The organism is Catenulispora sp. EB89 (assembly GCF_041261445.1).
Taxonomy (GTDB): Bacteria; Actinomycetota; Actinomycetes; order Streptomycetales; family Catenulisporaceae; genus Catenulispora.
Genome location: NZ_JBGCCU010000018.1, coordinates 1 through 115,343, shown reverse-complemented (window position 1 = coordinate 115,343; position 115,343 = coordinate 1). Strand labels below are relative to the sequence as shown.

Genomic DNA, 115,343 nt, shown 5'->3' with positions numbered 1-115,343 from the left:
CCGGCCGCCGTCGCCGCCACCGCCGCCGCCACCGCCGTCGCCGCCACCGCCACCGCCGCTACCGCCGCCGCCACCGCCGTCGCCGCCACCGCCACCGCCGTCGCCGCCGCCGCCGTCGCCACCGCCGCCGTCGCCGTCGCCGTAGCCCCCGCCCCCGCCGTCGCCGCCGTCGCGGTCGCGGTCGCGGTCGCGGTCGCGGTCGGTATTGCCGTCGGCATTGCCCGCAGTGAGCTCCCCACCGTGCAACATCGTGTTCTCCAGCGCGATGGCCAGCCCCAACCCGTTGCCCGGAGCGCGCGTGCGGGCCTCGTCGGCCTTGTAGAAGCGGTCGAAGACGTGCGGCAGCACGTGCTCGGGCAAGCCCGGCCCGCTGTCGGTGACCTCCACCCACACCTGTCCGTCCGAGGCGGACACCCGCACCGCCACCGGCGGCGCACCATGCCGCAGCGCGTTGCCGACCAGGTTCGCGACGATGACGTCCAGCCGCCGCCGGTCGCACCGCAACCAGATCTCCCCCTCGGCCCGGAGCTCCACTCGCGCCGTCCATCCCCGGCTCCGCAGGCAGTCGCGCACGGCGCCCACGACCTCGACGTCCTCGGTGCGCAGCCGGGCCGTGCCGGCGTCGAACCGGGAGACCTCCATGAGGTCTTCGACGAGTTGGACCAGCCGCTGGGTCTCGGCGATCGCCAGCTGTGCCGACTCCCGCGCGTCGCCCTCCATCGCGTCGCTGGCGTCGGCGAGCACGTCCATCACCGCGGTCAGCGTGCTCAGCGGCGTCCGCAGTTCGTGCGCGGCGTCGGCGGCGAACCGGCGGGCGTCGTCCTGCATCCGGCGCATCGCCGCCATCGAGTCCTGCACGGATCCGGCCATCGCGTTGAGCGTGGCGGTCAGATCGGCCAGTTCGTCCGCACCCCGCGGGACCGCACGCGCGTCGAGGTCGCCCGCGGACAGCCGGCGCGCCGTGTCGCGCAGCCTGCGCACCGGACGCAGCACGCTGCCGGCAGCCACCAGCGCCAGCACCACCGCCACCGGCAGCGCCAGCCCGGTCGTGAGCGCCGCGGACCTGGTGAGCCCGTCGATCTGCTGCTGGACCCCGGTCAGGTCGCGGACGGTGTAGACCTCGATCCCCGACGGGCTCCGCGCCCCGTTGACCGACGTGATCATGATGGGCGTCCCGACGACCAGCCACGGCTTGCCCGCGGCGACAATCCGTTGCACGACCAGGGAGTCGCCACCGCGCGCCGCGGCTTGAACCGCGGTAGTGACCAGTCCGGTGTCGGGGCCGGTCGTGGCACGCAGGTTCTGATACGTGACGAGGGTGTCCGCGCCGACGGTCGCGGCCAGCTGGTCCAGTGCGGACTGGTTCGGCGGATAGGTCAGTCCGGCCGTGACGCTCGTGATCTGGCTCCGGACGGTCTCCACGGACTGCCGCTCGGCGCCGGCCGCCAGCGCGTCGCTCGCCGACCGGGCGCTCGCCCACGCCGCCGCCGCGGCACCGAGCACGGCCACCAGGACGAACGCGACCACCAGCCGTGCGCGCAGCCCGCGGGGCCACCTGCGCGACCACCCACGGCGGGCGGTCATACCGGCCCGAAGCGGTAGCCGAACCCTCGCACCGTCTGGACGTAGACCGGGCTGGCCGCGTCGGTCTCTATCTTCGCGCGCAGCCGTTGCACGCAGTTGTCGACCAGCCGGGAGTCTCCGAGGTAGTCGTGCTCCCAGACCTGCTCGAGCAGCTGTTGCCGACTGAACACGCGTCCCTCCGCGCGCGAGATCGTGAGCAGCAGCCGCATCTCGGTCGGTGTGAGCGGCACCGGCTCGGCCCGCAGCGTCACGGTGAGCGCGGAGGTGTCGATCCGCAGCTCGCCGAACACGCGCACCTCCTCGGCGGTACCGGGCATCCGGCGCAGGACCGCGCGGATCCGGGCATCGAGCACGCTGGGCCGGGCCGGCTTGACGATGTAGTCGTCGGCCCCGGCCTCCAGGCCGGCCACGACGTCGAAGTCGTCGCCGCGCGCCGTGAGCATGATGATCGGGGTCGTGCCGGCGGCGCGGATCCGGCGGCACACCTGGAAGCCGTCGAGACCCGGCAGGACCACGTCGAGGACGACCAGGTCCGGCCTGGTCTCCGGCAGCCGCGCCAGGCCCTCCTCGCCGGTGGCGGCGGTCTGCACGGCATACCCGAGCCGGCTGAGCGCCAGCTCCAGGCCGCGGCGCAGCCGGGAATCGTCCTCGATGATCAGAATCGCTTCCACGCGTCCAGTATGGGTGTCGTTGGCCGGAGATCAGCCGGAGATCGGCCGGCTGCGGACTCCTACGACACAACCGCGACACAACCGCGTTGGTGCTCGGACGCGGCCGGGTCACCGTCGAGGGCATGACAAGCATTCGAAATCTCATGCTCGCTGTCGCGTGTCTCGCCTTCGGAGCCGCCGGGACCGTCGCCTGCTCCGCGCGGTCGGGAGGTTCGGCCGGCTTGAGCGGTGGCGGTGCGAGCAGCGCGGCCGGTGCGGCTGGCACGTCCGGTGCGGCTGGTGCAGCTGGCAGAACCGACGCCCGACTCTCCAAGGTCCTCTTCCTCGGCGACTCCATAGCCGAGCAGGAGGCGCTGCCGCTGGCCGCCGCGTTCAAGGCCGGCAACGTCCAGTTCCAGTCGATCGCGGCGGCCGGAGGCGGCAACGTGGTCGGCCCCGCTGCCGACGCCAACTGGCGGCAACTGCCCGCGCAGATCGCCTCGGCCAAGCCCACCGTTGTCGTCTACCAGCTGACCACGTACGACTGGGGCACTCAGCAACAGCAGCAGGCCGCCTATCAGAAGCTGCTCGCGACCACCGTCGGATACGGCGCCAAGCTGGTCTTCGTCACCATGCCGCCGATCAAGCCCGACGATTTCTACCAGCCCCACATGGCCGACCTCGCCCACGCCGGAGCCGCCGCACAGGCAGTCGCCGCAGGATCCTCGGGCCAGGCGGCCGTCTTCGACGCCACCGCCGTCTGGGGTCCTACTTACCAGCAGGACAAGGACGGAAAACACGACCGCAGCAGCGACGGCGTCCACACCTGCCCGCAGAGCGCCGCCCGCTTCACCACCTGGCTCCTCGGCCAGTTGCACGGGATGTACGCCGGCTTCACACCCGCGCCCGCGCAGGCGTGGGCGAATGCGGGGTGGTCGGCCAGCCCTGACTTCCACGGGTGCTGATTTCGCGCTGGAGCCAGATGCGGAGCGGGATTCGGTGCGGGGTTCGGAGCCGGAATAGGAGCCGGAACGGGCTCCAGTGAGGCGAAGCCGGGACCGAGCACGGCTGCTGCGATATACATGACTGCGTCCTGCTGCTGGAGGGGCAGCGGGGCCGGTCATCAGCCCGTTTCTACCGGGTGGCGGATCCAGGCGGAAAGGCGGTGCTGCGTGGGCAGCCAAGAGTCCAACGTGGAGCGCATGCGGTTCTTCATCGAGCAGGTGCAAGAAGGGGGCCGGTTGGAGCTGATCGACGAGCTCGTACATCCCGACTTCCGGAACCGCACCATCGGTCCGGGCCAGCGCGATGGCCTGGACGGGGTCCACGACTTCATGGCGGCTTTGCACGAGGCTTTCTCCGACCTGCGGATCGAGATTCTGCACTGCGTCGGCGACGGCGATTTGGTAGCCACCCACAAGATGTTCCGCGGCCGGCACACCGGGCCGTGGTTCGGCGCACCGCCGTCGGGCGAGCGCATGGAGTTCCGAGTCATGGACGTCATCCGCTTCCAGGACGGGCTGTTGGTCGAGCACTGGGCCGTCATCGACCCGATGAGCCCGGCCACTGCTTCTAGCCAATAGACCTGTGCCACCGCTTACATAAACAACGTTGATTCTAGAATATCTCTTTGAGGACCGGTCCTCGCATTCAGTTCCTCGGTAATCACCGACAACTGATATACAAACCATCGTGAAAACAATACGCATAGCCACCTTCACGATCCTCGCGGCCTCAGCGCTGGCCACCGCGGGGTGCGGCAGCGGCAGCCAGGCGTATGACGACGGGTACAAGACGTACGTCAACACGCTCAACTCGATCCAGGCGGACGACTGCATCATCGACAACGCGCCATTCGGCCAGTTCCTGAAAGCGGATGAGGCTCCCAAGCCGCCGCAGATCGTGCCGTGCGGCAACAGCTCCAGCGTCAAGGTGTTCGCGGTGGGCGACTTGGCCGGCCCGTACGCGCAGGCGAAGGACCAGGCGGACAGCCTGTGCAAGGCGGCCGTGGACAAGGTGCCGGACAGTGAGGCCCAGCAGTACATGCTTCCCGGGTCCACCGATCTGAACTACAAAATCATCTATCCGAGCCTGCAGGAGGACTGGGACCACGGCTTTCACAAGGCGATCTGCTACCTCAGCCTGATCTGATGGTGCTCAGGCCGCCGGCGTGCCCGCACCGTTCCGTATCGCTGTGCCCTGATTTAAAATAGGGCGTGAAGGCCCTCGGCCACACGGGGAGGTCCGCGATGAACGGCCGAACTTTCGCCCCGATCATGACCGCTGCCCTCTTCGGCGCTTTACTGATCGCCGGCGTGTCCGGATGTGCAGGGAACTGCGGAGGCTCGAAGACCCACTGCGACCCTGTCGCGTGCGTGTGCGAACCCGTGTACACGACGCCGCCCCCGTACACCCCTGTTCCGAACCCGGGCAATCCCGATGACTGGTGGCAGACCGTTGACGCGTGCACGCTGCTCCCGGCCGACACCCTCAGCCGGCTCAAGCTTGCTGCGCTGGCGAAATCCCCGTCTCCGGCTCCGATTGAATACGAGGACAGCGACTGCACCTGGTTCGGTCGCAACCGAATGTTGTCCGTCGAACTGGCCGCGATCCCCTTTGCCGATGTGGGCGCGGAATTCCCCGCAGACGGTCAGTCCTCCAACGTGTCAACCAGCGACGGCCGTCCCGGCAAGCAGGATCTGCTCACCTACCAGGGTGAGTGCTACATGGCGATCCAGGCCACGTCCGGGTCGAGTCTGGCCATCCACCTGCAGATACCGCCCCAGCTCCTTCTGACACGCGCCCCACCGGCAGAGCACGTTTGCGAGGAAGCCCTGGAGGCGGCGAACGCCATAGCGCCGAGACTGGCCGGCGGCCACAGCCACGGCGCCACGTCACCGTCATAAGGCTCGCCCGGTAAGGCTCGCCCGCGCCGTTGCGCGAACATCGTCAGCAGCAGTCGCTACTGTTGCCGCCGCAGTGGCCCACGCGAGGGAACGAGGCGGTAGTGACACAGTTCGACGTCGACCCGACGGCTCCGCTGCCGGACGAGGATGCTCTCGTGGTCCCGGCGGGCCGGCAGCGGATGGTCATGGCGCGCCGCGGCGGCGCGATACGTCCGGATCTGGCCGTCGGCAAGGCCGAGGCGGCCAAGGCGGCGAAGGCGCTCGGTCCCTTCCGGCAGGCCGTGCGCCGCCGGCTGGCGAGTGCCGATCCCGATGCGGAATCGGCCGAGGCCGGCGGCGCGTTTCTGGACGATCCGACGTCGTCCTCGGCCTCGCCGCTGGGTGCCGCGGTGGTCGCCGTGGCGATGTTCTCCTGGGACCGGTCCGCCCAGGAGCCGAGCTTGGCCCCGTTGGCGGACGAATGGGTCGAGCAGCGCGGTGTGGTGTTCGCGACGCGGGCGGTGCTCGAGATCTGCGGAATCAGCTACGGCGAGAAGCCGCTGACCCGGCTGCCGCCGCTTCCCGAACCGCGCCACGCCGACAGCTACTGGCCGCACTTCCACCAGCTCCGAACGATCGCCGCGCAGGTGCGCGGGCATCTGGCGGTGGCGTCGGACGCCGACCACGCCGAGGCGTGTGCCGCCGCCGCCGAATACCGCGCGCTAGGCCACGAACAGCGGGTGTTCACGTCGTTCCTGTTCCCCGCACGGACCGAGTGGGTGGACGAGGACTGGCGCGACCACGCCGCCTACAGCGGCCTGGCTCAGGAGAAGGGCCTGTTGATCTGCGCGCTCAGCACTCCAGAACAGTTCGACGCGCAGCCGCCTCAGGACGACTGGTACGGCGTCGGGTTCGATCTGGCGGCGACGGTCGCCGACGGCGCGCCGCGGCACGCCGGAGCGTGGCTGGCGCGGTGGTACGACGTGACGTGGCACGCCGAGAACCAGCAGTTCCTCCTGTCCGTGGTGGCGGGTGTGCCCACCGACGAGGCCTTCCAGGCCCTGATCGACCGGCTCGACCGGAAACCCGACGCCGGGCCGGGATGGAGCGTGACCAACAACAAGCACGTGCGGACGGCGGTGATCGAGGCCTGCCGGCACTTCCCGGTCCGCGCTGTACGGCTGCTCGCGGCGAGCGCGTCTCAGGACACTGCCATCGGCACGATCTCGGCCGCTCTGCTCCGCGCGCACGTGCTCGGCAACCCGCGGGCCGTCGAGGCGGCGCTGCCGCAGCTGTCCGAACAGTCCCGGGAGATCGTCGACGCCATCGGCTCGGCCCCGATCGCCCCGTCGGCCAATGCCGAGCGTCTGCCGTCGGTGCTGGTCACTCCGCCGTGGCTGGCCGCGGATCAGCCCGCGCGACCGACCGCCGTCAAAGGGCTGCGACGGCCGTCAGGCGTCGGCGGCATGGTGTGGCGGACCGGCGAGGCAGAGCAGTGGGCGACGATGTTCGACGCCGTGGCCGACAATGAGTCGTATCCGCAGTGGGAGAACCAGTCCTGGCCGGAACGGGCCGACGTGTTCATCGAACGTCAACAGGATCTGGCCTTGGCGTACGTGTTCTTCGCGGACGGGCCGGAGGAGATCACCAGAGCCCTGATCCGGCAGTGGAGGCCCGCCTCACGGTGGCAGGATCCCGAGTGTGTCCGTGCACTGATTCCACGCTACGGGCTCGACGCGCTGCCGGCCGCTTTGCACATCGCGCACACGATCCAGCCGATCGACGCGGGAATCCTGGTGCCGTTCGCGGCCTACGAAGTCGCCGACCAGATGGCCGAATGGCTGGCGCGGGGCAGCAAGTCGACCCGTCCGGCGGTGCTCGCCTGGCTGGGCCGGCACCCGGCTTTCGCCGCCACGGCGCTGATCCCGGCGGCGGTGGGCAAGGCGGGGCCGGCGCGCCGTGGGGCCGAGGCCGCGCTGCGGGCGCTCGTGGCCGCCGGGCGCGGGGACGAGGTCATGGCCGCGGCCGAGGACTACGGCCGGGAGACCGTCGAGGCCGTGGAGTTCCTGCTGGAGCACGAACTCGTCCTCAGCCTGCCGAACAAGGTGCCGGGCCAGCCGAGCTGGCTGGAGCCGTGGCTGCTGCCGCAGGTACTGCTGCGCGACCGGTCCGCGGCGCTTCCCCCGGCGGCGGTCCGGCACCTGTGCACGATGCTGGCGATCTCGAAGCCGGGCGACGTGTACGCCGGCGTCGCCATCGTCAAAGAGGCGTGCGATCCGGCGTCCCTGGCGGAGTTCGCCTGGCAGCTGTTCCAGTTCTGGCGCGATGTGGACTACCCGCCCCAGGAGGGCTGGATCCTCGAAGCCCTGCGCTGGCTCGGCGACGACGAGACGGTCCGCCGCCTGTCGCCGGTGATCCGCGTCTGGCCCGGCGAGGGCGGGCACCAGCGCGCGGCCACCGGCCTGGCGGTGCTCACCGACATCGGCACCGACGTGGCGCTGATGCACCTGAACAGCATCGCGCAGAAGGTCAGATTCAGGGCACTGAGAGAGAAGGCGAACGAGCAGATCGCCGAGGTGGCCGCCGATCTGGGCCTGAGCCCTGAGCAGTTGGCGGACCGGCTCGTGCCCGACTTCGACCTCGACCCGGCGGGCAGCCTGGTCCTGGACTACGGGCCACGCCGTTTCACGGTCGGCTTCGACGAACGGCTCCAGCCGTACGTCACCGACGAGAACGGCGGGCGGCTCAAGGCGCTGCCGAAGCCCGGGGCCCGCGATGACGCCGAATCGGCCGCTGCCGCCCACCGGCAGTTCAGTGCCCTCAAGAAGGACGTGCGCACGGTCGCCGCCGACCAGTTGGTCCGGTTGGAACACGCGATGGTCACCCAGCGGCGCTGGACCGCCGCCGAGTTCGCCGAGCTGTTCATCGCGCACCCGCTGCTGCGCCATCTGGCCCGGCGCCTGGTCTGGACCTGCCTCTCCGGCCCCGGCGCGGCACCCACCGCGTTCAGGGTCGCGGAGGACGGGAGCTACGCGGACCTCGCCGACGAGCCTTTCTCCGTGCCCGACGGAGCCGAGGTCGGCATCGCGCACCCGCTGCATCTCGCCGACGACCTCGCCGCCTGGTCGGACGTGTTCGCCGACTACGAGGTCCTTCAGCCGTTCCAGCAGTTGGGCCGGGCCGTCTTCGCCCTGACCGACGCCGAGCGCGCGGCCACCTCGCTCGACCGCTTCGCCAGGCGCAAGCTTCCGGTCACGACGCTGCTGGGCATGGAGAAGCACGGCTGGCGGCGCGGCGCGCCCCAGGACGGCGGCGGCCAGAACTGGATGGAGCGGGTCGTCCCCGGCGGGCGCGCCGTCGTGGCCGACCTGTACCCCGGCATACCGATCGGCAACGTCCACGAGTCCGGGGACCAGGAGCTCACCGCCATCTGGCTCAACGACAAGCCGTACGGCCAGTGGTCCTCATCGGACGGCGGACCCCTGACCTTCGGCGAACTAGACCCGATCACCGCATCCGAGGTGCTGCGCGACCTGACCGAGCTCACCGGGTCGGGCGCCTAGAGCTTTCCGGTCGATCACGTGCGGAGCCAGATAACAAGGGCTGCGGTTGTGCCGGTGCCGAGGAAGACGTAGCCGCGCTTGTCGTAGCGACTTGTTTGAAGCGCCTCGGTCTGGAAACCCGGAGCCCGACCCAGGGAGGCATCATCATGAAAAACCTGATGCACAAGGCGCCGGATCACAGCCGACTCGGCGCGATCGGGCACACCGTGTCCGAGCACACCGCCGAGGCCGGGCACAAGATCCGCGACGAGTTCGACGACGTGGCGCCCAAGGTCGCCGCGGCCGCGTCGCAGGCGGTGCACACGGCCGCGCACGCCGCGATGGAGCGCAGCCGTCCGATCCGGACGGAGGCGGCGTCGCGCGGTTCGGCCGCGCTGTCCGGGCTGCTGGGCGAGGTTTCCCCGGCCCAGATCGACCGGCTCTCGGGACGCAGGCCGCGCCGCGGCAGGATCGCCCTGCTGCTCGCCGCAGCCGGCGGGGTCGTGGTCTGGGCCCTGTGGTGGAAGCGTTCGGACCCGGGCCTCGACGCCTGGCAGGAAGAGCCCGCCAAGCCGGATCCGGACACCGAACCGACCCAGGACCTCGCAGACCCGCAGGCTCCCTGATCGATCTGCCTACGCCGAGGACGCCGAGCAGGTTCGCAGCGGCGACGGCAGGCTGTTCGTGCCCGGTGGCCGGTCCGGCCGTCGGCGCTAACGCTTGCCGCGCGCCGTCTTCGGCACGTTCCCGATTCGGGAAACGCCCGACTCAAGAAACGCCCGACGCGTCCGGCAGCCCGCCGTCAGCTGCCGGACGCTCCCCGTGCGGTCAGCCGCACCTGCACGCCGTCCAGGAACAGCCCCAGCGTGTAGTCGAACACGGCGGCGTCGTCCCGTGTCAGCTCCAGCAGCCGGGCACTGCTGGCGTGCACCAGCGGGAAGCGCTCGGCCGGCAGGGTGGCGTAGCCGACCGCCCAGGCCTGCTCGTCGCGGTTCTGGTACTCGGGGTCCAGCAGTGACCAGGCGGCGCTGTACTGGGTGAAGGCCAGCGTCAGGTCCAGCAGCGCGCGGTAGACCTCGGCTGCCTCGACCACCGGCAGACCGGCGCTGTGCAGCACTCCGATGATCTGCTCCACGCTCTCGGTCTCGGACTTGCTGGCGGCCGTGCGGCTCGCCGCCAGCACCGCGATCGCCGGCCGGTCCAGGTACACCGAGCGGACCGCGTGCGCGATCCGCCGCAGCCACTCGCGCCAGCCCACCTCCTGCGGCGCGAGGCCGGCCATCCGCTCCACGGACTCCGTGACCATCCGGTCGGTGAGCGCCACCACCAGCTCGTCCTTGTCCCGGAAGTGCCGGTAGACGCTGGTCGGGTCGGCGCCGAGCTCCTTGCCCAGGCGGCTGAACGTCAGCGCCGAGCCGCCCTCCCGGGAGCCGATGTTCAGCGCGGCCTCGATGATCACCTCGCGGGACAGCGCCGCGCGGCGGCGGCCGCCGCCCTTTCTGGATCCGGTCGGGCTGACGGAGCCCGTGGAGCCCGAGGAGCCGGGGGATTCGGACTCGGGCTCGGACTCGGTCGCGGCGCGCGGCATCGCGGTGTCTCCGTTCAGCACGTATCGGCGGTCAGCGGTCAGCAGTCAGCGGTGTGCAGCGATCACATCGTAGTGGCGTCCGCGTTGTCAATGGCATTGACAGCGGCACTGTCATGGGTTTTGCTACTCCCCACGACGCACGCCGTGACCCAGCTCACGGGAATTCCTTTCGCACTTCCTTGGAGGACCGGTGTCCCCTTCCTCGTTCGCAGACCTCGTCTTCACCGGCGGCCCGGTCTTCACCGTCGACCCGGCGCGCTCCTGGGCCACGGCGGTGGCGGTGGCCGGCGGCCGGATCACCGCGGTCGGCCGGGAGCGCGACGTCAGGGATCTGATCGGCCCGGACACCGAGGTCGTGGACCTGGCCGGCAAGCTCCTGCTCCCGGGCTTCCAGGACTCACACGTCCACCCCGTCCTCGGCGGCACCACCCTGCGCCAGTGCGACCTGCACGAGCTGCACACCGCCGAAGAGTTCGCGGCCGCCGTCGCCGACTACGCGCAGCGCAACCCACAAGCCGCCTGGATCCGCGGCGGCGGCTGGAGCATGGACGCCTTCCCCGGCGGCATGCCGACGAAAGACCTGCTGGACGCCGTGGTCCCGGACCGGCCGGTCGCACTGCCGAACCGCGACGGCCACGGTATGTGGGTCAACAGCAAGGCCCTGGAGGTCTGCGGCATCACCCGCGACACCCCGGACCCCTTCGACGGCCGGATCGAACGCGATGCCGACGGCGAGCCCAACGGCTGCCTGCAAGAAGGCGCGATGGCACTGGTGGCCGCGCACGTCCCGCCGCCGACCGCACAGGAACTGGCCGACGGCCTCCTGGCCGGCCAGGCGTACCTGCACTCGTTCGGCATCACCGCCTGGCAGGACGCCGGAGTCGGCGCCGGCCTGGGTCCCGCCGACGTCTACGCGCCGTACCTGAACGCCTCCCGCTCCGGCGCCCTGACCGCCCGCGTGGCCGGGGCACTGTGGTGGGACCGCGAGAGCGGCCTGGAACAGCTGGAACTGTTCCGCGCCCGGCGCGAGGAGGCCGGGAACGGCCGCTTCCGGGCCCGCACCGTGAAGATGATGCTCGACGGAGTCGCCGAGAACCACACCGCCGCGCTGCTCGACCCCTACCTCGACGGCTGCGGCTGCACCACCGACAACACCGGCCTGACTTTCATCGACCCGGACAAGCTCAAGTCCTACGTCACCGAACTGGACGCCGCCGGTTTCCAAGTCCACTTCCACGCCCTCGGCGACCGCGCCGTCCGCAGCGCCCTGGACGCCGTCGAGGCGGCGCGCGCCGCGAACGGCCCCGGCGGACGCCATCACCTGGCGCACCTCCAGGTCGTGCACCCCGACGACATCCAGCGCTTCCGCCGGCTCGGCGCCACAGCGAACATCCAGCCGCTGTGGGCCGCACACGAACCGGCGATGGACGAACTGACCATCCCCTTCCTCGGCGAGGAACGCGCGGCCTGGCAGTACCCGTTCGGCTCGCTCAGCCGTGCCGGGGCGACGATCGCGGCCGGCTCGGACTGGTCGGTGTCCTCGCCGAACCCGATGTGGGGCATCCACACGGCCGTGAACCGCGTGGAGCCGGGCTTGTCGGCTGAGGAGTTCGCGGCGCGCAAGGTGTTCTACCCGGCCGAGCGGCTGGATCTCGGCCAGGCCGTCGCGGCGTACACCGCCGGCGCGGCCCACGTGAACCAGATCGACGACGTGACCGGTTCGATCCAGGTCGGCAAGTACGCGGACCTGGCGCTGCTGGACCGGGACCCGTTCGACGGCCCGGCGCACGAGATCGGCGACGCCACGGTACTGCGGACGTTCGTCGAGGGCGTCCAGGTCTACGGCGCCGAGTAGTCAGCAGGTCCACTTCTTCCCTCGAGAAAGGACAGCACCGCCATGAACCGCATACCGGCCCGTCTGGCCGCGCCCCTGGCCGTCACCGCCGCCGCGTCGCTGGCCCTGTCCGGCTGCTCCGGCAAGAGCAGCGGCACCAAGCAGGCCGCTCCGAGCGCGAACATCTCCACCAACGAGCTGACCACCGGCACCGCCACCGGCCCGCTCGATGCCGTGACCTGGTCCGGCGACTACCGGGCGCCGTACTCGCTGGATCCGTTGAAGACCGCGGACTATCCGGAGGAGACGATCCTGGGCAACGTCTGCGAGCCGCTGCTGCGCACCAACCCCGACTACTCGCTGGCCCCGGGGCTGGCCAAGTCCTGGCAGCAGGTCGACGGCACCCACATCGTGTTCGACCTCGATCCCTCGGCGCACTTCAGCGACGGCAAGCCGGTCACGACCGACGACGTGGTGTTCAGCCTCAAGCGCAACCTGGACCCGGCCGTCGCCTCGAACTACGCCGACTCCTACAACCAGGTCACCGCCATCGCCGCGAGCGGGCCGGGTCAGGTGACGATCACGCTGTCGCAGCCGAACTACGTGTTCATCCGCAACATGGGCATCCTGGCCGGCGCGATCGTGGAGAAGGCGAACACGGTGGCCGCCGGGCAGAACTTCGGCAGCGCGACCGGCAAGCTGGTGTGCTCCGGGCCGTTCACCGTCGAGTCGTTCGACGGCACCAACTCGCTGGTGCTGAAGAAGGACCCGAACTACTGGGACCCGACGCACGCCGCCAAGGTCGGCAAGCTGACGTTCACCTTCCCCCAGGACCCGCAGAGCTTCTCCAACGGCCTGACCCAGGGCACCATCGAGGGCGCGTTCGACCTGCCGGTCAACGTGGTGCCGACGCTGCAGAAGGCGACAAACGGCAAGCTGTACGTCGGCGGCGAGGGCTCGACGACGCAGAACGTGGACCTGATCGTCTCCAAGCTCGACGGCGGTCTGAAGGACCCGGCGGTCCGGCAGGCGCTGTCGCTGGCCATCGACCGCTCCGGCATCGCGACGTCGATCTTCGCCGGTGCCGCGGATCCGCTGTACGCGGTGGCCGGCCCCGGCTTCTTCGACAGCCAGCCGGACCCGGTGAAGGCCGTCTACCAGGCCGCCTACGACAAGTTGAAGGTCACCCCGGACCTGAAGAAGGCGGCGGACCTGGTGAACCAGGCCGGCGCCAAGGGCAAGGCCGTCACCATCGCCTACTCCGCCGACGGCTCCACGTTCGCGCAGCTGGCGCAGGTGCTCCAGCAGACCGGCAACGCCATCGGCCTGAACATGAAGATCGTGGCCCTGCCGCCGCAGCAGTACGGCAACCTGTTCACCGACCCGAAGGCGCGCGCCGACTACGACGGCTTCCTGACGCTGAACTACCTGGAGTTCCCCGACGTCTCGACGATGTACGCCAGCTACGCGACCAAGAGCGGCGTGCAGAACTTCAACGGGTACGAGAACGCCGTCGTGGAGAGCGCGGTGCTGAAGGCGCAGGGCACTGACGACCTGATCCAGCGGGCGAACTTCGCGGTGCAGGCCCAGGCCCAGGTGATGCAGGACCTGCCGTGGATCCCGATCGTGGCGCCGCGGGCGCTGGTGTGGCAGAACACGAAGGTGACCGGGGCGCCGCTGACGTTCTCGTACATGTCCTACGCCTGGGGCGCGGCGGTGGGCGCGCCGTGACGGTCCGATTCCTGCTCCGCAGGCTCGGCGGGCTGGTGGTGACGCTGCTGCTGGCCAGCATGCTGATCTTCTCCTCGCTGTACCTCGCGCCGGGGAGTCCGGAGAACATCGTGTTCGGGAACCGGACGCCCTCGCCGGCGGCGCGCGCGGCGGTGCGGCACCAGCTGCACCTGGACGATCCGCTGCCGGTGCGGTACTGGGACTGGCTGACCGGGGCGCTGCACGGCGACTTCGGGCGGTCGATGGTGACGAACCAGCAGGTGTCCGACCGGGTCGGTGCCGGGCTGGCGACGACCGTGACCCTGGTGGTCCTGGCCGCCCTGATGATCGCGGTGCTGGGACTGGCGCTGGGTGTCGCGGCGGCGTTGAAGCCGGGGTTCGTGGACTCGGCGGTGAACGTCTACACGTCGGTGTCGGTGACGGTTCCGCCGTTCGTCGCCTCCGCCCTGCTGATCTCGACGTTCGCGGTGAAGCTCGGCTGGTTCCCGGCCTCGGGGGTCGAGAACGGGTTCTGGGGACGGATCGACAGCCTGATCCTGCCGGCGGCGGCGATGGCGCTGATCTCGTGCGGGTTCCTGGCGCGGGTGACACGCAACGCGATGCGGGAGCAGTTGGCCAAGGAGCACGTGCAGACCGCGATGGCGCGCGGCCTGCCGCGGCGCCACGTGATCCGGCGGCACGTGCTGCGCAACGCGCTGCCGCCGATCGTCACGGTGATCGGGCTGCAGGTGGCCGGGCTGTTCGCCTCGACGCTGATCGTCGAGTCGGCGTTCGGCGTGCCGGGGATCGGGCGGCTGACGATCCAGTCGGTGGCGCAGAAGGACTTCCCGGTGGTGCAGGCGGTGGCGCTGCTGCTGGTGGCGGCGTTCGTGGTGGCCAACGCGGTGACGGATCTGGTCCAAGGCCTGGTCGATCCGCGGTTGAAGACGGCAGGAGGTGCGGCGTGAGGAACAAGAAGCAGGGCCGGATCCGGGCCGTCTACAAGTGGCTCGGTCCGTCCGGCACAGCGGCCGCGCTGTTCCTGGTGATGATGGTCCTGGCGGCCGTGTTCGCCTCGGTGCTGGCTCCGGCCGACCCGAACACCGGCGACCTGCTGAACAACTATCAGGGCTCTTCCGCGAGCCATCTGCTGGGCACCGACGGCATCGGCCGCGACATCCTGTCCCGATTGCTGTACGGGACACGCACCTCGCTGCTGGGCCCGGCGCTGGTCGTCGGCGTGTCGATGGCGATCGGGATCCCGCTGGCGCTGCTCGGCGCCTGGTACGGCGGCATCGTCGACTCGGCGGTCGCCCGGGTGCTGGACCTGGTGTACGCGCTGCCGGGGCTGTTGCTGGCGGTGCTGACCGTGGCGCTGTTCGGCCCGGGGCTGACACCCGCGGTGGTGGCGTTGTCGATCGCCTATGTGCCGTTCCTGGCGCGGATCGTGCGGGCGGCGGCGCGGCAACAGCGGGTCAGCCCGTACGTGGACGCGCTGACGGTGCAGGGCTTCGGGGTGGTCCGGATCAGCGTCCGGCACATCCTGCGCAACATCGCGCCGGTGGTGCTGGGACAGGCCGCGATCGCGTTCGGGTACGCGCTGCTGGACCTGGCGTCGCTGTCCTACCTGGGACTCGCGGTGCAGGCCCCGACGTCGGACTGGGGCGTGATGGTCAGCGACACCGACGCGTTGTTGAAGGGCTATTCGATGCCGGTGCTGCTGCCGGGGTTGCTGATCGTGGCTTCGGTGCTGTCGCTGACGGTGCTGGGTGCACGGATCTCCGGCGAGCGCCCGGAGCCGCATCCGCTGTTCGGGCGGCTGTTCGGGCGGATTTCCGGATCCGGATCGGAAGGGAGGGCCGCCGATGCTCCGGCTTCGTGATGTGGACGTGGCGCTGAACGTCGAGGGCCGGATGCGGCCGGTGCTGACCGGCCTGAACCTGGACTTGGCCGAGGGCGAGGCGCTGGGACTGGTCGGCGAGTCCGGCTCCGGCAAGTCGATGACCGTGCGCACCGTCACCCGGCTGCTGCCGCCGGGGGCGCGGGTGAGCGGCACGGTCGAGTTCGAGGGCCGGGACGTGCTGGCGATGAAGCCGGCCGAGCTGCGGGCGTTCCGCGGCGCGGACGTCGGCGTGATCTTCCAGGACCCGCGGGCCGCGATCAACCCGACGCACCGGATCGGGGACTTCCTCGGCGAGGCGCTGCGGGTGAACCGCGGCGTGTCCAAGAGCGAGGCGGCGCGGCGCTCGGCCGAGCTGCTGGCCTCGGTCGGGATCGACGACGCCGAACGGCGGCTGCGGCAGTACCCGCACGAGCTCAGCGGCGGCATGCTGCAGCGCGCCATGATCGCCTCGGTGCTGGCCGCCGAGCCCCGGCTGATCCTGGCCGACGAACCGACCACCGCGCTGGACGTGACGATCCAGGCCGAGGTGGTGGGCATCCTGGACCGGCTGCGCCGCGAGCGCGCGCTCAGCATGGTGTTCATCACCCACGACCTGGACCTGGCGCTGGCGGTGTGCGACCGAGTGGCGGTGATGTACGCCGGCTCCGTGGTGGAGGTGCGTTCCGCGCGGGAGCTGCACGACACCGCGCGGCACCCGTACACGATCGGGCTGCTGGGCTCGCGGCCGGCGATCGAGCGGCGGGCCGAACGGCTCACCGCGATCCCGGGGCGTCCGGTGTCGGCGTTCGAGGCCGGGCCCGGCTGCGCGTTCGTCAGCCGGTGCGCTTTCGCGCAGGACGCGTGCCGGGCGAGCCGGCCGCGGTTGGAGGCGTTCCAGGGCGGACTGGTCCGCTGCCACCGGGTGGAGGAGATCCATGAGCACTCTGTCGTCTGAACCGTCGTCTGAACCGCAGACCCCGCCGATCCCGGCCGACGATCGCCCCGCGGTCTCGGTCAGCGGCCTGACGAAGGACTTCCGGGTCGCTGACCGACACGGCCGGCGCTCGGTCTTCACCGCGGTGTCCGACGTCTCGTTCACGGTCCCAGCCGGCGGCGCGCTGGGCCTGGTCGGCGAGTCCGGGTCCGGCAAGACCACGACCGCCCGGATGCTGGTCGGGCTCGAGGCACCGACCGCCGGCCGGATCGAGGCGCTGGGCCACGACCGCTCCCGCCCGGCCCGGGGCGCCGCCGAGCGCCGCCGCCGGGCCCGGGAGCTGCAGATCGTGTTCCAGGACCCGTACACGTCGCTGGACCCGAGCCAGACGGTGCGCGCGGCCGTCGACGAGGTGCTGCGGGCACACAGCGGCCTGGAGGGGCCGGCGCGCGCCGCCCGGCTGGCCGAGCTCCTGGACCAGGTCGGCTTCGACGAGCGCCAGGCGTCGGCCCGGCCGCGGGAGCTGTCCGGCGGGCAGCGGCAGCGCGTGGCGATCGCCCGGGCGCTCGCCGTCGATCCGCGGGTGCTGATCCTGGACGAGGCGGTGTCGGCGCTGGACGTGTCGATCCAGGCGCAGATCCTGAACCTGCTGGTGGACATCCGCGAGGCGACGGGCATCGCCTACCTGCTGATCTCGCACGATCTGGCGGTGGTGCGGCACCTGTGCGACTCGGTGGTGGTCCTGCGGCGCGGCCGGGTGGTGGAGTCCGGGGAGTGCGGCGCGGTACTGGATTCGCCCGCGGACGAATACACGCGGGTATTGCGGGCATCGGTGCCCGTGGCGGGGTGGCGGCCGGGTGCGCCGGGGCGGCTCGGGACCGACTGACGTCAGGATGACGTTCAGCTGACGTCCGGATGATGCTTCCTTCGCCGCGTTCGCAGCGCACCAGCGAGCCGGGACGCCGGGACGGTGAGTCCGCCGTCCCGCAGGACCTTCCGCTGTTCCAGCGTCCCCCCAGGTGAGAGCCGCGGCGTCCCGCGGTCTCGGCATCTTGGCGCGCGGCATCGACCCGGGAGGGGCCAGGGCCCGAGGATGAGCGCGAGGCGGTGTCGGCAGCGCCGCGCCCTCTGCACAGAAAGGGGCCCTCCGTTGGGCCAGACCCTGCGCTTCGACGTCCTGGGTGCGGTCACCGTCACCCGGGACGGCATGGCGGTCCCCATCACGGCGGCGATGCCGCGCGCCATCCTCGCGGCCTTGCTGATGCAGGCCAACAAGCCGGTCCCGGCCACGCGCCTCAAGGCGGGTCTGTGGGGGGACAGCCCGCCCCGATCGGCAGCGGCGTCGTTGAACAACCACGTGCTGCGGCTGCGGCGGCACCTGGCCGACGCGAAGCGGGACCGGATCCGCGTCACCGAAGCCGGCTACGCCATCCGGATCCAGGACGGCGAGCTCGACCTGAACGACTTCGTGGAGCTCCACGCGCGCGGCCAGCAGGCGGTGATGCGGGGGGACTGGGCCGTCGCGGCGGCCGAGCTGCGCCGCATGCTGGCCCTGTGGCGCGGGGAACCGGTCGCCGACGTCGACAGCGCCATCCTGTGCGCGGCCGAGCGCGAGCGGCTGTCGGAGATGCGCCTGCAGGCGCTGGGCTGGCGGGTGGATGCCGAGTTGCACCTCGGCAGGCACGCCGCGCTGATCGCCGAACTCCGCGTGCTGACCCGCGAGCACCCGCACAACGAGACGTTCCCGGCACAGCTGATGCTCGCCCTGCACCGCAGCGGCCGGCACGCCGACGCCCTCGCCGAGTACCAGCGTGTCCGGGTCCTGCTGCGCGACGAGCTCGGCGTCCGCCCGGGACCGGAACTCGTGGGGCTCCACGCCCGGATCCTCGCCCGGGACGGCGCACTGGACTGGAGTGCGGAGCCGGTGCCGCGGCAGATTCCGGGACCGGCTCTGGAAGCGGCATCGGGACCAGCGTCGGCGTCGGGATCGGCGTCGGCGTCGACTCCGGCGCCCAAGCCCGGGATGCTGCCGGCCGACGGCGCGATCCTCATCGGCCGCGACGCGCGGATCGAGCAGCTCGTGGCCGTTCTCGAGGGGACGGCGTGCCGCCCGGCCGCGAGCGTGCCGCCGCCGGCTCCCCCGTCGACCGCGGTGGCGACGATCGGCGGCATGAGCGGAGTCGGCAAGACGGCGTTGGCCGTTCACGTCGCGCATCTGGTCCGCGGCCGGTTCCCGGACGGTCAGCTGTTCGCGGACCTGCGCGGGCGGACGGCGGCACCGGCCCGGCCGGCGGCGGTCCTGGCGATGTTCCTGCGCCAGCTCGGGGTGCGTCCGGACGCGGTGCCGGAGCACGAGGAGGAACGCAGTGCCCTGTTCCGCACGCTGCTGGCCGACCGCCGGGTGCTGGTCCTTCTCGACGACGCCCGGGACGCCGTGCAGATCAGGCCGCTGGTCCCGGGCGGGGCGCACTGCGGGCTGCTGGCGACCACCGGCCGCCGGCCGACGGTGCCGGGATGGGTCCACGTCGACCTCGACGTACTGCCTGAGCAGCCGGCACGTGAGCTGGTGGCCCGGATCATCGGCCCGGACCGGGTACGGGCCGAACCCGAGGCGGTCGACAGTGTCCTGACAGCGTGCGCGGGCCTACCGCTGGCACTGTGCGTGGCCGGCGGGCGCCTGGCCGCCAGGCCGGGCTGGCGGATCCGGGACCTGGCGAGCCGACTGCACACCGCGGACGGCGGTCTCGACCAGCTCAGTCACGGGGATCACAGCGTCCGCGCCGCGTTCGAGTCCGGATATGCGGCGCTGGCCGAGCCCGACGGCTCTCTGAGCGCGTCCCAGCGGATGTTCTGCCTGCTGGGGCTGTGGACCGGTCCGACGATCGGCCTGCCGGCGGCGGCCGCGTTGGCGGGGCTTCCCGTCCCCGAGGCCGAACGCGTGCTGGAAGCCCTTGTTGACGCGTATCTTCTGCGCTCGTACCGACCCGGCTGTTACGAACTGCACGAGTTGCTGGCAGCGTTCGCTGCCGAGCGGGCGGAGCATGACCTCGGCAGCGGCATGCCGTGGGCGGTCGGGCTGCGGGCCGTCTAGTCTCCTGAGTCAGGAGACCAGGTCCGCATCAGTCAGCGTGCTCACACGTCTTCGGCGAGCAGCTTGTACAGGGCCTTGCGAGCCTCACCGAGGATCGCGAGGGCCTTGGTCTTCTGCTCCTCGGTCCCGACCTGGGCGACCTGGCGGGCGGCGGTGCCGAGCTGGTGGACGCCGTCCCGCAGCGCCATGTGGACCTCCGGCACACCCGTGCCGAAGTTCTCCCACGGCCGGTTGTCCGGGGCCTCGGCCACGGCGGCACGGCCGGCCTCGGTCAGCTCCAGCAGCCGCTTGCCGCTGGACGCGTCCGCGGTGACCTTGCCTTCGTCCTCCAACAGCTGCAGGGCCGGGTAGAGGGCGCCGGGGCTCGGACGCCACAGGCCGCCGGTCCGGGTCTCCAGTTCCTGGATCATCTCGTAGCCGTGCATCGGGCGCTCGGCCAGCAGTGCCAGGACCGCCGCGCGCACGTCGCCGCGCCTGGCCCGGCCGCCCCGGCCCCCGCCCCCGCGAAGCTCGCCGAGGTCGTCCCAGCGGCTCCGCGACTCTCCTCGCCGGCCCCATCCGCCGGGTCCGCCCGGTCCCCCGAACCCGCGGTCCGGACGTTCGAAGCGCTCGCGGCCCTCGCCGCGGCCTCGGCCGCCGCGCCCGCGGTACTCGTTGCCATACATGGTCGAGCTCCTGTCGTTGATTTCGTTCGCTGGTTCCTTGTTCGGAGCGGCACTCCGCCCCGATGCCGCTAAAGATATATCTAGAACTATCTAGATGCAACTCGATAGCGTAACTAGATAGAGCACCATCGCCCGGCCCGAGGGCCCGGGTCGCCCAAGCTGCCGACTCCGGCCGTTCGGCGTTCACCCGGTGATCATTTCCAGACCCCGGGCCGTGGCTAGCATCCGGCCATGACTGCCGAGATGACGCCGGAACAGGCCGCTGGCCTGTCAATGGCCGAACAACACGAATGGTTCCGGAAGCTCACCGCGGGTCGCCGGTCGCTGCTGCGCGGCGGCCTGGTCGGAGCCGGTGTGCTGGCCGCCGGCCCGGGCCTGCTCGCGGGTCGGGCCCAGGCCGACACCGCCCCGGGGACGGCGTCCCCCGCGACCGCCGCGTCCCCGACCGCCGCGCCCCTGCTCGCCACGGCGGCCCGTCCGGCGGGCCGCTCCGTCATCCCCTTCGGCCGCCACATCTCCTACGGCGCCGACCCGACCACCGAGATCTCGGTGGTCTGGCAGGTTCCGGCGCCGGTGACCAACCCGTACGTCCGGATCGGCTTCTCGCCGCTGGACTTCGGCGACAAGGTCAAGGCCCAGCTCTCGGTGCTCAGCACCCCGTTCACGGACATCAGCGCGGTGGACTCGGTTCCGCTGGTCCACCCGGCCGCCGTCGAGCAGTACTACGTCCAGGCCCGGATCAAGCATCTGCTGCCCGGCCAGACCTACTACTACGCCGTCGGGCACGACGGGTACGACCCGGCCCAGAACCACGCCGAGCCGGCGCGTCCCTTCACCACCGCGCCCTGCGGCCGGCCCGACTACACCTTCACCGCCTTCGGCGACCAGGGCATCAGCTACGACGCCGTCGCCCTGGCCACCACGGTCCGCTCCCAGAACCCGGCCTTCCACCTGCACGCCGGCGACCTGTCCTACGCCAACGGCGGCGGCAGCGGCCTGATCACCAACAGCTACGACCCGCGGGTCTGGGACTCCTTCCTGGTCCAGAACGAGCTGTTCGCCGCCTCGATCCCCTGGCAGCCGGTGGTGGGCAACCACGAGATGGAGCCGTGGTACTCCCCCGACGGCTACGGCGGCTACTTCGACCGGTTCGCCCAGCCGACCGAGCAGCAGGCGTACTACTCCTTCACCTACGGCAACGTCGCGTTCATCGCGCTGGACGCCAACGACGTGACGTACGAGTACACGGCGAACCACGGCTACAGCCAGGGCAAGCAGACCGCGTGGCTGAACCGGCAGCTCGCGGCCTACCGCGCGAACCGCGGCATCGACTTCATCGTCGTGTACTTCCACGAGTGCGCGTACTGCACCGCCGACGCTCACGCCTCGGACGGCGGCGTGCGCGCCGCGTGGACCCCGCTGTTCGACCAGTTCGACGTCGATCTGGTGATCAACGGCCACAACCACGTCTACGAGCGCACCGACCCGATGCGCGGCGGCTCGGTGACCACCGCCGCCCCGACCGGCTCGACCGTCCGGTCGAAGGCCAACGGGACCACGTATGTCGTGGCCGGCAGCTCGGGCAACAGCCTCTACCAGTTCCCGGTCGCCGACAGCTACGAGAACGCCGTGGACGACGTCGCGCCGTTTGCGTCGTGGGTGCGGAGCCCCGGCGGCGTCAAGACACCGGAGACCGTCGACTGGTCGCGCGTGCGCTACACCGGCTACGCGCTGCTCGCGGTGGACGTCAAGCCCGGCCGTTACGGGCGTGTCTCGCAGCTGGTGCTGCGCGCTGTGAACGAGTACGGCGTCGAGGTCGACAAGATCACGATCGAGCGCTGAGACGGCACGTGTCGCCGACCCGGGCTGGCGACCCGGGCCAGCGACCCGGGCCGGCATGCTTACCCGGGGTCAGTCGGCGGCGACGGCCTTCGGCCGCCCCGGGACGAACAGCACCGCCACGAGCGCGGCGACCAGCACGAAGCTGCCGGCGACCGCGAAGGCGTGGCTGTAGCCGCGGCTCAGGGCCGTCAGGCTGCTGTCGTGGCGGGTCGTGCTCACCGCGACCGTCGTCAGTACCGCGAGCGCGACGCTGGCGCCGACCTGGCGGCTGGTGTTGAGCAGCCCGCTGACGAGCCCGGCTTCCTGCGGGGCGACGCCGGAGGTCCCCATCGCGGTGTTGGCGACCATGCACGTGCCGATCCCGACCGAGGCCACCAGCGAGGGCACGAGGAACGACCAGAAGGTGGAACCCGTGTCGAGCAAAGAGAATCCGAGCATGCCCGCGGCACCCAGCAGCGACCCGGCCGAGAGCAGGACGCGGTTGCCGAAACGCGCCGCCAGCTTCGCACTGGTGAAGCTGCCGACGACGATCCCGGCGCAGAAGGGCAGGAAGGCCGCGCCGGCCTTGACCGGGCTGTAGTGCAGCACCTCCTGCAGGAAGAGGGAGGCGAAGTAGAAGCCACCGAGGGTCGCGGCGCCGATGAAGACGACGATCAGGTCGGCGACCCAGACCGTGCGGACGCGGAAGATGCCGAACCGCACCAATGGCTGCGAGGCGACCCGCAGTTCCCAGAACGCGAATCCGGCGGCCGTGACGACGGACCCGATCAGGCCGACCAGGGTCGTGGCGCCGCTCCAGCCGTGCTCGCCGGCGTAGACGGTCGCCAGGACCAGAAGCGTCATCGACGCCGTGACCAGCACCGCCCCGACCACGTCGAGCCGCCCGGTGCCGGGCCGCCGCAGGTCGCGCACGCCGGCCAGGGCCAGCGGGAGCGCGACGGCGACGATCGGCACGTTGACGAACAGCACCCAGCGCCAGTCCAGGTACTCGGTCAGCACACCGCTGAGCAGCACGCCGAACGCGCTGCCGGCCGCGGCGACCATCGACCAGACGGCGATCGCGCGCCGCCGGGCCGGGCCCTCCGGGAACGTGACCAGGATGACCGTGAGCGTCACCGGCGCCAGAACCGCGGCGGCCAAGCCCTGCCCGCCCCGCGCGGCGATCAGCTCGCCCGGACTGGTCGCCAGCCCGCCGAGCACCGAGGCCAGCCCGAACGCGGCCAGCGCCACGACCAGCGTGCGCCGGTGCCCGACCAGATCCGCGATCCGCCCGCCGAGCAACAGCAGCCCGCCGAAGACGAGCGTGTAGGCGTTGACCACCCAGGACAGCGACCCCGGCGCGAACCCGAGATCGGAGCCGATCCGTGGCAGCGCCACGTTCACCACGCTGATGTCGAGCACGACCATCAACTGGCACAGACACGCGACACCGAGCACGAGCCCGGCCCGCGCCGGCGGATCGGACGCGGCCTGGACACCGGCCGGCTGCTTGTCGACGACACTCATGGGACCCCTCCGATGCGAACGTTGTACGCGTAAGGTAATCCTAACTTCGAAACCCGGCAAGACCCGCCGCGAGACCTGCCAGGATGGACGTCGTGATCGAACGAGCCGACCCGGCAACCCGGGGTCGCTACGGCCCCCGCCGACCGCGCCCAGGCCTGACCCCCGACATCGTCGTCGCCGCCGGCCGCCGGGTCATCGAACGCGACGGCCTCGACGCCCTGACGATGCGCACCGTCGCCGCGGAACTGAACACCGCAGCAGCCTCCCTCTACCGCCACGTAGCAGACCGCGACGCCCTCCTGGTGGCGATCCTGGAACAGATCGCATCAGGCCTGCCGGTAACCGTCCCGGGCGCCACACCGCACGACAGACTCCGCCACCGCTTCATAGGCGCCCACGACTACCTGGCCGACTGCGTCTGGGTCCTACACATCCTCATCCGCGGCGAACTCAACGCCGAAGCCGCACTCCCGTTCAACAACGCCTGCCTGGACGACTTCCTGCAGGCGGGCCTGTCGCCGGGCGAAGCCCTGACAGCGTTCCGAGCATGCTGGTACCTCACCGTCGGCGAACTCCTGGACAGGCACCAACTCAAGCCGAGCGAAGAAACGCAGCGGCAACGCGTAATCCGCGACTTCGACGCCCAGCGCTTCCCCGCACTGGCGCGCGTCCGCGATCTCACCGCCGACGAACGGGCCGCGGACGACTTCGAAAGCATGATCGGGGACACGATTCGCGCGACGCTGGCGCGGTGAAGCGGTGCTCGTAGGCGCTCAACCTCAAGCAAGCGGTTGCCGGCAATACAGAACACTTATACGGTGGCCACCCTGTCGCCGGAACCAGCCATCGGGGGCGCTTTGTGCATGTCGCTAACACTGCCTTGCTCGGGCGCGTCGCGGTTGGCCTCGCCGCGTTCACGGTAGTCGCAGGCCTGGTTACGGGGTGCGGCGGGCACTCCGGTCAGGCGCCTGACACCAAGCCGCTGAGCACGCCTTCGCAGACACCCAGCAACAGCACGAGCTCGACCCCCAGCGCAGAGCCGACTTCTTCCTCCGCTGCCGTACCGACGCCGACCACTTCCGACAGCCCCGCCGTCGTATCGGCACCGCACATAATCTGCTCCTCGACCTGCTACTCGATCGGCGGTTAGCAAAGAAGAAGTCGGCCACGAACTATCGGGGCCGCCCACAGGCTGTGTCAGGGCTCGTCGTCGCCATAGACCCAACTCGTCTTCCCGAGCAGGGCGAACTCCTGCCGCAATGTTCCAAGCGCCCCTTCAATACCGGCGACCGCGCCCTCGAAGACCTTCACCTCGCTCGGGTTGGGACGTCTGCGGCATTCGTGGTCATCGGCCACGCGGGCTTTGAACCGCCGCCATTCGGCGACGTACAGGTTGATACTCCGTTCGGACTCAGCGGCGCAGGCGGACCAGACCGACTGGGCCAGCGTCCCGTTGCGCTTGGTACGAGCGAGGATATGGTTGATCTCCTCGTCGGCCGCGATCATCCGCGCGGCGAGCGCACGGCATTCGCCCAGCATGTTCGGGCGGCCCAGGATCTCGATGACGACGGACGTCAGCGTGGTCAAGGCTTCCTCTCTCAATCCAGCAGCTCGCGAAGATGCCCTCCGCCATAGCCCGGAATCATGCAATATCGCCGGTCTTGCCCCATTCACCGAATGCCAATGGATCCACGAGTCCTCAAGACGTTCTCGCCACAAAGGAGCACAGCTCACGGACGAACTCGCTCCGAATTCGGCCTCCGCACCCGCGCGGACCCGACTTGCCTCAGGCTCCACAGCCACGAGTACCCCGACTTCGTGCCGACAAGCACCGCCTGCCCGCTACGCCCCGCCCAGCACTCCGGCTAAGAGCACGCACTGTCGCGGTGGATCCACCCGCTTAGACGTTGAGACTGGAAAGCAGCTCCCTGGCCAGCTCGGCGGCCTTGTCGTCGACATCGGCTGCGGTCATCACCGTACTGCGAGACGCAATCAAAGCCTCGAGATGCCCGATATCGGAGGGCTGTAGACCGGGCCTAAGCCAGCGCAGCCACTCGACAACAAGACGGTCCGTGTAGTCAGGCATCTGATTGACGACCAACACCTTGATGGCGGAGGCCAGTCGCAGAGCCGTCGCGTCATGGTCGGAAAGCAGCATCGCCAGCTCTGACGGCGGGCTCAAGGGCCCGTCTGCGAACACCGGGAGGAGACCTGGTCCGACAGTCGTCAAGGCATGCGTTTGCGAGCCAGGCGCGAGAACAACGTCGATCCTGCTGACCGCGCCCGCGCCGTCGACCCCGACAACCACATCGGTCAAGCCGGGGCTGCCAACACGATGAGTCATCATGAACATCCCGTCGAAGTCGAAGAAGCGCAGCTCTCCGCCCAGATCGAGCTGTCCGCGGAAGACCGAGTCGGCACGCTGTGGTCCGTTTTCGAGCCACAGCGCCACCCGGGTCATGCCGTTCTGCGCTCTGACCCGGACCAGAAGCTGCCGAAGCGACGCCACAGCGGGTTTACCGGAGAAGCTCGCCACCAACTCGTTCTCCGGCGCCGAACCGGAGCCGATGAACAGAAGTCCTCTATTCAGATTGAGGTCATGGCTGGCGAGCTTCATCCGGAGTTACCGCCTTCTACTAATCGGCCAGCATACGGCCACCTTGCGGGCCATGCGTCACCACTATATCGACGGTCGCGTCAAGGTAGCCGTCCCAGTTCTTGTAGACCGGGCCGATTTCATGTGCCTCCATCATTCGACCCAACTTGCGAAGAGCCGCCGGCTGAATATCGTCGCTGCATTCGGGGCAGTGGGCCCAAATGCCGTCGTAGACCTTTTTCCCATCCGGCATCCGGCTGGTTGACGGCTGGTGGTCTCCTCGCATACTTCCGGGATACGAATCGCCACAGGTATGGCACGGGTCGTCCTGGATCGCAGCTCGCTCATCTGGCAGCACAGTCCCGTCAGCCATTCTTGGTTGAACGGAGTTCGTGGCGTAGGGGCCGACCTGGAGAGTGTCCTGCTCTCGCTGTGTGAACTCCTCCCCACACACGGAGCACGGACCCTCAGCCTCTTCAGCAGCACTCATCTTGCCGCCGAAGGCGCTCGGCAACGCGCCGTCCTCGGCACCCCTCAGGCCCCTCCCGGCGCCCTTCAGCCCCCGGGCCGAGGCGATGGTGTCGACGACGTCCATCCCCGTCTGCAGGAAGCCCTTGCCGTCCTTGACGTCGTTGTAGACGTTGTCCCCGCCCTGCACCACGCCGATCGCGGTGGAGGTGACCACCGCGGCGTCGCCGACGGCGGCCATGCCGGCCGTCACCACGTCCAGGCCTGGGATCTCGACCGTGGCGGCTGCCACGTAGTTCAGGACTGGGGCTGCTGCCGCGACGGTGTTCACGACCTTGACCGCGGCCTTGAACAGTGACTTGAGGTGGAAGCCCCACAGGCCGGTCGGGTCCATCTGGGAGATCGGGTCGTCCGAGGCGTAGGCGTAGCCGCCGAGCGCCTGGGGGTTGTCCGGTTGGAACACGGGGTCCGCGGTGAGGAAACGGCCGAGGATCGGGTCGTATTTGCGGGCTCCTATGTCCACCAGGCCGGTGGTGGAGTCGGTCGTCTTGCCCAGGAAGGTGTGGTCGTCGACGAACGTCCCGGTCTTGGTGCCGCGCACCGTGTTGAACGGCGTGTAGTTGACGCGGCCGGCGACCAGGGAGGCCGCGCCGCCGGTCGGGACCGAGGCGTTCAGGGTCGTCGAGGATGTGCCCTGCTGGTTGGTGACCTCGTAGCTGACGACCGGGGTACCGCCGCCGGATTCCACGATCGTCGGTGCGCCGTCGTAGGTGAAGTACCGGTTGCCGGTGACCTGGCCGCCGGAGACGTAGATCTCAGCGCCGTTCAGGTACAGCGTGGTCTTGCCGCTGTCGCGGCGCAGCAGCTGGGTGCCGTCGGGTGCGTAGACGTAGTCGACGGTGGTGCCGTTGTTGGCGACGTGTCCGAGACGGTCCTCGCTGTCCCAGGTCAGAGTCTGCGCCTGCGCGCTTCCGGGGCGCGAGGTGGTGTTGCCGGCCGTGTCGTACACGTAGGTGTTCGCAGTGACCTGATTGGACGGCTTGGCGGAGGTCACCGTGTGCGGCTGGGCGCCCGCGTTGCCGTAGCCGTAGGTGGTGGTGACGTCGTTGGCCGCCGTGCCGGCCGGGTTGTAGTCGGTCTCGGAGGTGCGGTTGCCGGTGGCGTTGTCGTAGCCGAACGTCTCCCAGTACGGCGCCGGGCCCGAGTTCACCTGCGACGTGGCCGCCGTCCGGTTGGCCGCGTTCGGCGCGCCGTTCGCGCAGCCGCCGATGCCGCCGTCGCCGGTGCTGAAGCCGCCGGAGTCGGTCCAGGCCGCGGTCAGGCGGTCGGCGTAGTCGTAGGTGAAGCACTGCAGGTCGGTCTGCGTGGAGACGTTCGCGACGTTGTTGCTGCCGACCGTGCCGGCCGTGCCCTGCAGGTCGCGGATGCCGGTGATCTGGCCGTCGGCACGGTAGGAGTAGTCCCAGTGGTCGACCGAGGCGTTCCAGATGCTGGTGGCCGAGACGTCGACGTTCAGCACCCGGCGGGTCGCCGAGTCGTAGTTGGTCTTCTGGACGACCTGGTTCGGGTAGTCGCCCAGTTGCCGGGCCATGACCTCGCCGAACGGGGTGTACGACGAGTCCGACAGCAGGTTGGCGTAGCTGTCGCCGGCGGCGACCAGCAGACCGTTGGCGTTGTAGGAGTTGTAGACGGTGTCGGGCTGGAGCGCGGACGCCCCGGCGGTCGACGGCGAGGAGGGCAGATCGATGTGGTCGAGCAGCCCCGTGTTGGGCGTGTAGGTGTTGTTCGTGGTGTAGGTCCCGACCAGGCCGGTGTTGGCGGTGCCGTCGGCCGGGATGGTCAGGGTCGTGCTCAGCGGCTGGCCGCTGGCGGTGAATCCGGTGATGTCCGAGGTGTACGCCGGTCCGTTCGCACCCGCTGTGTAACGCGCCCAGCCGGTGTTCTGGCCCTGACCGTTCGGCACGGCAGCGCCGGTGCGGGAGTTGTCGAACGACCACGAGGCCAGCTGGTTGGCCGCGGTCTCCGCCGCGGTGCCCCACCCGGACCACTCGCCGATCTTCCGGCCGAGGTCGTCGTACTTGTAGTGCAGCTGCTGGTTCCGGCCGTTCTTGACGTCCGTGAGGTTGCCGGCCGCGTCGTAGCCGTAGCTGCTGTTGCCGGTGTCGGGGTCGGTGGAGGCGAGCTTGAGCCCGGCCAGGTTGAAGGTGTCGGTCCAGGTGTTGCCGGCCGCGTCCTTGACCTGGTTCTGTCGGCCCGCGGCGTCATAGCCGTAGGTGGTCACGTCGGCCCCGGCGGCGTTGCCGAAGGCCGGGTTGCCGGACCGGTAGGTGTACAGGGCGTTCTTCAGCCCGCGGGCGTCGGTGTAGGTGGAGGTTCGGCCCGCGTCCGGCGCCGGGTCCCCCTGCTTGACCGCGGGGCTGCTGTCCGTGCGGTCCGCACCGGGGTAGGCGGTGTCGGAGTGGGTCAGGACGATCTGGCTGCCCGACAGCACCGAGAGGTTCCGCGTCTGGGTCGCGCGACTCATGCCGTCGAAGACGGTCTGGGTGGCACGCGGCACCGGAGCGCTGTTCACCCACAGGTTCGCACCAGGCGCCGCGGTGTCCAGGTAGGGGCCCGTCGACAGGTAGGCGTTGCCGTGCGAGTCGTACTGGGTGTCGGTGATGATCCGGCCCGAGTCACCGGAGACCGGAGCCCCCTGCGTCTGGCGGGTCCGCCCCATGGAGTCGATGTAGGAGTACGCCGCGGAGTACGACAGGTCCTCACGCAGCGTGTCGGTCTCGACCAGCGAGGGCGCCGAGGTGTTGGTCAGCGTACCGGTCGCGCCCGGCGCGGCCTGGCTGCCGGTGACGGTGTAGTGGAACGCCAGGCTCGGCGCGTTGGTGTAGGACGCCTTGGGATGCCCGGCCAGCCACACCTTGCTGCGGCGCCCGAGGGCGTCGTATTCGATGTGGGTGGTGTTGTTGTTCGGGTCCAGGACGTCGGTGGCCAGCCCGCGCTTCGGATCCAGGGTCGTGGTGGTGGCCTGGCCGGTGGGTCCGACCACCTTGCTCTGGCGCGGCAGCTCGCCGGCGACACCGGCGGCGTAGGCCGGCGTGTACGAGGTCGACGTCACTTTGCCCAGCGGGTCGGTGACGGCGGTGACGCGGCCGTAGCCGTCGTAGTCGGTCTTCGACTTGGTCACGTAGACCGGGTTGGTGTCGAAGTGGTCCAGGACATCGGTCTTGCGCGTCTCACCCAGGGTCAGCGTGCCGGGGGAAGTCGCGTTCGGGTCGTCGTAGAACGTCCGGGACTCCGAGACCACCTGGTTGTTGGCGTGCGCCAGCGGGGCGCCGTTGCCGTCCCAGCAGCCGGCGGCCGGCGTGGTGGTCCAGCTCGTGGTGTCGTCGGCGAAGTCAAGCATCCAGCTCTTGGCCGGGTTCGACGCGTACGCCGTGGACGTGCACACGTCCGGGGACGTGTCGGCGACCGCCGGGGCCTTGCTGTAGACCGGCGAGTGCACCCAGGTCGCCGTCAGCCGGCCGCCGTGCGAACCGGTCGCGCTGGTGGCCGCCGGGGTGCCCTGGTCGTACGTGTAGTCGGTCTGGGTGGTGCGGGTGCCGGGGCCCGAGCCGTTGTCGGCGGTGACGGTGCGGGTCAGCTCAGTGGCGGTGGCCAGTTCGCGGGAACGCTGCGCGGGCAGCGGCGCGACGCGGTTGTGCTGCGCCATCGGCGCCGACATCCACGGCCGGGTCACATCCTCCGACCACACCCCGCCCGAGGCCGAGGTGAAGGTCTGCGTCTCCAGCGTCATACCGGACAGCGCGTTGTCGTCCTGCGTCGAGCCGCCGAGGGTGTCGGCGACGTTGACGGTCGGGCAGCGCGGGTCGGATCCGCACGACACCGAGCCGGCCTTGGCGCCGGCCTGGTCCGGGTCCCAGTTCATACCGCGCAGGTAGGTGGTGACGGTCTTGGACTGCGGCGTGCCCGCCGGGTCCGAAGCCGCTCCGGTGGTCGTGGTGACGGTCTGGAACCCGCGGTACTGGTCGTAGGTGCGGGTGTTCGCGTCGGTGATCAGGTCGGAGTCGTTGGAGTGCCACGCCGCACCGGTCGTGGTGTCGTACGTGTACGCGGTGGTCTGGGTGTCGGTCCGGGTCGCGAAGGTGCTGTCGGCGACGGTGACCTGGGTGACCACGTACTTGTGGAACCAGTCCGTGATCGGCGTGCTGTAGCCCGGCGGGGTCCAGTACTCCGGATAGCACAGCTTCGTGTTGTGCCAGTCCGGCGACGCCGGCGGCGCGGTGCAGCCGAGCGCGTAGGTCGTCGGGTCGTCGTAGGTGACGGCGATCTGAGCGTTCAGCTCGTCGTTGATGTAGCCCAGGCGCTCTCGGTAGAACTTGAGCAGGCCGCTCACCACGGTGCCCTTGGAGTCCTTGACCCCGTCGACGCGGTTCGCCATGCCGGTGGCGTAGGGCAGGAACTGAATGTCCGGCATGCCCGAGGCGTCCTCGATCCCCGTGCGGGAGCCGGAGGCGCCCTGCTCGGCGTCGGCGCAGACCTGGCCCGGTGCCGAGTCGACGCCGGTGCAGTGCCGGATCGCCGCCAGCCACAGCGGCGGCCGGTTGATCTCGGCGTCGGAGTCGGTCAGCTGGTGGAACTGGTGGAACAGGTCGTAGTGGTCGACGTTCTGGTACGCGCCGTTGACGGCAACCTTGGTGGTGATGGAGCCGAGCATCAGGGAGCTGAAGAACGTCGGCTGGTTCTGCCACTGCTCGCACGGCGTGGCCGCGCAGACCATGTCCGTCGGCGTGTCCTGGAACTGCAGGCTGATCGGGCTGGTCGGGTTCTCGCAGCCCGCCGAACCACCGGAGGTGCCGCCGTAGCCGCCGTCCCACGCCGGGTCGACGCAGCGGTTCACGGAGGTGAACAGCACCTTGGCCGCCGGCTGCCGGCCCGCCGCGACGTCGGCCGTGGTCCAGCCGTAGTCGATCTCGGACAGCTCGCCACCGCGGACGTAGTCGGTCGCGGTGTTCGCCGTGGTGCGGCCGTACTTGCCGAACTCACGGTTGTACAGGTACTTGGTGACCATGCCGTGCGGGTCGACGGTGTAGTCGAGGTTCCAGCGCCAGGCCACGCGACAGGCGGTCGGGCTCGCCGTGGTCGGGTCCTGACACGTCGTCGGCTTGCCGGGGTTGTTGAACGCCGGCTCGTACCACGCGGACTGGGTCGGGGTGTCGGTGCCGATCGTGCCGCCGTTGACCTCGGCGGGCAGCTTGTCGGCCCCGAAGTACGCCACGGTCCCGTCGGCGAGGCGGACGCGCATGTACTCGCCCGCGTTGCCGTCCGGCCCGACCGTGCCGTTCGTGGTGCCGTTGAGCACGTCGACCTGCGTACCGTCATCGGTGGGCAGCTTGTAGTGCGTGTTCGTGGTGTCCGAGTCGTCGTGCACCAGCTGGCCGCCGTGCGCGCCGAAGGACAGCGTCAGCGCGGGGATCAGCTTGCCGGAGGCGTCGCGGGCGAAGCAGTTGTCCGTGGACGTCGCGTAGGCGGTGGGCTTGGCCGACGTACAGGGCACGTACGTGCGCTCGATATAGCCCGGCGAGTAGTCCCAGCCGTCGCCGATCGAGGAGGCCTGACCGTTCTCGACCGAGGAGTGGCCGTCCACCGAGCCCGAGTCGTAGCTCAGGGCCACCGACGGCGCGGCGCCGCCCAGAGCCGCCGGGACCGAGATCGGGTACTGATACGAGAAGTCGCCGGTGTTCCCCGACTCCGACCAGTTGTTGGACGCCGACAGGCTGGTCGCCGTGTACGAACCCTGCGCGCCGGACGGCGTCGAGGTGGCGGCCAGCACCACCGCGGGGGCGGCCGCCGCGCTCTTGGCGGACGCAGCGTCCGACGTGGCGTCGGTGGTCGCGCTCTTCGTCCCGGCGGCTGGCGACGAGTCCAGCGTGACGGTTCCGATCAGCTGGTGCGAGGCCAGATCGTTGCGGAACGCGACCGGCGCCTCGGTCTGGCAGGCGGGTACGGCCGGCGTGGTCAACGCACAGGCCGGCAGCGCCACCAGCCGCAGCCGGGACGCGTAGTCACCGCCGTAGACCTGGCTGAAGGCCGAGTAGTCCACGGCGACGTCGACCGTCGCCTTCTGGGTCTTGCCGTCGGATCGGCTGACCGAGACGACCACACCGGAGACACCGACGCGCTTGGCGACGGACTGGTCCGCGACCGAGACCTTGACCTTGGTCGCCGGAGAGGTGGCGGCGGGGGCGGTCGAGCCGGGCTTGGCAGCGGCCATGGCACTCGGCGAAGCGGCGTCCGCCGAGCCCTGGCCCACGGACACCGGGACGTACGCGGAGCGCACCATCGCAGAGTTCTGCGGTATGGCCTGCGAGCCCAGCATCGTGCGCGCCGTCGGGGCGGAAGCCGCGAGCGTCAGCTCGTCGGTCGCCGCCGCCGGGAACGCGGCCGCGGTGATCGGCGCGCCCTTCGGCACCGGCGGAGCCTTGATCGCCGTCGGCTGCCAGGGCGCGCCCGGCACGTCGGCGTCCAAACTCAGGGCCTTGCCATTCCATTTCTGATGCGCCGGGCGTCCGGAGGCCTCGGCCGGCAATGGCCCGGCGACCAATGGCAGTACCACGGAAATCGCTGACAGAAACGCCAAAGGCCGCCTTCGCAAACGCGAAGACAGCGGATGCACGAGCATCGCCAAAACCCCCAAGGTTCCTTGGCTCGGGCCAAGACCAACGACGAGACAAGACACGAGACAAGCGACGAGAGAAGAGAAACGAACGCACCTTAACCGACCGGTGGTCCGCTGCACCAGGGACCTGAGACAGGATTCAAATCAAATTCGCTGCGTTAGGCGCGCTTGCCGCTTCCTTGTCCGGTTTGAATCAGTATTCAGCAAGGCCTATCCGACTTCTTCGACGTGTCATTTGAGCTGGACACAGAAAATGGTTGCCCTAGGGCCCGCGCACCGGATATAAGTTGCGCGGTAATCGGCCGGGAGCGCCGCTTCCGGCCGGGCGGAACCAGAAGGCGTACCGGCCCACCTGCGACCAACGAAGGCACCCGTGAGACCCAAACCACTGATATCCACCAGGCGGCTGGGCCGCGTCGCGGCCGGCCTGACGACGGCCGCGCTCGTGGCGATCCCGATACCGGCCGTCCAGGCCGCCACGGTGTCGTCCGCGGTGGGCGGCACCACCACGACGACCGCGCAGTCCGGAGCTTCCACACCCGCGCCGGCCAAGCCGGATCCGCAGGCGGCGCTGCGCAAGTCCCAGGCCGACGCGCACGCCAAGGCCGTGAAGACCGGCAAGCCGGTCATCGTCGACGCCGCCACCACGCCGTACGCGATGACCGTGGCGAATCCCGACGGCACGTTCAGCTACCAGCAGACGGTCGAGCCGGTCCGCGCCAAGGTCGGCGCCACCTGGTCGGCGATCGACACCAGCCTGGCGGTGGGGACCGACGGCAAGCTGCACACCAAGGCCACACCGGTCGCCATCACCGTCTCCGACGGCGGGACCGGCGTGCTGGCCGCCGTCGACACCGACGGCAAGAAGGTGTCGATCAGCTGGCCCGGCACGCTCCCCAAGCCGACGTTGAGCAAGAACTCCGCGACGTACCCGGAGATCTATCCCGGCGTGGACCTGGAGGTCTCGGCCGACTCGCTGGGCGTGCGCGAGGTCCTGGTCGTGAAGTCCGCGACCGCCGCCGCCAACCCGGCACTGGCCGCGATCCACCTCGGGATCGACGGCGCCGGGGTGAAGATCGGCACGGACAGCACCGGCGCGATCGTGGGTACGGACGCCGGCAACAACCCCGTCTTCACCAGCCACACGCCCCTGATGTGGGACTCCACCCAGCCGGCCACGCGGTCCGCCGCGCCCGATCCGGTGGCGAAGTCCGCGACTCCGCCGGCCGGCGCGAACACCGCGAACAGCGGGAACAGCGCTGACGCGACGGCGCCCGCCGACCCGGCCGACGGCCCCGGCCCGGCGTCGAAGACCGCTGTCATGCCCGTGGCGCTGCACGGCTCGACGGTGGACGTGACCCCGGACGCCAAGCTGCTGCGCGGCGCCACCACCGTCTACCCGGTCTACGTCGACCCGCAGGTCGGTGCTCCGATCCAGCACTGGGCGGAGATCTACAACAGCAGCCTCGACCGCAACGGCTACGACACCGAGTCCTGCTGCACCAACGAGGTCGTCCGCGTCGGCAACTCCTCCGGCAGCGGCATCATCCGGTCGATGGTGAACTTCAAGATCGACAACAGCGTGTTCCCCGAGAACAGCTCGATCGCCGACGCGGTCTTCAAGGCCACCACCCAGGGCGGCGCCTCCTCACCGTGCGCGCCGATCGACCTGTACACGCTCGACCCCTTCAACAATCCCGCGACCTGGCGGAACCAGCTGGGCACGGGCGGGGCGAACTCCATGAGCAACACCGGCGCCTCGGCGTGGTACTCCACCGACGCCAAGCTGATGAACGCCCCGAACGGCCAGAGCACCACCCCGGGTTGCGGCGGGCACGGGAACACGTTCTCGGTCAACGTCAAGAGCGTCGTGCAGCCGCTGCACGACAACTACCACACGGACGTCACCTTCGGCTTGAAGGCCAACAACGAGTCCACCCCGGCCACCGCCGGGTACGCCGTGTTCTACCGCCACGACGGCGACAACGGCGGCAACATGTGGGATCCGCTGCACGACGGCAACATGCAGCTGTTGATCACCTACCGGCTGTGGCCGCGGCCGGTGGCCATGAAGATCACGCCGAGCACCACCGGCGGAAGCAGCTGCGACACCGCCCAGCCCGGCGGCTACATCGCCAAGACCATCACCGGCACGATCACCGCGACCGAGGAAGTCGAGGACATCGACCCGGCCAGCCTGGCGGTCAACCTCGGGTTCAACGACCTGACGGTCACCGGCAAGACCGGATACCAGAACAACCTGGCCGCCACCTCCGGCACGCTCAACGGGCAGCCGGCCTCCGACGGCTGGTACCACTACCTGGCCTCGGCGAGCTTCGGCCAGGACATCGCGGCGCAGCACAACGATCCGAACCTGTCGATCACCGACGGCCACGCCTACGGCGTCGGCGACGGCGGCATCACCGACAACACCTACGGGCAGAGCGTTCTCGGCACGCAGCTGGGCTACCCCAACGGCAACTGCTTCTTCACCGCCGCGTTCAACTCCCCCAACAAGCCGACGGTCTCCTCGACCGACTTCCCGGCAATCGGCTCGGTGTCGGTCAAGACCGCGACCCAGGGCGGCAACCTGACGATCGGCGGCACCACCACCGGCGTGCCGATCGACCACTACGACTGGGTCCTCAACCGCGACTCCTCGCAGGTCGGCGTGACGTCCGTGGGCGGCGCCACGCTGTCCGCGAGCGGCGGCCCCACCACCACCCTGGCGCTGCCGACCGGTCTGACCACCGCCGGTGAGAACACGCTGTGGATCCGTGCGGTGGACCGGGCCGGCAACTTCTCCCCCGTGGCCGAGTACGACTTCTACACCCCGGGCAACCCCAACCACGTGACCACCCTGGGCGACGTCACCGGCCAGGGCGTGCCGGACATCGTCATGGCGGTGCCGGACGGCCATGGCGCCAGCCACCTGGTGGTACTGCCCGGCAACACCGACCCGGCGCTGCCGGCGGCCAACCTGCCGGCGAACATCGCCGCCGCGGCGAACGAGGCCGCCCCGGCCTCGGCCGCACCGGACGGCAAGACCTGGGACAACACCCTGATCACGCACCGCGGCGCCGAGCGCGGCGTCCCGGTCGACGACCTGTTCGCCGCCAAGAACGGCGCGCTCTACTACTACCTGAACGCCGCCACGTTCGGCGGAACGGTGCCGGCCGACCAGTTCGCCGTCCAGCACCAGGTGGTGGTGACCCGTCCGAGCTGCAACGCGGCCATCGACGTGCGCAACCAGTGCGCCGGCTACCGCTCCGACTGGTCCGGGGTGAAGCAGATCCTGGCCTTCGGCGCCGTCGGCGGACAGGACCCCGGCACCTTCGCGGGCAAGACGAACCTCATCACCGTTGAGGACGACGGCAACGGCGGCGCCAACCTGTGGCTGTTCAAGCCAGTCGGCGTCGGCCAGGTCACCGCACCGGTCATGATCGGCTCCTCCAACCTGACCGGCGCCTACGCGGCCCTGCCGGGCTGGAACTGGCTGAACATGGACCTCATCGCGGCCGGCAAGATCAAGGGCGACGCCTCCAACGGGGCCTACCCCGACCTGTGGGCACGCGACCGCACCACCGGCAACCTCTGGCAGTTCGACAACACCGCCACCAACAACGTCGAGGACCCGTACAGCCTGGGCAACCTCAACGCCGCGCACTCGGTCGGCCCCACCGGCAACACCGTGGCCCAGGGACCGCTGTCGGTCGCCGACTACCCGGTGCTCGTCAACGCCGGCAGCCCGGCCGTGGACAGCAGCGGGACCATCAGCCAGACCGGCTACCCGGCGCTGTGGGGCACCCAGCCCGATGGCCAGCTCAAGCTCCTGCCCGGCTCCGCCAACGGTCCGGTCACCACCGCCAACGCGGCGTCCGGGGCGTCGTGGTCGGCCTCCGCCGACGACATGTCCCGCAACGCCTGGACCCAGGTGAAGCAGGTCAGGAGCCTCAACGGCCAGGTCCCCACGTCGGCGAGCGGACCGATCCGCGTCGGCTACTCCCAGCAGTGCCTGGACCTGCCCGGAGCGAACACCAACAACGACACGGCTCTGCAGCAGTACTCCTGCCTGAACAACATCAACCAGGCCTGGACCTTCGGACCGGACGGCTCGATCCGCTGGGCCGGCAACACCAACAAGTGCCTGACCATCCGCTCGACCTGGGCGGACAACTACGGCACCGCCGACACCTCACCGCTGACCATCTCGGACTGCGTGAGCGTCACCGACCCGAACGACCCGCAGTTCGGCGCCATCAGCGGCGGACAGCGCTTCGTCGTACGCCAGAACGGTTCCATCAACGGCTATTCCCAGCTGTACAACCCGGCATCGGGCCGCTGCCTGGACAACGAGGCCAGCACCCAGTCCGGCGTCGCGCCGTGGCTGTGGGACTGCGCCGGCTCGGGCAACACCCAGCAGGCCTGGCTCGTGCCGGTCGGCTCGGGCTCGGCGCTGCAGACAGAGGCCGAGACGCTGTGGCAGAGCACTGCCACCGGCGGCAGCCTGTCGACCCAGACCAACTGCTGCGGCGTCACCTGGTCCAACAACGCCCAGGAGATGCTCAGCGCCACCGCCCCCAACGCCACGATGACCCTGTCGTGGTACGTCCCCTACGCCGGCACCTACTCGGTGAAGCCGGCGATGACCAGCGCCGTCGACTACGGCACCGTGACACTGACCGTCGACGCGGGTACGGCGAACCAGGCCGTACTGCCGCAAACCTTCGACGGCTACCACAACGGTGTGATCGTCAGCCCGTTCACGTTCGGCACCGTCACGTTCGCCACGCCCGGAGTACACACCTTCACCTTCACGGTGAAGTCGACCAACGCCGCGTCGACCGGCAACCGGTACAACGCCGGCGTCGACACGCTGGTGCTGCGGCCGGCCTCGAACGCCGGGCCGACGGCGCGCGCGCAGATCCCGAGCAGCGCCGCGGTCGGCAGCCCGATGACGGTGGACGCGTCCACGTCCATCGGCGGCGCGTACGCGATCACCGGGTACACGTTCGCGTTCGGCGACGGCACCGCTCCGGTCAGCGGAACGGCGGCCACCGCGTCGCACACGTACACCACGCCCGGCACGTACACCACGACCACCACGGTCACCGACTTCAACGGAGGCAGCGCCACCACCACCAACCGGGTCACCGTCCTGAGCAGCCCGGCCATCCCGAACGGCGACTTCGAATCGGGGACCCTGTCCGGGTGGACCGCCTCGTACAACGCGGCAACGACCACCAGCAGTCCTCACACCGGCACCTACGCCGGCCAGATCACCGCGCCCACCGGCGGCACCGGGTCCATCGAGCAGGTCCTCACCGGCCTGGCGCCGAACACCTCGTACACCCTCACCGGCTGGGTCCGCACTGACGGCGGCAGCACCATCCTGGGCGTCAAGCAGTACGACCCCGCCGGCGACAACGAGGACGCCACCACGACGGCGACCGGCTGGACCCAGCTCAGCGACCAGTTCACCACCGGCGCGAGCAACACCAGCGTCGACATCTACTGCTACCGATCCACAGCAGGCACCTCCGCCTGCGACGACATCACGCTGCTGGCCACTCCGCCGGCGGGAGGCGTGGCCAACCCCGACTTCGAAACCGGGAACCTGGCGGGCTGGAACGCCGCTTACAACGCCGGAGTCACCACCACCAACCCCCACTCGGGAACGTACGCCGGACAGATCAACGCTCCCACCGGCGGCAACGGGTCCATCGAGCAGGTCGTCAGCGGACTGATACCCAACACCTCCTACACGCTGACCGGCTGGGTCCGCACTGACGGCGGCAGCACCATCCTCGGCGCCAAGCAGTACGACCCCGCCGGCGACAACCAGGACGCCACCACGACGGCGACCGGCTGGACCCAGCTCAGCGACCAGTTCACCACCGGCGCAAACAACACCAGCGCCGACATCTACTGCTACCGATCCACAGCAGGCTCCTCCGCCTGCGACGACATCACCCTCACGCAGACCGCGGCAACCATCGCCAACCCCGACTTCGAAGCGGGATCCCTGGCCGGCTGGACCGCCGCCTACAACGCCGCAGTCACCACCACCAACCCCCACTCGGGAACGTACGCCGGACAGATCAACGCACCAGCCGGCGGCACCGGATCCATCGAACAGGTGGTAAACGGCCTCACACCCAACACCACCTACACCCTCACCGGATGGATCCTCACCGACGGCGGCGTCACCAACCTGGGCACCAAGAAATACAGCGACCCCACCGGGGCTGACGACACCGGCACCACCACCACCGCCACCACCTGGACCCAACTCACCACCCAATTCACCACCGGGCCTACCAACACCAGCGTCGACATCTACTGCTACCGATCCACAGCAGGCACCTCCGCCTGCGACGACATCACACTGACCAAGAACTGACCGAGAACCGACCGAGGGGCTGACCAAGCTCTCGTAGCACGCGACCTAAACAACCGAAGGGCGCTACCCAGCCGGGTAGCGCCCTTCAATCGCACGCAGTTGTCCGCCGAGCGCCCGGCGTCCAGTGAGATCAGCCCCCGGCCCCATCACTCCCGCGCCCCGCGCGTCGGCCGCCGCGCGTCCCCTGGCCGCGTAGGCGGCGGGTGACGTCGGCGGGGTCTTCGCGGGTGTTCGGCGCCCCGACGTTGCGTGGTTCTGAGATGACCACCGCCAGGGTGGTCACGAGGAGGATCAGCCCGAGGATGAGCAGTGTGGCGAGAAGACCACCGGCATACATGGTGACGTCTCCCTTCGTAGGGGTCAGACATCCCTTGTAGCCTTGATCTGCTGGTTCAAACGATGTCCGCGATGTGCCGGGCGATCTCGAGGGCGCTCGTCGCGGCGGGGGACGGTGCGTTCAGGACGTGGACCTGGTCGCGGGTGGTTTCGATCAGGAAGTCGTCGACCAGGGAGCCGTCGCGGCGCATGGCCTGGGCGCGGACGCCTGAGCCGTGGCGGACGATGTCGTCCTCGGTGACGGCCGGGACGAGGCGGGCCAGGCTGGCGGCGAAGCGGCGCTTCGAGAAGGAGCGGCGGACCTCGTCCAGGCCGGTCGGGAGGGCGTAGCGGCGGGCGAGGCGCCAGGTGCCGGGGAAGGTCGCCACTTCGGCGATGTCCTTCGCGGAGACGTCAGTCCAGCGGTAGCCCTCGCGGCGCAGCGCCAGGACGGCGTTCGGGCCGGCGTGGACGCTGCCGTCGAGCATCCGGGTCAGGTGCACGCCCAGGAACGGCAGCGTCGGGTCCGGGACCGGGTAGATCAGGCCCTTGACCAGGTGACGGCTTTCGGGCCGGAGTTCGTAGTACTCGCCGCGGAAGGGCACGATCTGGGCCGACGGCGTCAGTCCCGCCAGGCGCGCCACCCGGTCGGAGTGCAGGCCGGCGCAGTTGACCAGGGTGTCGGCGCGGATGATGCCGGCCGCGGTGGCGACCTCGACGCCGCCGTTGCGGCCGGGCCGGATTCCCAGCGCGGCGCTGTTCAGCCGCAGGTCGGCGCCGGCCTCGCCGAGGAGGCGGACCAGTGCGGCGCAGACGCCGGGGTAGTCGATGATCCCGGTGGACTCGACGCGCAGCGCGGCGACGCACGAAACTTCGGGCTCGTACTCGCGCGCCTCGGCCGGGGTGATCCGCTTCGCGGGCACTCCGTTGGCGACGGCGCGCTCGGCCAGTACGTCGAGCGCCGGGATCTCCTCCTCGCGGGTCGCGACGACGAGCTTCCCGCAGACCTCGACGGGTACGCCGTGCTCCCGGGCGAAGTCGACGATGGACCGGTTGCCGGCGACGGACATGCGGGCCTTGAACGAGCCCGGCTTGTAGTACAGCCCGGCGTGGACGACGTTCGAGTTGTGGCCGGTCTGGTGCGAGGCCCAGGCGGGCTCCTTCTCCAGCACGGTGACGCCCAGCCCCCGCCCGGCCAGCTCCCGGGCCACGGCCAGACCGACGATCCCGCCCCCGACGACTACGACACTGCGCACGATCGGCAGAGTACGCGACTCGGTGGCGACAGGTGCGAGAAACCGACAGTGCCGAAGCCCGGCCGGGCCCGAAGGAGCGGTACTTCGGAGCCGGCCGGCACTCAGGCTGCTTACACCTGTCTAAACCGCCGCCGCGGCTTCACCGCCGCCGGTCACGCGTACCTTCGCCCTCGCCCGCAGCGCGTCGACGGCCAGCGGCCCCGGCCCGACGATCGCGATCATGAGGAACGCCCACGAGTACAGCGCGGCTGGCTCGCCGCCGTTCTGCATCGGGAGCAGGGCCTTCTCCTGGTGCACGGAGAAGTACGCGTACGCCATGGTCCCCGAGAGCATCACCGCCGACGTCCGGGTGCCGAGTCCGATCAGCACGAGCACGCCGAACCCGAGCTCCAGGGACGCTGCGACCCCGCCGGGCCACATCAGGGGCGAGACCGTCTTGCCCGAGACGGGGAAGCCGGTCAATGTGGAGGCGCCGTGGCAGGCGATGAGAAAGCTGACCACTATCCGGAACAGTGATGAGCCGTATTCGGGCACAGGCTTCAGGGTGGACATCTGGTTCTCCGCTTCCGTGTCCGTCCGCCGGCCTGCGCCGTCGGACCGTGGTGGTCCCCCGGTACGGCCAGGTGTGGCCGACTGTCACAGAACGTTGAAATAAGGGGCCTGGTTCAGATGCGGCCGCGAACTTCGGAATCGGATGAAAGTTCCTGTCACCGGGCCGTTCAGTCCCGCCAGATGCCCGTCCAGTCGTAGAGCGGCGCCGAGGTCGCATACTCGCGAAGGTACGCGATCTTCCCTCCTTCGAGCCTGGCGATCGTCGCGCCACGGAGCCGGCGGCGTCGGCCATTCGCGCATCATGCCGGCCGATGCCAGTGGGGGTACCCCCTAATGGGTCCGACGGCCACCCGGTCGGCCAGGGGCTCGCGGCGGCGACTACACTGAGTTGCCAAGAATCAGGGTTCTGCCGAGCCCGGCGACGCGAGGAGGGGCGCCCATCGTGCCCGCAAGCGAAGGAAGAGGCCCGGCGGAGGCCTCTGACCGGCAGGTGAACAGCGTGTTCGACATCGACGAGGTGTCCGGGTACCGGACCGTCGTCAAATGCATGGGCCGCACGTTCTCGGCCGTGGCGGCCGACGGCGAGGTCACCATCAGCGACGTCACCGACATCACCCGTCCGGTCCGGCTCGGGGTCGCCCGAGCACGGGGCACCGACGGCCGATGGCGGATCGTCGGCCCGAACGAGCAGGACGTCCTGACCACCGCGAGCCTGCTGCACGCCGCCATCGCCCTGCGGCAGGCGGTCGAACCGGCGTTCGCGGCCCCGGCCGCGCGGAGCGAGTGAGCGATCCGGCGACCCCGCCGCACTCGCCCCACCGCACTCGCCCCACCACACTCGCCCCGCCGGGCGGCGTCCGGGTGACTACCCGGCCGCCGCCCACACCTCGTACATCTGTGTCCCGTGGCTGGTCGCTCCCGGGACCTGCGCCACCAGCGTGTATCCAGAGCCCTTCGCGCTCAGCGTCTTGTCGAGCTCGTCGTCGAGTGCCGCCGTCGGGCCGTGGTCCAGGATCACCAGATTGAAGTAGTGGTCCTGCAAAGCGCTCTGGTATGCCTGGACGCCTTGCAGCGCCTGGCCTTGCTTCGTCGTGTACGAGAAGAAGAACGTCGTGAACCACTCGTACGGCTGCGTCTTGTCCCGCAGGTAGTACCGCGGCACCTCGTTCTCCTCGGCGAGATACCGCTCATGCCCCTCGTGTACGAGCGGGCGGATGGCGGCGACCATCTTCGTCGAGTTCGGCCAGCCGTCGTAGAGCGGTACCACGGCGTGCGTGGCGTAGAGAGTCAGAACGGCCGCGATTCCCAACGCCAGGCCCGGAATGCGTTTGCGGACGTCCTTGTGCTGGAGACGCGCCAGACCGGCGATCGCCAAGCCGGCAATCGGTGCGGCGAACATCAGACCGAAGCCGAGGTGCTTGTGCAGAGACTGCATCTTGTGCAGATGCGCTTGGTAGACGGTGGCCAGCAGCGCCGAGCCCGCGAGGGTGGCCGCCAACAATGTTCGAGCCCGCGAGCGGTTGCGGCGGAGCGCTTCGAAACAGGTGCCGATCACGGCCAGCACGAACACCCAGCCGCACCAGACCATCGACAGCCGGACGATCGCCGACACGGGGTCGCCGCCCTGATCGCGACTGGTCGTGGTCTGCCTGATGCCGAGCTTCATATCAGGGCTGAGGGACATGTACGCGGCGAGTAGCAGCGCCACGACTCCGGCCGTCAACGCCAGACCGCGTACCAGTCCTCTGATCCACTGGGCACGGCGCGGGTATGAGTGGTCCGGGACTATGAACACTGACACGGCGATGACCGTGGGCACGTACAGCAGCGCCGCGTATTTGACCGCGACTGCCAACGCCAGTACCGGGGCTGCCGCCAGCACCACGACGACCGGCATTCGCGCCGTCCGCACCACGATCCAGAAGGCCGTCGCCAGCAGCAGGATCGCCAACGCGTCGTAGGTGGCGAACCGGCTGAGGAACAGCGTCGGCGCAGAGGTCGCGAACAGCAGCGCCGCAAGGATCGCCGGCGCCTGTCCGTACAGCCGCCGCGTGATCGTCCAGACGATTCCGGTGGTCGCGAGCAGGAAGAGCAGGCTCATCGCCCGGGCCGCCTCCAGGCCGCCGAGGTGGTCGGCGCCGGCGGCGAGAATCGGATAGAGGAACGGGGCGCCGGAGAAGTAGCTCGGGTAGGAGTCGTACGTCGGCGTGCCGTGCAGCTCCAACGCGAGCTCGCGGTGGCCGGCGTAGAGGTACAGCGACTCGTCCTCGAAGGCCGAGTTGGACAGCCGGTACGCGAGGACGATCTGCAGGATCATGATCAGCGCCAGCGGGAGCCGGCCGCGAAGCAGGGTGTTGATGCGGTCGCCGAAGCTCGATCGCCGCACATCCGCCGTTTCGGCGGCTTCGACCGCCGACCCGGCCGCCTCGGCCTCGGCGGCTTCGATCGTCGGCCTCGCCGGCCCGGCCGCGCCAGTCGCCTCAGCGGCCGCGAGCGCCCCGCCCTGTGGTCCCGGGCCGTCCTCGGCCGTGTCGGACCGGGATTCCACCGTCGTCACCGATTCACCTTCAGAATGTCGATCCGCTGATCCCCGGTCCCGAAGGTCGCCACGACCCCGGCGTGCCCCATGGCCGCCCGCACCGTCGGCAGCCCGTTCGGGTCCTGCCGGATCACGGACGTCGAGACGACGTAGTCGATGTCCTTCCACCCGTCCGGCAAGGTCCGCGCGACCGCCGGGTCCAGGTCCACCTTGTAGAACCAGATCACCCCGAGCCCGGGCTGGAAGCCCTGGTCGGCCAGGTCCGGCCACATCGCGTCGTCGACGACGATCCGGGTGTGCGCGTGGTCCGGGACGTGCGTCTTGATCCAGGACGAGGCCTGGGCGTACTGGTCGTTGGAGAACGCCGTGTCGGCGGTCGCGTCGCCGGTCTGCCACTGGGGCGCGATCAGCCCGATCAGCACCACGCCGCCGAACGCGGCCAGGTCGAGCCGCCGCCACGGCACGTCCCAGCGCCACCAGCCGCGGATCCAGGCTCGCGTCCGCTCCCGCAGGAGAACCTCGACGACGGCGTCGGCGAGCCCGGCGATCGAGACGGCGAAGAACGGGATCGCCTGGATCACGTACATCGCCGGCAGGTAGCCGTTCGGCCGGGCGCCCACGACGATCAGGATGACGCCGGCCAGCGCGACCGGCCGCAGCCGCCGCACCGCCAGCGCCAGGAACGAGCACGCCGTCCCGGCGTACATCAGGATCGGGTCCCGCACCAGCCACCAGTGCAGCGTCAGGTTCGACACCGATCCCTTGCGCAGGATGTTCCCCGAACCGGTTCGACCCAGCTGATAGGAGATGGCCCCGAACAGCGAGTTGTGCCCGGGTCCGGCGAACAGCTCGCCCTTGAGCAGCGCGTAGAGCGGATACTGCAGGACGATCAGCCCGGCCGCGGACAGGAACCCGACCACGGAGAACTTGCGCGTCGCCTTGTCAGAGCCCTGCCACAGGGCCCACAGCAGCGCCGGCGCGACGACCAGCATCGTCTCCTTCGACAGGATCGAGACCGCCGCGCAGGCCCCGGACCCGACGTGGTGCCACAGGTGCCGCTTCGGCGACAGCGCGAGCACGAAGGCGGCGACCATCCACACCACGGCGAAGTTGTCGAGGTAGATCTCGCGCTGCATGGTCACCGACAGCGGCGACAGCCCGAAGACCACGACGCCCAGCGCGGCGGCCCAGCGCGCCATGCCGATCCGGCGGCAGAGCACGTACACCAGCGCCGAGGCGACCGCCGTCACCGGCAGCATGATCACCCGGGCGTGCATCACGACCATGGTCCCGTGGTCGAACAGCGCCGGGATCCAGGACAGCGCGGCGATCTGGATCCAGCCCAGCGGCGGGTGGTCGTACCAGTAGCTGTAGTGCGCGAGGCCGTGGCCGTGCTGGATGGCCCAGGCCTGCGCCAGGTAGGTGCCCTCGTCGTCGCTGACGGTCGGGAAGTTGGCGATGTTCTTGCCCTGCACCAGCACGATGAGCGCCACCAGCGGCAGGCAGACCGACAGGTCGGGGTGGCGGCGGACGAAGTCCAGAGCCCGTCCCCACGTCAGAGCGGGACCCCGCGTCAGGACCCGTCCCGGCATCAGAACCCGTCCCCGCATCAGAGTGCGGCCTCGGCTTCGAGGTGCGCGCCGACGTGCTTGGTGAGTTCCCAGTCCTTGCGGCCGCGCGCCTCACGCCATACCGCGCGCAGTGCCGCCCAAGCCAGGATCAGCTGGTAGACCGGGCCGCCGAGGAGCAGTTTGACGTAGTGCCGCGGCCGTACCGGAAGCTGGTACTGCTTGCCGAAGTCGTGCAGCCCGACGGCTTCGAAGAAGAACGTCGCCAGCATCGGGATCACCGGCAGGAACGAGATCAGCGCGACCCCGATCGGCACGTTCGTGATGAGCGCTACGGTGAAGCCGAGCATGACCAGGACGCCGGAGAACGCCTGGAAGAACGGCGTCATCAGGGTGTAGCGGGCCAGCAGGCGCTGGCGGCGCGTGGGGAGCCGCTTCCAGTCCTTCTTCCGCAGCACCTGCAGGAAGCCCTGGTTCCAGCGAGTCCGCTGCTTCATCAGCGCGACGACCGAACCGGGCGTCTCCTCGCGGGTGACCATCTCCGAGTCGTAGGCGACGACCACCTTCGCCCCCTGCGACGACAGGCGGACACCGAGATCGCAGTCCTCCGCCAGACAGTCCTGGTCCCAGCCGCCGTTCGCGCGCAGCAGGTCGGTCCGCACGAACACGGTGTTGCCGCCGAGCGGGATGAAACCCTTGCTGGCGTGCAGGTGCAGCCGGCTGCGGAACCAGAAGAAGTACTCCAGGCAGTTGCGCAGGCTGTACCAGGACGAGTGGTAGTTGATGAGCTGCACGCCGCCCTGCACCACCGCGGCGTCGGTGTCCCGGAACGCGTGGTCGACGTGCGCCAGCAGCTCCGGATGCACCTGGTCCTCGGCGTCGAAGACCCCGACGACGTCGCCGCGACAGTGCGGCAGCGCGTTGTTCAGGGCCTTGGGCTTGTTCTTCTTCTCGTGGTAGTCGGTGACCACCCTGACCCGGCCCGCGTTCCGCGCGGCCAGAGCATGCGCCACCTCGGCGGTCTCCGGGTCGTCGTGGCCGACGATGACCAGGACCTCGTAGTCGGTGTGCGTCGACTCCAACAGCCGCGTCACCGTGCGGTCCAGGACCTCCTGCTCGTGCCGCGCCGGCACCAGGAGCGAGAACGACAGGCCGCAGTCGCCGTCGGGGGCTGCGAACTTCGTGGATTCGAGCGTCTCCGGGGTGCGCCAGGCGTGCAGCATCCACCACAAGGTGAAAGCCGCGACACCGAATTGGAACGCGGAGAACAAGACGATGGCGATTGAGAACATTGAGTGGATCCCCCTGAACGCGACCGGTCGACCCGGTGTGGCCCGCACTCAACACTTTCCCATGGCCAAAGCCAACCCTCTGGGAACGGAGTGTAAATTGTTGCGCACCGCGAACGCCGGGGCGCTTGGGCGCTGGTAGTTTCCGGCTTCCGGCACAATCGCCGGGATCCGGATCCGCGCAGGGGGTAAAGTGCTTCTTTCGGGCAGAATCACGCGAAGGCGAGTACGGCCGGCGCTGGCCGTGGCCGTCGTCGCCGCACTCGTCTCGGCGGTACTCGCCTTGCCCTCATCCACGGTCCGGGCCGACGTCACCACTGTATCGCAGGATACTTACAGGACCGGATGGGACCGGAACGAGCCCGCGCTGACGCCGGCCGGCGTCGCGTCGTCCTCGTTCGGGCAATTGTTCAGCACCCCGGTCGACGGCCAGGTGTACGCACAGCCGATCGTCGCCAAGAACACCGTGGTCGCGGCGACCGAGAATGACAAGATATACGGTCTGGACCCCGCCACCGGGGCGATCCGATGGACCGACGACGTGGGTCCGGCCTGGCCGATCACGAAAGTCTGGAGCCAGTGCACCGACCTTTATCCGAATATCGGCGTGACCTCGACCCCGGTTTACGATCCGGCCTCGGGATACGTCTATTTCACGGCCAAGGTGAATGACGGCGCGGATATCAACAGCCCCAACTGGTATGTGCACGCGGTGTCGCCGGTGGACGGCACCGAGAAGGCCGGCTTCCCGGTGCGGATCGGCGGCACGCCCTCGAACGACCCGCAGAACGTGCCCTTCGACGCCGAGCACGAGATGCAGCGGCCCGGGCTGCTGCTGCTCAACGGCGTCGTCTACGCGGCCTTCGGCTCGCACTGCGACAACGGCCCCTACCGCGGCTACGTCGTCGGCGTCTCCACGGCCGGCAAGCAGACCTCGATGTGGGCCTCCGAGGTCACCTGGGCCGGCGGCGGCGGGGGCATCTGGCAGTCCGGCGGCGGGATCGTCGCCGACGCCGACGGCGAGATGTACGTCTCGACCGGCAACGGCGTCTCGCCGACCGCGGCGCCCGGATCCAACCCGCCGCCGTATCTGTCCGAGGCGGTGGTGCACCTGAAGGTCAACGCCGACGGCTCGCTGGCGACAGCGGACTTCTTCTCGCCGACGAACGCGCACGACCTGGACAGCGCGGACAAGGACCTCGCCTCCGGCGGCCCGATGGCGCTGCCGGACAACTTCGGCACCGCGGCCCACCCGCACCTGCTGGTGCAGCAGGGCAAGGACGGCCGGGTCTTCCTGCTCGACCGCGACAACCTCGGCGGCATGGCGCAGGGTCCCGGCGGCACCGACGCCGATGTCAGCACCATGACACCGGGCACGGGCGGGCAGTGGGACCACCCGGCGTTCTGGGGCGGCGACGGCGGCTACGTCTACGTCGTCGACAACGGCGCACCGCTGCGGGCCCTGAAGTACGGCCTCGACGGCACCGGGACCCCGGTGCTGAGCCTGGCCGGCACCAGCAGCGGCGGCGGCTTCGGCTACACCTCCGGCGCGCCGGTCGTCACCTCCACGGGCAGCACCTCCGGGACCGCGGTGGTGTGGGTCGAGTACTCCGGCGGCTCCTTCGGCACCGGCGGCCAGCTGCGCGCGTACAACGCCGTGCCGGACGGCAACGGGAACCTGGCCCTGCTGGGCTCCTGGCCGATCGGGTTCACGTCCAAGTTCGCCACCCCGGCCACCGACAGCGGGAAGGTCTACGTCGGAACGCGCGGCGACGTGCAGAACGGCTCGACGCAGGGCACTGTCATGGGCTTCGGCTCGCCGACCACGGCGGCGCTAACCGCGGCCACGGTGGACCTGGGCAAGGTGAACGTCGGGGCCTCCGGCACCGCCACTCTCACCGTGACCGCGACCAAGCCGGTGACGATCTCGCAGATCACCGCGGCCGCGCCGTTCTCGGTGACGGCGCCCACGCTGCCGGTGACGCTGACCACCGGCGGCACGCTGTCGCTGCCGGTGACGTTCGCGCCGACGGCCGCGGGCTCGGTGACCGGGATCGTCGACTTCGCCACCGACTCCGGCACGGTCGGCGTCGGCGTGACCGGCTACGGCGTCAAGCCCGGCTTCAGCGCCTCGCCGGGCACGGTCGCCTTCGCCCAGCAGCCGACGGGGACAACGGACACGGTCAACGTGACCGTCACCAACACGGGTACGGGCCCTGAGACGATCAGCGGCACGACCGCACCCACGAACCCTTATACGGTCACCGGACTGCCGGCGGCCGGCACCGTGGTCCCGGCCGGCGGCACCTTCGCCTTCAGCATCACCTACGCCCCGACCGTCGCGGCCACGGACAACACCTCGGTCACCGTGAGCTCCACCTCCGGGACGCTGACCGTGCCGATCTCGGCCTCGGCCATCACCGGCCAGGCCGACCTGGTGTTCAGCCCCTCGACCCTGGCGTTCGGGAACGTCCCGGTCGGGGCCACCGCCTCGGCCTCGTTCACGGTGTCCAACACCGGCAACATCCCGACCACGCTGTCCAAGGCGAAGGCACCCGGCGGCGACTTCAACGTCCCGAACCCGATCCCCGAGGGCCTCGTCCTGGGCGCGGACCAGACGATCACGGTCACCGTCCAGTTCAAGCCTTCGGCGACCGGGGCTCAGGCGACTCAGTACACGTTGACGCCCGACAGCGGGCAGGGCGTGATGAACGAGCCGATCACCGGCACCGGTGTGCCGGTCCTGCCGACACCGCCGACCTCGTGGCAGGCGAACGGCGCGGCGACGCTGCCGGCCGGTGCGGCGGGCACCATCCAACTGACCCCGGCGGCGAACAACCAGCGGGGCTCGGCGTTCTACACCTCCGCGGTCCCGACGAACGGCCTGACCGCTTCGTTCACCGCGCGGATGAGCGGCGGCACCGGCGGCGACGGCTTCAGCTTCGCGCTGGTCGACGCCGCCAAGGGCGCGGCGACCGGGGTGGGCGCGGCGGGCGGCGGGATGGGCTTCTCCGGCCTGACCGGGCTCGCGGTGGTCGGTGCCTCGTCGTGGAACGGCAAGCTCGGCTACGGCGACTACGTGTGCCTCGCGCAGGGCCCGGGCGACGGCGGACAGGACGTCAACTGCCTCGCGGCGGCGAAACTGCCCGCCCCCTGGGGGTCGACGGCACATCAGGTCACTGTCACGGTCGCCGGTTCCTCGGTGAAGGTATCGGTGGACGGCACACAGCTACTGAACTACGCGCCGGCCGCCGGGGTCGTCCCGGCGAGCGCGTTCGCCGGGTTCACCGGGAGCACCGGCGGGCTGAACAACGTCATCGCCGTCAGCGGCCTGAGCATCGCGCCCGGGAACTCGGCGCCGGTCGGCCAGGCGCTGACCGCGAACCCGGGCTCGGTCGCGTTCGGCAACGTCGCGATCGGCGGCACCGCCGCGCAGAACGTCGTACTGACCAACAACGGCGGCATCACCGAGACCGTGACCTCGGTGACAGCGCCAACTGGCGCGTTCACCGCGACGCTGCCGGCGACGGGGGTGAGCGTCGCCCCGGCCGGGACGGTCACGGTGCCCGTGACGTTCACGCCGACCTCGTCCGCCGCCGGGTCGCAGGGCTCGCAGTTCGGCGTCACCACGACCTCCGGGACCGTCACCGTGGCCCTGTCCGGCTACGGCGGCACCGGCGGCGCCACCGCGACCCTGCCCGCACTGACCGACGCCACCTGGCGCGCGAACGGCACGGCCGTGGTCGGGGCGGGAACCACCGCCGCACCGGGCGGTACGGCCACGCTGACCTCCGACGGCACCACGGGCTCGGCCGGTACCGTCGTCAACAGCACCGCGGTGAACCCGATCGGGCTGACGGCCTCGTTCTCGGCGACGGTGTCCGGATCGGCGACGCAGGGCGCGGACGGCATGACGTTCGCCCTGCTGGACGCGTCGCAGACCACGAACACCGCACTCGGCCAGACCGGCGGCGGCCTCGGCGTCGCGGCCCTGCCGGCAACGTTCGTCTCCCTGAACACCTACGGCGACATGGGGATCTACGGACACTCGTCATGGTGCGCGGTCGGCACGGCGACCTTCGGCAACGCCAACCTGAACGCGGTCGCGTCCAACACGGCGATCCCGGCGATCCGGAACACCGGGGCGCACGCAGTGACCGTCACGATCACCGCGGCATCGCACGTCGTGGTCACGCTGGACGGAACGCAGGTGCTGGACGCGGCGGTCACGCTGCCGCCGAAGGTGCTGGTGGCGTTCACCGGCGGGGACGGGTCGCTGACCGACACGCATCTGGTGACGAACCCGGTGGTGAGTTATGCGCCGTAGTTAGTGGTGGATCGGGCGCCGTCGGGCGTCAGCGGGCGCCGTCGTGCGGGAGTAGCACGGCGGCGCCCGGCAGCCAGCAGACCGCGATCATGAGGTATGAACATCGTTGGTACCCGTGACGATCAGTGCCACGGCGCCCGGCCTGTCCCCGATGCCCAAGCGGCGAGGCTGTCATTGTCGATCAGCCGGATCCCGAGTCTGGCCGCGTAGTCGCGCGCCTGCCTGGTGAAACCACCAGTCGTGATGACAACGGCGACGTGTGCTCCATGAATCGCGAAACAAGTCCCTCCGAACCGCTGGAGATCCGGGCCGGACACATTGTTTCCCTGTGCGTAGCGTTTGGCCTGGATGACGAGTCGCCGACCATCCGGGGTGACGGCGACGACGTCCGCCCCCAGATCGCCGGAGCCTCCGACGACAGAGGTCTGCGAACACCCGTCTCTGGCGCAGAGATAAGCCAGCGCTTCCTCGAACTGCCGTGGGTTCATGGCGTGGTAGGTGGCGATCTCCCGCGCACGAAGCGCCTGCAGCTGCTCCGCGGCCGCTCTGTCGGCCTGGCTCTGCAGCCATCTCCGGTACCGCCAGCGCCCGAAGAGTCCGGTGCCCGCGATAGTCCCGATGATCAGGACTGCGCTGCGCAAGGGATCTCCAGCGCCGCCGTCAACAGCCACGACCAACAGCACCGGTGCGAGCAACAAGAGTAGCGACGGCATTCTGACCACGGCTTTCACCACAGCCACCACAGCCACCACAGTCACCGTCACGAGCCGGCCCGCAAGGATCGTCACGTCCGTCGTCGTCGAGGTCCGTCTGCGTGTCACGACACCACCTCCGCGGTCGCGTGCTCGAATGACGCCATCTTCATGAACCGAAGACGGCGAACACCAAATACCGGTGAAGCCGCAACCGGCGGCAACCGCGCCGCTCCACGTCGGCGGCGGCGACCACCCGATTCCGTTGGTTCACCTGGTCTCGCAGCGCCGCCGCTTCCGAAGAGAACTTCACTCGGCCGCCCGCCAGCTCGGCCGACAACTCCTTGTGCCGATCGGCCAGCCGGGTCGCTTCCTGAGCCGCCCTGACGTTGAGGTTGGTCTTCTCCAGCCGCGCTGAGTCTTCGGCTATGCGGTACTCGGCATCAAGGCTTGCGAGGTCGGCGCTCTTGGCGTTCCGCAGGGCGGACTCCTGGCCGGCCGGCAGCGAAGTCGGCGCGCTGCGCAGCGCCTCACGGGTCAGGCCGTCCCGCCACGCGAGCAGCGCCTTAGCCTTGACCTCCCCTATCCCCTCGATCCGCGTCCTGCTGCCGCCGGGCAGCAGGAAATACGCCATACGTGAGGAGTACGCGGCGCTTCCGGCGACGAGCGCGATCTGGACGTCGGCCGCGCTACGGACACCGTGTGCGCTGAGTGTGGCCGCCGCGGCCGGACCCAGGCCATTGATGCCCTTGATACCCTGGTGAATGGTGTGGCGACGGAGCCGGTCTTGGACGTGGGCGGTTCGGATCCGCTCGAGTTCCGACGTGATCCGTCTGCTGTGATCCGCCTCGACCCGCTGCTTGCGTTGAGAGATCGCGGACAACTGCCCGGCGAGTGTGCGGTCCACCCTCGCCACGTCGTTCACTCGCCTGGTAACTGCCTCGCGTTGGTCTCGGACCACGGCGTCGATCTGTTGTGAGATCTGCGTGTCCTGTCTGACGCGGTCCCGCTCCATCTGCTGGAGACGCCCCGCCGGATCGCCGAAGGCGGAGATCTGTTTCGCCCGTGACCGGCGTGTGTCACGGGCCGTCCGCCACTCCGGACGGGCTCGTCGGCCGAGGTCTGCGATCACAAGCCCGACCGCGATCACGACAAAGCCGAGGTAGGCCATCAGCGGGTCCAGGACTATGGCGATGAGTCCCAACGCCATCATGAGCAGTCCTGAGAGTGCGAAGACCGCATCGGAGGGCCGACGGCGCGTGAACCGCGCCGGCGCGGGGGCCGGTGTGTGCTCGATGTGGTCGTCGAGCCAAGCCGGACGACGGCTGGCGCCCGGCGCGGCAGATCCTGTGGCGATGTGGCCCGTGGGCGACTCTCCGATCACAGGATTTGTCGAGGTGCCACGTGGCGCCGGCGCGAGCTTCGGCATCGATTGAGTCGGTTTGCCCGCGAGCTCCCGGACCATCTCAGCGATCCGGCCGACCTCGCCACCGGTCGCGACCAGTTGGTTGAGCCGCCAGGACGCTGACGGGGTCGCGTAGTCCTCTTCGCAGGTCAGGAGATGCTCGGCATCCGCGGCCCGCAGGCGGTCCCACAAAGTCGAGTCAACTGAGAGCGCCATCAGCGAAAGGTAGATGACCCACGCGGAGAATCGATCGATGGTCTCGTTGTAGTCCCCTGAGTTCCGGCGCATGGGAGCCTGGTAGTGCCTGTGTCCCTCCTCGACGGCTCGGGCACTGGCGAGCGCCGGCACGAACATGCCGTCATAGTCGACGAGCCGCAAGGTGCCGTCGGGCGCCACCAGCAGGTTGCCGTGCTGGAGGTCGCCGTGGCCGATGCGAGCGTTTTCGAGATCCGCGACCAATGCGGCGAAACGGTCTGCGAGTTTGTGGACGGCCACGCGATCGGCGCGGTGCGTCTCCAGCCAGCTGATCAGACCCGTGCCGTCGACCCAGGCCATCTTGAGCACGGGCCAGCGCGTGCCGCGGACGAGTATTCCGTCTGGCAGGTAACTGAAGTCCATGCGCCAGGGTTGCGACAGGGAGCTGTCGTCGACACCGGCGAGATGCCGGCTGATGGCCTCGTACCGGCTGCGCTGATCGGCGACGTCGCGGGTGAAGCACTTGACCGCGTAGCGGAGTCCGCTCGGCGAGGTCATGGAGAACACCGAGGCGAAGTTGCCGGAAATCGGCCTGGGTTGCCTGAGGCCCGTCAATTCCGGTCGGCCATCACGCAGCTCGGGGTCCTGGAAGCAGATCCGCGGGTTCTGAATCGCCTCGGCGTAGTCGGCGCCACTGGGGAAGGTCTGGTTTCCTGCCATGGACCCTATCCGATGTCGAAGTGGACGAAGGCGACGTCGTCATTGCGCATGTCCCCGGCCGCCCGCAGCGCAGCGATGAAGTCCTCGAACTCCGAGGGTTCTCGACCTGCGAACTCGCGGAGGAGGTTCCACGGCTGCTTACCGGTTGCCGTACTGGTGAGGAACCACGCAGCGAGAGCGTCCGTCGCCATGAAGACGGCGTCACCGGACTCGCACTCACCAGTCGCGACTTTTACGTGCCTGGCGAGAAGCGCGGCGTCATGGTTACGGCTCCCCGCCAATGCCGGGGTCACACCGAAATCCGCCGGATCCGAGACGGGGAACGCGTAAAGCAGGCGGTCGTCACGGACGTGGAACAGGCACGTGTCCCCGAGTGCGGCCGCGTTCCATCGCCATCGGTCTTCGTCGGCACGGACGCTCACGGCGAGGGCCGTGGCGTACGCGCCGCGTTCGAGGCCCGGCTTCTCGTACCAGGCCACCGGTTTGCCGTCTTTCTCCCTGCGTTCGAGGTACGCGGCCAACCAGGAGTCCCACCCGCGTGCTGCCGCCGCGATCGCCTTCGCTGCGGTCGCCGGGGAGCCCACCGTTCTCGGCCTCCGCTCAACACGGCTGGCGAGCTCCTCCGCAAGCAGGCGGGCCCAGTCCCGAGCCAACAGGCTCTCCGATGCCCCATCGCACAGGACGGCCAGGAACGCGCCGGCGATCGGCTGGTCGCACTCGACCGGCGGCCACGCTACGAGAGCGTCTTCGCACTGGTCTGCGTCATTCCCGTCCTTCGGGACGAGGAACCGCGAAACATAGGCCGGTGTCGCAGTCACCGCAGTTCAGTGGCGCGAGTTCCGATGTCCAGGAACTGCACGACGGCACTGATGTCGGCGTTGTAGACGAAGCCGCGTGTCCCGTCGCTGACCTTCTTGCCCTGTGCGCCGGCATACGATCTCATGTGGCCGGGCAGCAGGCTCGAGATGCCGAACAAGGTGCGCGCGTGGGCATCCGGGAGCGCGGCATCCGTGTCCGGGAACTCGACGGGGGTGCCACCTACTGCGGAGACGTGCAGGTTGAACAACAAGACGCCGCCGTCGGCACTGGCCAGTGACGTGATCTCAGCGGCCGCAGCCGCCGGGTCACCGTCGGTCGACTCGCCGTCCGACAGGTTCAGCACGATCGGCGGAAACCCACCGGGATGCTCGTCGAGCCACTGCGCGATCAGCCGCCGCGCGTACCCGAGGGCGGCCACCATCGGCGTCCCTCCGTTGGCTACCGGAGTCATCCACACCGGAAAGCTCGCTGTCGTCTCGACCAGGCCGCCGGCACCGTCGGGAACCTTCTTCGACCGTTCCTCGACCCGTGCGGGGTTGTCGGCGATCTGGCTCAACGGTACGAGATCACGGCCGGACAGCGGGCCGCCGAGGGCCGGACCGACGGAATGGCCGTATCCGATGACCGCTACGTGGAAGTAGTCCCTGACACCCTCTTCCTTGGCGCATTTCACCGACAGCTCTGTAAGCAACCGGTTGATCGCATCCGAGACGACATCGGCTTTGCGCCCCGGTGCCTCGCCACCGATGGGATCCGACATCGACGCGGACTGGTCGACCAGGAACACGAAGCATCCGGGATTGGACCTGCTGATCTCGGCTGTATAGGTCATTGGCATCCCCCCAAGGATTCGACGGCCGCACACCGTTCATCAGAGCCCTGTCATGCGGCCGATCGCCCGATCATACAGCCGGTGACCGGCCGCGCACAGGGATTGCGCGGGTCCGGCACGCACTGACCGTCCCGCCGGATCGGCTCGTGCTACGCGATATCAGAGGGCAGCCACCCCAGGGGAAGACGCTCCAAGCCGATGACCACGTCAAGGCCGAGATGCTCGGCGAGGAGAGCCTTGAGATTGCTGCCGTCGATGAGCTCTATACGCCCCATCCGATCGGCGAATTCCCGGTCGGCAGAGCTGAACCACGAGGTCGCCACCAAGATGCCCTTGGCGGCGCGCTTGTCCTGGATGGTGCCCTCCAGCGCGCGCACCGCCTCGATGGGGATCACCTTGCTGTACCGCTTGGCCTGAATCACGCACTGCCCGCCGAGCACCGGATCGGGGTTGAAGGCGAACCCGTCCACGCCGTCGTCACGGCTGGCTTGGGTGACCCATGCTTTCAGCCCCATCGCCTCAAACAGTTGACGCACCAGATGTTCGAACTCCGTCGGGCTCAACTGCAGAAGATCCTTGCGGTGATCGAGCTGGGAAAGCACGTCCAGCTCCTCGACGAACTTGAACCGGCTGAGGTCGAAGGCGAGCACGGGGCGCACCCCCTCGAGGTCGTAGGGGTGCGGTGACAGCATGGCGTTCAGGTACTTCAGGCATGTGCCCGGGTCCAGGGTCGGCTCGTCGAGCTCGATCTCCTCGAAGTTCTCACGGGTGGTCTTCACGCTGACCAAGCAGGGATGGATGGGTTTGCCGGTCGCCGGGTCCTTGGCACGCACATGCCCGTTGACCAGAACCACGTCCACCAGACTCGGCGGACTGATCGCGAGCGCGTGGTCAAGAGCCCTCAACGTGAAACGCGCGGCCAGATCACGGAACATCTGTCGGATCTCGGCAGGTTTCCTCGGCTCGGCCACGATGGCAGCTTTGGAGGATGCGTAGCGGAAGCCGGCTTCGGCCGGGATCACCGATTGGCGGGGAAGCTCAATCTCGAGCAACAGCTCACGTGTCTCCGGGGCATACGCCGCGCGCACAGCGTCCTGCAGGTGCTCCGGATAGCCGATCTGCGCCAGCAGTTCAGCAACAGCCGCAGCCAGCGCCTCGGCGCCGCGGGAATCGAACTCGTCCTCCAGCGCCAGTCGGTGATGGTGCAACCCGCGCTCACGGTCAGCGAGAACCCCGGCGAAGGCAGCGACGCGCTGTTCCACTTCGGCCGTCCGGTGCGCGGCCTCGGCCTTCATCTCTTCCACCGCGGCTGCCTTTGCCGCTCGCGCCTCGGCGGCGTCGGCTTTGGACCGTTCAGCCTCCGCCGCCTTACGCGCCCGGGCCTCGGCGTCGCGTTGGCGCGCCGCTTCACGCTCTCGTTGCTGCTCGCGACGCTCCAGATCCCGCTCGATCTTGGCGGCGTCTGCGGCCTGCTGCTTCTTCTCCTGTTCGGCGCGTGCGAGATTCGACTTGTAGGTTGCCAACTCGCGCGCGTCGCGGTTTTTCTGCTCCTGGAGTTCGGCCTGCTGCTGGGCCCGCGCCGCGCGGTCCAGCGCCGCGGCCTGCCGTTTCTGTTCAGCTTCAGCATGGCGCTGACGTTCCCGCTGGGCGGCCAGCATCTGCTGCATCAGTGACTTCTTGCGCGCCATGTGGCCCCCCAGGCCGGTTCGATCCGGATACGCCGGAGTAAGTACCCTGACTCACCTCGGATCGAACCTGCCGATGACGGAATGCGTTCGCCGACTGACATCCCGTACACGAGCCAGCCTTCCGACGGTTCCGTCGGCTGGCCCCGGTGCCACGGCTTCCGCCCTCGTCGGCCAACTATGGGTTTGAGCTCTTCCTCGGCGCTGTGGAGCACGGGGACCGGGCGGGGTTCTCGACTACCGCAAGGCAGTAGCGGAGGTTGCGTGGGTCGACTCCCCTGCGGTTCCGTCGGCTTCTCAGCCCCGCTCGAAAGTCCCGAGCGGATCGTCGTGCACCGGCACCCAGCCCAACTCACGCCGAGCCTTGGCCGACGTCAAGCGCTGGTCCAGCGCGAACGCGTCCGCGACGGGGCCCATCTGGGTGCGGGCCTGCTCGAGGGTGATCGAGGCTGTCTTGCCGCCGAGGCCGGCGCCGCGCGATGCCGCCTCGGCGACTTCCTTCATCGTCGGGTGGTTCTCGCCGACGCCGAGGTAGACCGATCCGGGTTGCGCCGCGAGGGCGGCGGTGTAGAGCGTGGCGACGTCGTCGATGTGGATCAGTGACCAGTGGTTGGTGCCGTCGCCGATGTACGGGACGGCGCCGGCGCGCTTGCCCGGGGTGATGAGGAAGTGGTCGATCAGCCGGTTGTCGCCGCCGTAGAGCAGGCCGGGTTGCACGACGACCGGGCGGCCTCCTTCGGCGGCGCGCGCCAGGACCTGGTCCTCGACCGGCTTGCGCCATGCCACGACGCTCGGCGGGTTCCACGGTGCGGTCTCGTCCTGGACGCCGTCGGTGTCGCCGTAGACCCAACTGCCGCCGGTGTGCACGTACGTGCCGGGCCCGACGCCGTCCTGCATGGCGGTGGCCGCGGCGAGTTCCGTGTCCGGGGAGTCGGCCTGCGCGAGGTGGATCACCGCGTCGGCGCGGGCGGCGGCGTGCCGGAGCACGTCCAGGTCGGCGAGGCCGCCGTGGACCGCGACCGCGCCGACGCCCGCGACGGCCTGGGCCGACTGCTCGCTGCGCGCCAGTGCCTCCACGGTGTGGCCGTGGCGCAGCAGCTCGGCGATCGTGGCCCGGCCGATGTAGCCGGATCCGCCTGTCAGGAAAATCTTCATTTGTCGTCCTCCACCGCTCTCGGGTTCGTCTCCACGATGCGGCTTGATCGACGCCGGCGTCCAAGACCTCTTCGGCTCTCTGTGATACCCGCAGGGCATCACAGGGTGCGAAACAGGTCTTGGGCAGCGTGGGGCCGGGAGGCCGAGAGTGGACGTGTCGCAGCGGCAGCGGCCGCCGGCGAAGCTCGAACGCTCTACAGAAGCTCGAACGCTCTCCAGAAGGTGGTACGACAATGGCTCACGTACTGATCACCGGGTCCTCCGACGGCCTCGGCCTGATGGCCGGCCGGCTGCTGATCGCGCAGGGCCATTCGGTCACTTTGCACGCTCGCAACGACAAGCGCGCCGAACAGACGCGCGCCGCCGTGCCGGCCGCCGAGGACGTGCTGGTGGCCGATCTGGGGTCGCTCGACGGGATCCGGTCGCTCGCCGCCGCGGCCAATGCGGCGGGCCGGTTCGACGCCGTCATCCACAACGCCGGCCTCGGCTACCGCGAGCCGCGCCGGGTCGAGACCGCCGACGGCCTGTCCCAGCTGTTCACGGTCAACGTGCTCGCGCCCTACCTGCTGACCGCGCTGATGACGCGGCCGGACCGGCTGGTCTACCTCAGCTCGGGCATGGCCCGCGGCGGGGATCCGGACCTGTCCGATGCGCAGTGGGCCGGACGCCGTTGGAGCGGTTCGCAGGCCTACAGCGACAGCAAGCTGTTCGATGTGCTGCTGGCGTTCGGTGTCGCGCGCCGGTGGCCGGACGTGCTGTCGAACTCGGTGGAACCCGGGTGGGTCGCGACGAAGATGGGCGGCCGCGGCGCGCCGGACGATCTGGATCAGGGCCCTGTGACTCAGGCCTGGCTGGCCGTCAGCGACGACAAGGCCGCGCTGGTCACCGGTCGGCACTTCTACCACCAGCAGGTGCGCTTCGTTTCCGCCGAAGCGCACGACGCGGCGGTTCAAGACGCGCTCCTCGACTACTGCGCCGAACTCACCGGCACGGCGATCACGGGGACCACGGCGACCACAGGGACCACAGGGACCACAGGGACCACGACCATCCACGGCTGATGAAGCGCACAGTGGCCGTCTGAGCGTCCCGATCCCCCACATGGCCCAGCGCGCCACTCTGCCCGAGTCCCGTGGAACAAGTCCGATCAAACCGTCACACTTACGGTGTGCGTATGTCGCTCGTTCCATGGTGGACGCTGCTGTCATCCGGCGCGGCCCCGGTCCTGCTGATCGGCGGCTGGACGGCCGCGGAGGATCGGCAGCCCGCGGGCTTCGATCCGCTCAGCCACACCATCAGCGCGCTGGCCGCCGAACGGGCGACCGACCGGTGGTTGATGACGTCGGTGTTCGCCGGCATCGGATTGTGCTATTTCCTCACTGCGTACGGGCTCAAGCGAATACGGCCCGCGGGGCGGATGTGCCTGCTCCTCGGCGGTACCTTCTCGATCGCGGTGGCGGCCTTCCCGGAGCCCGGCGACGGCGGCACCACGCCGCAGCACGTCGTGGCCACCGGGATGGCGTTCGCGACGCTCGCGGCCTGGCCCTGCCTGGCGATGGAGGACGGTCGGTCCACCCCGTGGCCGCTGCGGCCGGCGACGTCAGCCGCCTTCACCGCGCTGGTACTGGTCAGCGCGGCCTGGTTTCTGTTCGAACTGAACGGTCACGGCTATGCCGGGCTCGCCGAGCGCGTCGTCACGGGACTCCAGTCGCTGTGGCCGGTGATCGTCGTCGCCGGGCTTCGGTACTCGACCCGTCAGCAGGGTCGCGACCAGCCCGACTACGAAACCGGCCAGCGCGGCCCACGGCAGGCGCCCGCCTGGCGCGAAGCCGTCCACGGCGAACGTGGCCAGGCTCTGAGCCGCGGCCGCGATGCCGACCACCAGCAGCACCGGTGACCACCACCCGGCCGGGCCGACGCCGCCGGGCAGGCGCAGCATCGGCCGCTCGGCCCAGGTGACGGCCGCGACCACCGCGACCAGCAGCACCGTCAGCAGGGCCAGCCAGACCACCCGCACCTCCCACCACCGCGCGCTGCCGATGGCGGGCTGCGCGAACACCCCGGTGGTGTAGAAGGCGATCGCGACGATGAGCGCGGGCACGAAGTGCCACAGGTAGACGTTCATGACCACGCTGTTCAGGCGCTTCACCCGCGGCCACAGGCGCGGCCCGGCCAGCCGCCGGGAGGCCCAGGGCTCCGCCGCCAGCACCAGACCCGACTGGGCCGCCGCGAACGCCAGGAGGGCGATCGAGGGCGGGTTGGTGTTGCCGGAGCCGACCATGTCGGCCTTGTAGGTACCGGACGCCACCAGGCCCACCAGCAGCGCGGCCCCGACTACGGCCATCACATACGGACGCCAACGCGGCGTGGTCAGCCTGCCGTCCAGCCACGCGAAGCCCCACTGGTGGATGCCGCCCCACACGAACAGGTAGTTGGCGTAACCGACGAAGTGCAGGCCGGGGACGGTCCTGACCACCGCGACCAGCGCGGTCGCCACGGCCATCGCGGCCGGCACCGCCAGCCCCCACCGCCGGTGCGCGGCCAGCAGGACCGGCGTGAGCGCGTTGAGCAGCAGGTAGACCGGCAGGAACCACAGGTGCAGGGCCATGAGCCAGGCGATCTCGGCGAGCTCCGCGTGCGGCGCCCCCGCCGCCTGCGCGATCACGACCGCGACGATCGCCACGGCGATGTAGACGGCGGTCGGCCACAGCAGCCGCATGACCCGGTCGCGGACCCACCGGGTCCAGCCCTCGCCCCGGGCCTGGTGCGCGGTCCAGGACCCGGCGTTGACGTAGCCGCCGACGAGGAAGAAGACCGGCATCACCTGCATGGCCCAGGTGACCCAGCGCCCCCAGCCGATGAAGTCGATCGCGTTGACGCCGGACAACCGCCCGTGCTGGTAGGTGACCGAGACCAGGAGCCAGTGGCCGTAGACCACCCCGCTGATGGCCACGACCCGCAGCAGGTCCGCGTAGCGATTGCGCGCCATGTCGTCCTTCAGCCGGCTTCGGTCGAACTTCGAGATGTTCGAGATGAAGGGGGCCTACCCGGGTCTGGGGGAATTATTGAGGCTTCGCACATGCGTTCGCATCGCGCTAGTGGCTCCCCGGTCAGACCGGCGGCATCAGATCGCTGTCGCTGACGGTGTACAGCAGCGGAGGGTAGACGAAGTCCGTCTCGTTGTTCTCGCGGCGGCGTAGTCGGTAGAACTCGCGCTGCTGCTCGTCGTCGGCCGACGTGAGGCGCGCTTCGGGTGTGAGATAAGCCTGTCCGTCGCGGAACCGGACGAGGGTCTTTGATGTTCGGAAGGTCACGCCCAGCCACTGGTTGTCCGCCGCCTGGGCGGACGCGTCCAAGGTGATCTTGTGCTTGAGCCGCCGATTCGCGTCGACCGAGAAGGCGACGATGCTGTTGTGGGTGAGCGGGATCTCGAACTTCTCGCCGCCGGATTCCTTTGGTTCGAAGGTCAGCTTCCTCGGCGGGCCCGCTTCGGGATTCCGGTAGCACGAGAACACGGCGATGAACGACTCGGCGGCCAGATCGAGGGCCTGGTCGGAGTGGCCGCCCATGGTCGTGTAAGCGTTCGTATAGGTCTCGATGAGGGCGTTGTTGAAGCCGACCGGAATTGCCGCGCGCTCTTGAATCTGCTGCGCCAGCCGCTCGTGCAGCGGCCGGAAACGTTGCGCCGGGCTGCGGTATCGCGTGGTGGTGCGTACGAGCGGTACGCCGCCCGCCTCGTCGACCCTGGTGAGGACGGCGCCTCGCCGGCCTTTTCCGACGTCTTCCCAACTCACCGAGGCGGACAGCTCCGCGAAGAGATTCGCCTCGGTCGGCAAGGAGTACGACAGGATCTCATCCGAGATCTCAGACCCGCGGGGCATCGTAGTCTCCCGCGTTCATGCTGAAGAGAATGTCGTTGCCGTAATCGATGAAGGACGAGGTCCTGTTCTCCTCCGCGTACAGCCTGCGCAGCTCGTCCATGCCGTCCGGCGTGGGCGCCTCCAGTTCCACCAGGTCCCCGGCCAGTTTGAGGAACGTGCGGCCGTCCTTATGAACGGCTTCGGCGTTCGAACAGCGCACGACGTATCCCAGGCGGGTCGGGAGCAGTCCGGCGTCCAACATCGACGGCCGGATCTCGTGCGTATAGAGGCGGTTGGTGGACAGCGGCATGAAGAACGCGGAGCCGGGATAGAGCGTCACAGTGAACTGCGAAGGGAGCCCGGACTCCTCGGGTCGTTCGGTCGACTCCTTGAGGCGGAAGTGGAGTTTGGTCAGCCCACTGACGCCCTTCACGCCGTAGTCGAAGCTGTCTTCGGCGAGGGGCTGTAGCTTGTCGAGCTGATCGTAAAAGGTGCAGAACGCCATGATGCCGTTGACAGGCATGTCCTTGGTCTTGTCCGCGTGAGCCGAAATCTTGGCCTTGGCCTGCTTGCGCTCAGCTGTGGCGAGCGTGTTGTGGTAGATCTGCGCGAGGACGTGATTCAGCGCTGCCGGGTCCCGGAAAACAGCGGCGGCCTCGCGGTTCAGATCCTCGACGATGCGCGTGTCGGTCGGGCGGAAGTTCTCCGTCGGCCCCGAGAAGTTCGTGGAACAGCGCAGCAGGCGGAAGTGGAGTTCATCAGTGTTCTGTGTTACCGGCGTCAGATAGATCCCGCTGCGGTGGGCCGTCCCCGGCTTGCTGGACTCCGTCAGGGACTGGAACTCGTGCTCCGCACTGATCCGCCCGAAGTGGTCGTCGCCAAGGTCGAAGAATCGGCGGTAGTACACGCCGACGCCGCCCATGCGGATGGGGACCCGGCCGATATCGACGACGCTCCACGGATTGTCGACGTCCTCGCGGTACCCGTGTGACAGCTCGCGGACGACGAATACCCGGGAAACCTTACGCACCCGATAGCTGTCGATCTCGGCTATGTCGCCACAAAGGTAAACGGTCTTCTCGGCGAGGTCGAGCGAGCCCGCAACAAGGTCCTCCGGCGTGATGACGGACCCGAAGAAGTCCCTGACCACGTCGTTATCTTGCAGCTCGGAAGGCGCTACCAAGATACCGCCCGCGTCCTCGATGCACGCTTCCGTCAGCCCCGATGTTTTCATCGAACCCCCGTCCATCGGCCGGAAGCCACCGATGTTACTCGCGCCGCGCAACCACCCGGTACGCGTTGGAAAGCCGCAGGCGGCGTATCAGGGCCTTGGGAATGATCCGGTCGAGAATCGTCGCCGCGACCAAGGCCGGAACGCCAAGCGTCACGATCACCACGCGCGCCGTCCGCTTCACGCGCCCCGGGCGCTGCGGGAGCCACGGGGCCTCGTCGCGGGGGGCGAGGGCGTCCAGGACGAACCAGGTGGCGGCGAGGAGGTCGACGCGGTCGTGGGGTTCGGCGTGTTGTTCGGCGAGCACGGTGAAGCCGAGCGCGGTGAGGCGGGTGCGGAGGTTCTGGACCGGGGTGAAGTGCAGGTGTTGCGGTTGCAGCCAGGGGAGCCAGCGGCGGCCGAGGAGGCGGGAGTAGCGGCTGGCCGCGTCGGGGACCTCGATCAGCAGGAGTCCACCGGGGCGCAGCGCCTTGTGCGCCGCCTCCAGTTCCAGGGCCGGCTCCACGCTGTGCTCCAGGTAGTGGAACATGCTCACCACGTCGTAGGTCTCCGCGACCGACGACGCGACGTCGACGAAGCTGCCGCGGTAGCCGTAACGGACGCGGCCGGCGCGCTCGGCGAGTTCGGCGCCGTCGGTGAAGTCGAGGCCGTCGAAGGCGGTGTCCGGGAAGACTTCGCGTGCCGCCTCGCAGAAGTGGCCGTGGCCGGTGCCGACGTCCAGCCAGGTGCCCGGTGCGCCGGCGGAGCCGGAGACGCCGGGGACTCCGGGGACTCCGAGGACTCCGGAGACGTGCGGCAGCAACGCCTGCGCGCGGCGGCGGTATGTCGCGCCGCGGCCCGCGAAGATGCCGCCGCTGCTCTTCTCGCCGAGTCCGTCGTAGAAATCGCGGTAGTAGAACTCAAGTCCTTCTGAGCTCAGGCGCGGATTCTGGAAGATGTGCCCGCAGTCCAGGCAGCGGTCCAGGCGGAAGTCGCCGGGCTTGTGCTGGAGCAGGTCGGTGGTGTGCAGGCGCTCGCGGAGCCGGTCCGAGGCGCACCACGGGCAGACGGTGCGGCGCGGTTCGAAGAACCGCTCGAGGCCGTCCTTGAGGTCGGCCTCGTAGATGGGGCGGCGTAAGGCGATCGCCTCGGCGCGGCGAGGTGCCGTCGCGGTCGCGGCCGGTGCTCCGGCAGGCTCCGGGGCGGCGGCGGGCTGGTGTGTCGGCTCGGGCTCATCGGTCGGACCCACGCGAATTGAGTATCACAGCTCGCATCCCGGCGCCAGAGCGGCCAAAGGGCCGAAATCAGGGTTCGAAGCGCCGATCAGGGCGTTCGAGCCGCAAGTTTTGTCTCAGGGTCAGAAGACACCCTCTGTGTGCAATTTCGTTGATACAGCTTAACAGCGGACTATCTTCCGACATCACGTTCGATGTGCCAAACTCCCTACCCGTTGGTAACCATAAATCAGTGGCCTTACGGCCGCGCCGCGCGCAGGACGGAGCCGCGATGCCCGTTGCACGGGATCGACGAGACCTGGTCGTCGGGATCGGACCCTGCGGAATCCCGAACGCACGCCTGGCCGCGGCGGTCGGCCGGGGCGGTGGCACCGGGGTCGTGGACCTCGGCACCGGCGGGAGGGCGGCGCGCGAGGCGCTGGCCCTGGCTGCGGAATGGCTCCCCGACGGCTTCGGCGTCCGGTGCGGGCGCGGCTGCGCGCTGGAGCTCGCCGAAGCGGCCGAGCTCATCGGGACCGGCGCGAGGCAGATCGGTGCGGGACGGGTCGGTGCGGGAAGGGTCGGTGCGGGGCGGATCAACCTGGTCGTACTCGGCCAGGAAGCACCGTGGAGCGTGGACGAGCTGGCTGCGACCGGCTGCCGCGTCCTGGTCGAGGTCACCGACGTCGCCGAGGCGCACGCCGCCGCGACCGCTGGCGCCCACGGCCTGATCGCCAGGGGATCCGAGGCAGGCGGACCCGTCGGCGAGCTGAGCACCTTCGTCCTGCTCCAGCGCCTCCTCGCCGAGCCGGGCCTCGACCTCCCGGTCTGGGCCGCCGGCGGCATCGGTGAGCACACCGCCGCCGCGGCCGTCATCGGCGGCGCGGCCGGCGTCGTCCTCGACACCCAGCTGGCGCTGCTTCCGGAAGCCGAACTGCCCGAGGAGATCCGCACCGCGCTTCGTGCCATGGACGGCTCCGAGACGGTCGTCATCGACGGCCACCGGGTACTCCGCGCGCCCGCATCCGTCCCCATCGGCCAGGACGGGTTCCTGGCCGACCGCTTCCTGAAGCGCCACACCGACACCGCCGGCGCGGTACGGGCAGTGCGCTCGGCGATCATCGAAGCGATCCGCGACGAGAACGGCGCCGAATCCCTTGCCCCGCAAGGGCATCTCGCCGCCGCTCTCAGCCTCCGTATACCGGTGGCTCAGGGTCCGATGACGCGCGTCAGCGACCAGGCGTCGTTCGCCGCAGCCGTCGCCGACGACGGAGCACTGCCGTTCCTCGCCCTGGCGCTCGCGAACCGCGAACAGACCCGCGCGATGATGGAGCAGACCGCAGCCGCGCTCGGCGAACGTCCCTGGGGCGTCGGAATCCTCGGATTCGCTCCTGCCGAAGTCCGGGCCGCGCAGCTGGAGATCGTCAGGGAGCTGCGACCGGCGTACGCGATCGTCGCGGGCGGACGCCCCACCCAGGCCCGCGCCCTCGAAGACGTCGGCATCGCGACGTTCCTGCACGCCCCCTCCCCCGGCCTGCTCCGCCAGTTCATCACGGCCGGAACCCGCAGATTCATCTTCGAGGGCTCGGAATGCGGCGGCCACACCGGCCCGCGCGCGAGTTTCCCGCTCTGGGAGGCGCAGCTCGGCGTCATCGAGGACTGGCTCGCCGAGCGCGAGAAGGCCAAGCCGGCAACCGGAGCGGCGGCAGACGGACCGGCCGACGACCTCCAAATCCTGTTCGCCGGCGGCATCCACGACGCCCGCTCGGCCGCGATGGTCGCCGCGATGGCCCGCTCGGTGGTCGGCGCCGGAGTGCAGATCGGCGTGCTGATGGGCACCGCCTACCTGTTCACTGAAGAAGCCGTGGAACGCGGCGCGATCCAGCCGCTGTTCCAACGTCAGGCCCTCGCCGCCGACGCGACCGCCCTGCTGGAATCCGCGCCCGGGCACACCACGCGCGGCATCGTCAGCCCGTTCACCACCGAGTTCCAGACCCTGCGGCAGGAGCTGCGAGCCCGCGACGTCCCCGAGCGTGAGGCGTGGGAACAGCTCGAACAGCTCAACGTCGGCCGCCTGCGCATCGCCAGCAAAGCACTGATCCGTGAGGGCTCCGAGTTGCTTCCGGTCGACGAGGACCGCCAGCTTCGCGAAGGCCTGTTCATGGCGGGCCAGGTAGCGGTGCTCCGCGACTCCGTCACCACGGTCGCCGACCTGCACGCCGAGGTAACGGAAGGCGCGAGCGCGTTCTACGCCGCGAACGCGTCCGAGGCGGCCCGCGTGCTCGGAATACGCCCCGAATCCGAGGACTCCGCCCAAGAACCCCCGGCGCCGCTGGACATCGCCATCGTCGGCATGGCCTGCGTCTTCCCCGGCTCCCCGGACCTCGCGGCGTTCTGGGCCACGATCCTCGACGGCGCGGACCGCGTCACCGAGGTCCCGGCGGAGCGCTGGGACTCAGAGCTCTTCTTCGACCCGGACGCCGTCGGCTCTGCGGCCGGCCGAGGCACACCCTCCAAGTGGGGCGGCTTCCTCCCGCCGATCCCCTTCGACCCGCTGCGCTACGGGATCCCGCCGAACGCGCTGAACAGCATCGAGCCGGCGCAGCTGCTGGCGTTGGAAGTGGCCCGGCGGGCGCTCGTCGACGCCGGATACGGCCGGCCCGGCGTGGACCACGACCGCACCTCGGTGGTCTTCGGCGCGGAAGCTGGCAGCGATCTGTCCAACGCGGGCGTCCTGCGCACCACGCTGCCCGCCTACCTCGGCCCGCTGCCCGCCGAGCTCGACGCCCAACTCCCCCGGCTCACCGAGGACTCGTTCACCGGCGTCCTCTCGAACGTCATCGCCGGCCGCATCGCCAACCGCCTGGACCTGGGGGGCGCCAACTACACCGTGGACGCGGCGTGCGCGTCCTCGCTCGCGGCGGTCGACGTCGCGTGCAAGGAGCTCACCCTCGGCACCAGCGACCTGGTGCTGTGCGGCGGCGTCGACATGCACAACGGGATCAACGACTTCCTGCTGTTCTCCTCGGTCCACGCGCTGTCGCCGACCGGCCGCACCCGCGCCTTCGACGCCTCCGCCGACGGCATCGCGCTCGGCGAGGGTGCGGCCTGCGTCGTGCTGAAGCGGCTCGCGGACGCCGAACGCGACGGCGACCGCGTCTACGCCGTGGTCAAAGGCGTCGGCAGCGCCAGCGACGGACGCGCGCTGGGGCTGACGGCGCCCCGGCCGGAAGGCCAGCGGCGGGCGCTGGACCGTGCCTACCGGTCGGCGAGCGTGTCCCCGGCCCGGGTCGGCCTCGTCGAGGCGCACGGCACCGGGACCGTGGTCGGCGACCGCACCGAACTCAGTACCCTGACGAAGCTGTTCGCCGAGGAGGGCGCCGAGCCCGGAGGCTGCGCGCTGGGCTCGGTCAAGTCCCAGATCGGCCACACCAAGTGCGCCGCGGGCCTGGCCGGACTCGTCAAGACGGCGCTCGCGGTGCACACCGGCGTGCGGCCGCCGACGGTGAACCTCACCAGCCCGAACCCCGCGTGGAGCGCCGCCGAGAGCCCGTTCGCCTTCCGCGCCGCCGCGACGCCCTGGGCGGTGGCGCCGGGCGAACGCCTCGCGGGCGTCAGCGCTTTCGGGTTCGGCGGCACCAACTTCCACGTCGTGCTCTCAGGACACGAACACGCCGTGGATCCCCGCCACAGCCGGGCGGAATGGCCTGCGGAGCTCTTCGTCTTCCGTGGTCCCGATCGCGCCGCCGCGCACCGCGCCATCAGGACACTGCTGGACCGGACGACCGCCGACTCCGGCAAGACCCCGTGGCGGCTCCGCGACCTGGCGCTGGCCGCGGCCCGGGCATCCGACGCACGGACCGATCGCGCCTGGATCGCCCTGGTCGCCTCGGATCTCGACGACTTCGCGTCCCTCGCCGAGCGCGCGCTGGCCGGTGAGCACGATCCGGCCGCAGGGCTGCACCAGCCGCCCGACGAGGTGTTCTTCGGACCCGGCGTGCCGGAATCCGGGGGCACGGCGTTCCTCTTCCCCGGGCAGGGCAGCCAGCGCCCCGGGATGCTCGCCGAGTTGTTCGTCGCCTTCCCCGAGCTCCAGCACTACCTGCGGCTCGGCCGCGAGTGGGCCGACGTCCTGAACCCGCCGCGCGCCTTCGACGACGCCACCGCCGCCGAGCAGGACCTGCGCGTCCGCGACACCCGCGTCGCGCAGCCGGTGCTCGGGATCGCCGGGCTCGCCGTGGACCATCTGCTGCGCAAGCTCGGCATCCGGCCCGACGCGGTCGCCGGTCACAGCTACGGCGAACTGGTCGCGTTGGCCAGCGCCGGCGCGCTGGATCCCGCCGCCTTGCTGGACGCCAGCCGGGGACGCGCGGAGGTGATCCTGGAGGCGGCCGGCGACGACCCGGGTTCCATGGCCGCGGTCGCCGCGGGGAGCCGGGACATCGTCGCGGTACTCCAGCAGCACGGGCTCGCCGACCGGGTGATCCCGGCGAATCAGAACTCTCCGAAGCAGGTCGTGATCTCCGGCCCCACCGAGGCCGTGGACGAGGCGGTGTCCCGGCTGCGGTCCGCCGGGTTCGGCGCGAAGCGCATCGCGGTCGCCTGCGCGTTCCACAGCCCGGTCGTCGCGGCGGCGGGTGAGGCGTTCGCCCGGCTGCTGAAGGACGTCCCGGTCCGTGCTCCCGAGACGCCGGTCTACGCGAACCGGACGGCTGCCCCGTACGGCCCGGGCGCCGACGACGTCCGGGCCGAGCTGACCGCGCAGATCGGCTCGCCGGTGCGCTTCGCCGACGAGATCGAGGCGATGTACGCCGCGGGCGTCCGGGTGTTCGTCGAAGCCGGTCCCGGCAGGGTTCTGACACGCCTCGTGGACGCGATCCTGGAGGACCGCCCGCACCTGGCCGTCGCCTGCGAGGACAAGCCCGGCGCCGGGCTGCGCGGCCTGCTCACGGCCGTGGCCCGGCTGGCCGCCTCCGGCGTCGCGCTGCGCACCGGTTGGCTGTTCGAGGGCCGCGACGCCCGGGACGCGTCGACCGCGACCGCGGCGGCCCGGCCGGGCTGGACGGTCGACGGCCACCTCGTCCGCACCGCCGACGGGTCCTGCGTGCCCGGCGGTCTCACCCCGGCTCGACGAATCTCCCTGGAGGGGAGCATCTTGACGCCCGATTCCGTGACTCCGGCCGGCCCGGCCAGCCAGGACGCGCTGCTCGCCGAGTTCCTGAGAACCAACCGCGAGATGATCGCCGCGCAGCGGGACGTGATGCTGGCGTACCTCGGTGGTGCGCCGGGGGCCGGGCGCGTGGTGTGGCAGGACCCTGAGAGACCGGCCGCGCCGTTGGCCGTCCCCGCGATCGCCGCAGCGCCGGTGGCCGCCGCGCCCGAGCCACCGAAGCCGGACCGGGCCGAGGATCCCGCCGCCGATCTGCTCGGCACGATCCTGGGGATCATCAGCGCCCGGACCGGATATCCGACCGACATGATCGAGCCCGACCTCGACCTTGAGGCGGAGTTGAGCATCGATTCCATCAAACGCACGGAGATTGCCGGGGAGCTTGCCGAGCGCCTGGGGCTGGCGGCTGCCGAGCTCGAAGACGAGCAGTTGGAGGAGCTGGCCAAGGCGCGGACGGCGCACGCCATCGCCGACTGGCTTCGTGCGCACCTCGACGGCGATTCCGAACCGGATGTGTCGAGCGGCGCTCCCGCGTCTTCGGGCACTGGCATGGCGATGGCGGCGGCCGCGCCGAAGCGCTTCGTCATGCGCGAGGAGGAGCACGGCTTCGCAGGGCCCATTGATACAGGAGTACTGGCCGGGGCCCGCTTCGCGATCGTCGGAGCGGTCGGCACCGGGGCTGTGGAGCAGGCGCTGGCGAGTCGGCTCGCGGAGCACGGCGCGACCGTCGGCGACAGGGTGCGTGCTGACGGGATCGTGCATCTCGGAGCGCTCGGCGCCGGCGACAGCGAGGAAGCCCGGCTACTCCCGCACGGTTTTGCCGAGATCAAGGAGGCGTTGGCCGGATCACCGCGGTGGTTCGTCGCCGTCGCGCCGGCTCAGGACCGGGTCGCCGGCGCGGGGTTGCGCGGTCTGTGGCGCACCATCGACCGTGAATATCCGCAGACCACCGCGCGACTCGTCGAAGTCGACCGGGACGCGTCTGCCGAAGACCTCGCGGCGCAGATTGTCGAGGAGATCGTCGGGGCGGACCGGGAGCCGGTCGTCCTGCGATCCGAGGGGCTGCGGCGCCGGATCACTCCGGTGGAAACCCCGCTGGGAGCACTGGCCGCGAGCGGCGCCGGACCGGCCGGGGACGGGGCTGCCGAGGTGCAGGCGCTCGGGCTGGACCGGGACTCGGTCGTCGTTCTCGTCGGGGGCGCGCGTGGGATCACGGCGCACGTCGCCGAGGCCGTGGCGGCTGCGTGTCGCTGCCGCGTGGAACTCGTCGGCCGGACGCCGTTGCCGGACTGTGCCGAGCCTGCGGCGACGGCGTCGGCCGCCGACGGGGTGGCTCTGCGGGCCGCGCTCATCGCCGGCGGGCTGAGCGCGCCGGCGCAGATCGAGCGCGAGGTCGGCCGCATTCTGGCCGGTCGCGAGGTGTCTGCGACGGTCTCGCGGATCAGTGCTCTGGGAAGCACAGTGCGCTACCACTCGCTCGACGTGCAGAACAGCGAGGCGCTGCACCGGCTTTTGAAGGGGATCCACGCCGAGCACGGCCGGATCGACGCGGTCTTCTACGCGGCCGGCGTCATCGAGGACAAGCTCATCGCCGAGAAGGATCCGGCGTCCTTCGCTCGCGTTTTCGCCACCAAGGCCGACGGTGCGCGGGTGTTGCTGGCAGGGCTCGATGATCTGCCGGAACGGCCGCGGTACACGGTGCTGTTCGGCAGCATCGCGGCGGTGTTCGGCAACCGTGGGCAGGGCGACTACGCGAGCGCCAACGACGCATTGGAGGCGTTGGGGGCGGATTGGTCGGCTCGGACTGGGGCGCACTGTCTGACTGTTCATTGGGGGCCATGGGCGCCTTCGGCCGAGCATGGCGGGATGGTGACGCCGGAGCTGGCGCAGTCGTATGGCAAGCGGGGTATTGCGCTGATCGATCCCGAGGAGGGGGTGTTGGCGCTGCTGCGTGAGCTGGCTTGGGGCGACGGCCCGGCGGCCGTGGTCTACACGGCTTCGCAGTGGTGAGCACGAGCGAGGCGGCGGGCGCGGCGCCGGTCGCCGTCGTCGGGATGGCGGTGCTGCTGCCCGGGGCGCGCGACCTCGACGCCTACTGGCGCAACCTGGTCGCCGGCACCGACTGCATCACCGACGTCCCGGCGCACCGCTGGGACCCGGAGTTCCACGACCCCGCGGCGGATCCATCGCGGCCGGACCGGATCTACACGCGCCGTGGCGGCTTCGTGGACGAGCTCGCCGAGTTCGACCCGCTCGCGTACGGGGTCATGCCGGACTCGGTCGCCGGCGCCGAGCCGGACCAGCTGATCGCGCTGCGGGTGGCGGCCGAGGCCATCGCCGACGCGGGTGGTCGGGAGCGGCTGCCGGGCGGGGACCGGGTCGGCGTCGTGCTGGGGCGCGGGGGCTATCTGACGCCGGGCCTGGTGCGTCTGGATCAGCGGGTCCGCACCGCCAATCAGTTGGTCCGGACTCTTCGAGAGCTGATACCCGGGCTGCCGCAGGAGCAGGTGGACGCGGTTCAGGCGGCCTTCACCGAAACGCTCGGGCCGAACCGCCCCGAGGCCGCGATCGGGCTGGTCCCGAACCTGGCGGCGTCCCGGATCGCGAACCGGCTGGACCTGCGCGGTCCGGCGTACACGGTGGACGCGGCGTGTGCCTCGTCGCTGGTCGCGGTCGACCAGGCGGTGGCCGAGCTGGCGTCAGGACGCTGCGACGCGATGCTCGCCGGCGGGGTGCACCACTGCCACGACATCACGTTCTGGAGCGTGTTCAGCCAGCTCGGGGCGCTCTCCCGGACGGGGCGGATCCGGCCGTTCCATCGTGGGGCGGACGGGATCCTGATCGGCGAGGGCACCGGTGTGGTGGTGCTCAAGCGGTTGGCGGACGCGGTCGCGGCCGGCGACCGGATTTACGCGGTGCTCCGCGGTACCGGCGTGGCCAGCGATGGACGGGCTGCGAGCTTGCTGAATCCGGAGCCTGCCGGGCAGATCCGGGCGGTGCGGGCGGCATGGGCGGCGGCCGGGTTGGACCCGCTGGCCGCCGACGCGATCGGGTTGCTGGAGGCGCACGGTACGGCGACGCACGCTGGGGATCGTGCGGAGTTGATGACTATCGCAGAGGTCTTCGGTCCGGCGCGGACTGATGAGGGCGGTGTGGACGGTGCGCCGGCGCTCGGGTCGGTGAAGTCGATGATCGGGCACACGATGCCTGCGGCGGGGATCGCCAGTCTGGTGAAGGCTGCGCTGGCGGTGCATCACGGAGTGCTGCTGCCGACGTTGCATTGTGAGGATCCGCACCCTGATGTGAAGAGCACGCGGTTTCGGACGTTGGCCGAGGCCGAGGAGTGGCCGGAGGCTGGGAGCGGGGTGCCTCGGCGGGCTGGGGTGAATGCGTTCGGGTTCGGGGGGATCAATGCGCATGTTGTGTTGGAGCAGGCGCCGCGGGAGGTGAGGCGGCAGCGGCGGGCGTCAGGCGTTGCGGCTGGTACGGCTGGTGCGGCTGGTGCGGGGCCTGAGCGGGAGATTCGGCTGGCGGCCGACGACCTCGGGACGCTTGCCGAGATGCTCGACGCGGTGGAGTCGGAGCGGGACCCTGTCTCGTTGTGGCGGCGCGGCAGCGGTGATTGCCGGATCGCGATGGTCGGCCCCACGGCGCGGACCTTCAAGCTGGCGCGGCGCGTCATCGCCAATGGGCAGCCGTGGCGCGGGCGCGGCGATGTGTGGTTCACTCGGCGTCCGCTGCTCGCCGAGCGCGGCGCCGAGCGGATCGCCTTTGTTTTCCCGGGGCTTGAGGTCGATTTCGCACCGCGCGTCGATGACGTCGCCGAGGTGCTGGGAGCGGCGTGGGGAGCGTCGGCGGGGCACAGCGCGGACAGTGTCGGTTCGCATGGGCTCGGCGTGTTCGAGGTCGGTCGGCTTCTGGAGCGTGCGCTGCGGGAGGTGGGGATTCGGCCGGCGGCGGTCGCGGGGCACAGCGTTGGGGAATGGACCGCGATGGTGAGTGCGGGGATGTTGGCCGGCTCGGCGGTGGACGATTTCGTCTCGGGCTTCGACCCGGATTCGGTGCGGGTGCCGGGGTTGGTTTTCGGGGCTGTGGGGGCGGGGGCCGCGCGGGTCGCGGCGGTGTTGCCGCAGTATCCGGGGGTCGAGTTGTCGCACGACAACGGGCCGAGTCAGTGTGTTGTGTGCGGGCCTGAGGACACGATGGACTCGCTGTTGCGGGCGCTTCGCCGGCAGAACGTGTTGTGTCAGGTGCTGCCGTTCCGGTCGGGGTTCCACACGCCGATGCTCGAACCGTATCTCGGCCCGATTGTGGCGGCTTTCGAGGGCTTCGAGCTGCGTGCGCCGGCGGTGCCGGTGTGGTCGGCGACGCTGGCTGCGCCGTTTCCGCGCGAGGCGGAGGAGGTGCGGCGGGTTTTCGTCAGGCATCTGGTGGAGACGGTGCGGTTCCGGGAGACGATCGAGGCCATGTACGGCGCCGGGATGCGGGCGTTCGTGCAGGTGGGTACCGGGGCGTTGGCGACGGTGATCGGGGATGTGCTCGGGGAGCGGGATCACTTGGCGATCGCGGCCAATGCGCCGCAGCGGGACGGGGTGGCTCAGCTTCGGAGGGTCGCGGCTGCGTTTTGGGCTGAGGGGTTTGAGACGCGCGACGGGGCTTTTGGTGAGCGCGGGAAGGCTTCGGCTTCGCGGCGTGGGGGTTCGGCTTCGGTTCAGCTTGATCTCGGCGGGGCGCTTGTTTCTTTGGGCGACAGGGCTTTGGCGCTTGCGCCAACGCCGGTTGTCAGGGAACTGACGGAGCTCGACGAGCTTGCGGCGCGGCATCCGGTGGCGGCGGAAGTCGCGCTGCTCCTGCGGGAGACGGCGGCTAGCGCGGGTGCTGTGTTGGCTGCGCGGCAAGCCGGGGGTGTGGGGACGCAGGGACGGGAAGCGGCGGCAAGCGCGAGCGCCGCGGTGGCTGGGGATGTGGGCACGCGGGAGCGGCGGATCTCGCTCGCGGTCGACACCGAGTCGATGCCTTATCTCCTGGACCACTGCTTCTTCCCGCAGCGTGCGGACTGGCCGGATGTGACCGACCGGTTCCCCGTCGTTCCGGCGACCACGGTCATTCAGCACATGATGGATGCTGCGGGTCCTGGCGTGATCGCGGTGCGGGACGCGCGGTTCGACCAGTGGACCGCGGCCGCGCCGGCGACTGTCGTGGACGTCGTCGTTCGGCCGGGTGAGGGCGCGGAGTTCGCGGAGTTCGCGGAGTTCGCGGTCGAGTTCGGGCGGTACGCGCGCGCGACGATCGAGACCGGGACTGCGTTTCCTCGCGCGCCTGAGGTGTGGCCGGTCGATCTGGTTGGTGAGCGTCCGGCTTCCATTGCGGCGCGATCTCTGTATGAGGATCGGTGGATGTTCCATGGCCCCCTGTTCCAGGGAGTCAGGGAGCTGATAGCGATCGGGGATCGGCATGTGCGGGGTCTGATTTCCGCGCTGGACACTCCGGGCGCCATTTTGGACAACGTCGGTCAGTTGCTCGGGTACTGGGTCATGGACACGTTGCCCGAGCGGACTGTGGTGTTCCCGATGGGGATGAAGCGGATCGCGTTCTATGGGCCGACGCCGCGTGAGCCAGTGTCCTGTCATGTGCGGATCCGCAGCGTTGAGGACACGGTTGTGGTCGCGGACGCTCAGCTCGTCAGCGGCGGTCGGGTGTGGGCGGAGATCTCGGGGTGGACTGATCGGCGGTTCGGAAGTCATCCGGATACCAAGGCCGTTGAGCATGATCCGGGTGGTGCGCTGCTGGCGCGGCGGGAGGCCGGCGGCTGGTTCGCCGTCTTCGATCGTTGGACCGATCCGGCGTCGCGGCAGCTGCGGATGCGGAGTTATCTCGGTGCGGCCGAGCGGGACTTGTTCGAGGCGCGGCCGCCTCGTGGCCGACGGCAGTGGTTGCTGGGGCGGATCGCCGTCAAGGACGCGGTTCGGCAGGCGGTCTGGGATGAGAGCGGGCCGCGGAAGTTCTACCCGGCCGAGATCACGGTGGGGAACGACGGCGTCGGGCGGCCCTTCGTGACGGGGACGCATGGGACGCCGTTGGCGTCGTTCGCGGTGTCGATCGCGCATGCCGGTGATGTGGGCGTCGCGATCGTACGGCCGGCTGCCGGTGGTCGTGCGGGGGTCGGGATCGATGTCGAGCAGGTAGTCGCGCGGGATCCGGCGACGCTCGATTTCGCGCTGTCAGAGGACGAATTCGCGCGCCTGCGCCTGCTCGCTGCCGACGGTGGCGGGGAGGACCTGTGGTTCGCCCGATTCTGGACGGCCAAGGAAGCCGTCGCGAAGGCGTTGGGGACCGGCTTGGCCGGCAATCCTCGGCGTTTCGCGGTCGTGGATGTCACGGCGTCCGAAGCCGTGGTCGAGGTGGACGGCAGCCGGTTCCGCGTGCGCCTGGAACGGCTTGCCAATCCGGACGATCTACCCGCACGAGAGTACGTGGTCGCCTGGACCGAGGGTCCGGAGGCCGACAACCATCAGGAGAGGGACACGTGACCACCGAGACGACGACCCCGCCCGCACCCGCCGAGGACGCCGAGGCGGTGCTGACGGCAGTTGCCGCCATGCTGCGGTCGATCCTGGACGAGTACGGGCTCGATGACATCGAGGTCGAGTGGGACAGCCGGTTCCACGACGATTTGGAACTGGAGAGCGTGGATCTCGTCGCGCTGGCCGGGAAGCTCGCGGAGCGGTACGGGGAGCGGGTGAATCTCGCCGAGTTCATCGCCGATCTGGGGCTGGACGAGATCATCGAGCTGACGGTCGGGCAGCTGGTCGCCTACGTCACCGCGGCACTCGTCGGCGCCGACACCGACGCGGGCTGATCGCAATGCCCGCCGCCGTCGCCAACGGGATTCGTCAGAACTACGAGGTGCTGCTGCCGCGTGCCGGGTCGGTGGATCCACCGACCATCGTGTGCGTGCACGGGATTCTCATCGACAGTCTCGCAAGCTACTACTTCACGGTCGCGCAGGCGCTGCGGGACGCCGGGTTCCGTGTGGTGCTGTACGACCTGCGGGGGCACGGCAAGTCGGAGCAGCCGGCGTCCGGATACCGGGTCGACGACTTCGTCGAGGACCTGGCCGGGCTGCTCGACGCGCTCGACGTGAGCACGGCCTCCTTCCTCGGGAACTCCTTCGGCGGAACGGTGGTCTACGGCTTCGCGGCGCGGCACCCGGAGCGCGTCGCGGGGATCGTCGCCATCGAGTCGGAACCGGCCACCGCGGCGTGGTCGACGAAGATGGCCGCGAACCTGCACAAGGCAACGACACAACTCGGCACCTGGGAAGCAACAGCATGGATCACCGCACGCTACGGCCGCGACCTGGCACGCCGGGCCAAGCGCGCCGCACGCCTGCTCGGCGCGACGACGCTGGAGCGCGACCTGCCGGCGAGCACAGTGCTGGCGAAGGCGGAGGTCGCGGCCATCGAGTGCCCGACGCTGGCGTTGTATGGGTCGAAGAGCGACCTGGCGGAGCAGGCCACGCTTCTGCGGACCCTGATGCCACGCTGCGAGCCGGTGGTGCTGCCGGGCCTGGAGCACTCGGTGCTGGTGGAGGCGCCGGCGCGGGTGCTGGATTTGATTCTCGGGTGGCTGGGGGCGCATCGGCTCGCTGAGCGGGGGTCGGCGTGAGGGGGATGGAGGTGGCTGGGCGCAGCTCTGGCACGAACGCGGCAGACCCGACGGCGGGCGACAGCAGCAAGAGTGCGGCAAAGGGAGCAGGATCCGGCGCGAGCGCGGCAAGTGTGGCGGACCATGCGGCGGGCCAAGCAGCAGACCATGCGGCGGTCGGCACGAGCATGGCAGGCCAAGCAGCGGTCGGCACGAACGTGGCAGGCCAAGCGACATGCCGCGCGAGTGAAGGAGAGCAGGCGGATTCCGGTGTCAGCGCGGCGGTGCTGGCGGGGGCTGGCGAGGCAAGCATGGAAGGCCGAGCGGGGCCTGGCGCGAGCGCGGCGAGCCCGGCGTGGCAGGCGGCGCGCGGCGCGAAGCAGGGAGGTGTCGACGGAATCGATTCGGGTGCGCGCGGGGCGGGGCGGTTTTTGATTGTCGTGCCGCCGTTGGTGGGGCATGTGAATCCGCTTGTGGGGGTTGCGGCGGCGCTGGTTGCGCGGGGGCATGAGGTTGCTTGGGCTGGGCATGCGGGGGTGGTTCGGCGGTTGGCGGGGGCTGGGGCGCGGGTGTTGGAGTGCGGTGTGGCCGGCGGGTCGGGTGATGCGGTGGTGCGGCCGGCGGGGTTGCGGGGGCCGGGGGCGTTGAAGTTCTTGTGGGAGACGTTTCTTGTTCCGCTTGCGGAGGCGATGATTCCGGGGGTGGCGGCGGCGGTTGAGGGGTTTGAGCCTGACGTCATGGTGGTCGACCAGCAGGCTGTCGGTGGGGCCGTGGTGGCTATGCGGCGGGGGGTGCCGTGGGCGACTTCGGCGAGTACGGCTGCGGAGTTGGGGAATCCGCTCGCGGCGATGCCGAAGGTTGATGCGTGGGTTCGGGAGTTGCTGCTGGAGCTTGAGGTGCGCAGTGGGTTGCCGACCACGGCGGCTTCCGCGCGGTATCAGAGTACGTATGGCGACCTGCGGTTCTCGCCGCACCTGGTGCTCGCGTACAGCACCGCTGCGCTGTCGGGGGAGGTTGGGGCGTTGCACGAAACGCTGCGCTACGTTGGGCCGTCGATTGCGGAGCGGCCGGCGGATCCGAGCTTTCCGTGGCATCGGGTGCCTGGTGGGCGGCGGCTGGTGTTCGCCGGTGTCGGGACCGCGAATTCGGATGCGGGGGCGTCGTTTCTGCGGGCGTGTGCGGAGGCGATCGGGGAGCGGCCGGGGTTGTTCGGCGTTGTCGCGGATCCGGCGGGGGCGGTCGGCGGGTCGGTCGGTGCGGCGGTGGCGGAGAACGTGCTGGCGGTGCCGCACGTCCCGCAGTTGGAGGTGCTGCGGCGGGCCAGTGCGGCCATCTGTCACGCGGGGCAGAACACGGTGTGCGAGGCGCTGTATCACGGGGTGCCGTTGGTCGTCGCGCCGATCCGGGACGATCAGCCGGTGGTCGCGCAGCAGGTTGTGGCGGCTGGGGCGGGGGTGCGGATTCGGTTTGCGCACGCGGGCGCGGTGCAGATCGGGGCGGCGTTGGATCGGGTGTTGGGGGAGCCGGAGTTCGCGGCTGCGGCGGGGCGGGTTGGGGAGTCGTTCCGGAGCGCGGGGGGTGCGGAGGCTGCGGCCGGGTATTTGGAGGGGATGCTTGCGCCGGATGGGCCGGGGACCCTGCGGAACCGAGGTGTGGAGAGAGCCGGACAGTTTTCGCAGATGTCGTAGACGAAGCGGAGAGGGCCGGTCAGCGGTCGCGAGGGTCGTAGACCGAGCGGGGAAATGGCCGGTCAGTCGGCGGGGGAATCGTAGTCAGGCCGAGCGTCGTAGTCGGCCCGGGCATCGTCGATCTGCGACAGGTGCGCGATGCTCCACTCCAGCAGCGGCGCGGCGGCCTCGCGCAGCGTGACGCCCATCGGGGTCAGCTCGTAGCTCACGTGCGGGGGCATGACGTTGCGCACCGTGCGCGTCAGGATCCCGTCGCGCTCCAGGCTGCGCAGGGTGACGGTGAGCATCCGTTGGCTGATGCCGTCGATGGCCTTCTTGAGCTCGCCGAAGCGGCGCGGGCCGTCCCGGAGGTTGCGCACGACCAGCAGCGACCACTTGTCGCCGACGATCTCCAGCACCACGCGGGTCCGGCACGCGTCGCCATTCGCCGTGTCCACGGTTACCTCCAGAGAACCGAGGCACTGAAAAGTGCCTTGTTGCCCGTGGTGCTTCGCGTGCACCAGCATGGATGTGGTTCTCAAAGAGTACCGAGGCACGAAAGGTAACCACCATGTCCACTTTCCTTTTGGTCCACGGCGCCTGGCACAGCGGGCAGTGCTGGGAGCGGGTCGTCCCGCTGCTGGAAGACGCCGGGCACCGCGTGTTCGCGCCGTCGCTGACCGGCTACGGCGACAAGGCGCACCTGCTCGGCCCCGAAGTGGGGCTCGAGACGCACGTCGAGGACGTCGTCGGGCTGATCCGCGACCACGACCTCACCGATGTGGTCCTCGTCGGGCACAGCTACGCGGGGTTGGTCATCTCCTCTGTGGCCAACGAAGTTCCGGAGCGTGTCTCGCACCTGGTCTATCTCGACGCGATGGTGCCGGAGGATGGGGAGAGTGCGCTCGATGTGCTGCCGGTGACCAAGTACATGATCGAGGCCGCCGAGGGCTGGCGGATCCCGCCGATGCCGGAGCAGCCGGCGCCCCTCGGGCTGTTCGGCGTGACGGAGCCGGCGGACGTCGCCTGGTTGCGCACGATGCTCTCCGACCAGCCGGTGCTGTGCCTGACGCAGCCGGTGCACCTCGACAACCCGGCCGTGAAAGCGATCCCGCGCACGCACATCCACTGCACCGGGGCCAGGCCCGAGGGCGTGGTCCGCCGACCCGTCGCCGCCACGCAGCCGAACGGCACGCCCGCGCAGGTGTGGGAGCTGCCGACCGGGCACGACTGCATGATCACGATGCCGCTCGAGCTCAGCGAACTGTTCCTCAAGCTCGCGCACGCCTGACCGCGCGGGAGTCCCGATCGCCGCGCGAGCGTCGCGCCACCGCCCGGCAACCACCCCGCCGCCCGGCAATCCCGTTGCGGCGCAGGCCGCCAACCTGCAAACATCGCGATCATGAACACGCGAAAGGTCGACGGCACCGTCGGAGCATGATCGAGCGAGAACGCCGGGAGGCGTTGCACCAGGCCATGATCGACCGGGACCTCCCGGTGATCGAGCAAGCACTCCGGGGAGACGACCTCGCTCTGAGGCGGGCCGCGCTACGCGCGGTCAGGACCCTCCCGGTCACCGACATCACCGACGACGCCGCGGCGGCCGTCCTGACGGACGCCCCGCTGGACCTGCGTCAAGCCTTCTACCGAACCCTCCTCCACGCGCGCCGCACCGCGCTGGCCGACCGCCTGCTGCCGTCGGTGCGCCGGCAGTGGGGCGACGGCGAGGCCGCGGCGCTGCTGCCCGCGTGTTCCGCGGACGTGGCAGCGCGGCGGCTGCCGGAGCTGGCGCACGCGGTGGGCTCGTGGACCGCGCTCGCCCGGAGGCATCCGGACGTCGTGATGACGCACATCGAGAGCGGCGATCCGGCGCTCGGCGTGCCCGGCTACGGGTTCTGGCGGCGGTGGGGCACCGTTCTCGGCGTCCTCGCGGAGTCGCTGCCGATCCGGACGATCGCGCTGCTGGAGAAGCAGCCGAACCGCTACGGACTCCAGCTTCCCTCCCGCGCGGTCACCGCGCTGGTGAAAGCCGACCCGATGCGCGCCTGGTCCGTGGCGTCCCACGACGACCGGAAGAAGACGAACCGCCGGCACTACGATGCCGTCGCCGCCCTGGACGACGCCGGAATCCTCGCCTCCGTGGACGGCGACGTCTACACGCTGTGGGCCGTGCTGCGACACCTGCCGACGGCGCGCCGCGAAGCCCTCGTCGACGCCTTCGCCGCAGCCGCGCCGGAGCTCCAGCCGATGTGGGCCGAACCGCTGCTCGACGTGCTGCCGCGAGCGCGGGCCGAGGCCGAGGCGCGGCGAATGCTGGAGTGGCACCAGCCGCAGTGGCACGCGAACCGGCGCCGGTCGCAGGCCGAGGCGATCGAGCTGATGCTGGCCTCGTATCTGCCGTTCGCCGAAGCGGTCGAGGTGCTGACCGAAGCCGCCGCCTCGGGCACCACGACGGTGCGGACGGCTGCGCGGTCCCTGCTCCTGCGCTGCGCGGCGGCGACCGGCAACGCGGCGGAGGTGCTGCGGCAGGTCGAGGCGCTGGCCCCGCGCGTGCTGAACGAGCAGGATCCGGTGCGCCGCAGCTTCCTCGAGTCGCTGGTCGGCCTGCCGGTCGCGGTGTTCGGGGACGAGTGGGTGCCGGTCCTGGAGCGGCTGACGGCGGCCGCGATGGACGCGCGCGACTCGTCGGAGCAGGCGCGGCGGACCCTCCGGCTGCTGGCCCGCCGGACGCTGCGGCACCAGACGTCGCCGGGTCTGGTGGCGTGGGCGTTGGACGTACACCGGCAGCTCGTCGCGCGGTTCGGCGCGGCGGGGCTGGAGGTGCCGACCGAGGAGGAGCTGAACCCGCCGCCGCAGCTGCGGGGAAGGCGGCGACGTGGCTACGGCTACCGTCACGTCGCGCCGCCGGACTACTGGCGGCTGGACCTGGCGCTCCAGCCGGGGCAGGAACGCGAGCTGGTCGCGGTGCTGCGGCCGTGGCTCGACGACGCCGCTGTTGTCAGGGATCTGCGACGGGCGCTGGGGCGGCGGGCGGAGAACTGCCCGGAGCTCACGACGCCCGCCGAAGCGACAAGGGCAATGCCGAGCGGAACACCGGAGCAGGCCGCGCAGAATGCAGGCGCTGCCGAGGAAACAGATCTCGCGCAGCCGAGTGCCGAGCTGCATGCCGCGCAGACGGGCGCCAAGCTGCGTGCCGCGCAACCGAGCCTCGAGCTGCGTGCCGCGGAACCGAGCGTCGAGCTGCATGCCGCCCAGCCGAGCGCCGAGCTACCTGCCGCGCAACCGAACGCCGAGCTGCATGCTGCGGAACCGCCCGTCGCCGAATCCCCCGAAGCCGCACTCCCCCGCCTCCTCGCCGAGGCCAACGGCCCGCAGTCGCCCGAAGCCGTCGCGGCCCTGACCGCGTGCTGCGCACGAGTGCGCCCCTCGGTCCTCGGTCCGGCGCTCGAATCAGCCCTCTTCGCTCCGGACAGCAAGGTCACGCTGCGCAAGCAGGCCGTCCGCCAGCTCCGCCGCAACCGCACCCCGGGCCACTTGGACGTCCTCCTCCGCGCCTGGCAGCAGCCTGATACGCACCGCGACGTGCGGGTGGCGATCGCCGTCGTGCTGCGCGACGCCACCGAGGACCCGCGCGCGCTGGACGCCGTCGCCGCCGCCGTCGGCCCGGCGATGAGCGAGCTGATGATCCGCACGCTCTTCCAGCCCCACCCGCGGCAGTACCCGCCGGAAGCGCGCGCCGCCTATGCGGCGCTGGTCCGGAACCTGCTGCGGGCCTCGGACGACGGCGGTGTCCGGTTCCGGGGGCTGAAGGCGTTCGGGGTCTGGGCGCCGTGGTACCGGGGCGGGTTCGACGAGCTCGTCGGCACCCTGTTCGGGCCGGACGCCGACGAGGCCGAGCTGGCCTCGGAGCTCATCAGGGCCCTGATCCTGACCGGATCCGGCGCCGACCGGGTCCCGGATGTGCTGCGCCGCCTCGCCGACGATCCGGCCCGGGCCAAGCTCGCCTCGGCGCTGACCGGGACCCTCACCGGCCTCCGGAACCGCTATCAGAACCCTGAGCCGTGGTCGCTGGATCTCGTCGAGCGGTGCCTCGCGGCGCTGGCCGGCGAGCCCCGGCACACGCGGTTCGCCGTCCGGCTGGCGCTGGCGCTCGTGGACCCGGCGGCCGACGATCTCGACAGTCGGCTCGTCGCCTACGCCGACCTGCTGGCGGGCCGTCCTTACCTCGCGGGCGTGTCCGAGCAGCGGCTGAGGGAGCAGATCAACCACGAGCTCGGCGAGCGTCCGCCAGCCGGGGTGCTGGCTGCCGCACAAACCTTGGCCGACCGCGGCGACCTGAGCGGTGGTCTGGTCGCCGCACAGCTCGCGAGCGCGGTCATCGACACCAGGACCGGCCCCGGGACGCCCAGCGAATCCTGGCGTGAGGTCGTCACGGCACTACGCGCCTCACTCCATCCCGAGGTCGCCGAAACCGCGCACGAAATCGATCTCCATCGCGAATCGCAATAGCAGCCCATTTCGAGCAATCACAAAGAAGAAGGCCCGCAAATCACCGCACTAGAGTGACACTCCGACATGTCCGCAATTGCCGGAATGAGAGTGGACGACCGTGGCGAAGACAGTAATCGGACCCGACGAAATGGGCCGGCGGTACGACGAGTCGGCCTCGATGACCAATCTCCTCAACGAGGGGCAGGTGCACCTTTCCTACTGGTACGGCGAGGAGGACACCACGCCGTTGCGCGAGGCGTCGCGGCGCATCACGCGGAAGGTCGCTGACGCGATCAACCTCCGGCCCGGAGACCGGGTCCTGGACGCCGGCTGCGGGCTCGGGCTGCCCGCCCTCGACGTGGCCGAGACCACCGGCGCGCAGGTCACCGGCGTCACGGTCAGCCAGGCCGAGGTGGACGCCGCGACGGCCCGGGCGGCCGCGGCGGGGATGCAGGAACAGGTCCGCTACCAGCGCGCCGACTACATGGCGCTGCCCTTCGCCGACGCCTCGTTCGACGCGGTCCTGGCGATGGAGTCGCTCATCCACGCGCCCGATCTGGAGCGGGTACTGCGCGAGTTGCACCGTGTGTTGCGCCCCGGCGGACGCGTCGGGCTGGTCGACTACACGGTCGCGTCCGAGGCGAGCGCGCGCGAGGTCGAGGAGTTCTTCGCCGCCCTCGGCCTGAACAACCTGCTCACCCTGCCGGGCTGGATCGAGAAGTTCACCGCGGCCGGCTTCGTGGTCGAGGAGTACACCGAGTGCGGTCCGCGGGTCTTCGGCATGGGCCCGAAGTACATCGAGGCCGCGCGGGGGGTCCGCGATTCCGTGGTCGACCGGTTCGGAAGCGAGGCGTACGAGGGGTTGGAGGGCGGGCTCTCCGGGTTCTTCGAGATCAGCGCCAACCGGATCGGCTACACCATCGCGGCGTTCGGCAAGCCGCGCTCCTAACCGGCACGACTCGCGCCGCGAGCACGAGACACGCACCACAGGCACCACGCACCACGCACACGACAAGCACCGCACACACCACCCCCACCACAGGCCGGCGCCCGCACCCCGCACAGTGCGCGGGCGCCGGCCTGCTTCGCGCGTCGGGGCGTAGCTCGTACCGACCACGGACCGTCGAACTCGGATCACCTCACGTGTCGGGTTCTCCGGATCTGCTCCGACTACCAGGTGAAGGCGCCACGCGCGGGGTGCCGACCCACTGTGGTGAGCGAGGAAGGATTTACCATGAGTGACACGACTCCGGACGCGGCCCCGTTGGCCGGGCGCCGGGAATGGCTGGGGCTGGCCGCACTGGCGTTGCCCACGCTGCTTGTCTCCTTCGACATCGGCGGCCTGTTCCTGGCACTGCCCCATCTGAGCGCCGACCTGCACGCGAGCGGCACCCAGCAGCTGTGGATCACGGACATCTACGGGTTCATGCTCGCCGGGTTCCTGATCACGATGGGCACGCTCGGCGACCGGATCGGGCGGCGCAAGCTCCTGATGATCGGCGCGGGCGGCTTCTTCGCCGCCTCGCTGCTCGCGGCGTTCTCGACCAGTCCGCTGATGCTGATCATCGCCCGGGCGCTGCTGGGCATCGCCGGCGCCACGCTGTCGCCGTCGACGCTGGCGCTGATCAGCAACATGTTCCGGAACCCCAAGCAGATGGGCACGGCGATCTCGCTGTGGGCCTTCTGTGCGTTCGGCGGGACCGCGCTCGGTCCGGTCGTCGGCGGCATCCTGCTCCAGCACTTCTGGTGGGGCTCGGTGTTCCTGCTCGGCACACCGGTCATGCTGCTGCTGCTGATCGTCGGGCCGATCCTGCTGCCCGAGTACCGCAGCCCCCAGGCCAATCGGCTGGACCTGGTCAGCGTGGTGCTGTCGCTGGCCTCGATCCTGCCGGTGGTCTACGGCATCCAGCAGCTGTCGGCCGGCGACGGAAGCTCGGCGGTGGGGCCGGCCATCGGCATCGTCGTCGGCGTGGTGTTCGGCATCGTGTTCACGCTCCGTCAGCTGCGGCTGCCCAACCCGCTGCTGGACCTGCGCCTGTTCCGCAACGTCCGGTTCAGCAGCTCGCTGCTGGCCATGCTCATCGGCTCCGGGACGCTCGCCGGAGCGGGCCTGCTGACCAGCCAGTTCATCCAGAGCGTGGTCGGGCTGGACCCGGCCAAGGCCGGGCTGTGGCAGGCCCCGACCGGCGCGGGCATCGCGATCGGGGCCATGGTCACCCCGGCGCTCATGAAGAAGGTCCAGTCCAGCACCGCGATTCTCGGCGGACTCGTGCTGTGCGTCGTCGGCCTGGCCCTGCTCAGTACTGTGACGCGCACCACCGACGTCAGCGTGGTGTCGCTGAGCGTGGGGCTGGTGGCCCTGGGCATCGGGCCGCTGTTCGTGCTCGGCACCGGCCTGGTCGTCGGGTCGGCGCCGCCGGAGAAGGCGGGCTCGGCGGCGTCGCTGTCGGAGACCGGCAACTACTTCGGAACGAACCTCGGACTGGCCGTGCTCGGCAGCGTCGGCGCCGCGTTCTACCAGTCCGGCATGGCGCACTCGACGGTCCCCGGGGTCCGCCAGACCCTGGCGGACGCGGTCGCCGCCGCGGCCAAGCTCCCGGCCGACCAGTCCCAGGCGCTGCTGGTCAAGGCCCGCGACTCCTTCACCGACGGGCTGCACATGGTGGCCGTGTGCGGCATCGTGACCATCGCGGTCGTGATCGTCCTGACCTGGTTCACGATGCGCCAGAAGCCGGACGCGCAGGCGGCGGCCGGCGCGGGTGAGGCAGCCGGCCAACCGGATCCGATCGCCGAGCCCGCCACCTTGACCGAATCCTGACAACGGTTCCGTCCGCCACCGGCATCGGGTGGCGGACGGACCGCCGCGCTCACTCGGCCCGTGGTCGCGGCCTCGCTGACCGCACCGCCGCGAACCACGCGCGCCGGCCGGCGCGACCGGGCCTGGACCACTTCCGCATGATCGGCGTCTCCACGAACCGGTAGAGCAGCCAGGCCAGGAAGACGCTGACGGCCAGACAGCCCAGCAGGAACAGCACCGCCACCGGCGTGCTCCACGATGTCGAGTCGTAGTCGCCGTACCCCATCCACTCCCCCTTGAACGCCGCCTGCGCGGACTTCAGCACGTTGAGATGGATCAGGAAGAACGCATACGAGATCTCGCCCAGCCAGACCACCGGACGGCGGGTCAGCACGGTCCTGCGACCGGCGATGTCGCTCGTGGCCGCGGCCGAGACCAGCAGCCCGAGCGGGAACGAGTAGGGCGCGGCGAACACCCAGAGCTGGGGCAGCCACAGGGACGACACGTACACCGCGAGCACGATGAGCGCGGCCGGACCCAGGCCGATCCGGACCCACCGTCCGCTGATCACGATGCGGGCGAAGAGGATGCCGACGACGAACTCCAGGCAGCGCACCAGCGGGAACTGGTAGGCGAACCACATCTGCGGCCAGGAGAACTCGGTGTACCCCGGGAACATCGGAGCGTTGGGCAGGAAGGTCTTCGACAGCAGCGGAACCGACAGGGACAACGCCGCCACGCCGACGGCCCAGTACCAGAGCTGGTCGGCCCGGATCCTGGCGATGCCCAGGATCAGGAACGGGAACAGCAGGTAGAAGACGATCTCCGCGGACAGCGACCACGTGACCCCGTTGACCGCGTAGAGCAGGTTGTTCATGTTCGGAACCCAGGAGTTCACCAGGAAGAGGTTGGCGGCCGCCGGCTCGACCATGATCCTGGTGCCCGACACGGCCAGCATGCCGACCATGACCAGCCAGATCACGGCGTGGTTCGGGAAGATCTTCAGGAACCGCCGACGCCAGAACTGCACCTTCGTGTCAGCCGGCTTCGCGACCCAGGTCAGGACGAACCCGCTGAGGACGAAGAAGAACGAGACACCGACCGCGCCGGCACTGTTGGTGACGAAGCCGTAGTCCTTCTGCACCCTTGTGTTACGAAACGCACCCAAATAGTTCGAATGATAGATGAAGACCATGAAGGCGGCGTCGAATCGTAGCGCGGTCAGGGAGGGGAGTCTGGCGGCACGGTTTGCCGTTGCCTCTGTCATGTGTGCCCGCTTCGTCAAATGGGGGCCGGGAGCGAGCCACAAGTCTGGGGGCGCTGGGTCAGGCAGGCATCTTCCAGAATGCGGGATCGGCACTTATCGACATTCGGCGTCTGGATCGGACAATGGCGAATATGCGCCGTTCCGATCACGTTCGGCGGTACCGGGTTGTGCGTGGCTCCGGGCGGCCTCCGGTCCCGGTGAACGAAGCAGCCGGTGCGCCTGCTTCCGCAGAGCACACCGGCTGCGTTCGCCCAAAACCGCTACCGCAACGGATTCGCCCCGCGCGGCCTGCTGGACAGCTCCTGATGCGTCCGCTCCAGCAACAGCAGCGGGTCCTGCGTCTCGACCTGGCCGAGGCCGGGAGGGCAGCGCTCCCAGCCGAGCAGGCGCTGCACCTCCTCCGGCAGGGTCTGCACGGTCTCCCGGGGCACGGCGAGGTACTGGTTCTCCTCCTGCCGCAGGTTGCCCAGGTCGAGCCCGACGGACAGGCTGTAGCGCGGGGTGTCCGTGGTGTTGGCGCCGCCGCCGTGGTAGACCGCGCCCGGCCAGAGCAGCGCGGAGCCGGTGGCCATGACGGCCGGGACGGTCTCGGCGTACGCCGGGGCCCGCTCGTCGTCCCAGCGGTGGCTGCCGGGGATGACCAGGGTCGCGCCGTTGGCGGCGGTGAACTCGGACATCGCCAGCATGAGCTGCAGCCGGCACGGCGGGCCCGGGTGGCGCCACAGGTGCATCGCGTCGTCGCGGTGCAGCGGCTGGCGGCCCTGGCCCGGATCGATCCGGATCGCCTGGGTGAAGCTGACCTGGATGCTCGGCGTCACCTCCATCCGGACCTTGCCGATCCACATGTGCGTGGGCTGCTGCAGCAGGCGCCGGGCCGCGCCGAGGAACTGCGGCTGCAGGACCACGTCGGTCATGGGGCCCGGCGAGCGGTGGAACAGGCTGGACAGCCGCTTGGTCTTCTGGCCGTCGTAGCCGCTCTCGCTGTAGCCGGCCGCTTCCAGGCCGGGGGCGAGGTCCGCCTGGAGGGCGGCGAGCGTCTCGGCGTCGACGAAGTCGTCGACGATGACCGCGCCGTCGCGTTCCAGGATCTCGACGACGTCGTCGAGCGGGACGGCGGGGGTGACGTGGGTCAGTTCGGGCATCAGAGCTCACCCCTCGACGCGGGCCAGGATGTCCCGGGTGAGGGTCTCCAGGTCCGGGTCCTCGAACAGGTCGCCGATGTCGAGCGTGACGCCCAGTTGCTCCTCGACCGCCGCGGCGATCCGCACGGCGGCGATGGACTGTCCGTTGAGCTCGAAGAACGTGGCGCCGGCCCGGTCGGAGCCCGGCCCCAGGACGTCGGTCCAGATCGCGGCGACCCGCTGGGCGATGTCCGCGGTGGCCGGCTGCTGCTGAGTGGTCATGTCGCTGCTCCTCAAATGAAGTCAGAGGTGCTCCGGTGTTGGGGGGAGTCCCGACGCCATCGATTTCGACTTTCGCAGCCCCGGCATATGCGACACATCTCCTGAACTGCCCTGCCACCGGGCACCGTCGAAGAACCCTGTGACGGCGGCCGCCGCACACCATGGGAGGGATCTGTACCGATCCGTCCTCACAGGAGGTAGACGTGGACGACGATTCGCTGTTCGTCATCGATCCGGCCGGCACCGACATCCACGGCGAGGCGGCCCGGCTCCGGGCCCGCGGGCCGGTCACCCGGGTGCTGCTCCCCGGCGGCCTGGAGGCCTGGTCGGTGACCGGCTACCACGCCGCCCGGCAGATCCTGGCCGACGAACGGTTCTCCAAGAACGCCCGGGAGCACTGGCCGGCCTACGTTCAGGGCGATCTGGCCCCGGACTTCCCCCTGATCGCCTGGGCCCGGATGGACAACATGTCCACCAACGAGGGCGAGCAGCACAACCGCCAGCGCAAACTGGTCGCCGGCGCCTTCAGCCCGCAGCGGATCGCCGCGCTGCGGCCGCGGGTCGAGCGGATCGTGGCGCACGCCCTGGACGAGCTGGCCGAGTACGCGGCGAAGCAGCCGGGCGAGCCGGTCGACCTCAAGGCGCAGTACGCGCACCAGGTGGCGACGCGGGTCATCGGCGAACTGCTCGGCGTGCCCGAGGGCGACCCGGACGGCATCCTGGGCCTCGCGGGGTACGTCGAGCCGGACCCGCAGAAGGCGCGGGCGGATTTCCTGGCGATGCAGGGCAAAATCTCCGCACTGGTCGTGGAGAAGCGGCGGGAGCCCGGGGAGGATCTGATCAGTGATCTGATCGCGGCTTCGGCGCCGAGCGGCGGATGCCCGGTGGCCGGAGTCCATGCGGGCTCTGATACCGGCTCCGATACCGGCTCCGATGCGGCGCCTGACGCCGACGCCGAGCTGGTCGGCCTGGCGCAGCTGATGTTCAACACCGGCGCCGAACCGGCCCGGAACCTCATCGTCAACGCCGTCCTGGCGCTGCTCGTCCAGCCCGGCCAGCGCGCCCTGGCGGCGAGCGGCGAGGTGGACTGGGAGGACGTGGTGGAGGAGACGCTGCGCGCCGACGCGCCGGTCGCGAACCTGCCGTTCCGGTTCGCGACGGAGGACGTCGAGGTGGCCGGCGTGACCATCTCCCGGGGCGACCCGGTGGTGGTCGGCTACGCCGCGACCGGCCGCGACCCGGAGCTGCACGGGGCCGATGCCGGGGAGTTCGACGCCCTGCGCGCGGACAAGCGGCACGTGGCGTTCGGCCACGGCGTGCACCGCTGCGTCGGCCCGGCGCTGACCCGGATGGAGGTGCGCATCGCCGTGGAGGCGCTGTTCGCGCGCTTCCCCGACCTGCGCCTGGCGGTGGAGCCGGACGAGCTGGCCGGGCAGGGCACGTTCATCATGAACGGCCGCCGCACGCTGCCGATCCATCTCTGAGTACGGCCAGTGAGCCGACTTCGAGATTCGCCGACACCACGTGAATCGAGTTCTGCACCAACGCGCAGGTCGGGCGAGGGCGCACCGCCATCATCGCGCGGGCGAATCTCGAAGTCGGCTCACTAATCACGACCAGGCACGAACGGACGCGGCTGAACACGACTAAGCCGGCGGCGGGGCGTTCTCGCCCCGCCGCCGGTCTGTTTCAGCTCAAGGGCGCGCGCCGGCCAGCTTCAGCTGCGCGTACCCGCGGTTGGCGACGGTGGTGAGCAGCACGGCGGAGCTGGCGTGCGTGCGGCCGGTGGACAGGTCGCGCCAGACCCGTTCCAGGCGTGTGCCCTCCCGGACGGCCGGGCTGCCGGCGGTCGGCTGGAGGATCTCGTCGACGGCCCGCCAGGCCAGTTCGGTGCCCTCCCGGCAGGTGATCGCGATCCGCAGGTCCTCCTCGGCGGTGAACGCCCCGACCGGTTCCCCGGCCAGTTCGTGCCAGCGCCGCGAGGCCGCGAGCACCAGGGTCTCGGCGGCGTCGATCATGCCGGCGGCCTTGCCGTACCAGAGTTGGAAGTCGGGGTCCTCCGCTCTGGGTCCGAACGGCGGCAGGATCGTGGTGCGGGAGAACATCAGCTCCGTGTACGCCTCCAGCGCGCCCTGGCACATGCCGACCGCGATGTGTGCGCCTTCCAGGGCCATCGAGCTCGCCGGCGCGCCGCCGTACTGCGGGTGCTCGTGCAGGTCGCGGCCCGGGGTGCCCTCGGTGACCGAGATCTCCTCGAAGTTGACCTCGATGCCGAAGTGCTCGGGGATGTGTCCGCCGGCGATCCGGATGCTGTGCGATCCGCTGCCCTTGAGGCCGAGCTGCCCGCCCCAGTCGTCGAGCATTTCCCACTGGTCGCGGGGGGCGATGAACAGCAGTCGGCGCGGCGGGGCCGTGGGGTCGGCACCGTCGGCGTCGTCCCCGACGATCATCGTGTTGCCGATCAGGTGCGTCGCGTACGGCGCACCTGAGCAGTACCGCCAGACGCCGTCCAGGATCCAGCCGCCGTCCTCGGCGCGCCGGGCGGTGCCGTAGGGCGCGTTGACGAGCGGCGCGATGAAGTCCCCGCCGCTGAAGATCTCGGCCTGTGCCTTCTCGCCGAACATGCTGCCGGCGAACAGCGAGTGCGCCGCTCCGAGGCAGTACATCCAGCCGGTGGAGGCGCAGGCGCGGGTCAGGGTCATGGCGATCTGCAGGAAGGTGTCGAAGCTGAACTCGTAGCCGCCGTACCGCTTGGGCACCGTGACGCGGTAGAAGCCCGCGTCGCGGAACGCCTGGTGGGTGTCCTCGGCGTAGTAGGTCCGCTGTTCGGTCTCGGCCTGGCGCGCGACCAGCGCGGGCACCATCGCCTTGGCCCGCTCGATCAGCATGGCCGGGGTGACGTCCGGCTCGGCCGGCGCGGCCGTGCCGCGCACGGCGTTCACTGTGTTCTCAGTGGTCGTCATCGCGCCGTCCCCCGGATCTCCGAGTCCGGGTCGGCCACCATCTCGCCGATCACCCCAAGGAACCCGGCCACCTGCTCCTCGACCTCGGCCCGCTCGAACAGGTGGCGGCTGAAGCTGAGGCCGCCGACCACTTCGGTCTCGCTGAGGTGCATCGACCAGATCATGCCGTCGGGGGTGTCGGAGCCGAGCGGCTGCGGGATGACGCGCCGCCAGATCGCGGTGTACTCCAGGTCGCCGATCTGGTTGCCCTGCATCAGATACGGCGGCTGGACGGCCTGGAACAGGGTCGGCACCGCGTCGGGGCCGGCCGAGGACATCAGCTCGGGCGCCTCGGCGAGCACGTGCAGCAGCGGCAGCTCGTGCGAGAACGCGCCGACGCAGGCGGTCCTGGTGCGGGCGATGACGTCGCGGAAGGTGCGGCAGCCGGCCAGGTCCACGCGCAGCGGGACGAAGTTGAAGAACGACCCGACCGTGGACTGGAAGCGGGGCTCGCGGCCCGGCCCGAACGTGGGCACCACGATGTCAGTCGCGTCGGTGCGGCGGTTGACGAAGACGGTGAACGCGGCCAGCAGCACCATGAACGTCGAGCTGCGCGTCGCCTTGGCGAGCTTGGACACCTCGGTGCTCAGCTGCGCTTCGGTGGTGAAGCGGTGGTAGCTCGTCGCAGGGGTCTGACCCGTGGGGTGCACCGGTGCGACCATGATCTTGGCGCCGCTCAGTGCTTCCCGCCAGTAGGCGCGCGAGGCGGCGACCTTCGCCCCGGCCGCGTCCTGCTGCTGCGCGGCGACGTAATCGCGGTACTGAGTCGCTTCGGGCAGCTGCGGTTCCTTCCCGGCGGCGCGCGCCGTGTAGCTCTCCGCCAGGTCCTGGAGGATCACCTGGATCGACCAGACGTCGGCGGCGCTGTGGTGCGCGCACAGGACCAGGACGGAGTCCTGGTCGTCGAAGCGGCCGAGAACGGCGCGGATCAACGGGATCCGGTCGGCCGGGAACAGCCGGGTCTCGGCCTCGATCATCAGTTCCTCGGAGAGCCGGTCCCGGTCGGCGCCTGGCGTGCCGTCCAGGTCGACCACCAGCAGTTCGGGCTGGACGGCGGGCAGCACGTGCTGCCCGCCGTTCTCCAGGTCGATCAGGGTGCGCAGCGCCTCGTGCCGCTCGACCACGTCGGCCAGCGCCTGGCGCATGGCGCGCTCGTCGACGTCGCCGCGGACCCGCCAGGCGAAGACCTCCGTGTAGTGCGGCCCGAACGGCCCGGATTCGAAGCCCTGGGCGAAGATGCACAGGAACTGCTGTTGCAGTGAGAGCGCCGCGGTTGTCGGCTGGGTGTCCGACGTCGTCGTCATGTGAGATCTCTCCTCGGTGAAGGCTGACGCTGGCGTTGTGGAGGAAATCGATCAGAGTGATGCGGCTCGAGTCCGTCACGGATGCGATCGGCCAGACGTGGAAGATCCCGGGGCAAGGTGTGAACGGATGATCAGTGCACTGTTATGTGGCCGCGTCTCGATTCTCATCAGCGCCGGCCGGGTCGCGCATCTTCGTGATTGCCGCCGCGCGTCCTTCGAGGTAGCGGCGTTCGGGCAGGCTGGTGGTGCGGTGGGCGGCGAGCAGGTAGCTCTCGCGCGCCGGGCCCGGTTCGCCGGCCATCTCCAGCAGGTGTGCGCGGACCGCTTCGAGGCGGTGGTGGTCGGCCAGCCGTCCGTCGGAGTCCAGGGTGCGCAGCTGCGCCAGGCCGGCCTGCGGGCCGTGCGCCATCGCGATGGCGACCGCGTGGTTGAGGGCCACGATCGGGTTGTCCGACACCCGTGACAGCAGCTCGTAGAGCGCGAGGATCTGGGGCCAGTCCGTCTCCTCCATGCGCGGCGCCTCGGTGTGCACGGCGGCGATCGCGGCCTGGAGCTGGTACGGCCCGAGGGGGCCGCGGGCCAGCGTGCTGGTGATGAGTTCGACCCCTTCCTTCAGCGACACCGGGTCCCACAGGCCGCGGTCCTGTTCGGCGAACGGGATCAGGGCGCCGTCGGGCGCGGTGCGGGCCGGGCGGCGCGCGTCGGTCAGGAGCATGAGGGCGAGCAGCCCGGCCACCTCGTTGTCGTCGGGCAGCAGGCGGTGGACGGCGCGGGTCAGCCGGATCGCCTCGTGCGCGAGTTCGGCGCGCTGGAGGTCGGGTCCGGAGCTGGCCGTGTAGCCCTCGTTGAAGATCAGGTAGAGGACCTGGAGGACGACCCGCAGGCGGTCGTCGCGTTTGTCCGGCGGCGGCATCCGGAAGGGGATGTCCGTGGCCTTGATGCGCTGCTTGGCGCGCAGGATCCGCCGCGACATGGTGGCCTCGGGGACCAGGAACGCCGCCGCGATCTGGGCGGTGCTCAGTCCGCCGACGGCCCGCAGGGTCAGCGCGATCTGCGAGGACGGCGACAGCGCCGGGTGGCAGCACAGGAACAGCAGCAGGAGGGTGTCGTCGCGGTCGGGGGCGTGGTCGAGGTCGTCCGGGCCCGACACCACCGGCTCCAGCGGGGTCTCCAGCGCCGCCACCGCGGCCTCGCGGCGCCGTCGGGCGCTCTCGCTGCGGACCTGGTCGGCCAGCCGGCGGGAGGCGACGGTCGTCAGCCAGCCGGCCGGGCGCTCCGGGACGCCGTCGGCCGGCCACTGCACGGCCGCGTCGAGCAGGGCCTCCTGGACCGCGTCCTCGCAGGCCTCGAACTGCCCGTAGCGGCGCACGAGAGCACCGAGCACCTGCGGCGCCAGGCTGCGCAGCAGGTCCTCGACGTCGGTGCGGATGGTCACATCTCCATGCCGCCGGGATGCATCACCGCGCGGACTTCCATGGCCCCGTGCCGGGCGTCCGGCCAGCGCGAGGCGATCTCGACCGCGCGCTCGAGGCTGTCGGACTCGATCGTCAGGTAGCCGGCCAGCATCTCCTTGGCTCCGACGTAGGGCCCGTCGGTGGTCTCCGGCACGCCGTCGACCACCCGCACGGTCTTGGTGGTCGACGGGTGCGCCAGCGCCTCGGCGCCGACCATCTCGCCGGACGCCGCGAGCTCCGCCAGGATGCTGTCGACGCTGCTCATGACGGCCTCGCGCTCCTCCTCGGGCATGGCCTCGATGTTGTCCGGGTTGTTGTAGATCAGCAGCATGTACTTCACGGTGCTTTTTCCCTCGCCTGCGGGCGCCCGGTCGGGCGCGGCTCTGGAGGTAGTCGGAGCAGACTCGCGGCATCGGACATCGGGGCGGACATCGGGGCGGATTCCGGGGCCGACTTCGGATACCCGCGGCGAGGCGGATCAGTTCCAGGGCTTCTGCACGGTGATGACCGCGTAGCCGATCTCGCCGGTGTCCCCCGGCGCGAAGAAGGCCTCCAGCGTCTGGCGGAGTTGGTCGACGGCGCCGTCGCCGAACTGGGCGGCCAGCTCGGCGCGCCGCGTCTCGACGGCGTGCACGTACTTGGGGCCCATACCGAACACCCGCGGCCCGCACTGCAGGTACTCCAGGAGCTCGAATCCGGCCTCCCGCAACGGATCCAGCCACTCGGCCACCGACAGCAGCCACTTCGAGCCGAAGTTCGCGGCGAACTGGCTGGCGGCCACGACGCCGAGCCCCGCGCGGGTCGGCTCGGTCAGCGACAGCCGGCCGCCGGGGCGCAGCACCCGGAGCAGGCCGCGGAGCGTGGGGACGAGGTCGCTGACGTAGACCAGGGCCTCCATCGCGACGACCGCGTCGAAGCTGCCGTCCGGGAAGTCCAGCGAGCGGTAGTCGCCGGCCTGGAAGGTCACCTGGTCGCCGAGTCCGGCCGCGCGGGCCCGGGCGTGCGCCTCGGCGACCTGGCGGGTGCTGATGTTGACGCCGGTGACCTCGACGTCGTACTCGGTGGCGAGCTGGATCGCCGGGGCGCCGAGGCCGCAGCCGACGTCGAGGACGCGCTCGCCCTTGCGCAGGTGCAGCGAGTCGGCCACTTTGCGGGTCAGGCGCTGCGTGGCCTCGACGAGCGGGGCCTGGTCCTCGTCGTCGTACCAGTAGGCCAGGTGCACCTGGCCGTCGTTGAAGGCGTTCGACATGTCGGACGACTCGTCGAACATCTCGGCGATCCCGTCGGCCTCGGGCCGGTCGCCAGTGGTTGCCGCGCTCTCCATGGCTTCTCCTCTCGGGATGGACCGGATACACCGGGTCCTCGGTCGGGTCTTGGTCGGGTCTTGGTCGGGTCCTCGGTCCATGGTCGCGGCGGCGATCAGGGCCCTCATCTCCGTACTTGCGCAGGTCGCGGCGCCTGTCGGCTCGCAATCCAGGAGATGCCCGGCGGGGGGCCGGGACCACATCGTGAAGCTGACACGCCATCCGGCACCCGATCCCCAGGAGGTGGGCGAGATGCCCCAGGAAGCAACCCCGCCGGCGGCCGACGGCGCCCCGACCCGCGCCGTCGTACTGGGCGGCAGCATCGCGGGGCTGTTCGCGGCCCGCGTGCTCGCCGAGGCCTACGACGAGGTCCTGGTCGTCGACCGGGACGCGGTCACCGGCGTCGACGGCCCGCGCCGCGGACGCCCCCAGGGCAAGCACATCAACGCCATGCACGTGCGCGGCCGGGTGGTGATGGAGGAGCTCTATCCCGGCATCACCGACCAGCTCATCGCCGACGGCACCCCGTTCGGCGACTTCTCCGGCTCGGTCCGCTGGTACTTCCGCGGGCGCCCGGTCAAGCGCGCCGACATCGGCTACATCGCGGTCCCGGCCTCGGCGCCGCTGATGGAGCGCCGGATCCGGGAGCGCACTGCGGAGCTGGCGAACATCCGCTTCGTCGAACGCTGCGACATCCTGGGCCTGACCGCGACCGCCGACCACGCGCAGGTGACCGGCGTCAAGGTCCAGAAGAGCGGCGAGCCCGGCGAGACGATCGCGGCCGACCTGGTGGTCGACGCCACCGGGCGCGGCTCGCGCACCCCGGTGTGGCTGGAGGAGATGGGCTACCCGCGGGTCGAGGAGGAGCGGACCAACATCGGGCTGGGCTACGTCACCCAGAACTACAAGATGAAGGCCGACCCCTACAACGGCGACCTCGCCATCATCGCGGTCGCGTCCCCCGACGTCCCGCGCGGCTGCATCTTCACCAAGACCGAGGGCGACAAGACCCTGCTGACCGTCTACGGCATCCTCGGCGACCACCCGCCGACGGACCAGCAGGGGCTGTACGAGTTCGTCAAGGGCCTGCCGGTCCCGGACATCCACGAGGCGCTGAAGCACGCCGAACCGCTGGACGAGCCGGTCGCCTTCCGCTTCCCGACCACGCAGCGCCGCCACTACGAGCAGATGACCCGCTTCCCGGCCGGCCTGCTGGTGATCGGCGACGCGGTGTCGTGCTTCAACCCGGTGTACGCGCAGGGCATGACGGTCGCGGCGCTGTCCGCCCTGACACTGCGCCGTCACCTGCACTCCGGCGCCACACCGGACGCCGCACAGTACTTCCGCGACCTGGCGCACGACGTCATCGACCCGCCGTGGGAGATGACGCGCACCGTCGACCTGGGCTTCGAAGGCGTCGAGGGCAAGCGCGACCTCAAGGTCCGCATGGGCCAGCGCTACCTGGCGATGGTCCAGGTCGCGGCCACCCGCGACAGCTCGGTGACCCGCGGCTACATGCGCGCCGCCGGGATGCTCGACCGTCCGGAGCAGCTGATGCGCCCCGCGATGGTGGCGCGGGTGCTGCTGAACGCGCTGCGCGGGCCGGCGGGTCCGGCGGCGGTGCCGCCGGCGGTCGCGGAGGGTGCGGAAGCGGGGGCCGGGGCGGCGAAGGCTCCGGTGGGCTGAGTCCTGAGGCCTGAGAGCTGGCGGCCGGTGCCGGTGGGTGGCGCCGGCCGCCGGGTTGACTGCGGGGGCTGACCGCCCTGCGGAGGCGACGAAGACTTCGGTGACGCGGTCGCGGTGGGGGATGCTGGCAGCCGGTACCGGTAGACGGTGCCGGCTGCTGGCGCTGCCGAGGCGGCGAACGCCTCGCTGCGGTAGGCGATGCGGGTGGCTGGTCGCGTTGAGTCTTCCGGTTGCCGGATCCGCCAAGACCAGCGCAGGAACCTGGCGGCCGGCACCGATCTGGTGCCGGCCGCGCACTGGTGAAAGGCGCATGCCAAAGGGGCGCGGCAGCCCTCACTACCGCGCCCCAGCGCGTCCCGACCTGGACGCGCGGCGGCGGCACCGGCTTCCATCGCGGTGCCGCCGGTTCTCGGGATGGCCTATCGTGCGGCGGTCCGCGCGTTGTACGCGTCCAGGCGCTGCTGCGCCGTGGCTGTGGCCTGTGCGAAGCGGCGTGCCGGGTCGGCGCCTTGCTCCAGCACGTCCGTCATGGCCTGGACCAGGTCGGCGTGGGTGCTCGCGAGGTCGCCGAGCAGGGCGCCGGTGGCGGCCGGGGAGCCGTCGGAGGCGGCGAGTTGGGCTGGGGCCGTCAGGTGGTGCGGTTTCTGGGCGAACCAGCCCTCTGCTTCGAGCAGGCGGTGCGCGCCGTGGGTCGCGGGGATGAAGCCGCTCGACTTGTGCCACGCGGCGGCGGCTGCCGGGTTCAGCAGGTACTGCAGGAACGCCAGCGCGCCGTCCTCCACCTCCGGGGGCAGGCCGGCGGCCAGCCACAGGGAGTCGCCGCCGAGGACGTCGCCGGCGTACGGCACGGCGCCGTTGCGCGGCAGGTGCGCCGCGACGGCGTCGATCCCGGCCTGGGCCGCGGCCGACATCAGCGGTTCGGCCATCACCGAGGAGTTGTAGAGGAACGCGATGCGGCCCCCGATGAAGGCCTCGAACGTCCCCGCCCAGTCCTGTGCCACACCGGTGTGCAGGTACAGGCCGTCCTTGTTCAGCCGCTGCCACCACGTGGCCCACGTCAGCAGTTCCTCCGAGGCCAGGTCCACCTTCCGGGCCCGCCCCGACCGGCCGTTGTCCCGGTCCGCCAGCAGGCCGCCCTGCTGGCCCACGAAGTGCTGGAAGAACCAGCCGTCGACGGCCCACGCGACGCCGTGCGAAGGGCCGCCGTCCAGCCGCGTGACGGCCCGGCACGCCTCCTCCAACGCCTCCCAGTCCTGCGGCACCTCCGAGATCCCGGCCGCGCGCATCATCCCGGTGTTCGCGTACATCAGGCCGGTGGAGACGCTGAACGGCATCGACACCAGTTCGCCGTCGTAGCTGTAGTACCGGTGCGCGGCCTCGACGAAGTCGTCGAGGACCACCGGCTCGCCCAGGATCTCCCGACGCCCGGCGACCGCGCGCTGCACCGGGGTGAACAGCGGTCCGCCGGTCGCGGAGACCGCGTCGCGGGCCAGCTGGGTCTCGGTGAAGTAGACGTCGACGATGGCCGGGACCCGGCCGGAATCCAGGATCCGGACGAACTCGTCGCCCCCGGTGAACGTCCGGTACGCCGAAACGCGCACCTCGTAGCCGGGATGCGCCGCCTCGAACTCCGCGGCCCGCTGCCGTACCGGGTCCAGGAACCCGCCGCGAACCGGATGATCGGCGAGCAGTATCTCGACGACGGTCGGGTTTTCGCCGCCCACGCCTCAGCCCTCCCGCTTCGCGGTGATGAACACGAACGTCCCCGGCCCCGACTCCTCGACAACACTCAGCCCGGCGGCGGCCAGCCACGACCGGATCTCCTCGCGCTCGAACAGCAGATAGCCGTCGGGCGCGCCCGGGAAGATGTGCGAGTGCTGGAAGTACCGGTACACCGCGTCGTCGGCCCACCGGAACGTCATCAGCGTCAGCACGCCGCCGGGCCGCAGGCAGCGGCCGACCTCGGCGAGCGCCTGCGCCGCGTCCGGCACCGCCTGCAAGGCGTTCCAGAAGTTGGCGGCGGTCAGGCTGCCGTCGGCCAGCGGCAGCTCCAGTGCGCTGGCCCGCACGGCGGCCACCTGCGGCAACCGGCCGCGCAGCCAGTAGAGCATGGCGTCGTTGAGGTCCAGCGCGATGACCCGGTCGGCGCCGACGGCGTCGGTGACCACCCAGGTCCAGCGCCCGGCACCGGCCGCGAGGTCCAGGACCGGGCCGTCGGCGCGCGCCTCGGCCGCCGCGCGCAGCCGGTCGGCGATGTAGGCGTCCTCGATCGCCGGCGTGACGCCGCCGTCCCAGTTCTGGCCCATGATGCGCAGGAAGGCCGGACGCAGCCCGGACTCGTAGTGCTGTCCAACGGTACTCATCACGGCGGCGTTCTGGAGCACGTCGGCCTCGACGTCCTCGGCGTCGTCGCTGACCCCGGCGCCGGAGCGCTCGCGGCGGGACAGGTCGAGGATCCCGCCGACGGTGACCGGGTAGAACGTCGAACAGCTCTGGCAGCGCGCGCCCTTGGTCTGGAAGGTGAGCGCGCTCCCGCAGGAGGTGCAGCGCAGCGCCGCTTCGTGCCGGCCGAACGACGTCGCGTCGACGGCTCCCGGCGCCTCGTGCAGGGCAGCCCAGTAAGGACTCTGATCGGCGACCGGCGTGGGCACCACGCCGTTGGTCACCGACCACAGGGCCTTGGCGCCGGCGGTGGCCCACATCGTGCGGGTGTCGTCGTTCCAGGTCGTGACGACCTGCTCCGGCGTCAGGGTCCTGATCCAGGCCCGGTCGAACTCCCGCTCCTGCTCGTCGATGGCCCAGTCGAACGGCGAGGGCCAGGCCCGGCCCAGGTCCGGGTCGTCGGGGTCGAGCAGCGTCAGCCCGCGGTCCAGCCGGGTCCGGTCGTCGGGGTCCAGCGGGACGCCGTCGAAGGCGGGCCAGATGCGGGCCCGCTCGTGCGGGAAGTGCGAGAGCAGGTACAGCGACGCCAGCGTGAGCGGGGTGACGGCGGTGGTGCCGCGGACCTCGTCGAGGACGGCGTCCAGGCCCGCGCGCACGGCGGTGGCGACCGGGCCGTCGAGCGCCGGGTACTCGGCCTCGGCGAACAGCCCGAGGGCGATCGCCAGGTGGCCGCGGTGCGCGGCGTCGGCGCCGTCCCAGGCGGCCAGCAGGTCGGGGACGGCGTCCCGCGCCGAGGCGGGATCGGTCAGCACTCCGCCGGTCCAGAACGTGCCGACCAGGCGGCTGAACGCCCCGGCCAGCGCTTCGGAGTCGGCTTTCCGGAAGGCGGTCAGCGGTCCGGCGACAGTGGCCGGCTCGGCATGCGGAGCCATGGCGAATCCTTTCTTCGACAGGTCTGCCACCACGATCACGCGCTCGGCGCGGCGGGACATCTTCGGGGGTGCCGAACCGGTACGCGCCGCTTCGCACGCAGCAAGAAGGGCCCGCGCCGCGCCGTTGCTAGCGTCCTTCACCATGAAGACTGCGCTGCGGACGTGTCCCCTGTGCGAGACGGCCTGCGGGCTGCGGCTGACCCTGGACGACGCCGGTTCCGTGCTGCGCGTGGAGGGCGACCAGGACGACCCGTTCAGCAAGGGTTTCCTGTGCCCGAAGGGCGCGGCGCTGGGCAAGCTGGACGAGGATCCGGACCGGCTGGCGCAGCCGCTGGTCCGGGACCGGGTCGACGGGAAGCTGCGGCCGGCCAGTTGGGACGAGGCGTTCGCCGAGGTGCACCGCGGGCTCACCGAGACGATGGCGGCGCACGGCCGTGACGCCGTGGCGCTGTACTTCGGCAACCCGACGTTCCACACCATGGCCGGGTTTCTCTACCGGCAGCCGCTGACGCAGGTTCTGGGCAGCCGCAACGTCTATTCGGCGAGCACCATCGACCAGATGCCCAAGCACGTCGCCAGCGGCCTGATGTTCGGGGACGCGTTCGCGGTAGCCGTCCCGGACCTGGACCGCACCGACTACATGCTGATCCTCGGGGCCAATCCGGTGGAGTCCAACGGCTCGCTGTGCGTGGCGCCGAACTTCAAGGGCCGGCTGCGGGCGTTGCAGGAGCGCGGCGGCAAGGTCGTAGTCGTGGACCCGCGGCGTACGCGGACCGCCGAGCTCGCCGACGAGCACCTGTTCATCCGTCCCGGGACGGATCCGTACCTGCTGTTCGGCATCGTGCACACGCTGCTGGCCGAGGGCCTGACCGCGCTGGACGTGGAGGTCACCGGACTGGATGAACTCAGGGCCCTGGCTCGTGACTTCACGCCGGAGGCGGTGGAGGCGGCCTGCGGCGTGCCGGCCGCGACGACGGTGCGGCTGGCGCGCGAGCTCGCGGCGGCGCCGTCGGCGTCGGTGTACGCCCGGATCGGGACCTGCACCGCCGAGTTCGGCTCGACGGCGCAGTGGCTGGTCGACGTCATCAATGCCCTGACGGGGAACCTGGACCGGCCCGGCGGCGTCATGTTCGCCAAGACCGCGGCCCTGGAGATCTTCCGCAACGGACAGCCGTTCACCACCGGCGCCTGGCACAGCCGGGTGCGCGGCCTGCCGGAAGTGCTCGGGGAGTTCCCGGTCGCCACGATGGCGGACGAGATCGAGACGCCGGGCGAGGGGCAGATCAGGGCTCTGATCACGATCGGGGGCAACCCGGCGCTGTCCGCACCGGGCGCGCCGCGTCTGGCCCGGGCGCTGTCGGACCTGGACTTCATGGTCTGCGTCGATCCCTACCTGAACGAGACCACGCGGCACGCGAACGTGATCCTGCCGCCGCCGCGGATGTTGCAAAGTCCGCACTTCGATTTCCTGGTGCAGATCATCATGGTCCGCAACTACGCGCGCTTCTCACCGCCGGCGCTGCCGCTGCGCGAGGACCAGCGCTCGGAGGCCGCGATCCTGGCCAAGCTGCTGCTGATGCTGGCCGGTCAGGGTCCTGATGCCGATCCGGCCGGGGCCGAGGAGATGTTCCTCGGGCAGCTGCTCGCGACGGTGCCGGAGATGCGCGCCGGTCTGGACGGCGACGACGGGACCGAGCAGATTCTGGACGCGCTACTGAAGCTGGGATCCTATGGCCTGTCGCTGGAGGCGATGCGGGAGGCGCCGCACGGTCTGGACCTCGGTCCGCTCCAGCCGCGGCTGCCGGAGATCCTGTGCACCGCCTCGGGCAGGGTCGATCTGGCGCCGGCGGCGCTGGCCGCGGATGTGCCGCGGCTGCTGGAGCGGCTGCGGGATCCGGTGCCGGAGATGGTGTTGATCGGACGCCGGCACCTGCGGTCGAACAACAGCTGGATGCACAACGTGCCGTCGCTGATCGGCGGCAGCAATCGGTGCACGCTGCAGATCCATCCGGAGGACGTGGCGCGGCTCGGGCTCGGGGACCGGGCGCGGGTGCGGTCGGCGGCCGGGGAGGTCGAGGTGGTGGTGGAGGCCACCGAGACGATCATGCCGGGGGTGGTGAGCCTGCCGCACGGGTGGGGGCACGAGGAGACCGGGCAGACGGTGGCGCGGAAGAACGCCGGGGTGAATGCCAATGCCCTGACCGACGCGGCGGTGGTGGATCCGGTGTCGGGGAACGCGGTGTTCAACGGGGTGCCGGTGAGCGTGATGCCGGTGGCGGCGGGGCTGCTGGTGGAGGTGGCGCTGCCGGCGTGAGGGCGATCCTCGGCCGCGAATGCTGAGCGGCGCCGTGCGTGATGCACGGCGCCGCTTCGCTTCGGTGCGGTGTGCTTTGGTGCGGTGTGCTTTGGTGCGGTGCTCTTCGGTGCCATGCGCTTGTTTGCTTGGTGGGTGCCATGCGCTTGGTCGCTTGGTGCGGCGCGCAGCCTCGCCGGGCCCGAAGCCGGGACGCCTGGCGACGTCCCGGCCCGGGGAATCAGCCCTGGTCGGCTCCGGCCGGGAGGATGTTGACGTTCAGGTGGAAGATGTTGTTGGGGTCGTACTCCTGCTTCAGCGCCGCCAGCTTGCTGTACACCCGGTGCGGGTACACCGCGATGATGTCCGCCTCGCTGATGTTGCTCAGGAAGCCGCTGTAGGCACCGGACGCCGACGGGGCCACCGCGGACCAGAACGCCTCGTAGGCGGGCATCAGCGGCTCGTTGTCCTCCGGGGAGCCGAGCAGCACGCCCATGATCAGGGCCTGGGTGGAGCGGTGCGCGAACGCGGTCGCGTCCTCCGGCACCAGGCTCAGGGCCCCGCCGATGCTGCGGATCTCGACGTACAGGTTCTGGAGGTTGGCCTGCTCGGCGAGCATCGCCGTGGCCAGGTCCGGGGTCAGGTCCGGGGTGAGGCGGTTGCGGACGTACGGCTTCCAGCCCGGAGGCGGTTCGTTGACGTCGGCCAGCACGCCGCCGTAGGGCATCAGACGGACCTGGTCGTCCACGACGGTGCCGAGCTTGCGGATCGGGTCGATGGCCAGCGCGGCGGCCGCGTCGTCGTCGCCGGCGTAGCAGACCATGATGGTCAGCGGCGGGGCCTCGTCCTGGCCGAAGGTCGGCCAGCACATGGCGGTGGCCGTGAGCTCCTCGGGAGCGGAGTCCATGTAGGACACCCAGCCGCGCAGGACGGTCTCGCTCTCCTCCCGGGAGAAGGAGATCCCGCCGAAGAAGACCTGGGCGACCGGCTGCGCGATGACGGTGAAGGACGTCACCACGCCGAAGTTGCCGCCGCCGCCGCGGATCGCCCAGAACAGGTCCGGGTTCTCCTCGGCGTCGGCCGACAGGATGCGGCCGTCGGCGGTGACGACGGTCGCGCCGACCAGGCTGTCCAGGGACAGGCCGTACTTGCGGGCCATCCAGCCCACGCCGCCGCCGGGCAGCAGGCCGCCGACGCCCACGCTGGCGGTGTCGCCGGAGGTGAACGCCAGGCCGTACGGCGCCAGCTCCGCGGCGACGCCGGACCACAACGCGCCGGCGCCGAGGCGCACCAGGCGCTCGGCCTCGTCCAGCACTTCGACGCCGTCCAACGGCGACAGGTCCAGGACCAGGCCGCCGACGTTGGTGCTGTAGCCGGCGTTGCTGTGGCCCCCGCTGCGGGTGGAGATCTCCAGACCGTGCTCGACCGCGAAGCCGATACCCCGGGCCACGTCCTGGTCGCTCTTCGCCCGCACGATCACGGCCGGGTGCCCGCGGTAGACGAAAATGTCGGCCCGGGCGTCGTAGCCGTCGTCGCCCGGTACGAGAACCTCACCGGTGACTTCGGCCCGCAGGGACTCGATGGCCCCGGGCTCCACGGCGCTGTCCATGGTGTACTCCTTCTTTTCCCGTTGAGCAGCACACGGCGGCGCTGTTCGCTTCTCTACCCGGTGGTCGGAGCCGAGACGGGGATCCGGACACGGCTGGGACGCGCCGGAACGAACTGGTGTGCGCACGGGTGGAGATGCGGCGCTTTGGGGCCGCGTCGCATCTACCGCATGCTGCGTGGCATGAGCCGCGTGGCGCCTCAGCCCTCCTCGGGCCCCTCGAGGATCGGCCGGACCTCGACGGCGGACCAGTGCACGTCCGGAATCATGGCGGCGAGCTCGACGGCCCGCTCCTGGCTGGCGACATCGACGATGTAGTAGCCGCCGAAGTAGTCCTCACCCTCGAACAGCGAACCCTCGGAGGTCACCGTCTTGCCGTCGCGCACCCGCACCACGGTGCTCTTGGCGGGCTCGGCGATGCCGTCCATGGCGACGAGCTCGCCGGACTCCGAGATGATCCCGATCAGCTTCTCGTGGCCCGGACCGATGGTGGCCAGCTGCTCCTCGGTCAGGGACGCATTGGTCTTGGGGTTGAGGATGATCTCCAGAATGTACTTCACGGCTGCGCTCCTTACGGTGGGGGCGTCCGGCGTGGACGCTCTCATCTGGTGGTCGGAGCCGGGGGCGGAAAACGGACATCGGGTGGGGAGGAATTCGAAAGTGGGTGACCGCCTGCTCCCCACCAGAGACTTCTGAACTTTCTCGCAGGCGGTCATAAGCCGATCCGTTCAGCCTGAAAGCAGGCGCCTCACCTCCTTGAGCCGACCAGCCGTCGGTATCCGCGGCGGCGTCGCCGCGAACCTGATGGAGCTCCGCGTCCCGTCGGCGGAGCTCAGATCTCGATGCTCTCGGCCACCACGCGCATCTGGTGGCGGGCCAGGGCCAGGTTGCCGCGGGTGCGGTCCAGGGCCAGGTAGAGGAACAGGCCGGAGCCGCTGCGGGAGGACAGGGGCCTGATGATGTGGTACTGGCGGCCGAGGGTTATCAGGATGTCCTCGATGGTGTCGTTCATCTTGAGCATCTCCATCGTGCGCATCTTCGCGCGGACGACCTCGGTGTTTCCGGCGGCGGCGACAGTCAGGTCGAGTTCCTTGGAGACGCTGATCTCGCCGAGGGACATGCCGCTGCCGTAGTCGACCAGGGCCGCACCGATCGCGCCCTCGGTGCGCATGGCTTCTTTCAACGCGACGTCAATGGTCATCGACATGGAGTACTCCTTCGCTGGGGTATGACCCGCCCCGCGGGCGGGGGGCCTGCGGGCGGGGACCGGGGCGGCCGGCTCTTCGGTCCTTCTCCGTGCTGGCACGCTTCACCACCTTCATCCCGGCTCGCCACGCGATCCGGGCGGACTCGGCGTCCACGCCGCGGTGGGACGCCTTCACGGGCCACGACCCTGGCACTGCCGGGGCGCGTGAGCGGCGGGTGCCTTCCGGAGTCCGGTAGGAGTCCGCCTCGCGGTTCGGCGGTCTTGCGGCGGCGTCGGCGGCGTGCGGCGCGGGGGCCTGCGACGACGCGCCGTGCGGCGGGTGCGGGGGCCGGCGATCGCCTTCGGCAATCGCACAAACACGCTGCGGGATCATCGTGGACTGCGATAGGGGTATGCGCTGTGACCCGTCGGCTGCGTTGGGTGACTGGCGGGTGGGGGCTGGGGAGGCATCGATATCGGTGGTGGGGACGGCGATGGGGACAACGCTCGCGTTCTGCGGGGCTGTGGCCGGCTGGGGCGTCATGGTGCTGATAGCACGACGGCGCGTGGCGACACTGCGGCTGCGCTGCGACGAAGCCGAGGCCGAGAACGCGCGGTGGCGGCAGGCGCACAGCGGCCGGCTGCGCGAGCCTGGCGGCAGCAGTAGCGGCAGCGGCAGCGGCGCCAACGGCAGTAGTGGCGGCAGCAGTACCGGTAGTGGCAACGGCAGCAGCGACCGGGCCGAGCAGGCGCAGGAGCAACCGCAACCGCGTACCCGAGATCGAGACCGGGAACGAGACCGGGACCGGGACCGGGCTCTGGCCCGCGACCCGGCCGCCACCGCCCCCGACTTCACCGAGCGCGCCTTCGTGAACATCGGCCGCCGGGTCCAGGCGATCGTCCACCGCCAGCTCGGCGACCTCGGCGAGATGCAGGAACGCCACGGCGACGACCCGGCCGTCTTCGCCGACCTGATGCGCCTGGACCACGGCACCGCCCTGATCGGCCGCTTCGCCGACAGCCTGGTGGTCCTGGCCGGCGAGCGTGCCGGACGCCAGTGGAGCGAGCCGGTCCCGGTCTTCAGCGTCCTGCGCGGCGCGATGTCCCGGATCGTCGACTACCGCCGGGTCGAGCTCGCGGCGGCCCCGGAGGTCGAGCTGGCCGGCACCGCGGTGGAGGCGGTCGTGCACGCCCTGGCCGAACTCCTCGACAACGCGACCCGCTATTCGCCCCCTGATTCCCGCGTCATCCTCACCGCCCGCCGCACCGCCACCGGGGTCGTGATCGAGGTCGTCGACGCCGGGGTGGGCATGGCGCCGCAGGCCGCCGAGCACGTGGCCCGCGTGCTGGCCGACCCCGGCGCGCCGGGGCTGGACCTGGCCGACGTCGGCGGCTCCCCGAGGCTCGGTCTGGCCGTGATCGGCCGCCTCGCGCACACCGTCGGGTTCCAGGCCACGGTGCGGCCCTCGCCGGCAGGCGGGGTCAAGGCCCAACTCCTGGTGCCGAAGGAGCTCGTGCTGGAGCACACCGCCGGCGAATCGGCCGGCGGTCCGGTTCTCCCCGATCCGCGCTCCCCCGACGAACCGAGCCCGCGCGCGAACGGCACGTACGACGGCCGGCCCGGCGGGCTCCCGCAACGGCGCCGCCGTCCGCCGACGATGACGCCGATGAGCTCTATGTCGCCGATGTCGCCGATAACTCCGACGACCCCGGTGCCGGCACAGCGCGACACCCGCAACGGAACCCCCGTCCCCGGCCAGTGGCTGGATGCCTTCCGCGGCGGCGAGCACGACCCCGGATCAGAGCACGAAGACCGCGACAGCGACCCCCGAAACGACGACGGACAGCGAGGTGCGGCGTCGTGACCCGACCCGGCGTGCAGATGGACTGGCTCCTCAAAGGCCTCGTCGAGGACGTCCCGGGAGCCCGGCACGCGCTGGTGCTCACCGCGGACGGCCTGCGCCTGGCGCACTACGCCGTCGACGAAGCCGTCGCGGACCGCCTGGCCGCGGTCTGCGCCGGCCTGCAGAGCCTGTCGGGGGCGGTGGCCGAGCTGTTCCCCGGCGCGGACCAGCGCACCCGGGTGATCGTGATCGAGGTCGGCGGCGGCTTCTTCTACGTGATGGCCGCCGGCGACGGCGCGTTCCTGGCCGTGGTGGCCGACGACGGCGTCGACGCGGGGCTGATGGGACGGCAGATGCGCGATCTCGTGGTCCGCATCGGCGAGCACCTGGCGAGTCCGGCGCGCCGAGGAGGGCCGGTGACGTCGTGAGCACCGGATCGCCGCCGCCCCGGACGTCCTGGCCGGAGTCCGGGCCGTTCCGGCCGCCCCCGAGGCCCGCGCTGCCCCGGCACGCCGCGAGCGACGTGGCGCAGGACGGCACCCCGGAGTCGGCGGCACCGACCGCCGGCCCGGAACCGTCGGCGGCCACTCCGCACCGCCGCGCACGCCTGGAGCGCGTCTACGTCATCACCAACGGCCGCTCCGCCCCGGGCACCGACCTCGACCTGGTCACGCTGATCGTGGCCACCGACGCCGCGCCGCCGGGCCTGCCGCCGGAACAGGCCACGATCATGCGCCTGTGCCGCCGGCCGCTGTCCGTCGCCGAGCTCTCGGCCCACCTGCGCCTGCCCTTCAGCGCCACCGCCGTGCTCGTCGCCGACCTCCTGGCGGCCGGGCTGGCCGTCCAGCGGCGGCCGGTCCGGCCCGCCGCCATCGACCCCGAACTGCTCGAGCAGGTGATCAATGGCCTCCGGCGCCTCTAACCGCGCCCCCGCTGCCGACGCGGCCGGCATATCCGATGCCGCCGGGGAGCCGGGCCTGGAACCCGGCCTGCCCACGACCACCACGGTCGCCCTGAAGATCGCGGTGGTCGGACCGCTCGGTGTCGGCAAGACCACCTTCGTCACCTCGGTGAGCGACATCGCCCCGCTGACCACCGAGGAGCCCATGTCAGGGCCCGCACCGGCGGGCGCCCCGCCGACGAAGACCACCACGACCGTCGCCATGGACTTCGGCCGCATCAGCCTCGACGACCGCGTGGTCCTCTACCTGTTCGGCACCCCGGGCCAGGAACGCTTCTGGTTCCTGTGGGATGGCCTGGTCGAGGGCGCGCTCGGCGCGATCGTGCTGGTCGACGTCCGGCGGCTGGAGGAGAGCTTCGACGTGCTGGAACGCTTGGAAGACCGTGGCGTCCCGTTCGTCGTCGCGGCGAACTGCTTCCCCGACGCTCCGCTCTACCCGGTCGAGGACCTGCGCGCGGCGATGGACCTGCCGCTCTCCGTCCCGGTCGTGCTGTGCGACGCCCGGGAACGGAGCTCGTGCCGCGATGTCCTGCTCGATCTGAGCACGTATCTCCTGGCCCTGACTCACCCGGAGCCAGGCGTCACCCCGAACACGATCCGGTAGTCGCAATCACCCTTGCAGGACATGGTCGCCGAGTCGTCGAAGGCGTAGGAGTACGCATACGGCTCAGCGTCCTTATAAACGAGCTTCGCGTAGTCGACGGGCCACTTGGCCGGGTCGCAGTTCTCGCGTCCCGACCACGCGCCGCGGCAGCAGTACGCGTCGCCGCCGAACGCCGCGCACGGGGTCGTGCACGCCACGACCTGGCCGGCCGCCTTCACCTGCATCGGGCCGGGGCAGACAATCGGCTTGGTGCAGGCGCCCTGGTAGCAGCCGTCGGCCGAGACCGGGTCCGTGCCGACGCGGTGGCTGGTGTTGATGTACATCGGGAGGTTCGAGCCGTCGACGAGGCTGACGTCGTAGAAGTCCAGGCCGTCGAACGAGTCGAGGGTCAGCTCGGCGAGGGTGGCCGGCGGGTTGTCGCCGCTCAGGCAGTGGCCGCTGCCGTTGCACCCGGTACGTCCCCACACGCGGCCGCCCCAGCCCTGCGGCACCGCGAACGTGACGCTCTGGCCCGGGTCGAGACGCCAGCTGGTCTGCGGGATCGGGTGCTGGGCGTTGGGATTCGTGGTCGCCCAGATGGTCTGGTTGACGGCGTTGACGATGGTGATCAGATGGCCGCCGGCGGGGCGGGCGACCGAGGTCGGGTTGGACGCTGACTGCGTCGTGGTGCCGGGCGCGGTCGGGGCCGACGAGGAGCCGGTCGCCGAGGACGATCCCGACGTGGCGCTCGTGCTCCGGCTCGTGCTCGTGCTTGCGTGCGCCGACGAGCTGGCCGACGTCGCGGACGAGGACGACTGCGAAGACGATCCCGGCGCGCTCTGCGTCTGTGTCTGTGTCGGCGTCGATCCGATGGTGCCCTGCTGCGTCGTGGACACGGACTGCCCGGCCTGAACGCTGCCGCTCCGGCTGGATCCGGCGCCGGCGAGCCAGAGCACGAGGGCCAGGGCGGCCACCGCCGCCAGGCCGCCCGCGACGATCGGTTGGTACGTGCGACGTCCGCCGCGATGGCCGGTCATGGGCTCACTCCCCAGGTTATGCGATAGCTGCACTCCCCCGTGCATGTCAGGACACTGGTGGCGTCGTCGTCCACGTACGAGTACGCGAACGGCTCGGCCTTCTTGAACACCGCCGCCGAATCGACGGGCCACTTGGTCGGGTCGCACGCGGCCCGGCTCGACCACTGGCCGAGACAGCACATCTGGTCGCCGCCGAGCGCCAGGCACGAGCTCTTGCACGCGGTGACCGTCCCGCCGCGCACCACCTGGAGCACCGACGGGCACGAGGCGCTGGCGTCGCGGGTGCAGCCGGCCTTGGTGCAGCCGTCGGGGCTCATCGGGTCCGGGGCACGGCCGCCGGACTGGTTGACGTACATCGGCAGGTTGTTGCCCTCGACGAGGCTGACGTCGTAGAAGTCCATGCCCTGCCAGGCGTTGAGGTTGAACTCGGCGAGGGTGGACGGGAACTCGCCCCAGGTGCTGCCGCACTGGAACTTGCCTTGACAGTCCCCTGACAGACAGTGGCCGGTCCCGGCAGCGTTGAAGACGCAGCCGGCGCGGGCCCAGACGCGGACGTCCCAGTGGTCGGGGATGCTGATGGTGACGCTGGCTCCGGGTGCCAGGACCCAGCCGGTGGCGGCGACGGGGTGTTTGGGGTCGGCGGCTACTGCGGGCCAGATGGTTTGGTTGAGTTTGTTGACCATAGTCAGGGTTCGAGAACCCGATGCGCCTGTGGTCGCGGAGGCGGTGGATGTGGAGGCGGATGACGTTCGGGGCGTCGGGGTGGTGGTCCGCGATGTGGTGGTGGCTGTGGTGGCGGTGGTGTCGGCGGTGGCGGTCGGCGAGGCGCTGGACACACCTGCGGAAGACGAGGCCGAAGGAGACGCGAATGGTGCCGATGTCGGCGTCTGCGTCGGTTGAGCAGCTGTCGAGTTGGCCGAGGTCGGGGTCCCGTTGGCCGCCGTGGATGCCGCGGACGGCGACGACGGCGATGTGCTGGAACAGCCGGCAGCCGCCATGACACAGAACATTGCGACGGTCAGCGACAGCAACCATCGCGGCTGCTTCTCAGACTGCTTCTCAGGATCCTTCATAAGCCACCCCCATCGGTGTCGGGCCGCCGTTCTGGAACAGCGCCGTGCCCGTCTGGGACCCGGACGCCGCCAGGCCGAACCACGCGTAGCGCTCGACGTACGGCAAGGAATCGAGCATCGCCGCGGAATCGGTCACGAAGGCCGCCTGCTGGTCGGGGGCCGGGTATTGGGAGCCGCCGCCGGAGAAGGAGATGAGCGCGTACTCCGTGACCCAGATCGGCAGGTGGTAGCGGTCGTGGATGGATTGCAGGTAGGTCCGCAGCTGGTCGGTCGCGGGGCCGGGGCGGAAGTCCGAGCCGTACCAGTGCACGGTGATGAAGTCGACGCGGTAGCCGCGCGCGGCGGCGCCGGCCATGAAGCGGTCGAGCCAGCCGCCGGGCGTCGCGGCGTCGTAGGCGACCGCCGGGCTGCCCAGGCGCAGCCCGGTCGCCTGGAGCTTGGGCCACAGGTCCAGGGCCTGCTCGACGGTCATGTTCGACTGCGCGGACATGTCCGGCTCGTTGAAGCCGAGCAGGACGGAGCCCTGCGACTTGGCGGTGGCCAGGGTCGCGGAGTCGGTGTTCTTGGCGCCCCAGATCATCGGTACGAACTCCGGTCCCGCGCTCCCGATGTGGTCCATGCGGCTCGGCGACCAGTCGTAGTACCAGGACGCCTTGGAGGCGGTCAGCGCCGCGTCGAAGCCGGGAGCGCTCCAGGCCGCGACGCCCTTCTTCGGGCCGGTGACCGCCGGATGCGAGGGCGGAGGTGCGGGGGCGGTTTTGGTCGAGGTCGGGGTCTGGGTCGGGCTCTGGGTTTTCGAGGGCTTCGGCGACGAGGTCGGCAACGGCGTCGAGGTCGGGAGGGCCGACGGGCTCGCGGCGACGGCGCTCGGGGAGGTCGTCGTGGCGCCGGCCGCGGCCGGCGTCGGCTTCGGCACGGTCCCGGACGTCTGCGCGCCGGCCCAGACCGCGGTCGCGGCCACGCCGACGCTGCTCACCGCGACGACCGCGGCGATCACCGCCGGCGCCTTCGCGGGGAGGAAGCCCAGCAGCTTGGTGGAACCGTGCGCGAATCCTGCTGCGCTTCCGGGACCGTGCGCGGCTCCCGTGGCACCGGACGCGCCGGCCGTCGCGGACCCGACGGTACCGCCGACGCCCGCCGCCAGCGCCGTCCGGAACACTTCCGCGGCCAGCGCCGCCGGCACCACAGCCAACGGCAGCCCGGCCAGCAGCTTCTCGACCGGGATCAGGTCGCGCGACCGGGCGTCGCACACCTCGCAGTCCCGCGTGTGGCCGACGAAGCGCTTGCGCCACAAGGCGTTCCGGTGCCCGTCCCACCGGCTCGTCAGATCCGACAGACCACGGCAGCGCTCCGGCGCACGCAACGCCCGGACGACGACGCGCGTCGCGGACAGCTGCTGCTTCAGCCGCTGGATCCGCACCGCGGCCTGGTTCTGCGGCACACCGAGCGCGGCGGCGATGTCGGCACGGTCCAGCCGGCCGTGCTCGGCCAGCCACCACAGGCCCAGCAACTCCCGGTTCCCGTCGTCGAGCCACCCGGCCGCCTCGGCGACCTCCCGCCGCTGCCCGGTGAGATCGAGCTTCAGCGCGGTCAGATCCGCGAAGTCGGCGGCGGGATCGGCAACCGCCACCGCCTCCTCCAACGGCATGGTGCGCGCCTGCACCGCGCTGCGCGCCCGCTGCTGATCGTGCACCTGCCGCACCGCGACCGCGACCAGCCAGGACCGAAAAGCCCCGGGATCGCGCACGTCACGCAGTCCGCGCACCGCGCGCATCATGGTCTCCTGGACGGCGTCATCGACATCGGCATGCGCCCGCAGCGCGAACCCGATGATGTTGTAGACCAGCGGCAGCGCCTCAGCGACGAGGTCACGCAGCGCCTCCTGATCCCCGCGCTGCGCCGCCAGCACGGTGGCGACGTCGAATCCGCCCCGCGGTGCTCTCATGCCGGGCCGTCCTCTGGGGTCGACGGTGGTGGTTGTGCGATGACCATATAGAGGAGACGGGGCGGGGCCGAGCGGCATAACACGAATCTTTGGACGGTTCTGACTCGCGCTTGGGGCTGCGGGGGCGCAGTAGATCGGACTGCCGCGCGGTCGTGCGCGCGAAAACCGTCGGCCGCCAGCGCAATCTGCGACGCTCGACCGAACTGGGTCCCCCTGTGAGGTCACCGAACCTTAGGCGAAGCTGTAAGAATCTGCGGTCCTGCTTGATGTGTCGGTGTAGGTGTCGGTGCGGGTGCGGGTGCGGGTGGCTGTGGTGTGGCGGGTGCGGTTTGGTGGTGGGTTGTAAGAGCTTTTTACGGCTTCGCAGGGCTTTAAGAAGGATCCGCTGGGTGGCGCAGTTCGGTGGTGCCCCGCTGGTTACGCTGGCGGCTGGCGGTGTTGCTGGGCACGACCGCGCACCGGTCCGAGTCACTGCGCACACGTCAGGTGGGCGGGTGGCGGCCGCGTGTGGTGGGCACCAACAGTCAAGAGCAGGCGCCTCCGGCGGGGGCACTCGAGGCTCTGAGGGATCCCCAACCCCCCGCCTCGGCGGCGGTTCGTGTGTTGGTCGCCGAGTCCCGGATCCCTCGTCGCTGACGTCGCCCTAAAGGGAACCATCCCGGCCTGGCGGGGTAAAGCCGCATCACACGCTGCTGTGGTCGGGTTTCGTTCGGCTTGACACCGCCAGTCCGGGCCAATGCCGCGTAGTTAAGAGTTCTGGCCCGTTGTCAACTGCGCTGAATTTGACCAGGTGGGCTTCGGATACGGTGCCCTCGCCGCCGCC

General features: G+C 70.4%; 78 protein-coding genes and 1 pseudogene (1 of these 79 running past the window's edge). 37 read left to right on the top strand and 42 right to left on the bottom strand.

Annotated features, from left to right (window positions below; genetic code table 11):
- Positions 1-1,584, bottom strand: the 5' portion of a protein-coding gene (locus ABH920_RS32295; RefSeq protein ID WP_370352998.1) for an ATP-binding protein. The gene continues 93 nt to the left of window position 1, outside the view; 1,584 of the gene's 1,677 nt are visible here — the first part of the coding sequence; it begins with the start codon at positions 1,582-1,584; the stop codon falls past the left edge of the window.
- Entirely contained in the window at positions 1,581-2,255 is a 675-nt protein-coding gene (locus tag ABH920_RS32290) for a response regulator (RefSeq protein ID WP_370352997.1), read from the bottom strand. Before ABH920_RS32290 ends, ABH920_RS32295 begins: the two co-directional genes overlap by 4 nt.
- A 122-nt stretch (positions 2,256-2,377) precedes the next feature.
- Here ABH920_RS32290 and ABH920_RS32285 point away from each other — a divergent pair, with 122 nt between their 5' ends.
- The 6 genes from ABH920_RS32285 (at position 2,378) to ABH920_RS32260 (ending at position 9,287) form a co-directional block, all read left to right on the top strand.
- Entirely contained in the window at positions 2,378-3,199 is an 822-nt protein-coding gene (locus ABH920_RS32285; protein ID WP_370352996.1) for an SGNH/GDSL hydrolase family protein, read from the top strand.
- Positions 3,200-3,406: 207 nt separating this feature from the next.
- Positions 3,407-3,817, top strand: coding sequence for an ester cyclase (locus ABH920_RS32280; protein WP_370352995.1), 411 nt, complete (start codon positions 3,407-3,409; stop codon positions 3,815-3,817).
- A 109-nt stretch (positions 3,818-3,926) separates the two neighbouring features.
- Complete coding sequence (locus ABH920_RS32275; RefSeq protein ID WP_370352994.1) at positions 3,927-4,385, top strand: hypothetical protein; 459 nt, start codon at positions 3,927-3,929, stop codon at positions 4,383-4,385.
- Between the two features lie 98 nt (positions 4,386-4,483).
- Positions 4,484-5,140, top strand: coding sequence for a hypothetical protein (locus ABH920_RS32270; protein ID WP_370352993.1), 657 nt, complete (start codon positions 4,484-4,486; stop codon positions 5,138-5,140).
- 101 nt (positions 5,141-5,241) lie between these two features.
- A complete protein-coding gene (locus tag ABH920_RS32265; RefSeq protein WP_370352992.1) occupies positions 5,242-8,682 on the top strand; it encodes a DUF4132 domain-containing protein in 3,441 nt (1,146 codons plus the stop codon).
- Between the two features lie 146 nt (positions 8,683-8,828).
- Complete coding sequence (locus tag ABH920_RS32260; RefSeq protein WP_370352991.1) at positions 8,829-9,287, top strand: DUF5324 family protein; 459 nt, start codon at positions 8,829-8,831, stop codon at positions 9,285-9,287.
- 176 nt (positions 9,288-9,463) lie between these two features.
- On the opposite strand, the gene ABH920_RS32255 is transcribed toward ABH920_RS32260, so the two are convergent.
- On the bottom strand, positions 9,464-10,270 hold the full coding sequence (locus ABH920_RS32255) for a TetR/AcrR family transcriptional regulator (protein WP_370352990.1): 807 nt from the start codon (positions 10,268-10,270) through the stop codon (positions 9,464-9,466).
- 169 nt (positions 10,271-10,439) lie between these two features.
- Between ABH920_RS32255 and ABH920_RS32250 the strand changes: the two genes are divergently transcribed.
- The 7 genes from ABH920_RS32250 to ABH920_RS32220 all read left to right on the top strand — a co-directional run bounded on the left by ABH920_RS32250 (position 10,440) and on the right by ABH920_RS32220 (position 19,700).
- Positions 10,440-12,104, top strand: coding sequence for an amidohydrolase (locus tag ABH920_RS32250; protein ID WP_370352989.1), 1,665 nt, complete (start codon positions 10,440-10,442; stop codon positions 12,102-12,104).
- 42 nt (positions 12,105-12,146) lie between these two features.
- A complete protein-coding gene (locus ABH920_RS32245) occupies positions 12,147-13,814 on the top strand; it encodes an ABC transporter substrate-binding protein (RefSeq protein WP_370352988.1) in 1,668 nt (555 codons plus the stop codon).
- Positions 13,811-14,761 carry an ABC transporter permease gene (locus ABH920_RS32240; protein ID WP_370352987.1) on the top strand — a complete coding sequence of 317 codons (951 nt, stop codon included), beginning with the start codon at positions 13,811-13,813 and terminating at the stop codon, positions 14,759-14,761. The genes ABH920_RS32245 and ABH920_RS32240 overlap by 4 nt, the downstream gene beginning before the upstream one ends.
- A complete protein-coding gene (locus tag ABH920_RS32235; RefSeq protein WP_370352986.1) occupies positions 14,758-15,675 on the top strand; it encodes an ABC transporter permease in 918 nt (305 codons plus the stop codon). The genes ABH920_RS32240 and ABH920_RS32235 overlap by 4 nt, the downstream gene beginning before the upstream one ends.
- Positions 15,659-16,630, top strand: coding sequence for an ABC transporter ATP-binding protein (locus ABH920_RS32230; protein ID WP_370352985.1), 972 nt, complete (start codon positions 15,659-15,661; stop codon positions 16,628-16,630). Before ABH920_RS32235 ends, ABH920_RS32230 begins: the two co-directional genes overlap by 17 nt.
- On the top strand, positions 16,611-17,495 hold the full coding sequence (locus tag ABH920_RS32225; RefSeq protein ID WP_370352984.1) for an ABC transporter ATP-binding protein: 885 nt from the start codon (positions 16,611-16,613) through the stop codon (positions 17,493-17,495). The genes ABH920_RS32230 and ABH920_RS32225 overlap by 20 nt, the downstream gene beginning before the upstream one ends.
- A gap of 264 nt (positions 17,496-17,759) precedes the next feature.
- Positions 17,760-19,700, top strand: coding sequence for a BTAD domain-containing putative transcriptional regulator (locus tag ABH920_RS32220; RefSeq protein ID WP_370352983.1), 1,941 nt, complete (start codon positions 17,760-17,762; stop codon positions 19,698-19,700).
- A gap of 41 nt (positions 19,701-19,741) precedes the next feature.
- Here ABH920_RS32220 and ABH920_RS32215 read toward each other — a convergent pair whose 3' ends face one another.
- A complete protein-coding gene (locus ABH920_RS32215) occupies positions 19,742-20,365 on the bottom strand; it encodes a PadR family transcriptional regulator (protein WP_370352982.1) in 624 nt (207 codons plus the stop codon).
- 231 nt (positions 20,366-20,596) lie between these two features.
- Here ABH920_RS32215 and ABH920_RS32210 point away from each other — a divergent pair, with 231 nt between their 5' ends.
- Complete coding sequence (locus ABH920_RS32210) at positions 20,597-22,207, top strand: purple acid phosphatase family protein (protein WP_370352981.1); 1,611 nt, start codon at positions 20,597-20,599, stop codon at positions 22,205-22,207.
- 69 nt (positions 22,208-22,276) lie between these two features.
- Here ABH920_RS32210 and ABH920_RS32205 read toward each other — a convergent pair whose 3' ends face one another.
- Positions 22,277-23,713 carry an MFS transporter gene (locus tag ABH920_RS32205; RefSeq protein ID WP_370352980.1) on the bottom strand — a complete coding sequence of 479 codons (1,437 nt, stop codon included), beginning with the start codon at positions 23,711-23,713 and terminating at the stop codon, positions 22,277-22,279.
- Positions 23,714-23,805: 92 nt separating this feature from the next.
- Here ABH920_RS32205 and ABH920_RS32200 point away from each other — a divergent pair, with 92 nt between their 5' ends.
- Positions 23,806-24,468, top strand: a complete 663-nt coding sequence (locus tag ABH920_RS32200) for a TetR/AcrR family transcriptional regulator (protein WP_370352979.1) — start codon at positions 23,806-23,808, stop codon at positions 24,466-24,468.
- 205 nt (positions 24,469-24,673) lie between these two features.
- Here ABH920_RS32200 and ABH920_RS32195 read toward each other — a convergent pair whose 3' ends face one another.
- From ABH920_RS32195 to ABH920_RS32180, 4 genes are all read right to left on the bottom strand, one after another.
- Complete coding sequence (locus ABH920_RS32195; RefSeq protein WP_370352978.1) at positions 24,674-24,826, bottom strand: hypothetical protein; 153 nt, start codon at positions 24,824-24,826, stop codon at positions 24,674-24,676.
- A gap of 84 nt (positions 24,827-24,910) precedes the next feature.
- Positions 24,911-25,300 carry a hypothetical protein gene (locus ABH920_RS32190; RefSeq protein ID WP_370352977.1) on the bottom strand — a complete coding sequence of 130 codons (390 nt, stop codon included), beginning with the start codon at positions 25,298-25,300 and terminating at the stop codon, positions 24,911-24,913.
- 313 nt (positions 25,301-25,613) lie between these two features.
- A complete protein-coding gene (locus tag ABH920_RS32185; protein WP_370352976.1) occupies positions 25,614-26,330 on the bottom strand; it encodes a hypothetical protein in 717 nt (238 codons plus the stop codon).
- 19 nt (positions 26,331-26,349) lie between these two features.
- Entirely contained in the window at positions 26,350-33,300 is a 6,951-nt protein-coding gene (locus ABH920_RS32180) for an RHS repeat-associated core domain-containing protein (RefSeq protein WP_370352975.1), read from the bottom strand.
- 523 nt (positions 33,301-33,823) lie between these two features.
- Between ABH920_RS32180 and ABH920_RS32175 the strand changes: the two genes are divergently transcribed.
- Positions 33,824-39,853, top strand: a complete 6,030-nt coding sequence (locus ABH920_RS32175; protein ID WP_370352974.1) for a carbohydrate binding domain-containing protein — start codon at positions 33,824-33,826, stop codon at positions 39,851-39,853.
- Between the two features lie 130 nt (positions 39,854-39,983).
- Here the strand turns inward: ABH920_RS32175 and ABH920_RS32170 are convergent, their stop codons facing one another.
- From ABH920_RS32170 to ABH920_RS32160, 3 genes are all read right to left on the bottom strand, one after another.
- The gene (locus ABH920_RS32170; protein ID WP_370352973.1) at positions 39,984-40,190 is read right to left on the bottom strand and encodes a hypothetical protein; all 207 of its coding nucleotides are present in this window, start codon (positions 40,188-40,190) and stop codon (positions 39,984-39,986) included.
- A gap of 55 nt (positions 40,191-40,245) precedes the next feature.
- Positions 40,246-41,424, bottom strand: coding sequence for an L-2-hydroxyglutarate oxidase (gene lhgO, locus ABH920_RS32165; protein WP_370352972.1), 1,179 nt, complete (start codon positions 41,422-41,424; stop codon positions 40,246-40,248).
- A gap of 120 nt (positions 41,425-41,544) precedes the next feature.
- The gene (locus tag ABH920_RS32160) at positions 41,545-41,976 is read right to left on the bottom strand and encodes a DoxX family protein (RefSeq protein ID WP_370352971.1); all 432 of its coding nucleotides are present in this window, start codon (positions 41,974-41,976) and stop codon (positions 41,545-41,547) included.
- 442 nt (positions 41,977-42,418) lie between these two features.
- On the opposite strand from ABH920_RS32160, the gene ABH920_RS32155 reads away from it, so the two are divergent.
- Positions 42,419-42,763: a hypothetical protein gene (locus ABH920_RS32155; RefSeq protein ID WP_370352970.1), complete on the top strand. Its 345-nt coding sequence runs from the start codon at positions 42,419-42,421 to the stop codon at positions 42,761-42,763.
- Positions 42,764-42,841: 78 nt separating this feature from the next.
- Here the strand turns inward: ABH920_RS32155 and ABH920_RS32150 are convergent, their stop codons facing one another.
- The 3 genes from ABH920_RS32150 to ABH920_RS32140 are packed head-to-tail and all read right to left on the bottom strand — an operon-like array spanning position 42,842 to position 47,375.
- Positions 42,842-44,533 carry an ArnT family glycosyltransferase gene (locus ABH920_RS32150; protein WP_370352969.1) on the bottom strand — a complete coding sequence of 564 codons (1,692 nt, stop codon included), beginning with the start codon at positions 44,531-44,533 and terminating at the stop codon, positions 42,842-42,844.
- Positions 44,530-46,107 carry an ArnT family glycosyltransferase gene (locus tag ABH920_RS32145; RefSeq protein WP_370352968.1) on the bottom strand — a complete coding sequence of 526 codons (1,578 nt, stop codon included), beginning with the start codon at positions 46,105-46,107 and terminating at the stop codon, positions 44,530-44,532. The genes ABH920_RS32150 and ABH920_RS32145 overlap by 4 nt, the downstream gene beginning before the upstream one ends.
- Positions 46,108-46,124: 17 nt before the next feature.
- Entirely contained in the window at positions 46,125-47,375 is a 1,251-nt protein-coding gene (locus tag ABH920_RS32140) for a glycosyltransferase family 2 protein (protein WP_370352967.1), read from the bottom strand.
- 241 nt (positions 47,376-47,616) lie between these two features.
- On the opposite strand from ABH920_RS32140, the gene ABH920_RS32135 reads away from it, so the two are divergent.
- Positions 47,617-51,699 (top strand): choice-of-anchor D domain-containing protein, encoded by a 4,083-nt coding sequence (locus ABH920_RS32135; protein ID WP_370352966.1) that lies wholly within the window; start codon positions 47,617-47,619, stop codon positions 51,697-51,699.
- Positions 51,700-51,821: 122 nt separating this feature from the next.
- On the opposite strand, the gene ABH920_RS32130 is transcribed toward ABH920_RS32135, so the two are convergent.
- From ABH920_RS32130 to ABH920_RS32105, 6 genes are all read right to left on the bottom strand, one after another.
- The gene (locus ABH920_RS32130) at positions 51,822-52,520 is read right to left on the bottom strand and encodes a restriction endonuclease (protein WP_370352965.1); all 699 of its coding nucleotides are present in this window, start codon (positions 52,518-52,520) and stop codon (positions 51,822-51,824) included.
- Positions 52,521-52,560: 40 nt separating this feature from the next.
- On the bottom strand, positions 52,561-54,711 hold the full coding sequence (locus tag ABH920_RS32125) for a hypothetical protein (RefSeq protein ID WP_370352964.1): 2,151 nt from the start codon (positions 54,709-54,711) through the stop codon (positions 52,561-52,563).
- A gap of 5 nt (positions 54,712-54,716) precedes the next feature.
- Positions 54,717-55,529 carry a hypothetical protein gene (locus tag ABH920_RS32120; protein WP_370352963.1) on the bottom strand — a complete coding sequence of 271 codons (813 nt, stop codon included), beginning with the start codon at positions 55,527-55,529 and terminating at the stop codon, positions 54,717-54,719.
- Positions 55,526-56,362 carry a VWA domain-containing protein gene (locus tag ABH920_RS32115; RefSeq protein ID WP_370352962.1) on the bottom strand — a complete coding sequence of 279 codons (837 nt, stop codon included), beginning with the start codon at positions 56,360-56,362 and terminating at the stop codon, positions 55,526-55,528. Before ABH920_RS32115 ends, ABH920_RS32120 begins: the two co-directional genes overlap by 4 nt.
- A 149-nt stretch (positions 56,363-56,511) precedes the next feature.
- Positions 56,512-58,050, bottom strand: a complete 1,539-nt coding sequence (locus ABH920_RS32110; RefSeq protein WP_370352961.1) for a restriction endonuclease — start codon at positions 58,048-58,050, stop codon at positions 56,512-56,514.
- A 294-nt stretch (positions 58,051-58,344) separates the two neighbouring features.
- Complete coding sequence (locus ABH920_RS32105; protein ID WP_370352960.1) at positions 58,345-59,202, bottom strand: NAD-dependent epimerase/dehydratase family protein; 858 nt, start codon at positions 59,200-59,202, stop codon at positions 58,345-58,347.
- A 233-nt stretch (positions 59,203-59,435) separates the two neighbouring features.
- Here ABH920_RS32105 and ABH920_RS32100 point away from each other — a divergent pair, with 233 nt between their 5' ends.
- Together ABH920_RS32100 and ABH920_RS32095 are read left to right on the top strand one after the other, a co-directional pair.
- On the top strand, positions 59,436-60,263 hold the full coding sequence (locus tag ABH920_RS32100; RefSeq protein WP_370352959.1) for an SDR family NAD(P)-dependent oxidoreductase: 828 nt from the start codon (positions 59,436-59,438) through the stop codon (positions 60,261-60,263).
- 113 nt (positions 60,264-60,376) lie between these two features.
- A pseudogene (locus ABH920_RS32095) lies at positions 60,377-60,874 on the top strand (DUF998 domain-containing protein); the annotation flags it as partial.
- Here ABH920_RS32095 and ABH920_RS32090 read toward each other — a convergent pair.
- From ABH920_RS32090 to ABH920_RS32075, 4 genes are all read right to left on the bottom strand, one after another.
- Complete coding sequence (locus tag ABH920_RS32090; RefSeq protein WP_370352958.1) at positions 60,803-62,191, bottom strand: acyltransferase; 1,389 nt, start codon at positions 62,189-62,191, stop codon at positions 60,803-60,805. The pseudogene ABH920_RS32095 and the gene ABH920_RS32090 overlap by 72 nt on opposite strands.
- A 121-nt stretch (positions 62,192-62,312) precedes the next feature.
- On the bottom strand, positions 62,313-63,083 hold the full coding sequence (locus tag ABH920_RS32085) for an alpha-ketoglutarate-dependent dioxygenase AlkB (protein ID WP_370352956.1): 771 nt from the start codon (positions 63,081-63,083) through the stop codon (positions 62,313-62,315).
- Entirely contained in the window at positions 63,067-64,296 is a 1,230-nt protein-coding gene (locus tag ABH920_RS32080; protein WP_370352955.1) for a hypothetical protein, read from the bottom strand. The genes ABH920_RS32085 and ABH920_RS32080 overlap by 17 nt, the downstream gene beginning before the upstream one ends.
- Before the next feature lie 34 nt (positions 64,297-64,330).
- Positions 64,331-65,527 carry a class I SAM-dependent methyltransferase gene (locus ABH920_RS32075; RefSeq protein WP_370353086.1) on the bottom strand — a complete coding sequence of 399 codons (1,197 nt, stop codon included), beginning with the start codon at positions 65,525-65,527 and terminating at the stop codon, positions 64,331-64,333.
- Between the two features lie 251 nt (positions 65,528-65,778).
- Between ABH920_RS32075 and ABH920_RS32070 the strand changes: the two genes are divergently transcribed.
- The 5 genes from ABH920_RS32070 (at position 65,779) to ABH920_RS32050 (ending at position 79,991) form a co-directional block, all read left to right on the top strand.
- Positions 65,779-72,666 (top strand): SDR family NAD(P)-dependent oxidoreductase, encoded by a 6,888-nt coding sequence (locus ABH920_RS32070; protein ID WP_370352954.1) that lies wholly within the window; start codon positions 65,779-65,781, stop codon positions 72,664-72,666.
- Positions 72,667-72,710: 44 nt separating this feature from the next.
- On the top strand, positions 72,711-77,186 hold the full coding sequence (locus ABH920_RS32065) for a beta-ketoacyl synthase N-terminal-like domain-containing protein (protein ID WP_370353085.1): 4,476 nt from the start codon (positions 72,711-72,713) through the stop codon (positions 77,184-77,186).
- Positions 77,183-77,515: a phosphopantetheine-binding protein gene (locus tag ABH920_RS32060; RefSeq protein ID WP_370352953.1), complete on the top strand. Its 333-nt coding sequence runs from the start codon at positions 77,183-77,185 to the stop codon at positions 77,513-77,515. The genes ABH920_RS32065 and ABH920_RS32060 overlap by 4 nt, the downstream gene beginning before the upstream one ends.
- Before the next feature lie 5 nt (positions 77,516-77,520).
- On the top strand, positions 77,521-78,324 hold the full coding sequence (locus ABH920_RS32055; RefSeq protein WP_370352952.1) for an alpha/beta fold hydrolase: 804 nt from the start codon (positions 77,521-77,523) through the stop codon (positions 78,322-78,324).
- A 377-nt stretch (positions 78,325-78,701) separates the two neighbouring features.
- Positions 78,702-79,991: a glycosyltransferase gene (locus tag ABH920_RS32050; RefSeq protein WP_370353084.1), complete on the top strand. Its 1,290-nt coding sequence runs from the start codon at positions 78,702-78,704 to the stop codon at positions 79,989-79,991.
- Between the two features lie 62 nt (positions 79,992-80,053).
- Here ABH920_RS32050 and ABH920_RS32045 read toward each other — a convergent pair whose 3' ends face one another.
- The gene (locus ABH920_RS32045; protein ID WP_370352951.1) at positions 80,054-80,428 is read right to left on the bottom strand and encodes a winged helix-turn-helix transcriptional regulator; all 375 of its coding nucleotides are present in this window, start codon (positions 80,426-80,428) and stop codon (positions 80,054-80,056) included.
- A 113-nt stretch (positions 80,429-80,541) separates the two neighbouring features.
- Between ABH920_RS32045 and ABH920_RS32040 the strand changes: the two genes are divergently transcribed.
- The 4 genes from ABH920_RS32040 to ABH920_RS32025 all read left to right on the top strand — a co-directional run bounded on the left by ABH920_RS32040 (position 80,542) and on the right by ABH920_RS32025 (position 87,279).
- Complete coding sequence (locus tag ABH920_RS32040) at positions 80,542-81,261, top strand: alpha/beta fold hydrolase (protein ID WP_370352950.1); 720 nt, start codon at positions 80,542-80,544, stop codon at positions 81,259-81,261.
- Between the two features lie 146 nt (positions 81,262-81,407).
- Positions 81,408-84,479, top strand: a complete 3,072-nt coding sequence (locus tag ABH920_RS32035; RefSeq protein WP_370352949.1) for a hypothetical protein — start codon at positions 81,408-81,410, stop codon at positions 84,477-84,479.
- A gap of 100 nt (positions 84,480-84,579) precedes the next feature.
- Positions 84,580-85,410 (top strand): cyclopropane-fatty-acyl-phospholipid synthase family protein, encoded by an 831-nt coding sequence (locus ABH920_RS32030; RefSeq protein WP_370352948.1) that lies wholly within the window; start codon positions 84,580-84,582, stop codon positions 85,408-85,410.
- 285 nt (positions 85,411-85,695) lie between these two features.
- Positions 85,696-87,279 carry an MFS transporter gene (locus ABH920_RS32025; RefSeq protein ID WP_370352947.1) on the top strand — a complete coding sequence of 528 codons (1,584 nt, stop codon included), beginning with the start codon at positions 85,696-85,698 and terminating at the stop codon, positions 87,277-87,279.
- A 49-nt stretch (positions 87,280-87,328) separates the two neighbouring features.
- On the opposite strand, the gene ABH920_RS32020 is transcribed toward ABH920_RS32025, so the two are convergent.
- The 3 genes from ABH920_RS32020 to ABH920_RS32010 form a co-directional block, all read right to left on the bottom strand.
- Positions 87,329-88,453 (bottom strand): acyltransferase family protein, encoded by a 1,125-nt coding sequence (locus ABH920_RS32020; protein ID WP_370352946.1) that lies wholly within the window; start codon positions 88,451-88,453, stop codon positions 87,329-87,331.
- 332 nt (positions 88,454-88,785) lie between these two features.
- On the bottom strand, positions 88,786-89,667 hold the full coding sequence (locus tag ABH920_RS32015; RefSeq protein WP_370352945.1) for a phytanoyl-CoA dioxygenase family protein: 882 nt from the start codon (positions 89,665-89,667) through the stop codon (positions 88,786-88,788).
- A 6-nt stretch (positions 89,668-89,673) separates the two neighbouring features.
- Complete coding sequence (locus ABH920_RS32010; RefSeq protein WP_370352944.1) at positions 89,674-89,928, bottom strand: phosphopantetheine-binding protein; 255 nt, start codon at positions 89,926-89,928, stop codon at positions 89,674-89,676.
- A 203-nt stretch (positions 89,929-90,131) separates the two neighbouring features.
- Between ABH920_RS32010 and ABH920_RS32005 the strand changes: the two genes are divergently transcribed.
- Complete coding sequence (locus ABH920_RS32005) at positions 90,132-91,412, top strand: cytochrome P450 (protein WP_370352943.1); 1,281 nt, start codon at positions 90,132-90,134, stop codon at positions 91,410-91,412.
- A 210-nt stretch (positions 91,413-91,622) separates the two neighbouring features.
- Here ABH920_RS32005 and ABH920_RS32000 read toward each other — a convergent pair whose 3' ends face one another.
- The 5 genes from ABH920_RS32000 to ABH920_RS31980 all read right to left on the bottom strand — a co-directional run bounded on the left by ABH920_RS32000 (position 91,623) and on the right by ABH920_RS31980 (position 97,012).
- A complete protein-coding gene (locus ABH920_RS32000; RefSeq protein ID WP_370352942.1) occupies positions 91,623-92,891 on the bottom strand; it encodes an acyl-CoA dehydrogenase family protein in 1,269 nt (422 codons plus the stop codon).
- Positions 92,888-94,234 carry a condensation domain-containing protein gene (locus ABH920_RS31995; RefSeq protein ID WP_370352941.1) on the bottom strand — a complete coding sequence of 449 codons (1,347 nt, stop codon included), beginning with the start codon at positions 94,232-94,234 and terminating at the stop codon, positions 92,888-92,890. Before ABH920_RS31995 ends, ABH920_RS32000 begins: the two co-directional genes overlap by 4 nt.
- A 142-nt stretch (positions 94,235-94,376) precedes the next feature.
- The gene (locus ABH920_RS31990) at positions 94,377-95,669 is read right to left on the bottom strand and encodes an RNA polymerase sigma factor (protein ID WP_370352940.1); all 1,293 of its coding nucleotides are present in this window, start codon (positions 95,667-95,669) and stop codon (positions 94,377-94,379) included.
- On the bottom strand, positions 95,666-96,028 hold the full coding sequence (locus ABH920_RS31985) for a YciI family protein (RefSeq protein ID WP_370352939.1): 363 nt from the start codon (positions 96,026-96,028) through the stop codon (positions 95,666-95,668). Before ABH920_RS31985 ends, ABH920_RS31990 begins: the two co-directional genes overlap by 4 nt.
- A gap of 138 nt (positions 96,029-96,166) precedes the next feature.
- On the bottom strand, positions 96,167-97,012 hold the full coding sequence (locus ABH920_RS31980; RefSeq protein ID WP_370352938.1) for a cyclopropane-fatty-acyl-phospholipid synthase family protein: 846 nt from the start codon (positions 97,010-97,012) through the stop codon (positions 96,167-96,169).
- Between the two features lie 232 nt (positions 97,013-97,244).
- On the opposite strand from ABH920_RS31980, the gene ABH920_RS31975 reads away from it, so the two are divergent.
- Positions 97,245-98,678: an FAD-dependent oxidoreductase gene (locus ABH920_RS31975; protein ID WP_370352937.1), complete on the top strand. Its 1,434-nt coding sequence runs from the start codon at positions 97,245-97,247 to the stop codon at positions 98,676-98,678.
- Between the two features lie 419 nt (positions 98,679-99,097).
- Here ABH920_RS31975 and ABH920_RS31970 read toward each other — a convergent pair whose 3' ends face one another.
- Complete coding sequence (locus ABH920_RS31970; protein ID WP_370352936.1) at positions 99,098-100,402, bottom strand: extracellular solute-binding protein; 1,305 nt, start codon at positions 100,400-100,402, stop codon at positions 99,098-99,100.
- Between the two features lie 3 nt (positions 100,403-100,405).
- Positions 100,406-101,992, bottom strand: coding sequence for a class I SAM-dependent methyltransferase (locus ABH920_RS31965; protein WP_370353083.1), 1,587 nt, complete (start codon positions 101,990-101,992; stop codon positions 100,406-100,408).
- A 142-nt stretch (positions 101,993-102,134) separates the two neighbouring features.
- On the opposite strand from ABH920_RS31965, the gene ABH920_RS31960 reads away from it, so the two are divergent.
- Positions 102,135-104,306 carry a molybdopterin-dependent oxidoreductase gene (locus ABH920_RS31960; RefSeq protein ID WP_370352935.1) on the top strand — a complete coding sequence of 724 codons (2,172 nt, stop codon included), beginning with the start codon at positions 102,135-102,137 and terminating at the stop codon, positions 104,304-104,306.
- Positions 104,307-104,526: 220 nt separating this feature from the next.
- On the opposite strand, the gene ABH920_RS31955 is transcribed toward ABH920_RS31960, so the two are convergent.
- The 3 genes from ABH920_RS31955 to ABH920_RS31945 form a co-directional block, all read right to left on the bottom strand.
- The gene (locus ABH920_RS31955) at positions 104,527-105,894 is read right to left on the bottom strand and encodes an FAD-binding oxidoreductase (RefSeq protein WP_370352934.1); all 1,368 of its coding nucleotides are present in this window, start codon (positions 105,892-105,894) and stop codon (positions 104,527-104,529) included.
- Between the two features lie 197 nt (positions 105,895-106,091).
- A complete protein-coding gene (locus tag ABH920_RS31950; protein ID WP_370352933.1) occupies positions 106,092-106,451 on the bottom strand; it encodes a YciI family protein in 360 nt (119 codons plus the stop codon).
- A gap of 272 nt (positions 106,452-106,723) precedes the next feature.
- Positions 106,724-107,098, bottom strand: coding sequence for a hypothetical protein (locus ABH920_RS31945; protein ID WP_370352932.1), 375 nt, complete (start codon positions 107,096-107,098; stop codon positions 106,724-106,726).
- A 473-nt stretch (positions 107,099-107,571) separates the two neighbouring features.
- On the opposite strand from ABH920_RS31945, the gene ABH920_RS31940 reads away from it, so the two are divergent.
- From ABH920_RS31940 to ABH920_RS31925, 4 genes are read left to right on the top strand one after another with little or no spacing between them, the layout of a single operon-like run.
- Complete coding sequence (locus ABH920_RS31940; protein WP_370352931.1) at positions 107,572-108,942, top strand: sensor histidine kinase; 1,371 nt, start codon at positions 107,572-107,574, stop codon at positions 108,940-108,942.
- Positions 108,943-108,959: 17 nt separating this feature from the next.
- Complete coding sequence (locus ABH920_RS31935; RefSeq protein ID WP_370353082.1) at positions 108,960-109,349, top strand: roadblock/LC7 domain-containing protein; 390 nt, start codon at positions 108,960-108,962, stop codon at positions 109,347-109,349.
- A complete protein-coding gene (locus tag ABH920_RS31930; RefSeq protein ID WP_370352930.1) occupies positions 109,346-109,843 on the top strand; it encodes a DUF742 domain-containing protein in 498 nt (165 codons plus the stop codon). The genes ABH920_RS31935 and ABH920_RS31930 overlap by 4 nt, the downstream gene beginning before the upstream one ends.
- Entirely contained in the window at positions 109,824-110,486 is a 663-nt protein-coding gene (locus tag ABH920_RS31925) for an ATP/GTP-binding protein (protein WP_370352929.1), read from the top strand. Before ABH920_RS31930 ends, ABH920_RS31925 begins: the two co-directional genes overlap by 20 nt.
- Here ABH920_RS31925 and ABH920_RS31920 read toward each other — a convergent pair.
- A complete protein-coding gene (locus ABH920_RS31920) occupies positions 110,447-111,502 on the bottom strand; it encodes a thaumatin family protein (protein WP_370352928.1) in 1,056 nt (351 codons plus the stop codon). The two genes, ABH920_RS31925 and ABH920_RS31920, sit on opposite strands and share 40 nt — an antisense overlap.
- On the bottom strand, positions 111,499-112,185 hold the full coding sequence (locus ABH920_RS31915; protein ID WP_370352927.1) for a thaumatin family protein: 687 nt from the start codon (positions 112,183-112,185) through the stop codon (positions 111,499-111,501). Before ABH920_RS31915 ends, ABH920_RS31920 begins: the two co-directional genes overlap by 4 nt.
- A 28-nt stretch (positions 112,186-112,213) precedes the next feature.
- Between ABH920_RS31915 and ABH920_RS31910 the strand changes: the two genes are divergently transcribed.
- A complete protein-coding gene (locus tag ABH920_RS31910) occupies positions 112,214-112,402 on the top strand; it encodes a hypothetical protein (RefSeq protein ID WP_370352926.1) in 189 nt (62 codons plus the stop codon).
- A gap of 159 nt (positions 112,403-112,561) precedes the next feature.
- Here ABH920_RS31910 and ABH920_RS31905 read toward each other — a convergent pair whose 3' ends face one another.
- The gene (locus tag ABH920_RS31905; RefSeq protein WP_370352924.1) at positions 112,562-114,520 is read right to left on the bottom strand and encodes a sigma-70 family RNA polymerase sigma factor; all 1,959 of its coding nucleotides are present in this window, start codon (positions 114,518-114,520) and stop codon (positions 112,562-112,564) included.
- Positions 114,521-115,343: the final 823 nt, after the last annotated feature.

Coding starts and splice junctions, on each gene's coding strand:
- ABH920_RS32260 (WP_370352991.1), top strand. CDS start 8,829: ATGAAAAACCTGATGCACAAGGCGCCGGATCACAGCCGACTCGGCGCG.
- ABH920_RS32185 (WP_370352976.1), bottom strand. CDS start 26,330: ATGAAGCTCGCCAGCCATGACCTCAATCTGAATAGAGGACTTCTGTTC.
- ABH920_RS31975 (WP_370352937.1), top strand. CDS start 97,245: ATGCCCCAGGAAGCAACCCCGCCGGCGGCCGACGGCGCCCCGACCCGC.
- ABH920_RS32000 (WP_370352942.1), bottom strand. CDS start 92,891: ATGACGACCACTGAGAACACAGTGAACGCCGTGCGCGGCACGGCCGCG.
- ABH920_RS31995 (WP_370352941.1), bottom strand. CDS start 94,234: ATGACGACGACGTCGGACACCCAGCCGACAACCGCGGCGCTCTCACTG.
- ABH920_RS32105 (WP_370352960.1), bottom strand. CDS start 59,202: ATGAAGATTTTCCTGACAGGCGGATCCGGCTACATCGGCCGGGCCACG.
- ABH920_RS32210 (WP_370352981.1), top strand. CDS start 20,597: ATGACTGCCGAGATGACGCCGGAACAGGCCGCTGGCCTGTCAATGGCC.
- ABH920_RS32090 (WP_370352958.1), bottom strand. CDS start 62,191: ATGGCGCGCAATCGCTACGCGGACCTGCTGCGGGTCGTGGCCATCAGC.
- ABH920_RS31960 (WP_370352935.1), top strand. CDS start 102,135: ATGAAGACTGCGCTGCGGACGTGTCCCCTGTGCGAGACGGCCTGCGGG.
- ABH920_RS32020 (WP_370352946.1), bottom strand. CDS start 88,453: ATGGTCTTCATCTATCATTCGAACTATTTGGGTGCGTTTCGTAACACA.
- ABH920_RS32065 (WP_370353085.1), top strand. CDS start 72,711: ATGGCGGTGCTGCTGCCCGGGGCGCGCGACCTCGACGCCTACTGGCGC.
- ABH920_RS31915 (WP_370352927.1), bottom strand. CDS start 112,185: ATGGTCAACAAACTCAACCAAACCATCTGGCCCGCAGTAGCCGCCGAC.
- ABH920_RS32100 (WP_370352959.1), top strand. CDS start 59,436: ATGGCTCACGTACTGATCACCGGGTCCTCCGACGGCCTCGGCCTGATG.
- ABH920_RS32125 (WP_370352964.1), bottom strand. CDS start 54,711: ATGGCAGGAAACCAGACCTTCCCCAGTGGCGCCGACTACGCCGAGGCG.
- ABH920_RS32010 (WP_370352944.1), bottom strand. CDS start 89,928: ATGACCACTCAGCAGCAGCCGGCCACCGCGGACATCGCCCAGCGGGTC.
- ABH920_RS32270 (WP_370352993.1), top strand. CDS start 4,484: ATGAACGGCCGAACTTTCGCCCCGATCATGACCGCTGCCCTCTTCGGC.
- ABH920_RS32215 (WP_370352982.1), bottom strand. CDS start 20,365: ATGTATGGCAACGAGTACCGCGGGCGCGGCGGCCGAGGCCGCGGCGAG.
- ABH920_RS32040 (WP_370352950.1), top strand. CDS start 80,542: ATGTCCACTTTCCTTTTGGTCCACGGCGCCTGGCACAGCGGGCAGTGC.
- ABH920_RS32160 (WP_370352971.1), bottom strand. CDS start 41,976: ATGTCCACCCTGAAGCCTGTGCCCGAATACGGCTCATCACTGTTCCGG.
- ABH920_RS32195 (WP_370352978.1), bottom strand. CDS start 24,826: ATGTGCGGTGCCGATACGACGGCGGGGCTGTCGGAAGTGGTCGGCGTC.
- ABH920_RS32170 (WP_370352973.1), bottom strand. CDS start 40,190: ATGTATGCCGGTGGTCTTCTCGCCACACTGCTCATCCTCGGGCTGATC.
- ABH920_RS31940 (WP_370352931.1), top strand. CDS start 107,572: ATGGGGACAACGCTCGCGTTCTGCGGGGCTGTGGCCGGCTGGGGCGTC.
- ABH920_RS32230 (WP_370352985.1), top strand. CDS start 15,659: ATGCTCCGGCTTCGTGATGTGGACGTGGCGCTGAACGTCGAGGGCCGG.
- ABH920_RS32080 (WP_370352955.1), bottom strand. CDS start 64,296: ATGAAAACATCGGGGCTGACGGAAGCGTGCATCGAGGACGCGGGCGGT.
- ABH920_RS32115 (WP_370352962.1), bottom strand. CDS start 56,362: ATGACCTATACAGCCGAGATCAGCAGGTCCAATCCCGGATGCTTCGTG.
- ABH920_RS31920 (WP_370352928.1), bottom strand. CDS start 111,502: ATGACCGGCCATCGCGGCGGACGTCGCACGTACCAACCGATCGTCGCG.
- ABH920_RS31980 (WP_370352938.1), bottom strand. CDS start 97,012: ATGGAGAGCGCGGCAACCACTGGCGACCGGCCCGAGGCCGACGGGATC.
- ABH920_RS32110 (WP_370352961.1), bottom strand. CDS start 58,050: ATGGCGCGCAAGAAGTCACTGATGCAGCAGATGCTGGCCGCCCAGCGG.
- ABH920_RS32145 (WP_370352968.1), bottom strand. CDS start 46,107: ATGCCGGGACGGGTCCTGACGCGGGGTCCCGCTCTGACGTGGGGACGG.
- ABH920_RS32070 (WP_370352954.1), top strand. CDS start 65,779: ATGCCCGTTGCACGGGATCGACGAGACCTGGTCGTCGGGATCGGACCC.
- ABH920_RS32055 (WP_370352952.1), top strand. CDS start 77,521: ATGCCCGCCGCCGTCGCCAACGGGATTCGTCAGAACTACGAGGTGCTG.
- ABH920_RS31935 (WP_370353082.1), top strand. CDS start 108,960: ATGGACTGGCTCCTCAAAGGCCTCGTCGAGGACGTCCCGGGAGCCCGG.
- ABH920_RS32285 (WP_370352996.1), top strand. CDS start 2,378: ATGACAAGCATTCGAAATCTCATGCTCGCTGTCGCGTGTCTCGCCTTC.
- ABH920_RS31955 (WP_370352934.1), bottom strand. CDS start 105,894: ATGGACAGCGCCGTGGAGCCCGGGGCCATCGAGTCCCTGCGGGCCGAA.
- ABH920_RS32245 (WP_370352988.1), top strand. CDS start 12,147: ATGAACCGCATACCGGCCCGTCTGGCCGCGCCCCTGGCCGTCACCGCC.
- ABH920_RS32035 (WP_370352949.1), top strand. CDS start 81,408: ATGATCGAGCGAGAACGCCGGGAGGCGTTGCACCAGGCCATGATCGAC.
- ABH920_RS32140 (WP_370352967.1), bottom strand. CDS start 47,375: ATGTTCTCAATCGCCATCGTCTTGTTCTCCGCGTTCCAATTCGGTGTC.
- ABH920_RS32085 (WP_370352956.1), bottom strand. CDS start 63,083: ATGCCCCGCGGGTCTGAGATCTCGGATGAGATCCTGTCGTACTCCTTG.
- ABH920_RS32015 (WP_370352945.1), bottom strand. CDS start 89,667: ATGCCCGAACTGACCCACGTCACCCCCGCCGTCCCGCTCGACGACGTC.
- ABH920_RS31965 (WP_370353083.1), bottom strand. CDS start 101,992: ATGGCTCCGCATGCCGAGCCGGCCACTGTCGCCGGACCGCTGACCGCC.
- ABH920_RS32225 (WP_370352984.1), top strand. CDS start 16,611: ATGAGCACTCTGTCGTCTGAACCGTCGTCTGAACCGCAGACCCCGCCG.
- ABH920_RS32025 (WP_370352947.1), top strand. CDS start 85,696: ATGAGTGACACGACTCCGGACGCGGCCCCGTTGGCCGGGCGCCGGGAA.
- ABH920_RS32205 (WP_370352980.1), bottom strand. CDS start 23,713: ATGAGTGTCGTCGACAAGCAGCCGGCCGGTGTCCAGGCCGCGTCCGAT.
- ABH920_RS31925 (WP_370352929.1), top strand. CDS start 109,824: ATGGCCTCCGGCGCCTCTAACCGCGCCCCCGCTGCCGACGCGGCCGGC.
- ABH920_RS31945 (WP_370352932.1), bottom strand. CDS start 107,098: ATGTCGATGACCATTGACGTCGCGTTGAAAGAAGCCATGCGCACCGAG.
- ABH920_RS31905 (WP_370352924.1), bottom strand. CDS start 114,520: ATGAGAGCACCGCGGGGCGGATTCGACGTCGCCACCGTGCTGGCGGCG.